This is a genomic window from Paralimibaculum aggregatum, assembly GCF_030270585.1.
Classification (GTDB): domain Bacteria; phylum Pseudomonadota; class Alphaproteobacteria; order Rhodobacterales; family Rhodobacteraceae; genus Thermohalobaculum; species Thermohalobaculum aggregatum.
In genome coordinates this window covers 1-108074 of the sequence record NZ_BSYI01000014.1, presented here as the reverse complement: position 1 = coordinate 108074, position 108074 = coordinate 1, and the positions used below count along the sequence as shown (strand labels likewise).

Below are 108074 nucleotides of genomic sequence, written 5' to 3'. Positions count from 1 at the left end.
GGCCCCGCTGCCCTGCGGCGCCCGCGCCTCGGCCAGCAGCCAGCCGAGCAGCGGCGCCGCGCCGAGCGCCAGCAGCGCCGCGACGATCCACCAGGTCTCGCGCCAGCCCACCGTCGAGGCCACCGCCACCGCGATCGAGGGCAGCACCGCCTCGCCGGTGGAGAAGCCGAGCGCCGCGAAGGCCACCGCCCGCCCGCGATGGGCGCGGAACCAGCGCCCCATGGCGGTGGCCGAGATATGCCCCATCATGCCCTGTCCGCAGATCCGCAGGCCGAACACCGCGACGAGGAGCACGGCGATGCCCTGGCCCGTCGCCATCGCGATGGCCGCCAGCGCATAGAGCAGCAGGACCGTGACCGCGAGGCGGTCCAGCCGGATTCGGTCGGCCAGCGCGCCGGCCTGGAACAGCACCGCCGCCGAGCACAGCGTCGCCGCCGTGTAGAGCGCGCCCCAGCCGCCGTCGGAGAGCCCGTAGGCCGCCCGGATGTCGCCGGCGAAGAGCGAGATGAAGAAGGTCTGCCCGAAGGACGAGAAGAAGCTCAGCGCAAAGCCTGCGCCGAGCCAGCGGAGATTCTCGCGGTAGAAGGAGGCAAGGGAGGCGACGCGCATCGCCTCCCTCTAGTCCAGATCGGATACCGGCACCAGAGGCGCGACCGGGCGATCCGCGGGGCGACCGACTGGCGATCGACTGCGCGACCGACTGGGCGATCCGCGGGCCGGATCAGTAGTAGCCGCGCCCGTAGCCGCGTCCGTAGCCATGCCCGTAGCCGTAGCCGCGGCGCGGCGGGTGGTAGCCGCGGGGCGGGTAGTAGCCACGCCAGTAGCGGTGGTGGCGCTGGGCCCGGCGATGCACCCGGCGGTGAACGCGGCGCGGCGGGCCGTAATAGCCGTGGCCATAGCCGCGCCCGCGGCCATGCGCGAGCTTCACGTCCTCGCTGGTGGCCTCGGCGGCGAGGCTGACCGCCGGGGCGGGGGTGGCCGCGAGCGTGGCCGCGGCGGGCTGCGTGGCGGCGTTACCGGCCGAGGCCGCACCGAAGGCAGTAGCGACACCGAACAGGGCCGCCATTGTCAGGCGTTTGGCAAGCATCGTCGTCTCCTTGTTTCGAACTCGATGCGTTATAAACGGCCGTTCATTCGTATTCCGTCGCGAGCTACATCACGGTTTTTTGAGTTGTTCTGTCAGTCCACCTCGGAGCCGGTGCGGCCGCGGGGGCGGCTGAGGCCGGGGCCATAGTAGAAGCCGTAGGCGTCGTAGCCGTAGAAGCCGAAGCCGTCGGGGCCATAGCCATAGCCGCCCTGCACATAGGGCCCGCCGCCATGGCCATAGGCCGGCGGAACATGGCCGTAGCCATACGCCGGCGGAGCGTAGCCATGACCGTAGCCATAGCCATAGCCGTAGCCGTAGCCATAGCCGCGATACGCGCCATGGCGCCGGCGATAGCCGCGCCGGTAGCCGCGGCCGCCGGCCTCCAGGACCAGGCTTTCGGCGCCCGGCACCGCCCCGGCGCCCAGCGCCGGCAGGGCGGCGACCACCGGCGCCGCGCCGGCGGGGGTGGCGGTGGCGCCCAGAAGGGCGAGCGCTGCGGCGGTGAGCATGCTGCGGGTCATCATCCTGTCCTTTTCCTGTCCGTCTGCGGGACATCCCGGAACCGTGCCGCAGCGGCCGCGCGGGCCGGGCGACACCTCTCTCGAAAGGGTTAACGTTACGGAGGCGGCATTCCGGCGCGGCTTGCGCGAGCGGCCGCTTTGGGGGATAGGAAACCCAGCCAGAAAAGGAGCCTGCTCATGGAGAAGTTCACGACGCTGACCGGGGTCGCCGCGCCGCTGCCGCTGATCAATATCGACACCGACATGATCATCCCCAAGCAGTTCCTGAAGACGATCCAGCGCACCGGGCTCGGCAAGAACCTGTTCGACGAGATGCGCTATCTCGACGACGGTTCCGAGAACCCGGACTTCGTGCTCAACAAGCCGGCCTATCGCGAGGCGCAGATCCTCGTGGCGGGCGACAATTTCGGCTGCGGTTCCTCGCGCGAGCACGCGCCCTGGGCGCTGCTGGATTTCGGCATCCGCGTGGTGATCGCGCCGAGCTTCGCCGACATCTTCTTCAACAACTGCTTCAAGAACGGCATCCTGCCGATCGCGCTGCCGCAGGAGCAGGTCGACAAGCTGATGGACGATGCCGAGCGCGGCTCCAACGCGGTGCTGACCGTGGATCTCGAGCGCCAGGTGATCAACGGGCCGGATGGCGGCGAGATCGCCTTCGAGATCGACCCCTTCCGCAAGCACTGCCTGCTGAACGGGCTCGACGATATCGGCCTCAGCCTCGAGAAGGAGGACGCCATCACCGCCTTCGAGGCCAGGCAGGCGGCGCAGGAGCCTTGGCAGGCCGGCGCCTGATCCGCCGCCTCGCGGCCGCGGCGCTGGCCCTCGTCATGGCGGCGGGCCCGGCGCACGCGGCCGACCCGCCGGTGCCGCCCCGGGCCGGAGACGCGGTGCGCGTCGCGCAGTTCAACGCCGCGATGGCGCGCAAGGGCGCGGGGGTCCTGATCCGGGACATCGCGCGCGGCGATCCGCAGGTGCTCGCCGTCGCCGAGATCATCCTCCGCGTGCGCCCGGACATCCTGCTGATCAACGAGCTCGACGCCGATCCCGAGGGCCGGGCGCTGGCGGGGTTCCGAAACCTTCTGGCGGAGGGTGTTGCGGGGCTCGACGGGCTCGACTATGCGCACGCCCATCAGGGCCCGCAGAATGTCGGCATCCCCTCGGGCCACGATCTCGACGGCGACGGACGCAGCATGGGGCCAGGCGACGCCTTCGGCTTCGGCCGCTTTCCGGGCCAGTACGCGATGGCGGTGCTGAGCCGCTTCCCGCTCGGCGCTGTGCGCAGCTTTGCGCGGCTGCGCTGGGCGGCGATGCCGGGCGCGCGGCGGCCGGTGAAGCCGGATGGCACGCCGTTCCACGCCGATGCGGCCTGGCAGGCGATGCGGCTCTCCTCGAAGGCGCACTGGATCGTGCCGGTGGCGATCGAGGGAGGCACGCTGCACCTGCTGGCGGCGCATCCCACGCCGCCGGTCTTCGACGGGCCGGAGGACCGCAACGGCCGGCGCAATGCCGACGAGATCCGGCTGATCCGCGAGATCCTCGGCGCGGGCGGCGACTGGCTGGCGGATGACACCGGCCGCCCCGGCGGGCTCGGGCCTGCCGATCTCGTGGTCGTTGCCGGCGATCTCAATGCCGATCCGGATGGCGGGGACGGCATCCGCGCCGAGATCGCGGCGCTGCTGGCCGATCCCCGGCTGCAGGACCCGGCGCCGGCGAGCCCCGGCGCTCCGGGCGGCCAGACCGCCGACTGGCCGGATGCGCCCGGCGGGCCGATCAGCCTGCGGGTGGACTATGTGCTGCCCTCGACGGGGTTCGAGGTGCTCGGCGCGGGCGTCTTCTGGCCGGGAAGGGGCGACCCGCTGGCGCGGCTGACCGGACTGCGCAAGCGCCGGCCCGCGAGCTCGGATCACCGGCTGGTCTGGGTCGATCTGCGCCCCCGCTAGGGCGGTTCAGGCGGTCACGCCATCGCCGCAGACCGGGCAGTCCTCCCGCCGCACCAGGCGGATGGTCCGGATATCGGCCACCAGCGCGTCGTAGATCAGCAGCCGGCCGAGCAGCGGCTCGCCGGCCTCGGCCAGCAGCTTCACCGCCTCCAGCGCCTGCATCGCGCCCATGACGCCGGCCAGCGCCCCGACGATCCCGGCCTCGGAGCAGGGCGGCACGAGACCCGGCTCCGGCGCCTCGGGGAAGATGCATTCGTAGCAGGGCGTGCCCGCCGCGGGATGGAACACCGAAAGCTGCCCCTCCCAGCGCCCGAGCGCCGCCGAGACCAGCGGCACGCCGCAATCGGCCGCGACCCGGTTGACGAGATAGCGGGTCTCGAAATTGTCCGACCCGTCGACGATCAGGTCGTAGTCCTCGAAGATCACCGGGGCGTTGTGCATGTCGAGCCGGGTCTCGTGGCGCCGCACGGTGACGTTCGGGTTGAGCCGGCTCACCGCATGGGCCGCGCTGGCGGTCTTGGGATGGCCGATCTCCTCGGAGGAGTGGATCACCTGGCGCTGCAGGTTGGAGAGCGAGACGGTGTCGTCGTCGACCACGCCGAGGGTGCCCACCCCCGCCGCCGCGAGATAGAGGATCGCCGGCGCACCGAGCCCGCCGGCGCCGATCACCAGCACCCGGGCGGCGCGCAGGCGCTGCTGGCCGGGGCCGCCGATCTCGTGCAGCACGATGTGGCGGGCATAGCGTTCGATTTCCTCGTCGGTGAAGTCGATGGCGGTCATCGCTCGCGCTCTCCCCGGTCCAGTCGCGTCTCGGCGGCCCGGCGCGCCCGGGCGATCAGCCGAGCGTAGCCGAGCCCCGCGAGCCCGACAATGGCAGCCACCGCCGCAATCCGCGCCGCCGCCGCCCAGTCGGCCCGCAGCAGCCTGGGCCAGAAGAAGGCGGCCAGCGCCGCGCCGAGGCCGGCCAGCCCGATGGCCCGCCCGCCGCCGCTGCGGCGCCAGAGCCGGTAGAGCCAGCGCAGCAGCAGCACGATGCCGAGCCCGAGCAGCGCCTCGTAGAGCATGACCATTCCGTGCCTCCCGCGCGGGAGACGGCGCAGCCGGCCCGGCGATCCGGTGCGCCGTCAGAGCCCGTCGAACAGCGCGGTGGAGAGGTAGCGCTCGGCGAAGGAGGGCAGGATCACCACGATCCGCTTGCCGGCCATGCCGGGCCGCTCGGCCACCTCGAGCGCCGCCGCCACCGCGGCCCCGGAGGAGATCCCCCCCGGCACGCCCTCGAGCCGCGCCAGCCGGCGGGCGGTGTCGAAGGCGGTCTCGTTGCCGATGGTCAGCACCTCGTCGATCAGGCTGCGGTCGAGATTGCCCGGCAGGAAGCCGGCGCCGATGCCCTGGATCTTGTGCGGCCCGGCATTGCCGCCGGAGATCACCGGGCTGTCCTCCGGCTCCACCGCGACGATCCGCAGGTCCGGCAGCCGCGCCTTCAGCACCGAGCCGGCGCCGGTGAGCGTGCCGCCGGTGCCGACGCCGGAGACGAAGACGTCGAGCGCGCCGCCGGTATCGGCCCAGATCTCCTCCGCCGTGGTGCGGCGGTGGATCTCCGGGTTGGCGGGGTTCTCGAACTGCTGCGGGATCGCCGAGCCCGGGGTCTCGGCGGCGATCGCCTCGGCGCGCGCGATCGCGCCCTTCATGCCGTCGGCCGCCGGGGTCAGCTCCAGCTCGGCGCCGAGCAGCGCCAGCATCTTGCGCCGCTCGAGCGACATCGAATCGGGCATCACCAGCACCAGCCGGTAGCCCTTGGCCGCCGCCGCGAATGCCAGCGCGATGCCGGTGTTGCCGGAGGTCGGCTCCACCAGCGTGGCGCCGGGGGCGATCCGGCCCGACGCCTCCAGCGCCTCGATCATGGCGACGCCGATGCGGTCCTTCACGCTGGCGAGCGGGTTGAAGAACTCGAGCTTGGCGAGGATCTCGGCCTCGACGCCGGCATCCGCCGCAAGCCGCGAGAGCCGCACCAGCGGGGTCGCGCCGATGGTGCCGGTGATGTCGTCATAGATGCGGCCCCGCGGCACGCAGCCGGCCCGTCCGGGAGAGCGGTCTTCGTCCATGGCTTGCGGGTCTCCCTGGCTCAGATGTTGAAGTCCGGCGGCGCCTTGGCGCCATGCGGGATTTCGAGCCGCTCGGCGCGGCGGCAGAGATCCTCCATGGTGATCCCGGACAGCCGCTCCAGCACCGCCTCGCGGGTCTCGTCCCAGAGCGGCCCGATCACCCGCTCGCCCAGCGGCGCCTCGGAAACCGGGTCGGTATCGGCCTCGGCGTCGAGCTGGTCGACCACGCGGACGACGTCGGCCACGGTGATCTTGCGCCGCTCGCGCGCCAGCGTATAGCCGCCCTTCGGCCCGCGCACCCCCTTCAGGATGTTCTTGTGCACCAGCGACTGCATCACCTGCTCGAGATAGCGCTGCGGGATGCCCTGGCGCTTGGTGATGTCCTTCGACTGCACCGGGTCGGGGCGCGCGTTGTAGGCGACGTCCAGCACCGCCTCGAGGGCCAGCAGGGTCTTGCGCGAAAGCCGCAGCATCAATGCGTCCCCGTCGAGCCGAAGCCGCCTTCGCCGCGCGCGGTGCCGGGCAGGCTCTCCGCCGGCACCAGGCGGGCGCGGGTCACCGGCGCGATCACCAGCTGCGCGATCCGCGTGCCATGGCTCACCCAGTAGGTCTCGAGCGAGAGATTGGTCAGCAGCACGCCGAGCTCGCCGCGATAGTCGCTGTCGATGGTGCCGGGGGCATTGGCCACCGTGACGCCGTGGCGCACCGCGAGCCCGGAGCGCGGGCGCACCTGGCCCTCATGCCCCTCGGGGATCGCGATGGCGAGGCCGGTGGGCACCAGCACCCGCCCGAGCGACGGCAGCGCGAGCCCTTCGGCGCGGTCGTCCGGCTGCAGCGAGGCGTAGAGATCCATGCCCGCCGAGCCGGCGGTCGCATAGTCCGGCAGCGGCAGGGCGGGATCGTGATGGGGCAGGCGCAGCACGGCGATCTGGAGCGTCAACGGTCGGCCTCCATGGCAGGAGCGAAGGCTGCGGCGATGCGCGCGGCGAGCCGGCGCGCCACCTCCGCCTTCGGCGCGCGCGGCCAGGTCTCGGCCCCGTCGGCGGTGATCAGCGTCACCGCGTTCTCCGCGCCGCCCATGATGCCGGTCTCCGGGCGCACGTCGTTGGCGACGATCCAGTCGCAGCCCTTGCGCAGGCGCTTGGCGGTGGCGAGCGTCACCACGTCGTCGGTCTCCGCCGCGAAGCCGACCACCAGCGACGGCCGCCGCCCGTCGGCGAGATGGGAAACGGTCTTGAGGATGTCCGGGTTCTCCGCGAGCGCCAGCGCCGGCGGGCCGCCGCCATCCTTCTTGATCTTGGAACTGGAGGCCGAGGCGACGCGCCAGTCGGCCACCGCGGCGGCGAACACCGCGGCATCCACCGGCAGGGCCTTCTCGACCGCCGCCAGCATCTCCGCCGCGCTCTCCACCGGGATCACCGTCACGCCCTCGGGCGGCGGCGTGTCGGCCGGGCCGGTGACGAAGCGCACCTCGGCGCCGAGGTCGCGCAGCGCGGCGGCGACCGCGGTGCCCTGCGCGCCGGAGGAGCGGTTGGCGATGTAGCGCACCGGGTCGATCGGCTCATGGGTCGGGCCGGAGGTCACCAGCACGCGCTTTCCGGCCAGCGGCCCCGGCACCGCCTCGCCCGGCAGCACCAGATGCGGCGGGCGCGCGGGATCGGCGAGCCGCGCCTCGATGGCGGCGAGGATCTCCGCCGGCTCCGCCATGCGGCCGGGCCCGTGCTCGCCGCAGGCCATGTCGCCCTCGTTGGGGCCGACCACGGCGACCCCGTCGCCCCTGAGCACGGCGAGGTTGCGCTGCGTCGCCGGGTGCAGCCACATCCGCAGGTTCATCGCCGGGGCGATCAGGATCGGCGTGTCGGTGGCGAGGAGCAGGGTGCTGGCCAGGTCGTCGGCCCGGCCCTGGGCCATGCGGGCCATCAGATCGGCGGTGGCCGGCGCGACGACCACCAGATCGGCGGCACGGGAGAGCTCGATATGGCCCATCTCGGCCTCGTCGGTCAGGTCGAACAGCGCCTCGTGGACCCGGTTTCCGGACAGCGCCGCGGCCGAGAGCGGGGTGACGAACTCCCGCGCCGCGCCGGTCAGCACGGGCGTGGTGCTGCCGCCGGCCTTCGCGATCAGGCGGATCAGCTCGAGCGACTTGTAGGCCGCGATGCCGCCGCCGATGATCAGGAGGATGCGCTTGGCTTGCATCGGTTGCTGGAAACCCCCGGGCCGGCTTGCCGCAATTGACGATAAAACCCAGTGCCAATCTGTATTTGATCCGACCCCCTCTGGGCAAGCTGGAAATAGCCGGTTTCACGCAAGCCGGGAATCACCGGATGGCGGGCGTGGTCCCGCATCTGCCCCGCAGGCTGAAGGCCGGGCGTCCGATCTCAGCCGAGCAGCAGCAGCCCGGCGGCAAAGCCCGCGACGCCGAGCATCACGCCGGCCAGCAGCGCCGGCCAGCGCGGCCGCGCCGGCGGCGGCGGCGGCGGCGGCGGGTGGGCGCGCCGCGTGCGCGCATCCTCGGCGAGCATCACCAGCTCCTGCGCGAGCCCCGGCAGCCGCGGCCCGAGCCGGCGCAGGATGTCGACCGTCTGGCCGACGTCGCGGACGATCTGCCGCGGCCCCATGTTGTCGCGAATCCAGGTCTCGACAACCGGCCGCGCCGCCTCCCAGATGTTGGAATGCTGATCGACCGAGCGCGCCACGCCCTCGACGACCACCATGGTCCGCTGCAGCAGGATCAGCTCGACGCGGGTCTCCATGCCGAAGCGCTCGGTGGTCTCGAAGAGATAGGCCAGCAGCCGGGCCATCGAGATCTGGCTGACATCCTGGCCGAAGATCGGCTCGCCGATCGCGCGGAGCGCCTGGGCGAACTCCTCGACGTCGCGGTCGGGCGGCACGTAGCCGGCCTCGAAATGCACCTCCGCCACGCGGCGGTAGTTCCGGGTGAGGAAGCCGAACAGGATCTCGGCATAATGGCGCCGCGTGACCGGGTCGAGCCGCCCCATGATGCCGAAATCGAAGAGGATCAGCGCGCCGTCCTCGGGGCGCACGCGCAGGTTGCCCTGGTGCATGTCGGCATGGAAATAGCCGTCCGACAGGGCATGGCGCAGGAAGACCCGGATCACCCGCGCGCCGATCTCGCGGCAGTCCAGCCCGGCGGCCTCGATCGCGGCGGGATCGAGCGGCAGCCCCTCGACCCATTCCATGGTGAGCATCCGCCGCCCGGTGCCCTCCCAGTAGATCTCCGGCACGTGGATCCGCGCCTCGCCGCGGGCATTGTCGCGATACTCGCTGGCGGCGGCGGCCTCGAGGCGCAGGTCGAGCTCGGTATGCACCACGCCTTCGAAATGCGCGACGACGTCGTGCGGCTTGAGCCGCTCGGTGCCGGGAACGATGCCCTGCACCACCCGCGCGATGAAGTAGAAGGTGCCGATGTCGCGCCGGAACTGCCGCGCCACGTTGGGCCGGAGCACCTTGACCGCGACCTTCTCGCCGCTCGGGCCCCAGCGGGCGGGGTGCACCTGGGCGATCGAGGCCGCGGCCACCGGCGGCCCCAGCTCCTCGATCAGCAGCGCCCGCTCACCGAGCTCGGCGGCGATGATCTCGCGCGCCGCCTCGATCGGGAAGGGCGGCAGCCGGTCCTGCAGGTAGCGCAGCTGCGTGGTGATCCGGTCGCCAACCACATCCGGCCGCGTCGAGAGGATCTGGCCGAACTTCACATAGGCCGGCCCCATCGCCTGGCAGGCCCGCGCCACCGGCGGCAGCGTCGGGTCGCCGCTGCGCCCGAACACGCCGAACGGCCAGGCCAGCGCGCGCAGCGCGAAGCGCGGGATGCCGCGCACCCCGAAGGCGTCGAGAATCTCGCGCATCGCGCCGGTGCGCTCGAAGGTTGCCCCGGTGCGGAGCAGCCGCCAGAGCTGCGGGATCGCCGAGATCATCAGATCCGCCAGCCCGAATGCATCGCCGCCACGCCGAGGGAGAGATTGCGGTAGGCGACCCGGTCGAAGCCGGCCGCGCGCAGCATGTCGGCGAAGCGCTCCTGGTCGGGGAAGCGGCGGATCGATTCGACGAGGTACTGGTAGGAGGCGCGGTCGCCGGTCACCGCCTCGCCCATCGCCGGGATCACCGAGAAGGAGTAGCGGTCGTAGAGGCTCCGCAGCAGCTCCGGGCTGACCTGCGAGAACTCGAGGCAGAGGAAGCGCCCGCCCGGGCGCAGCACGCGGAACGCCTCGGCCAGGGCCGCCTCGGGGCGGGTCACGTTGCGGATGCCGAAGGCGATGGTCACCGCGTCGAAGCTGCCGGCCTCGAAGGGCAGCGCCATGGCATCGCCCTCGACCCAGCGCAGGCCGCGGAAGCCGCGCGCCTCGGCCCGCCGGGCGCCCTCGGCCAGCATCTCGGCGGTGAGGTCGCAGACGGTGATCTCGGCCTCCGGCGCGCGGCGCGCGACGCGGAAGGCGATGTCTCCGGTGCCGCCCGCAAGGTCCAGAAGCGCCATGCCCCGGTGCGGCGCGAGCCAGCTGACCATCGCGTCCTTCCAGAGGCGGTGAACGCCGGCCGACATCAGGTCGTTCATCAGGTCGTAGCGCGCCGCGACCGAGGAGAACACGCCGCGCACGCGGCCCGCCTTCTCGGCCTCGGGGATGGTCTCGTAGCCGAAATGCGTGGTGCCGGCCGCATCGCCGCCGGGCCCGCGATTTCCCTGCCTGTCGTCGTCCTGCTCGATCATGGCGCGCAGCATAGCGCTCCGGCCGGAAAGGGAAATGGTGCGCGCGCAGAAAGGGCCGCGGCAGAGTGTGCCGCGGCCCGGACCCGGACGGGGAAGCCGTCAGCGGGGCAGCCGCGCCTCGATCACCGCGGCGGCGACGAGCGCAAAGATCACATGGCCCCAGAGCGCCACCCAGGTCAGCCCGCCCCAGCCGAGGAAGGCCGGGTTGCCGGCCACCAGATGCGCCATGACATAGAGGGCCAGCACCCAGAGCGCGACGCCGTAGGCCGCCGCCGGCACCGCCCAGTGCAGCCCCGGCAGCACCGCCCGGTGCAGCGGGCGCACCACCAGGAGATAGCCGAGCGGATAGGCCACCAGACCGGTCAGCATGTGCAGGCCATGGGGCAGGCCGAGCGCGCCGAGCTCCTTGCCGGGCAGGCCGGTCAGCGTGGCGAGCACCTGGCTCGCCAGCGGCACCGGCGCGAGCTTGGCGCCGAGATAGGGGCTGGCGAGCGATTTCAGCATCGGGCTCAGCACCTGGCCGAAGAGGTCGAAGGCCACGGTGGCGGCGGCACCGGCGAAGAGCACGGTGGCGATGGCATGGAGGATGGCGGCCGGGGCCGGGGATCGGCTCGGGGCTTCGGCGGGGGCGGCCGGGGCGGCGGGGACGGCGGGGGCAAGCGTCATCGGGGTCTCCTGTCTCCGGATCGGGCGGCGGGAATTGCGCGTCACGATCCGGATAAAGGTGCCGCCGCGACGGCGCTCAACGCTGTCGTAACATCGCTCGCAGGCCTGTCAGGCGGTGCGAGCGGCACGCGAGCCGGCGTGATCCGGCGGCTCAGGATTTCGGCGAGATCCGCGTCAGATGGCCCATCTTCCGCCCCGGCCGGGTCTCGGCCTTGCCATAGAGATGCAGCCCGCAGCCGTCGCCGGCCAGCGCCTCCCAGCGATCCGCCTCGTCGCCGATCAGGTTCTCCATCACCGCATCGGAATGGCGGCTGCCATCGCCGAGCGGCCAGCCCGCCACTGCGCGGATGTGCTGGGCGAACTGGTCGATCACGCAGGCCTCGATGGTCCAGTGCCCGGAATTGTGCACCCGCGGCGCGAACTCGTTGACCAGGAGCTGCCGGCCGGCGACGAAGAACTCGACGCCGATCACCCCGACATAGTCGAGCGCGTTCAGGATCCGCCCCGTGGTGAGCACCGCCTCCTGCGCGACGCCGCGCGGCACCGGGGCGGGAACGGTGGTGCGCCGCAGGATGCCCCCGTCGTGAAGGTTCATCCCCGGATCATAGGCGGCGATGGCGCCGTCGGCCCCGCGCGCCGCGATCACCGAGATCTCCGCATCGAACGCTACGAAACCCTCGAGCACGGCGGGGCTCTCGCCGATCGCGGCCCAGGCGCCGGCGGCCTCCTCGGGCGCCGAGATCCGGGCCTGCCCCTTGCCGTCATAGCCGAGCCGGCGGGTCTTCAGCACCGCGGGCGTGCCGATGCGCGCGATCGCGGCGCGGAGATCCTCCAGCGAGTCCACGGCCTGCCAGGGCGCGGTGGCGATGCCGAGCTCGGCCATGAAGCCCTTCTCGGTGGCGCGGTCCTGCGACACCGCCAGCGCGCGCTCGGGCGGATGCACCGGCGCCTTGCCGGCGAGCGCCGCCGCCGTCGCCGCCGGGACGTTCTCGAACTCGAAGGTCACCACGTCGACCGCCGCGGCGAAGCCGCCGAGCGCCGCCGCGTCGTCGAAGGCAGCACGGGTATGGGCATGGCAGACCTCCGCCGCCGGCGGCGCCGCGCCGGGGTCGTAGACATGCACGCGCAGGCCGAGCCGGGCCGCGGCGATGGCGAGCATCCGGCCGAGTTGTCCGCCGCCGAGGATGCCGATGGTGCTGCCGGGGGGCAGGGGCCTGCGCTCAGCCACGGTCGGGCTCCTCGGCGACGGCGGCGCTCTGCGCCGCGCGCCAGGCATCGAGCCGGGCCGCGACCGCGTCGTCGGTCACGGCGATCTGCGCCGCGGCGAAGAGCGCCGCATTGGCCGCCCCGGCCGGGCCGATGGCGAAGGTGCCGACCGGCACGCCCTTCGGCATCTGCACGATCGAGAGCAGGCTGTCGAGGCCCGACAGCGCCCGGCTCTCCACCGGCACGCCGAGCACCGGCACCCGGGTCTTGGCGGCGAGCATGCCCGGCAGGTGGGCGGCCCCGCCGGCGCCGGCGATGATCGCCGCGAGCCCGCGCTCCGCCGCGGTTTCGGCATAGGCGAACAGACGGTCGGGGGTGCGGTGCGCAGAGACGATGCGCACCTCATGCGCGATGCCGAACTCCTCGAGGAGCTCCGCCGCAATCTTCATGCAGGGCCAGTCCGACTGGCTTCCCATCACGATGCCGACCATCTGGGTCATGCAGTCTTCCCCCGCTCAGGCTGTCTGGTTTTCATTGTCTGGTGAATGCTGGCTGGCTGCCCCGATCAGGCGATGATGTCGGGGTAGAGCTCGTCCTCGATCCGGGTGATGCGGTCCTTCAGGGCGAGCTTGCGCTTCTTCAGCCGCTGGACCTCGAGGCTGCCGAGGCCGACCGCAACATGCTCCTCGATCTGCGCATCGAGCCGGCGATGCTCGGATCTGAGCTGCACCAGCTCGACCTTGAGCAGTTCCTGGGGGTCGTCCGGGGTCATGGCACGGCCTCGCGGCGAGTTCGTCTTCAGGGCAACATTCCGGGTCGGGCGGGTGCCTCGGTTGACACCGCCCGTTCCGGCTGCGTCCTTGTTATCCGAATTTCGGCCTGCGGGGAAATCCCCCGGCGGCCGCGCTGCGCAATTGCAGCCGGTGGCCCCTCGGCTTAGGTCATGGAGGGCGAAGGAGGCGAAGATGCTCGGCAAGATCCTGATTACATCGCTCGTGTTGCTGCTGGTCTGGGCGGTGTTCTTCCGGCGCCCGGCGAGGCGCCGGTCGCCGCCGGTGCGCCCGCTCGCGCTGGAGCGCTGCCCGCGCTGCGGGGTGCATCGGCTCGAGGGCGAGGTCTGCGAATGCGGCCGGCTCGGCGACAAGTAGGCGGGCAGGCCCGGCGCGGGCTGCCCGGGCGCGGGCGGCCGGCGTTCTCCGGGCGGATTGGGAGGTGAGAGATCATGCAGGCAACGCGGGCTCTGGTGACCGGGGCGGGGCAGCGGCTCGGGCGGGCGATAGCGCTCGATCTGGCCCGCGCCGGCTGGGATGTCGCGTTTCACCACAACAGCTCGGCCGCCGGCGCGGCGGAGGCCGCGGAGGAGGCCCGCGGGCTCGGGGTGACGGCCGTCGCGCTGCAGGCGGATCTGCTCGACGAGACGGCGGTCGCGGGGCTGGTGCCGGCCGCGGCCGAGGCGCTTGGCGGGCCGCTCGGGCTGCTGATCAACAATGCCTCGATCTTCGAGGACGACCGGGTCGGGCGGATGACGCGCGAGAGCTGGGACCGCGCGATGGAGAGCAATCTGCGCGCGCCGGTGCATCTGACCGGCGCCTTCGCCGAGCAGGCGCCGCAGGCCGCGACCGATGCCAATGGCGAGCCGGTGGCGCAGGCCGCGGTGATCAACATGATCGACCAGCGGGTGCTGAAGCCGACGCCCTTCTTCGCCTCCTACACGGTGGCCAAGGCGGGGCTCGGGATGTTCACGCGAACCTCCGCACAGGCACTTGCACCGCGGGTTCGGGTGAACGCCATCGGCCCCGGGCCGACCCTGCGCGCCACCCGGCAGTCGGAAGCGCATTTCGCCAGGCAGAGAGCGGCCTGCATCCTCGGCCGGGGCTCCGACCCGGAGGACATTCTTGCCGCGATGCGCTTCATTCTTGCCTGCAAGGCGCTTACCGGACAGATGATCGCGGTGGATGGCGGCCAGCATCTGGCCTGGCAGACACCGGATATCCAGGGCGCCTGAAGATGACCCTGCCGCACCCTGCCCCGGAGTGGTTTTCCACGCCGGCCCCCGGCTTCATCCCCCCGACACAAAAACGCCGAAAATCCAATACATTATCCTGGGGAAAGGTTTATTTTTCTGCGATTTCAACGCCTTGGCGTATTGCCTATTTTTTGGGCAATGTAACAAATTCGTTTGGGACTCAAGAGGGTGGCGCATGCCCTCACAGGTTTCCCACACGGTTGTCCACAGGTTCCGGGGACTCCTTTTCGCTTGCACTCGAACAGGGGCTCTGGCAGCCCGGCACGAATCCATGAGCGACCCGACCCGAACCGCAGACAGTCCGGCAGACGCGAACGATCCGGCGCCCGAAGAGGCCCGGACCGGGCCGGACGTGATCCGCGCCCATCTGGCGACGCTGGTGGACAAACCCGGCGTCTATCGGATGCTCGATTCGCAGGGCGCCGTGCTCTATGTCGGCAAGGCGCGCAGCCTCAGGAAGCGGGTCGCGAGCTATGCCAAGCTCGGCGGGCACAGCAACCGCATCGCCCGGATGATCATGGCCACCGCGGCGATGGAATTCATCACGACCGAGACCGAGACCGAGGCGCTGCTGCTCGAGGCCAACCTGATCAAGCGCCTCAAGCCGCGCTACAACGTGCTGCTGCGCGACGACAAGAGCTTCCCGCATATCCTGATCGAGGACGGAGACTATCCGCTGATGCGCAAGCATCGCGGCGCGCGGCGCGAGAAGGGGCGCTATTTCGGCCCCTTCGCCTCGGCCGGCGCGGTCAACCGCACGCTCAACCAGATGCAGAAGGCGTTCCTGCTGCGCACCTGCTCGGACAGCGTGTTCGAGAGCCGCACGCGCCCCTGCCTGCTGTTCCAGATCAAGCGCTGCTCGGCGCCCTGCACCGGCGAGATCTCCGCCGAGGGCTATGCCGCGCTGGTGGACGATGCCTGCCGCTTCCTCGAGGGCCGCTCGACCCGGGTGCAGAAGGAGCTCTCCGACCGGATGGCCGAGGCGAGCGCCGCGATGGCGTTCGAGCGCGCCGCGGTCTACCGCGACCGGATCCGCGCGATGACCGCGATCCAGGGGCATCAGGGCATCAACCCGCGGATCACCGCGGAGGCCGATGTGGTGGCGCTGCACCGCGAGGGCGGGCAGGCCTGCGTGCAGGTCTTTTTCTTCCGCAACCACCAGAACTGGGGCAACCGGGCCTATTATCCCCGCGTGGCGGCGGAGCACGACGAGGCGACGATCATCGAGGCCTTCCTCGGCCAGTTCTACACCGACCGGGTGCCGCCGCGGATGGTGCTGCTCTCGCATCCCTTCGAGTCGATGGGGCTGCTGGCGGAGGCGCTCGGCACGGTGGCCGGCCGGCGCGTGGTGGTGGCGGTGCCGAGCCGCGGCGAGAAGCGCGAGCTGGTCGCCCATGCCGGGAAGAACGCCCGCGAGGCGCTGGCCCGGCGGCTGGCCGAAACCTCTAGCCAGGCCCGCCTGCTCGAGGGGCTCGCCGGAGCGCTCGGCCTCGAGGCGCCGCCGCAGCGCATCGAGATCTACGACAACAGCCACATCCAAGGCGCCCATGCGGTCGGCGCGATGGTGGTGGCCGGGCCCGAGGGCTTCGCCAGGGGGCAGTACCGCAAGTTCAACATCAAGGATGCCGCGCTGACCCCGGGCGACGATTTCGGCATGATGCGCGAGGTGCTGACGCGGCGCTTCTCCCGCCTGGTGAAGGAGGACCCGGACCGCGAGGCGGGCAACTGGCCGGATCTCGTGATCATTGATGGCGGGCAGGGCCAGGTCACCGCCGCGACCGCGGTGCTGGCGGATCTCGGGATCGAGGATCTGGCGCTGGTCGGCGTCGCCAAGGGCACCGACCGCGATGCCGGCAAGGAGGTGTTCCACGCGCCGGGGCGGCGCCCCTTCGCGCTGCCCTTCCGCAGCCCGGCGCTCTATTTCGTGCAGCGCATGCGCGACGAGGCGCATCGCTTCGCCATCGGTACGCACCGGGCCAAGCGGGCAAAGGCGGCCACCGCCAACCCGCTCGACGAGATCGCCGGCATCGGGCCGGCACGCAAGCGCGCGCTGCTGGCGCATTTCGGCTCGGCCAAGGCGGTGGCGCGGGCCGGGCTGCAGGATCTGAAGGCGGTGGAGGGGATCTCCGCGGCAATGGCGGAGACGGTCTATGCGCATTTCCACGGCGACGGGTGAGCGGGCGATGATCTGGACCGTGCCGAACCTCTTGACCATGGCGCGGATCGCCGCCGCACCGGCGCTCGCGCTGGTGGTCTGGCTGGTCGATGCGCCGCTGGCCGGCCGGATCGCGCTCGGGCTGTTTCTCGCGGCCGCCCTCACCGACTTCCTCGACGGCTGGCTCGCGCGCCGGCTCGACCAGCAGTCGGCGCTCGGCGCGATGCTCGACCCGGTGGGCGACAAGGCCATGGTGACGGTGGCGCTGATCGTGCTGGCGGCCACCAGCCCGGTCGCAGATCTGCTGCTGCTGCCGGGCGCGGTGATCGTGACCCGCGAGGTGCTGGTCTCGGGCCTGCGCGAGCATCTCGCCGGAGCGCCGCTCGCGGTGACGCGGCTCGCGAAGTGGAAGACCGCGGCGCAGATGGCGGCGATCGGCGTGCTGCTCGCCGCCGAGCCGCTGGCGGCGCTGGCCGGGCCGCCGCCGGCGGGCGGTGCCGGCCCCTGGATCGACGATCTGGTCGAGGCGGCGGGCATCGGGCTGCTCTGGCTTGCCGCGGCGCTGACCCTCGTGACCGGATGGGATTACTTTCGCAAGGCGGTGGCCTATATTTCGGCCAAGGAGGAGCGCTGATGCAGATACGCTATTTCGCCTGGCTCAGGGAGCGGGTCGGGGCCGCCGCCGAGGAGGTCGATCCCGGCGAGGCGGCAACGGCCGCGGAACTGATCGAGGTGCTGCGGGCGCGGGATCCGCGATATGCCGCGGCCTTCGAGGACATCTCCGCCGTGCGCGTTGCGATCGACCAGGAGATGGCGGCGCTGGAGACCCCGATCCGCGGCGCGCGCGAGATCGCCTTCTTCCCGCCGGTTACCGGGGGCTGAGGCATGGATGCAGCGGGCAGCGGCGCGGCCTTCACGGTCTCCGTGCAGACGGCGGATTTCGACATTGGCGCGGAGATCGCCGGGCTCACCGAGGGCCGCGGCGATATCGGCGCCGTCGTCAGCTTCACCGGCCTCGTCCGCGACATTGCGCCGGAGGGCGAGATCCGCGGCATGGAGCTCGAGCACTATCCGGGCATGACCGAGAAGGCGCTGGCCGGGATCGTGGCGGAGGCCCGCGCCCGCTGGACCCTCTCCGGCGTGCGGGTGATCCACCGGGTCGGCCCGCTCGCGCCGGGCGACCGCATCGTGCTGGTGCTGGCGGCGAGCCGGCACCGCGCCGCCGCCTTCGAGGCGGCCGCCTTCCTGATGGATTTCCTGAAGACCCGCGCGCCGTTCTGGAAGAAGGAGACAGGCCGCGACGGCCAGGGCGCCTGGGTCGATGCGCGCGAGAGCGACGATCTCGCCGCCGCGCGCTGGGCCCGCTAGGCGCCCGCCGGCTCAGCCACCCTCCGACAGTGCCCGTTCGAGTTCGGCGATGCGCCGCCGGGCATTGCCCAGCCCGTCCCATGCGGCCTCCGCCTCGCGCGTCGCGCTCTCGACCAGCCGGGCCTGCTCGGCGGCATGGCTTGCCAGCTCCGCCTCGTGCGCCTCGGCCTGCGCCGTGAGCGCGGCCTCCAACTCCGCGATGCGGGCGCCGAGCGTGCGATTCGCCTCCTCCATCGCCCGCTCGGCCTCGGTGCGGGCGTGCTCGGCGGCGTCGAGCCGGGCGGTCAGATCGGCGATCCGGCTGCGATCGGAGCTGACCGCGCGCGACATCAGGCACCAGATCCAGTGCAGCAGCCATCCTGTCAGCACGGCGACGAAGAGCAGCGCGGCAAGCGTCCAGGACAGCGCTTCGGCGGTCATTCCTCGGTCCTCGCGGTTTCGTCGTCCGGGCTGTCGGCCCCGTCTTCGGGGGCGAGCGACGAGAAGGCGATGCGGCGGTTGCGCGCCCGTCCCTCCTCGGTGGCATTGCTGGCGATCGGCGAACTCTCGCCATGACCGCGAGCCACCAGGCGGCGGGGCCCGATGCCGCGGGCCAGCAGCGCCTCGCGCACCGAGTCGGCACGGGCCTGGCTCAGGCGCTGGTTGAAACCCTCGGAGCCCTGGCTGTCGGTATGGCCGCCGATCTCCAGCCGGCCCGGCGCACAGCGCCCGAGCAGCGCGGCCGCACGGTCGAGCGTCGGCGCGGTATGCGGCTCGAGCACGGCGCTGCCCGGCGCGAAGGCAAGCGGCTCGGCGGTCATCAGGGCGTTGAGCTCGGCGACGCAGCGCGCGGCCACGAGCGGGACCGCCAGCACCTGGGCGGGCAGATCGATGCGGAACGCGGTCGAGAGCGCGTAGCCCGGCGCGGCCTCGGCGAGCGCGCGGTGCAGCGTGGCGGCGGCGGCGGGCGCGGCCAGCGCCGCCTCGACCCGCAGCCGCCCGGGAAACAGCCGGACGCGGCCCGCCTCGAGATCCTCAAGCGCGATCAGCGCCGCCGCGGCGGCCTGGCGCCAGCCCTCCGGCTCGGGCGCATCGCGTGTCGCCAGGGTCGAGCGGAGCAGGCGGTTAGGGAAGCGCGCGGCGGCCAGGGTTTCGAGGGCCATGCCGGCGGCACGGTCCGGGACGATGCCGGAGAGGTCCACGCTGTCGGCGCTGACGTCATAGGCCATCCAGTAGTCGAGCAGCGGCCCCGGTTCGGGCTCGCCGGTGCGCGCGGTCGCGGCCCGGCGCCGGCCGAGCCGCGCGGTGAAGCCCGGCGGCAGCCCGGAGCGGAGATCCGCCAGCATCGCCTCGGCGGCCGAATCGGGGATCTCGGCCGGCACCTCGAGTCGGGCGAGGCGGTAATGCAGGCGGAACCGCCCTTCCTCGACCGCGCCGAGAATGCCGAGCCCGGCGGCGACGGCGCCGAGCCAGTCGCCGGGAGGGCCGCCGCCGCCATGAGGGCAGAGCGCCTCGCCGTCGCGGAAGCCGGCCTGGCGGAGGAGCCCGCGGAGCGCCGCCGCCTCCTCGGCCGTGCGCGCCGCGCAGAGCTCGAGCCGCAGCCCGCCCGCGCCCCGCTTGCTGATCGAGACCGCGAAGGGCGCGATCACCGGCGGCGGCACGCGGATGTCGAGCTCGAGCCGGAGCCCGCCGGGGGCCGCGGCCAGCAGGCGCCGGCTGAGCGCGAGGCGCTGGGCATCGGTGGCGGCCAGCCCGGTGACATGGAGCAGCCCCGGCCGCAGGATCACCCGCGCCCGCGGCACGCGCAGCACGGCCTCGGCCGCGAGATCCACCGCCAGCGGCTGCGGCGCCGGGGCCGCGCCGATGCTGGTCAGGTCCTCGATCCAGAGATCCGGCGCGCGGTTCCGGAAGGTTTCGAGCAGCGGCGCCCGCGCGGCCTCGTCCGGCAGCGTGCCAAGCAGCATCAGCTTGCCGACATCGCGGTAGAGCTCCACCCGGACCGGCGGGCGCCTGGGCGCGGGCTGCGAATGGGCGGCGGAATGGTCCTCGATCCGGGCGGCGGGCAGGGCGAGCGCCAGGGTCTCCCGCGCCAGCGCCTGGGCGTGCATGTCCGGCGCCGTCCCCCGCAGCCGCACCACCAGCCCGTCGATCTCGATCATCGGCCAGTCGAGCCGCATCGTCGCCAGCGCGGCACTGGCGCGTTCGGACATCAGGGTCTGCACATGCACCGCCGCCACCCGCCCGACCAGCACGCAGACGAGGCCGGCCGCGCCGAGCAGCCCGATCAGCAATGCAAGTCGGAGAAGCGCCATGCCGGATTTCCCAGAAGCGCCCGTTGCGGGGCGGTATCATCTCGCATGATGCTCCGACCGGGTGCAAGCCGGGCCCGGCCATGCTATGGCGAGCAACATGACGGACGCACCAGATACCCCTCGGCATCCCGCTGCCGATGTTGCGCTCGACCGGATCATCGCCCATCGCGGGGCGAGCCGGGCGGCGCCGGAGAACACGCTCGCGGCCTTCCGCGCGGCGATCGCCGCCGGGGTGCGCACGGTGGAGTTCGATGTCTCGCTGCTCGGCGACGGCACGCCGGTGCTGCATCACGACGCGGCGCTCGATCGCTGCACCGATGGCCGGGGGCCGCTGTCCGCGATCGGCGCTGCCGATCTCGCCGGGATCGATGCCGGGGCATGGTTCTCGCCGAATTTCGCCGGCGAGCGGATCCCGCAACTGGGCGAGGCGCTGGATCTTCTCGGCGGCGCCGGCCTGACCGCGAATCTCGAGATGAAGCCGCATGGCGCCGATCCCGAGCCGCTCGTGCAGGCGGTGCTGGCGGCAATGGACGCCCGGCCGGGGATGGCGGAGCGCATCGTCGTCTCCAGCTTCGATGCCGGCGCGCTCGCGGCGCTGCGGGCCCGCGCGCCGGCGCAGGCGCTGGCGATGCTCTACAAGGAACCGCCGGCGGACTGGCGGGAGCGGCTGTCGGCGCTCGGCATCGGCGCGCTGCACATGCGCCACACCGCGCTCACCCCGGAGCATCTCGCGGAGGCCCGCGCCGCCGGCATCGCGCTGCGGGTCTTCACGGTGAACGACCCGGCCGGGCTCGTGCCGCTGCGCCTGCCCGGGCTCGACGGCGTGATCACCGACGTGCCGCGGCGCTTCCTCGACGATCCGGGCTGGGCGGCCTGGGCCGGGCGCTGAGGGCGCCGCAGCCGCTCACCCGAGCCGGACGACGAGCTCCAGGAACAGCGCCGCGGTGATCGCGATCCCGATATAGACGCCGACGGGGTAGTAGACCGCCGTATCCAGCGCCTTCCACCCGGTGCTGCGGCCCTTCAGCGCCCGTCGCGCGGCCCAGAAGGCCAGCGAGCCGAGCACGCTCACCGCGACATAGATCAGCAGGAAATCCACGAGGATCGCGCCGGAGAGGAACGGCACCAGCACGATCATCAGCTTGAGATCGCCGGCGCCGATGCCGCCCTGCGCGACGTTGTAGAGCAGCAGCGAGAGCCCGAAGGCCACGGCGGCATAGCCGAGCCGCCAGAGGAAGGTCTCGAACGGCAGGCCCCAGGAGCCGGTCGCGAGGAACACCCCGAGCACCGCGAGCACCGTCCAGTTGGGGATGCGCAGGTCGCGGGTGTCGGTATAGGCGACGATGCCCATCAGCGGCACCAGCAGCGCCACTGCGGCGATGAGCGCGGGATCGCTCAGCATGGGATCAGTTCTGCACCGAGGTCTCGAGGCTCGCGAGCCGGCTGGCGGCGGCCTCGTAATGCTGCGGATGCGCGTCGACCGCGGCGGCAAAGAGCCCCTTGGCGAGCTGCGTCTTGTCCTGCCGGGCGGCGATGATCCCGAGATTGTTGAGGATGGTGGCCTTCTCCCGGTCGGTCATCGGCACGATGGGAAGCTGGAACTTGCCCTGCAGCCCGCGCGCGATCGCCAGGTTGTTCTTGGCGCTGAACAGCGTGCTGTCATAGCCGAGCGCCTTCAGGAACATCTGTTCGGCATCCTCGAGATCGCCGCGGGCCATCTTGCTGACCCCCCAGTTGTTGAACACCTTGGCCGGCTGCGAGGTCAGCAGTTCGGCCCGGGCATAGGCGCTGTCGGCGGCGTCCCAGTCCTGCCGGTTGTCGGCGAGCATGGCGGTGAGCAGGTGGCGGCGGGCGGTGTCGAGCCCCGAGGGCAGCCGTGCCTCCAGCGCCTCGGCATCGGCCCAGCGCTGCAGGCGCACCGCGACGAAGGCCTGCTCCAGATGGTCGACCGGGGTCGCCTGGCCGAGGGCGTCGAGCTCGCCATAGACCCGCATCGCCTCCGGGTAGCGGTTCGCGCGGGTATAGGCGATGGCGAGGCCGCGGCGGAAATCGGCACGCTCGGGCTCCTCCGCCGAGGCGGTCTCGAAATAGTTCACCGCCTGTTCGGCATCGCCGGCGGCGAGCAGCAGGCTGCTCAGCCCGGCATCGTCGATCACGTTCTTGGCCAGCGGATCCGGTCGACGGCTGATCGATTCAGAGCAGCCCGCCAGCGCGGCCGCGACCAGGATCAGGAGAGGCAGGCCTCTACGCATGGAGTGCTCCTTCTTGCATGACCGGGCGATGTCGGCCGCAGCATCGTTGATTTGGGATCGTCGGCCAAGCCCTCCGCGCCGTCCGGCGGGGCGGCGCCATCGGGTGCCGCCTGGCCGGTGCCCGAGGGCGGCGCCGGGAGCGATGGCTTGTCGGCCGCGGCGCCGGGCAATCCCTGCGCCTCCGGAGCCGTCGGCGCGTCCGCCTCCGCCGGGGGAACCGGCTCCGGCAAGGCAAGCGCTTCCCGGGCCGCGGGCCCGGCGGGCGCCGCCGCCGATGCCGCGCTCTCCGGGGCCGGGCCGCTCGGCGGTGTCGGTTCGCCGGCGCCTCTGGCCCGCGCCGCCAGCGCCGGGGGGATCGGCAAGGCTTCCGCGGGGCGGATCTCCAGCGTCACCGGCGGGCCATCGGCGGACGCGTCCGTCACCGCGAGCGTGACCGGCTCCGCAGGCATCTCGCCGGTTTCGGCGGTCGTGTCCTCCGGGCCGGAGGCAGGCACGGTGAGCGCCGGCAGTGCCGCCTCGACCTCCTCGATCGAGACGGGCCGGGGGGCGGGGCCGTGCCCGCCCACCGCGATGTCCGCGGCCGGGAGATCGGCCGAGTCCACGTCGGGTGCGAGCTGCATCTCGGGCGGCACCGGTTCCTCGGTCTCGCCCACCGGCATCAGCGTGTAGACCCCGCCGCCGAGGCGTTGCAGCCTGTGGGTCACCTCGATCGGCGCGCGCGGTGCGCGGGCGGCAATCGCCTTCTCGGTCGCGTTCAGGTTGGCGGCGGCGATGCCGCTGCGCCCGCTCGAGATCGCGAAGGCGGCGCGGAATGCCTGCCGGGCGGCGGCGAAATCGCCGAGCTTGTAATGCACGGCGCCGAGATTGTTCAGCGCGGTGACGGAGTTCGGCGCCAGCGCCCTCGCCCGCTCGAGATAGTCGCGCGCCTGGTGCAGCTGGCCCTGCGCCTCGAGGGCGAGCCCGGCGCCGGTCAGCGCCCTGGCCGGATCGCCGCCGGCGCCGAGCGCGCTGATGAACCGCCTGTAGGCCATGGCCGGCTCGCCGGTGCGCAGGAGCAGCGTGCCCTCCTGGAGCAACTTGTCGGGGCCGGCCGGCGACGGGCCGCCGACGGGGGCGAGCGGCCCCTGCATGCAGGCGCCGAGCCCGAGCAGGAGAAGCGCTGCGCCCATTGCTGGCAGCGCCCGGCGGGTCATCGGGACAGGCCGCTCAGCGCCCGGATGATCTGGATGATGGACGGCCCGATCAGGATCAGGATCAGCGGCGGCACGGTGAACATCATGGTGCCGAGGGTGAGCTTCGTCGGCAGCACGTTGGCCTTCTCCTCGGCGCGCATCAGGCGCTTGTCGCGCATCTCGGAGGCATAGACCCGCAGCGCTTCGGAGATCGAGGTGCCGAAGGCGGTCGACTGGATCAGCACGGTGACGAAGGAGCTGATGTCGTTGACCGCGCAGCGCGCCGCGAAGTCGCGCAGCACCGCGATGCGGTCCTTGCCGGCGCGGAACTCGTAGGAGACGATCTGCAGTTCCTCGGCCAGCGGGCCGGAGGCGGTCTCCATCTCCTTGCCGACCCGGGCCATCGCCTGCTCGAGCGACTGGCCGCCCTCGATGCAGACAAGCATCATGTCCATCGCGTCCGGGAAGGCGTTGGCGATCTCCTCGCGGCGGCTCTGGATCTGCCGCTCGACCCAGTAGACCGGCAGGAAATAGCCCATCAGGCCGAAGGCGACCGAGAGGGTGATGGAGACGACGGTGTTGGGGTCCTTCGGCACGACGAAGAGGAAGAACATGCCGAAGCAGAACAACCCGATCCCGAGCGCCGCGCGGGCGAAGAAATAGACCCGGACCGCGGCACGGTCCTTGTAGCCGGCGGAGGCGAGCTTGGCCCGGGTGTCCGAGAGCTCCTCGGTATCGGTCGGTTCCAGATACTGCTCGAAGCCGCGCAGCGCGCCCGAATCCCGGTCGGTGCGCAGGGTCGCGAGCTCGATGTCGCGCCGGTCGTCGGCGGTGCCGAGCCGATCCACCGGATCGCGCTGGCGCCGCAGCACGAAGGGCAACGCCACCAGCGCGAGCACCATGCCCAGCGCCGCGATCGCGTAGAACGGGCCGGACGGGCCGAAATTCTCGATCAGATAGTTCCAGAATCCCTCGACGAAGCCCGGTGTGCTCAACAGCGCCGCCCCGGCCTCGCCCGCATCCGCCGCCCCTGCCGCGCCCGCCTGTGCGGCGCCCGCATCGGTCTCAGCCATCGCTCATCTGCCTCCCATGGCTCAGACCTTGATGTTCACGAGAATCCGCATGAAAATTACGTTTACGACAAGCAGGATGAAGGTCAGGATCGCACCGGGCAGGAACAGGGCGTGATCCGAGACATCATCGTAATAGGTGGGCTGTACCACCTGAACCATCAGCAGCGCCAGTATCGGGAAGATCGAAAGGAACCAGCCGGACCAGCGCGCCTCGGCAGTGATCGCCCGCACCTTGCGGAACAGCTTGAAGCGCGCCCGGATCACCTTGGACAGGCCCTCGAGCACCTCCGCGAGGTTGCCGCCGGAGGTGGACTGGATGTTCATCGCGATGGCCAGGAAGCGCAGATCCGCCACCGGCATCCGGTCGGCGGTGCGCTCGAGCGCCTTGTTGATGTCCATGCCATAGGTCGCCTCGTCCGCCACCAGGCCGAACTCTGTGCCGAGCGGGTCGGGCATCTCGCGGGCGACGATGCCGACCGAGGCGGTCATCGGATGGCCGACGCGCAGGGACCGCACCATCAGGTCGAGCGCGTCCGGCAGCTGCTCCTCGAAGAGCTTGATCCGCTTGCGCGCCTTGTCGCGCAGCCAGAGATAGAGCGAGCCGTAGCCGAGCATCAGCGCCACGACGATCTTCACCTGCAGCACCGCGCCGGTGAACACCGAGAGCAGGAAGAAGCTCAGGCCGATCAGCCCGACCAGCGCAACGGTCATCGAGACCGGGGTCATGGAGATGCTCGCCTGCCGCGCCTGATCGAGCAGCACGCCGATCACCGGCAGCTTGCGCACCCGCTCCGAGCCCTCGCGCTCGGCCCGGAGGATGGTGAGCACCTCCTCGGTGTCCTTGCCGTCCTGCAGCAGGGTGAGCCGCCGGTTGACCTTCTTCTCACGCTTGAGGGTCTTGCCGTAGACGATCAGGTAGACGCCTTCGACGATCGCGATGACACCGACGAAGATCAGTCCGTAGATCAGCGGTTGGAACAGCATGTGACCTCCCGAACGGCTCAGATATCCGGACGGAACAGCGTGGCGGGCAATTCGTAGCCCCACTGCTTGAACCGGTCCGCATATTGCGAGCGGATGCCCGTTGCCACGAACTTGCCACGAATCCTACCTTCGCTGTCCACCCCATGTCGCTCGAATTTGAAGATCTCCTGCATGGTGACGATGTCGCCCTCCATGCCGACGACCTCCGAGATCGAGACCATCCGCCGCGCGCCGTCGGACATGCGGCTGACCTGCACGATGAGGTTGAGCGCGGAGGCGATATTGGCCCGCAGCGCCTTCAGTGGCAGCTCGACGCCGGACATGCCCACCATGTTCTCGATGCGGGCGAGGCTGTCGCGCGGGCTGTTGGCGTGGATCGTGGTCATCGAGCCGTCATGGCCGGTGTTCATGGCCTGCAGCATGTCGATGACCTCCTCGCCGCGGGTCTCGCCGACGATGATCCGGTCCGGGCGCATCCTGAGCGCGTTCTTCAGCAGGTCGCGCTGGGTGACGGCGCCGGTGCCCTCGATGTTGGCCGGGCGGCTCTCCAGCCGGCCGACATGCTCCTGCTGGAGCTGAAGCTCGGCGGTGTCCTCGATGGTGAGGATGCGCTCGTCGTTGGAGATGAAGGAGGACAGGGCGTTGAGGTTGGTGGTCTTGCCCGAGCCGGTGCCGCCGGAGACCAGGACGTTGAGCCGGGTGCGCACGCAGGCATGCAGGAACAGCGCCATCTCCTCGGAGAAGGCGCCGTTGGAGATCAGCTTCTCCACGGTCAGCGGCTTCTTCGAGAACTTCCTGATCGAGAGCAGCGGGCCATCGACCGCGCAGGGCGGCACGATGGCGTTGACGCGGCTGCCGTCGGCGAGGCGGGCATCGACCCAGGGCTGGCTCTCGTCGACCCGCCGGCCGACCGCGGAGACGATCTTGTTGATGATCCGCATCAGGTGGTGGCCGTCCTTGAACTGGACGTCCGTCTTCACCAGCTTGCCGCCGCGCTCGACATAGCACTGCTCGTGGGTGTTCACGAGGATGTCGGTCACGGTGTCGTCGGCGAGCAGCGGCTCGAGCGGGCCGAGGCCGACGGTCTCGTGAACCAGGTTCTCGATGAGCTGCTCGAACTCGGTCTTGTTGAGCACGATGTCCGAGTCGGCGAGATGCTCGCGGGAGATGTCGGCGATCTCCGCCTTGAGCTCGGAGAGCGGCACCTTCTCGATGGCGGAGAGGTTGAGCGTGTCGAGCAGCACGCCGTGCAGCTCCACCCGAAGGCCGAGGAGACGGTTGCGGCGCTTGGCCTCGGCCTCGTCGATCTGCGGCGACGCTTCGCGCTTGGTGGCGAGGGCGAAGCGGTTCGGCTTCTGCTCCGCCAGCTCGGAGCCCGGATGGCCGCCCTGCTGGACCGGCAGCTCCACCCCGAGGCGCTTGGCATCCTGCTCCGGCGAATGCGGACGCTCCGGACGGCGCATGATCGAGGCGCGCGACTGCTCCGCCTTCTCGTCCTTCTCGGTTCTAATCCGTCGAAACATCTCTACGCCTCGCGCTCACATCTTCCATGGCGGGTCATCCCGAGCTGGCGGCCTTGGTGGCATCCTCGGTCGCGACGCGCTGCGCGATGCGCAGCACCTCCTTGCGCACGGGGTTCGATTTGGCGATCTCGGCGAGCGGGATGCCCTGATCGCAGGCATTGACGACGGCCTTGCCGCCATCGGGGATCTGGTGGCCGAGGGTGATGCCGAGGCTCTCGGCCACGCGCTTGACCCGGGCCTTGCCGGTGAGATCGGTCATGCCGGGCGAGCGGTTGAGCACGAAGACCAGCTTCGCGAGATCCATGCTCTCCGCCTTGAGGGTGCGCAGGAAGCGGAACATGTTCTGCGCCGAGCGCATGTCGATCTCCATCACCGCGAAGAAATCGTCGGAGATCGTGTAGACCGGCTCCGACCAGTTCATCAGCGCCTGCGGCATGTCGATGATGACATAGTCGAAGGCTTCGCGGGCGAGGTTGATGATCGCCTTCACGTCGGTGGGGGTGACGATGTCGAGCGGCAGCGCGTCGCGCGGCGCGGTCAGCACCCAGAGCTTGTCCTGATAGGTCGAGAGCGCCTGGGCAAGGCCGGTCTGGTCGAAGCTCGAGGCTTCGGAGACCAGCTCGTAGACCGCCTCGCGCCGCGGCACGTCGAGGAAGGTCGCGACCGAGCCGTACTGGAAGTTGAAATCCAGCAGCGCCACCTTCCGGCCCTGCTTGCGCACCAGCGTCGCGAGCTCCCAGGCGAGGTTGACCGCGATGGTGCTCGCGCCGACGCCGCCGGCGACGCCATAGACCGTGAGGACCTTGCCGCGGCGCTGCAGCGCGCTGGTGGTCAGGCCGACGCCGCTCTGGTTGCCCGAGGCGCGCACGAAGCGCAGGCGCTCGATCGCCTCGGTCAGCGCGCCCTCGGGCTCGGGGTAGGGGGCGAAATCGGCGACGCCTTCCTTCAGCAGCATGTGCATGCTGCGCGACGAGATCTCGCCGACGATCAGCAGCACGAGCAGCCCGGCATCCCGCGCCTTGCGGATCAGCGCCGCGATGCCCTCGATCGCCTGCGGCATGTCGGCCGAGGCGGTGACGATCGCGATCGAGGTGTTGCCTCCGAGCTGTGCCAGCGCCTGGTCGGCCGATGTGTTGCTCACCTCGACCCATTGATCGACGCCGAACTCGTTGTCGAGTTCCTCCGCCAGCGTATCGATTTCGGGGAAACCGTCCGCGAATACCAACGCCTCGGGTGCGGAGCCAAGCGACGAGTCCCGTCGGATCGAGAGGGCCATTCCTTGCTACTACCTCAGTTTCTTACATTCGTCGAATTGTTGTCGCCGCCGAACACGCTGGCTGCGACCCTGCGGAGTTTCTGCGAGTCCGGGGTCTGCCCGCGGGAGATCGCCACCTTCTCGTCATCGCCCAGCTCGGTGTTGTTGGGCACCAGGCCCCAGACGAAATCGAGCAGGCTGAGGATCTTGATCGGCGAGCTGCGGGCCTCGATCGCCACCTCCACCTTGGGGTGGAACGGCCCGCCGGCAAAGCCCAGTTCCTCGTCGGTATAGATCACTTCCACGTGGCTCGCGAGGAGGCTCGGATAGACCCAGCGCATCTCGTCCACGAGTTCGTTGAAACGGGTCTCGTCGCAGGATGCGCCGAGATTGTCGCCGTCGCACATCCAGCCGTTGATGTTGTTGCCGTCGCCGTCGGTGCCGACCACGACCATCGACGAGGTGTCGTAGGTGCAGGGCGTCGCGGCGCCGTCCACCCGGTAGCAGCTGTCGCCGAACTCCCCGTTCGCGAGCGCCACCTCGTAGACATCGGGCACACCGCTGTGGATCGGGGTCTCGCCGATGATGAAGCGGGCGCCCATCTGCGCCGCCTTCTGCGCCGCCAGGACGAAGTAGAAGGAGATGCCGATCTCGAAGATCGTCAGGATTATCAAGAGGATGGGGAACAGAATCAGCACGATGTCGGTGGTGATCGCGCCGCGCTCATCGGCGAGGAACCGCCCCATGAAGCCGCTGCTTCCCGTGCTCTTCGTCAGATCGCCATGCACCGCATCCATTCTCGCCTCCATGCCCCGGCCGGCGGGCCCGTGGCTCACGACGGGAGTGTCGCGCCGCGGCCAGTCCGCGCCGAGGAGGCTAGCACCGGGAGTTGCAGGAAGCGTTACGGCCTGCGAGATGGATCGTCGCCCGAAGGCTCCCTCCAATCCTGTCTGCCAGCGCTCCGGCAAGTGTATCAGCCGTGTCAAGGCTCACCCCCATCAGGATGCCATGGATCGTCAATGGCCGCGATGGATGCCACTCCCACCATCGGATGTTATCACGTGTAGCGCCAAAGAGAAGGATCAAGCGGGATGACCCTTCTCCGCACGCACTTGGCAATCTTGCCGTGCGGCGCCGCGTGGCGGCGCCGCGACGGATCAGTTCACGTCGACGTCGCTGTCGGACACCGTGCCGGCGCCGCCGATGCCGAGATAGCTGCCGATCGCACGCTGGGCCTTGCGCCCGTCCATGCCGTCGCCGACGAAGTTCCGCACGAAGCCGGCCACCCGGGTGATTGCCCGGCGGTTGCGCCGCTCCCGGTCGGGCGTGTCCACGGCGAGCTGGGTCTCGCCATAGGACTCGACCGCATCGAGGCGCGAGCGCGAGACGCCGCGGCTGGCGAGATAGTTCACCACCGCCCGGGCACGGCGCAGGCCGAGCCGGTCGTTGTAGCGCTCGCCGCCCACCGCGTCGGTGTGCCCCTCGATCCGCATCCGGACCTCGGGATGCTCGCGCAGCCAGGCGGCCTGGCCGCGGAGCACGCCGCGCGCCGTGCTGTCGAGCCGCGAGCTGTTGAAGGCGAAGGTGACGGTATCCTCGGTCTCCGCGGCGAAGACGCGGCCGAGATCCGTCAGGAAGTCGTCGGGGGTCTTGTAGGCCACCTGACGGGCGAAGGTGAGATCGACGGACTGGCCGATCTCGGAGCTGCGCTCGCCGCCGCCGGCCGGCCGGGTGCACCCGTTGAGCACGAGGCCGGTGCCGAGCAGCGCGATCATGAACAGTGCCTTTTTCATCGGATCATCACTCCACGACATAGCCGAAATCGCCGTCGAAGCCCTGGGTCGTCAGCAGGTTGGACCCATTGCCCGGCAGCGCGTTGCCCATCAGGAAGAGCTCGAATTCGGTCGGCACGCCGAACCGGTCGGTCGGCAGCGCCAGTTCGTCCTCATTGTCGACCGGCGTGACCAGATTGACCGTGACCATGATCACAAGCTCGGTCTGCCGTTTCTGGAACTGCGCCGAGCGGAAGAGGGTGCCGAGGATCGGGATGTCGCCGAGGAAGGGCACCTGATCGATGGCGTCGGAGAAGTCCTCCTGGAACAGCCCGGCGATGGCGAAGCTCTGGCCGTCGCGCAGCTCGATCGTGGTGGTTACCCGGCGGGTCTGGAAGCCGGTGATGTTGATGCCGCCGCTGGTCGAGGAGAGCGACGGATCCGGCGCCGAGACCTCGGCGGTCACCGCGAGGTTGATCAGGCTGCCGTCGAGCACCACGGGAACGAAGCTGACATTGACGCCGGTCGCGCGGAAGTCGACCGAGACGTTGCCCTCGCCGTCGACTGCCGGGATCGGCACCTCGCCGCCGGCCAGGAACTCCGCCTCGGTGCCCGAGAGCGCGACCAGGGTCGGCTCGGCCAGCATCCGCAGGAAGCCCTTGGACTCGAGCGCGTCGATCTCGATGTCGAGGATGAAGTTGTCGGCGACGGCGAAGATCGCGCCGAAGGCACCGAAGGCGCCGCTGAAGATCCGCTCGATGCCGGCAAGGTTGCCGGAGGAGCCCGGAGGCGCGTTGGGGCCGGCCGGCGAGGAGAGCGGATCGGTGAGGGCGAGCGCATCGCCGGTCACGTTGTCGGTCGCATAGCGGCGGCCGCTGCCGAGCGCGGCGATCGAGACGCCGATGTCCTTGACCGCGTTGCGGTTCATCTCGGCCACCCGGACCTTGAGGGCGACCTGCTGCGTCCCGCCGATGGTCATCATGTTGGCCACCGCATCGCCGGCATAGGCCCGCGCCAGGGTCAGCGCACGCTCCTGCTGCGTTGCCCCCGAGACGATGCCGGAGAGGACGATGTTGCCGCCGGCGATGCGGACCTCGATGTCCTCCTGCGGCAGGATCGTGCTGAGGCGTTCCTTGAGTTCGGAGATGTCGGGGCGCACGACAATGTTGACGTTGCTGATCAGCCGTCCGCCTTCGCCGAGCATTGTGAGCGTGGTCTTGCCGCGTCGCCGGCCGAGAATATATATCGACCTGTCCGAGAGCGGCTGCACGTCCGCAATCTCCGGCTGGGCGATCGACAGCTCGGTAAAGGGCTGGCTGCTCTCGACCACGATGGCGCGGTTCGTCAGGACGACGATGTCGTCGGAGGCGAGCCCCCGCGCCACTCTCAGAATGCTCTGAGCGGAGGCGGCTCCCGGGTCAGCGGCGACGATGGCCGCCAAGGCCAGAAGCGCCGCCCGCACGATCCTGAGTATCATGACTAAGGTCCCTCTTCCTTCATTTTTTGCGAACGCACAAAGCCCCGTACTCTGCATTACGCAGAGTAGATATCAAAACTCACAAATACTCAAGCGGTTAAGCCGGAAACCTCGCACAGTGTGGCAAGCCTGCGGCTACTCTGCATCCTGGAACTTGAGCCGGCCGGTGATCTCGCCTGCCTTGCGCACCGTGACCGAGGTCGAGGAGCGCTCGCGCTGCGGTGCCGGCGTCGGCGCATCCTGGATGCCGAAGAGATCGCGGACATCCACCGGGGCGGGGGCCGCCTCGCCTTCCGAGGAGTGATTGTCCAGCGCCCGCAGCGTCAGGGACAGCCGGCCGAGATTCTGCGCGAGCGTCAGCTTCTGCGCCTCGGTGGGGGTGACCTCCACGGTCGCGGTGCTCGCGTTCTTCGGGCGGTGGCCTTCCTGGTTGGTGTCGTGGTCGACCGCGATCACCAGCACGTTCTGCAGGACGACATTGCTCTCGAGATTGCCGCGGCCGGCGTTCCGGATCATCAGCACGTCGACCCGGTCGCCCGGGTTGATGAAGCCGGCGACGCCCGAGACCGAGTCGACCCGGATCGTGAAGGCGCGCTTGCCCTCCGCGAGCTGCATCGCGAGACGCTGGCGGGCGCCGAAGCCCGATACCTTCGCCTCGAGGATCGGTTCGCCCGGCTCGATCTGCCGCAGCACCACGCGCATCCTGTCCTTCTTGGGGGCGTCCTTGTCGCCCAGCAGGGCCTCCGCCTCGGTGAAGGCGCCCTGGGGCAGGGCGTCCTCCGGCCAGGCCTGCCACCGCAGGTCCTTGCCGTCGAGCACCGCGCCATAGCGGAGCTGGTTCTTCGCGACGACGATGTTGACCATCTTCGGCCCGGTGTCGCCGCGCTGCGCCATGCGCCGTTCGAACTCGTCGAAATAGGTGGAGGCGAAGTAGATCGCGCCGCCGGCCAGCGCCACGCCGAAGATCAGAACCAGGATTGCGATGATTTTCATGGCTTCGCCCCATTTGCCGGACCGTATCCGGCGCGTGTCTCGATGTATCGGCCGTCTGCCCTCGGAACAGGCCCCCCCGTTCTATGACGCAGGCGGAGGCGGGCATCAAGCGCCGCCTGCCGCCGGGTTACTCGATCCCGCCTCCTCCGGCGCTCTCGCCGGTCTGGACGCGGTTGAAGTCGGTGTTGTTCTCCTCGCGGATCTCGTTGATCCCGAAGAAGAGATAATAGCCCATGAAGGAGCTCACGACGATCAGTGCCGCCGTCGCGGCCACCCATTCGACCGAGACCGCGCCATCTTCGCGCATCATGAATGTCTTGAGCCCGATCATGTCTCACCCCGCTGCCGCATCCGGACAGATTCCATCTTTTCGTATAACGGGTTTTCGCCGGGAATTGGAGCGCTTTGGTGAGACTGCGGTGGCAGGTCGGGCCCGGGAGTGCCTGATTTGACACGCATAGATTGCGGAGATGACCGTGATATCAATCGAGAGGCGATAATTTGTCGCGGGTGCCAGGGCAAAACGAAACGGCCGGGAGCGCGACGCTCCCGGCCGGATCTGCGGTACCTCTGCCCGGCAAGCGGTGCCGGGCGACCCGAGGATTACTGGGTCAGGGTGCCCGAGTCGAAGTCGGTGTCGAGGTCGGTGTCGACAGCGCTCGAGAGCTCGCTGTTGATGGTGTCCACGACGTCGACAACGCCGGTCTCGAAGATCGCGTAGACCACGGCGATACCGAGCAGCAGGATGCCAGCGGTCAGCGCAACCCAGTCGATGGTGACAGCGCCGGCTTCGTCGCGGATGAACTGAGAAAAGATCGTCATATTACCCTCCAGATGGCCATGTGGCGTTTTGCGGTTTCGTAACAAAACACTCCCGCGCCAAACCCCAGGCGCAGCAAGGTGAGGCGGCCTCCACACCGGCCTCGTCCCTGCAACGAGTTTTATCACCTGTCGCCGGCCCGGCGAAAGCAGTAATACGTTGGCCAATGCAAATTGACCGTCGATTTCTGGTGCTTCGGACAAAACATGGTCAAAACATGGTGCGCCGGGATTCAACTGTGGAGCTATGATGGGCAAAATGTGGCAGAAACAAGGCGTTTGGGCACGGTTTGTCTCGGTTTTCGTTGCAATTTGTATGTTCATTGCTGGTGGTGTTGCCGATTCGGAGGCGCGCTCGACCCGGTTGAAGAACGGCGTGCGGGCCTGGGACAAGACGGGCTTCCAGAGCGTGCGGCCGCCGCGCGGCGGCACGAAGCGCTTCGCACCCAAGCGAAAGGGCGGCAGCGCGACCGCCCGCCGCAAGCAGCATCATGGCTGGTTCTGGGAGGTCGCGGAGGCCGGACAGTCGGCGGCGAGCCCGCCGCGCTGGGCCGAGCCGCTCGATATCCTGCGCAGCCGACGCGCGCGGAGCGGGGCGCTGATCAGCCGGGCGCGGGTCGGCCGGATCGCCGAGGAATGGGGCGCGGAGATCAAGGCCGCGGCCCGGCGGCACGAGATCTCGGAGGCCCTGCTGGTCGCGGTGATCGCGGTCGAGTCGGCCGGCAATGCCAACGCGGTGTCGCCGAAGGGGGCGGTCGGGCTGATGCAGCTGATCCCGGCGACCGCGAAGCGCTTCGGAGTGCGCGATTCCCGCAACCCGGGCGAGAATCTCTCCGGCGGTGCGGCCTATCTCGACTTCCTGCTGAAGAAGTTCGACGGCGACATCCTGCTAGCGCTCGCCGGCTACAATGCCGGGGAGAACGCGGTGGTGCGCCACAAGGGCGTGCCGCCCTATGCCGAGACGCGCGACTATGTGGTGCTGGTTCTCGATGCGCTGGTCGCTGCCGAGCCGATCTGCGCGACCCCGCCGGAAGGGCCGCGCCGGGCCTGCCTGTTCCGCAGCGTGCGGGCGCCGCGGGCCTGAGCGGACAGGCCGGTCAGAGGCGGCCCTCGAGATAGGCGCGGGCCTCGTCGCTGGTCTCGAAGACATGGGCCGGTCCGCGCCGGGCCAGCGTCCGCCCGAGCTTGAGGCGCATGAAGGCAGAGCCGGAATAGCGCGAGACCCGGTGGTAGAACCGGTCCTCGAGATCGGCGACCATCGCGGAATAGGCTTCCTCGGCGTCCTCGTCGATGCGGGCGCCGTCATAGTTGACGATGACATCGACGCGATGGCCGAGCGGTGCGCAGAGCGTCTCGACGCGGGACCGGATCGCCTCGACATCCGACTGGGTGCGGACCCGGAGCTTCTCGAAGTTGATGAACAGCCGCCGGCCCTGGGGATCGAGGGCGAACCGCTCGTCGAGGTCGAGCCGCAGCAGCTCCGTCTTCAGCCCCATCGCCTCGTCCGTGAAGATGCGGGCATCCATCTCGTGCGGCTCGTCGATGATCGGGCGGAACGCCATGTGCCCGAGAATGTCGCGCTCGAGATCGATGCCGGGCGCGATCTCCACCAGCCGCAACCCGTCCGCCCCCAGCTCGAAGACGCAGCGCTCGGTGACATAGACCACCTTCTGCCCCACGGCATTGGCGCGCCGGCCCGAGAAGGTGATCTGCTCGACCGCGGCGCGGAACTTGTCGGCCCGGCCCTCGTGCAGGATCCGGAGGCCGCCCCCGCCGGTCTCGACATCGAGCCCGCCGGCGGTGAAGGTGCCGGCAAACACGACCTTGCGGGCGTTCTGGCTGATGTTGATGAAGCCGCCGGCGCCCGCGAGCTTCGGCCCGAAGCGCGAGACGTTGACATTGCCTGCGGCGTCCACCTCGGCCATGCCGAGGCAGGCGAGATCGAGCCCGCCGCCGTCATAGAAGTCGAATTGCGCGTTCTGCGCGATGATCGCATCGGTGTTGACCGCGGCGCCGAAATCGAGGCCGGAGGCCGGCTGCCCGCCGACCACGCCGGGCTCGGCGGTCAGCGTCAGATGCTCCAGCAGCCCCTCCTCGCCGGCGACATCGGCCACCCCCTCCGGCATGCCGATGCCGAGATTGACCACGCCGTTGACCGGCAGCTCGAAGGCGCAGCGCCGCGCGATCACCTTGCGGGCATCGAGCGCCATCGCCCTGCTGGCGCCGGCGGGCGCGCGGTAGCGCCCGGTGAAGGTGTGGGAATAGGCCGTGGCATAGGTCTGCAGGTGATGCTCGGGCGCGGCGACCACCACGGCGTCGACCAGCGCCGCCGGGATCACCACCTCGCGCGGCGTGAGCGTGCGGTCGGCCACCACCCGCTCCACCTGGACGATCACCAGCCCGCCCGAATTGCGCGCGGCCATCGCCTGGGCGAGCACGTCGAGCACCAGCGCTTCCTTCTCCATGGTGATGTTGCCGACCTCGTCGGCGGTGGTGCCGCGCAGCAGCGCCACGTCGATCGGCCGCGCCCTGTAGAAGAGGTTCTCGCGGCCGCCGAGCTCCACCACCTCGACGATGTCCTCGTGGGTGACGTCGTTGATCCGGCCGCCCTCGAGCCGCGGGTCGACGAAGGTGCCGAGGCCGACATGGGTGAGCGTGCCCGGCTTGCCGGCGGCGATGTCGCGGTAGAGATGCGTGATCACGCCCTGGGGCAGGTTGTAGGCCTCGATCTTGTCGGAGAGCGCGAGCTGGCCGATCTTCGGGATCAGCCCCCAGTGCCCGCCGATCACCCGGGCGAGCAGCCCGTCCGCCGCCAGCCGGTTGAGCCCGCGGTCGCGGCCGTCGCCCTGTCCGGCCGCGAAGAGCAGGGTTAGATCCCGCGGGTGGCCGGTCTCGGCATATCGCGCCGCCAGGTCCGACAGCAGCCCGTCCGGCACGCCGATCCCGACGAAGCCCGAGGTGGTGATCGTGTCGCCGTCCTGGACAAGCCGGGCGGCGTCCGCCCCGGTCACCAGCTTGCGTTTCATCCCGGCCCTCCCTCGGCAGGCGTTTCGGAAAGCGTTGCCGCTCCGGGAGTGGCGGTCAAGCCCGGTCGCCTGCCGCACCGTCCTGTTTTGGCATCGCGCCGGAGCCATATATACTGTGCATCGGGGAGGAACTGGGTCCGGAGAGGCTCGCCATGCGACTGCTCGACAGCGTCTTGAAGGGGGCGTTCGAGAACGGGCGCCTTGCGGTGATCGACACGGAAGGCCGGCATTACAGCTATGGCGGCGCCGGCCCGGGGCCGCATGTCACGATCAGGTTTACCGACCCTGCAGCGCCGCGGCGGATCCTGCTGAATCCCGAGCTCGGCGCAGCCGAGGCCTATATGGACGGAGCCATGCTGGTCGAGGAAGGCTCGGTCCACGACCTGATGCGGCTCTTCTTCCTCAACAAGCGCCAGTTCGACATGACGCCGGGCCAGCGCTTCTGGCGCGGGGTCCATCGCCGGCTCCGCCGCTTCCAGCAGAACAACGTGATCGCCAGGGCCCGGCAGAACGCCAGGGCGCATTACGACATCGGCGACGAGGTCTACCGCACCTTCCTCGATCGCGACATGCAGTATTCCTGCGGCTATTTCCGGGAGCCGGGGCTGCCGCTCGACGCGGCGCAGCTCGCCAAGAAGCGCCACATTGCCGCCAAGCTGGGCATTCGCGACGGCCAGCGGGTGCTCGATATCGGCTGCGGCTGGGGCGGGCTCGCGCTCTATCTCGCGCATCTCGCCGATGTCGAGGTGCTCGGCGTCACCCTTTCCGAGCGCCAGCACCGGCTCGCGGTCGCCCGCGCCGAGCGCCTCGGCGTCGCGGACCGGGTGCGCTTCGAGCGGCGCGACTATCGCGAGGTGGAGGGGGGCTTCGACCGTGTCGTCTCGGTCGGCATGCTCGAGCATGTGGGCGCACATTTCCTGCCGGCCTATTTCCGCATCGTCCATGACCGGCTGCGTGCCGGCGGGCTGGCGCTGATCCATGCCATCGGAACCCGCGCGGCGCCGGGGGCGACCTCGCCCTTCCTGCGGCGCTACATCTTCCCCGGCGGCTATGCACCCTCGCTCTCCGAGAGCGTGGCGGCGGTGGAGCGCTCGGGTCTCTGGACCCTCGACTGCGAGATCTGGCGCAGTCACTACGGGCTTACCCTGCGCGCCTGGCGGCATCGGTTCGCCGAGCGGCGGGCGAAGGTCGCGGCGCGCATGGGGGAGCGCTTCTGCCGGATGTGGGAGCTCTATCTCTCGGGCTGCGAATGCGCCTTCCTCGAGGGGCCGAGCATGGTCTTCCAGCTCCAGCTGGGGCGGGAGCGCGACGCGGCGCCGCTGGTGCGCGACTATGTCATGGAGGAGACCAAGCGCATCGCCCGTGCCGATGCCGCCTTCGCCGATCGGGTGGCCGCCACCGCCTGGGAGTGCCTCGACGGCGCGCCGCTGCCGGCGACCATGCGGCAGTCCCGCGCCGCGGGGGCTGGACTCGGAGGCGCCGCGGGCGTATAGGCGCGGGTTCGCGTTGCCGAATGACGGGCGCGAGACAAGCAATGATGCAGTGAAAAACAATGTCCGGCGGGTTACCCCCCGGCGATGAAAGGCTCAAGGCCAATGGCGAATTTCTCCGTGGGCGATCTGGTGATCCTGAAATCTGGATCCATGCGTATGGTCGTGGAGAGCGTGGGCGAGGACGGTGCCGTCTCCACGATCTGGTGCAATGACGGCGTGATCGGGCGCGACCGGTTCAACCCGGTGCTGCTCAACAAGGCCGAACCTCGCGAGGACCGGCAGGACCGCGGTGACCGCGGCGGTTACCAGGGCCGGGGTGGCGGCGGCTTCCGCGGCGGTGACCGCGACGACCGCGGCGGCTACCAGGGCCGGGGCGGTGGCGGCGGCTTCCGCGGCGGCGACCGCGACGATCGCGGCGGCGGCCATCGCGGCCGTGACCGCGACGACAACCGCGGCGACGATCGTCCGCCCCGCAAGCAGGGCTGGGACGGCAAGCCGCGCGACAAGAAATACTTCCGCAAGGACGACTGACCGTCATTCGAGCGCGACGCCCGGGCGCATCGCCCGGGCTTGATCTCCGGCGCCGTTGCGGCGAGTTAGGTGGCCGGCGACCGGCGCCCCGAGGGAACCGGCCTGCCGCAACGGAGACATCACCGAGGGAGGCCTGAATGTCGCGGATCGGAACGAGGCTCGCGCTGCGTGCCGCGGAGGGCAAGGCGGCTTTCGTCGCCTATGTGATGGCCGGCGATCCGGATCCCGGCATCTCTGCTGAGATCCTCGCGGGCCTGCCCGGCGCCGGCGTCGACGTCATCGAGCTCGGCATCCCCTTCACCGATCCGATGGCCGACGGCCCGGCGATCCAGCTCGCCGGCCAGCGCGCGCTCGCGGGCGGGCAGACCCTCGCCGGCACGCTCGAGATGGTGCGCGCCTTCCGCGAGACCGACGGCGAGACGCCGATCATCCTGATGGGGTACTACAACCCGATCTATTCCATGGGTGTCGGCGCCTTCCTGGCGGCCGCGCAGGCCGCGGGGGTCGACGGGCTGATCGTCGTCGACCTGCCGCCGGAAGAGGATGCCGAGCTCTGCCTGCCGGCGCGCGAGGCCGGGCTCGACTTCATCCGCCTCGCCACGCCCACCACCGACGACGCCCGCCTGCCAGCGGTGCTCGCCAACACCTCGGGCTTCGTCTACTACGTCTCGATCACCGGCATCACCGGCGCTGCCGCGGCCGAGGCCGTCGCCGTGGCGCCCGAGGTGGCGCGCATCAAGAAGGCCTCGGGCCTGCCGGTCTGCGTCGGCTTCGGCGTGAAGACGCCGGAACGCGCGGCGGAAATCGCCGGGGTTGCCGACGGCGTGGTGGTCGGCTCCGCCATCGTCGAGCGGATAGGCCGCGGCGAGAGCCCGGCGGAGGTGCTCGCCTTCATCCGCAGCCTCGCGGACGCGGCCCATGGAGACTGATCCCGCAGCCGATCTGATCACCTCCGAGGCCGGGCTCGCGGAGATCTATGGCGAGGCCAGCCAGGCGAGCCGCGTCAAGGAACTCGACCACATCTCCGACGACTACCGCGCCTTCATCGAGGCATCGCCCTTCGTGGTGCTCGCCACCGCAGGGCCGGAGGGGCTGGATACCTCGCCCCGCGGCGATCCCGCCCCGGTCGCCCATGTGATCGACCGGCACACGCTGGCGCTCCCGGATCGGCGGGGCAACAACCGGATCGACTCGCTGCGCAACATCGTGCGCGATCCGCGGGTGGCGCTGATCTTCCTGATCCCCGGGATCGGCGAGACCATCCGCGTGAACGGCCGCGCCCGGATCTCGGTGGCGCCGGACCTGCTCGAGCGCCATGCGATGCAGGGCAAGCCGCCGCGCTCGGTGATCCTGGTCACGGCCGAGCGCGTCTATTTCCAGTGCCAGAAGGCACTGGCCCGGTCCCGGCTCTGGGCGGCGGACAGCCAGCTCGCGCGGGATGCGCTGCCCTCGACCGGCTCGATGCTCGGCCGGATGTCTACCGGCGGCATCGACGGCGCCGCCTATGATGCCGAATACCCGGAACGATTGCGCCAGACAATCTACTGACCCGCTGCAGTAATCCGGAGGAAATCTCTTTCCGGTATCGAGACAAAGCGTATCAAACTGACGCTTGAAGTGGGTATTCTTCTGTGACTACGCTGTAGATACAGGCCGCGATCCTGGTCCGCCCATGCGGAGCAGGGTGTTGGGGAGGGTGTCCCTTGCGGCTGGTGCGTAAGTATCTGTGAAGGGTGGTTTCATGCGTGCGGTTCTTGCCGCGATGCTGGGTGCATCGCTGTTCGGTCAGGGTGCCCTGGCCGTGGTTCTGGATTTCGAGATCGACGACGATGGCATCATGCCGGTGGCCGGGCAGGTCGTCGACGGTCAGGGTCTGTTCGACGAGGCCTTCGGGGTGACCATAGCCTCGACCAATCCGAACAACGATCCGGTGGTGATCTTCAACTCGAGCTGCGGGCCGGATTTCCCGGGCACGCCCTGCACCGGCGGCGACAGCGATCTCGCGACCGGCCCGAGCTTCGGCACGGAACCCCAGGGCAACGTGCTGATCCTGCAGAATGTCGCGGCTTCGCCGGGCACCACGGGCGGCATCTACGACGATCCGAACGACGACCCGGACGGCGGCGATATCGAATTCACCTTCCTCGATCCGGCGGGCGTCTTCTTCCGCTATGCGACCCTGATCGATCTCGACGAGGACACGGCGGTCACCTTCACCTTCTTCTTTGCCGACGATCCCGGCACGGGAATTCCCGTGCTCGCGGCCGAAACCCTCGTGCTCGGCTCCGAGACCGGGGACAATTCGCTCCGCCGGTTCAACTTCTCGTCCGCTCCGGGCATTCCGGGCTATGACGAGGTGGTGCGGTTCGACATCACCTTCCCGAACATCAGCGGCGCGGTGGGCTCGATCAGCTATGACCGCGTGCCGCTGCCGCCGGCGCTGCTGATGAGCCTGGCCGCGATCGGCGGGCTGGCCTGGATCGGCCGGCGCCGGCGCCGCCAGGCGGCCTGATCCGCCGGCGCCTCAGGCGGGCACCTTCAGGCGGCTGTGGGCAAAGTCCCAGTAGAGCTCGCGGGCGCGCCGGGCGATCGGCCCGAAGGGCAGGTTGCGATCCTCGAAACGGGTGATCGGCATCACCTTGGTCGCGTTGCCGGTGGTGAAGATCTCCTCCGCGGCATCGAGATCGGCCGGCGTCAGGCTGGCCTCGTGCACGGCGACGCCGTCGTCCCGCAGCAGCCCGATGACCCGCTGCCGGGTGATCCCGTTGAGGAAGCAGCCTGTCGGGATCGGCGTGAAGACCTCGCCGTCGCGCACCAGGAAGATGTTCGAGGTCGCGGTCTCGGCGACATTGCCGAGGGCATCGAGCACCACCGCGTTGTCGAAGCCGCGGCTTCGCGCCTCGCGCAGCATCCGCGCATTGTTCGGGTAGAGGCAGCCCGCCTTCACGTCGGTGGGCATGCATTCGATGGTCGGCCGGCGAAAGCGGGTGCGGGTGAGCGAGAGCCCGACCGGGCCCGGGGGCATCGGCTTCTCCTCGATGCAGACCGCCACTGCCGTGGTCTCGGCATCCGGCACGATCATCATCTGGCAGCCGCCGCGGGCCCAGATCATCGGCCGGATATAGAGTTCTGAACCGGCGGGGAAGGCGGCGACGCCCTCGAGCGCGACCTCGGTCAGCTCGCCATCGGTAAGATGCGGCTCGAGCCCCATGCGCCGGGCCGACCGGTTGGTGCGCGCGCAGTGCAGATCGAGATCCGGCGTCACGCCCTCGAAGGCGCGTGCGCCGTCGAAGACCAGCGAGCCGAGCCAGGTGGCATGGTCCGCCGCGCCGAGGATCGGCACGTTGCCGCGATGCCAGCGCCCGTCGATCCAGGTCAAGATGTGTTCCGCGTTCATCCGTTGGGTCCCCGTCGCAGTGTCTTGGCGCCAGCTTGCGCGATGGATCGGCGCATCACAAGGCGCGAGAGCCCCTTGCACCGCCGACGCGCGGCGCAGATAGTCAGCGGCGCTGTCCTATTCGCCGTTTCCCGGGAGGGCATGGCAGCGCGCAAGCCGTTTCCCGCAAAGGCCGACCATGCTCGAAATCGTCTCGCTGATTATCCCGTTCTTCGGCCTGATCGCCATCGGCTTCGCCACCGCGCGCATCAAGCCGCAGCCGATCGAGGCGCTGGCCTGGCTCAACATCTTCATCGTCTACATCGCGCTGCCGGCGCTGTTCATCAAGCTGCTGGCCACGACCCCGGTGGAGGACCTGACCAACTGGAGCTTCGTGCTCACCACCGTCGGGGTGACCTTCGGGATCCTGGCGTTCACCTTCGCCATCGCGCTGGTCGCGACGGGCGGCAACATCGCCGAGGCGACGGTGCAGGGGCTGGCCGGGGGTTACGGCAATATCGGCTACATGGGTCCGGGGCTGGCGATCCTGGCCTTCGGCGAGCAGGCGGCGGTGCCGGTGGCGCTGATCTTCTGCTTCGAGAACATGATGCATTTCGCGCTGGCGCCGGCGATGATGGCGATGTCGGGGGCCCGGCGCGGCGGGATCGGCCAGCTGGTGCTGGATGTGATCGCGAAGATCGCGCTGCATCCCTTCATCCTGGCCACCGCGGTGGGCGTCGGGCTGGCCTTCGCCGATGCCGCGCTGCCCGATCCGGTGCAGCGGCTGATCGACTACCTTGCGCAGGCGGCGGCGCCCTGCGCGCTCTTCGCCATGGGCGTGACACTGGCGCTCCGGCCGGTGAAGCGCGTGCCGCTCGGGCTGGTCTATATCGTGCCGATCAAGCTCGTCCTTCATCCGGCGGCGATGTTCGTCGCGCTGTCCATGGTCGGCGGGGTCGATCCGGCCTGGATGCTGACCGCGGTGCTGCTCGCCTCGCTGCCGACGGCGACCAATGTCTTCGTCATCGCGCAGCAATACGGGGTCTGGATCGAGCGCGCCTCGGCCACCGTGCTCGCCACCACCGTGCTCTCGGTGGCGACCGTCTCCGTCTTGCTCTATGCGCTGAAGGCCGGATACCTTTCCGGCGGCGGCATCGCCGTCGCGCCCCTCGGGGGCTGACCGAGGAGAAGGAGCCGCGCCATGGAGATCACCACCGCCGCAGAGGCCGGCACGCGCCCGGCGCCGGCCGACTATTTCACCGGGCAGGTCTGGCAGGAGCCGGTGGCCCGCACGCCGACCGCGCCGCCGCTCGCCGCGCTCAAGGTGAGCTTCGCACCCGGCGCCCGCACCCACTGGCACACGCACCCCCTGGGGCAGACCCTGCATGTCCTTTCGGGCATCGGGCTGGTGCAGGCCCGCGGCGCGCCGGCGCGGCTGATCCGCGAGGGCGACAGCGTCTGGATCCCGCCCGGCGAGGAGCACTGGCACGGCGCGGCGGCGGGCCATGCGATGTGCCATCTGGCGCTGCAGCATGTCGAGGGCGATGCTGCCGTCACATGGCTCGATCCGGTCAGCGAGGCGGAATACGCGGCCGCGCAAGGCTGAGGGCCGGGCCGCGGCGGGTGACGCAACCGCGCCTGCCCGCATTGCACCCGTGCGGCACGCTCGCTATCTAGCAGCCACACCGCAAGCGAAGGCGCGTCATGAACTGGATCACCGATTTCGTCCCGCCGAAGATCAAGTCCTTCTTCCAGCGTCGCGAGATGCCGGAAAACCTCTGGGCGAAATGCGAAGCCTGCGGGCAGATGATCTTCCACCGCGAGCTGGCGGACAACCAGAACGTCTGCCCGGGCTGCAACCACCACATGGCGATCGCGCCGCGCCCGCGCTTCAATGCCTTCTTCGATGGCGGGCTCTTCACCGAGGTGGAGGTCGAGGAGCCGATCGCCGACCCGCTCTCCTTCCGCGACGAGAAGCGCTATTCCGACCGGCTCAAGGAGGCCCGCCGCCGCACCGGCGAGCACGAGGCGATGCTGGTCGGCATCGGCAAGCTCTACGGACTCGAGGTGGTCGCCGCGGCGCAGGACTTCTCCTTCATGGCCGGCTCGATGGGGCTACATGTCGGCAATGCGATGCTGGCGGCGGCCCGCGCGGCAGTGGAGGGCGGGCGGCCGCTGATCGCCTTCACCGCAGCCGGCGGCGCGCGCATGCAGGAGGGCATCCTCAGCCTCATGCAGATGCCGCGCACCACGGTGGCCGTCGACATGGTGCGCGAGGCGGGGCTGCCCTACATCGTCGTGCTGACCCATCCGACCACCGGCGGCGTCACCGCCTCCTATGCCATGCTGGGCGATGTGCAGATCGCCGAGCCCGACGCGCTGATCTGCTTCGCCGGGCCGCGGGTGATCGAGCAGACCATCCGCGAGACCCTGCCCGAGGGCTTCCAGCGCTCGGAATACCTGCTCGACCACGGCATGATCGACCGGGTGGTGGAGCGCACGAAGCTCCGCGAGGAGATCGCCCGTATCCTCCACCTGCTGATGCGCCGCCCGCCGATGGTGCATGGCGAGATCACCGCCGCGCCGGCCGAGGAGCGCGCCGCCATGGCCGGGACCGCGGAGGCAGCCCCGCCGGCGCCGGACGGCGGCGCGGCATGAGCGCGGGCTCCGTCGCCGCGGCGGCGCCTCGCTCCGACGCGATCCTCGCCCGGCTGCTCGAACTCCACCCCAAGATCATCGACCTGACGCTCGACCGCATCGAGCAGCTGCTGGTGCGGCTGGATCATCCCGAGCGCCGGCTGGCCCCGGTGATCCATGTCGCGGGCACCAACGGCAAGGGCTCCGTCACCGCCATGCTGCGCGCCGGGCTCGAAGGCGCCGGGCAGCGCGTGCAGGCCTATACCTCGCCGCATCTCGCGCGCTTTCACGAGCGCATCCGGCTTGCCGGCGGGCTGATCCCCGAACCCGATCTCGCGGCGTTGCTCGAGGAATGCGAGGCGGTCAACGGCGGCGTGCCGATCACCTTCTTCGAGATCACCACCGCGGCGGCGCTGCTCGCCTTCGCGCGGGAGCCGGCGGATCACCTGCTGCTCGAGGTCGGGCTCGGCGGGCGGCTCGATGCCACCAATGTCATCGACCGGCCGCGGCTCACGGTGATCACGCCGGTCGCGCTCGACCACCAGCAGTATCTTGGCGAGACGCTGGCGGAGATCGCCGGCGAGAAGGCCGGGATCCTGAAGCGGGGCGTGCCCTGCATCGTCGGCCGCCAGCCCGATCAGGCGATGCAGGCGATCCGCGCCCGGGCCGAGGCGGTCGGCGCGCCGCTGATCGTCGCGGGCGAGGACTGGGATGTCCGCCGCGAGGCCGGCCGGCTGGTCTTCCAGGACGGCGACGGACTGCTCGATCTCGACCCGCCGCGCCTGGCCGGCCCGCATCAGGTGGAGAATGCCGGCATCGCGATCGCGGCGCTGCGGGCGCTGGGGCAGGGCGATCCGCAGGCGGCGCTCGGCAATGCCGAATGGCCGGCGCGGATGCAGCGGCTGCGCGGCCCGCTGCTCGACCTGCTGCCCGCCGGCGCCGAGCTCTGGCTCGATGGCGGGCACAACCCGGCGGCGGCCGAGGCGATCGCCGCGACGCTCGGGGAGATCGCCGCCCGCGCACCGGCGCCGCTCTGGCTGGTGACGGGAATGCTCGACACCAAGGAGGCGGATGCCTTCCTGCGCGGCCTCGCGCCGCAGGCCGCCGGTGCCGTCACGGTGACGATCCCCGACTCCGAGGCCGCGATCCCGGCCGAGCGGCTGGCGGAAATCGCCCGGCAGTCCGGCATCGCCGCGGAGCCCGCGGGGTCGGTCGCCGAGGCGCTCGAGCGGATCGCCGCGGCAGCGCCCGCAGCACCGCTCCGCGTGCTGATCTGCGGCTCGCTCTACCTCGCCGGCGCGGTGCTGCGGGACGCCGGCTGAGCTCAGGCCTGCGCGGTGGTCGGGTCGATCACCCGCGCGATCTCGGTGATCCGGCTCGCCGGGAAGCCGCTGCGCTCGGCATGGGTCCGGATCGCCTCCTCGCCCTGCGCGAGATAGATGCAGAAGGTCTTGTCGGCGGCGACGAAGCTCTCGATCCACTGCACCTCGGGCGCAAGTTCGGCCAGTGCGCCATTGGAGGTCTCCGCCGCCCCGGCGATCTCGGTTTCCCCGAGGCTGCCGACGTCCGGCAGGTCCCGCTCGATCACGTAGCGCTTGTAGGTCATCGCGTCTCTCCTCTCTGATGGCGGAGCGGCTGCCCCGGTGCCGTCCATGCTGGGCGCGGCGCGGCGGAGCATCCAGTGCGGGAACTGGAGCGGGCGATACAGTTTCCGTACTGGAGCCGCCCAAAGGTCGCCGCTAGGCTCGTTCCGTTAGGGAAGGAAGGAGCCGACCATGTCCCAAGCCGGCTACAAGCAGTTCTGCCCCGTCTCGATGGCGGCGGAGATCCTCTGCACCCGCTGGACCCTGGTTCTGCTCCGCGAGCTGATCGCCGGCTCGACCCGGTTCAACGATCTTCGCCGCGGCCTGCCGCGGATGTCGCCGACGCTGCTCTCGCAACGGCTGCGCGAGCTGCAGGAGGCTGGCGTCGTCGAGCGCCGCCCGGTTCACGGGGAGTCCGGCATGATGGAATACCGGCTGACCGAGGCGGGGCGCGATCTCGAGGGGGTGGTCATGGCCGTGGGTGGCTGGGGCCAGCGCTGGGTGGAGTCGCGGGCATCGCTGCGGAATCTGGACCCGTCGCTCCTGATGTGGGACATGCGCCGCAACCTGGATCCGCGCCCGCTGCCGAAACGGCGCGTGGTGATCCAGATCACCTATCCCGAGCTGCCGGCCTCGAAGCGCACCTGGTGGCTTTGTGTCGAGCCGGACGGCACGGTCGATCTCTGTTGGAGCGATCCGGGCTTCGAGGTCGATCTCCATGTGACCACGGACCTGCGCACCATGACGGGGATCTGGATGGGGCTCACCACTGTTCGGGCCGAACATTCGCGCATCGAAATGTTCGGAGACAGCGAGATTGCCGGAGGGATGCAGGACTGGCTCGGGCTCAGCCCCTTCGCGCGCGAGAAGCGCATGGTCTCCTGACGCGGTGCGCCGGGAGACCGGGGAGAGCGCTCAGATCGCGCTCTCGATCCAGTTGGCGATGCCGGACTTACTGTCCGCGCCGACCTTGCGGTCGACCAGCTCGCCGCCCTTGAAGATCAGCAGCGTCGGGATGCCGCGCACGCCGTATTTCGAGGGCGCATTCGGGTTGTCGTCGATGTTCACCTTGGCGATGCGCACCTTGCCGTCCAGCTCGGACGCGATCTCCTCGAGCGCCGGCCCGATCTGCTTGCAGGGCCCGCACCACTCGGCCCAGAAATCGACCACCACGGGGGTATCCGCCCGCAGCACGTCAGTCTCGAAACTTGCATCGGTGACTGCCATGGTCGTCATCGATCTTGCCTCCTCAGAAGTCGCCGCCGATGAGGAACCGGACGGTCGACGCCAATCGCGAGCGACCAACCTATGAGCGCGGGGCGGGTTTATCAAGCGGGCGGGGCATCGGCCGCACGGGCCAGCGCGGCCTCGAGCAGCCCCGGCGGGACCTCCATCAGCGCGCAGCCAGCCGACCAGAGAAACGCCGCGCGGACCTCTCTGCCGGGCCAGATCGGCGCGAGCGCGGCGGCATAGGCGCCGAGCTGCGCGAGATAGGGCGCGCCCACCTCTCCGGGCCGGTCCGGCACCAGACGGTCGGTCTTGATGTCGATCACGAGGACGTGCGCGGGGGCAACCATGAGCCGGTCGATCCGCCCGAGCATGCGCCGGCGCGAGAGCGCCGGCAGATCGAGCGCGATGGCCGCCTCCGCGAGGCTCCCGGGGCCGAACACCTCCGCCGCCCAGGGCGCCGCGAGCACCGCCTCCGCCTCGGAGAGGGCCGCCGCCCGGGCGGCGGCATCGAGCGCCGGCATCTCCGCCGCCAGCAACCGAGCGGCCAGCGCGGGGCGGCCCTCGGCCGGCGCCTCCGGCAGCAGCTCCAGCAGGCGGTGGACCGCGCGGCCATGGGCGAGCGCCGCCTCGCGTCCGCGCCCGGTGCCGCCGGAGGGCTCGCCGGCGCCCAGCAGCTCCGAGGGCGTGCGGCGGATCTCGCGGGGCTCCGCCGGCGCGGGGCCGGGCAGAGCGATGGGCAGGGCGGGCTCCGGGATGCGGGTGTCGGTGGCGGCCTCCGGGGCCGGCACCGGGCGGTCTTCCAGCCGGAGCATTTCCGCGCCGGGCTCGCCGCCGGGCGCCGGCAGGGCTGCCGCGTGGAGCGCCTTCATGGCCGCCTCGAGCCGGCCATACCAGCTATTCCTGGCGGTCCCCTCGGCCCCCGCGCCGCAGAGGATCAGCCAGTCCTCGGCCCGGGTCAGCGCGACATAGAGCAGCCGGTCCTGTTCCGCCTCGGCCCGCGCCGCATGGGCCTCGCGGGTGGCGGCGGCGAGCGGGTCTTCCTCGGCGCGCTTCGGCATCCAGAGCGCAGGCCCGCCGCCCTCGGCCGGCAGCACCGGGCTGCGCGTGCCGGTCTCGCGCTGGTGCACCGTATCGGCGAGGATCACGACCGGCGCCTCCAGCCCCTTGGCGCCATGCACGGTCATCACCCGCACCGCGCCGCCGGCGGCCTCCATCTCGCGCTTGATCGAGAGCTCGGCGGCCTCGATCCAGGCGACGAAGCCGGCCAGCGTGGGCACCTGCGCCGCCTCGAAGGCCAGCGCCTGGTCGAGCAGCTCGTCCACGAGGTCTTCCGCCTCCGGCCCCAGCCGGGCGACCAGCCGGCGCCGCCCGCCATGGCGGATCAGCACCCGTTCCAGCAGCTCGTAGGGCCGCAGGAAATCCGCCTGCGCCGCGATGTCGGAGAGCAGCGCCGCCGCCCCGGCATGGTCCGGCGCCGCCATCAGCGCATCCCAGAGCCGGCCCTCGCGGCCATGGGCGAGGGCGAAGAGCGCGGCCTCGGAGATGTCGAAGAGCGGCGAGCGCAGCACCGCGGCGAGCGAGAGATCGTCCTCCGGCAGCAGCGCCACCTTGAGAAGCGCCAGCAGGTCCTTCACTGCGAGCCCCGCCGAGAGCGACAGCCGGTCCGCGCCCGCCACCGGCACGCCGCGCTCCTTGAGCCCGCGGATCAGGTCCTGCGCCAGGAGATCGCGCTTGCGCACCAGCACGAGGATGTCGCCCGGCGTCACCGGCGCGCCCGGCCGGCCGCCGCGCGATGGCTGGCGCTGCCCCGCCACCATCCGGGCGATCTCGTCGGCCAGCAGCGCCGCGAGCTGTGCCTTCGGCCGCGGATTGGGCGCCGCGGCGGCGGGCTCCCACCAGGCAGGGGGATCGGCCTTCGCGGTATCCGGCTCGATCAGCGGCCAGAGATCGATCCGCGCGCCGTCCTCGCGGCGGCTCGCCTCATGCGTGACCGCGCCGCGGCTGGTCAGCGTTTCCGCGCCCTCGGCGAAGACCGTGTCGACGAAGCGCAGGATCCCCGGCGCCGAGCGGAAGGAGGTGACCAGCGCCGGCTCGGCCAGCGCCTCGCCGAGCCCCGAGAGCCGCGCGGCGAAGCCGGCCCGCATCCGTTCGAAACTCGCCGGATCGGCGCCCTGGAAGGAGTAGATCGACTGCTTCTCGTCTCCCACCGCGAAGAGCGTGCGCCGGACCGCCTGGCCCGCGTCGCCGGCGAAGAACTCCTCCGCGATCGCCGCCACCACCTGCCACTGCTCGGGGGCGGTGTCCTGCGCCTCGTCGACGAGGATATGCCCGATGCCGCGGTCGAGCCGGTAGAGCACCCAGGCGCGGGTCTCGGCCCGGGTCAGCAGCGCTGCGGCGCGGGCCACGAGGTCGGCGAAATCCAGCGCGCCGCGGGCGGCCTTGGCGGCCTCGTAGCGGCCGATCAGAGCGGCGGCGAAACGGTGCAGGTCGCGGGTCCGGGCGGCCATCTCGGCGCCGTTCAGCCGTGCGCGCACCGCAACCGCCCAGGCGATCATCTCGTCGGTGAGCGCGTCGCCGGCCGGCACGGCTTCGAGCACCGCCTTTGTGGGGAAGCGCCCGCGTTTGCGGGGCTCGAACTTGTCGGTGAGGAAAACGGCCTGAAGCGCTTCCAGCGCCGCCTCCGGCTCGCGCGCGGCCCGTTCCGCAGCTTCGGCGATCAGCGCACCGGGCCTGCCCATGCTCTTGCCCGCCGCTGCCATGGCCGCGCCGAGACCGGTGAGTGCCGGCCAGTCCACCTCGGCCAGCGCCCGGGCGACGATCTCTGCCCGCGGTAGCAGCGCCTCCGCCCCGAACAGCCGGGCGAGGTCCTCCTCCCGGAGCGGCGCCGCAAAGGCCGGGCGCGCCGCCAGCACCGCCTTGACGAGGCTGTCGAAGAGCTCGTCGGAGAGCCGCGCCGCCACCGCGTCGAAACCGGTCCCGGCCTCGCCAGCCTCCGCCGCGAGCGCGAGCTGGCGGCAGATCTCGGCCACGATCTGGGCGGTGTCGCGGTCGTCGAGCACGGTGAAGCGCTGCGAGACGCCCGCCTCGAGCGGGAAGCGCTGGAGGAGCTGCGTGCAGAAGGCGTGGATGGTCTGGATCTTGAGCCCGCCCGGGGTCTCCAGCGCCGCGGCGAAGAGGCGCCGCGCCCGGGCCAGCGCCGCCGCACCGGCAGGGGCCGTGCCGCCGGAGAGCCGCTCGAGATCCTCGGCCAGCGCCGCGTCGGGTGCCATGGTCCAGCCGCCGAGCATGCGGAACAGGCGGCTCTGCATCTCCACCGCGGCGGCGCGGGTGTAGGTCAGGCAGAGGATCCGCTCCGGCGCCTCGCCCGCGAGCAGCAGGCGCGCCACGCGTTCGGCCAGCACCCGGGTCTTGCCGGAGCCGGCATTGGCGCTCACCCAGGCAGAGCTGGCGGGATCGGCGGCCTCGGCCTGTGCCGGCGTGGGGCCCTGGCGGCTCACAGGCTCGGATCCCATTCGGCGCGGCGCGAGAGATGGTCGTAGTCACCCTCCTCATGGGCGAGATCGGGGCGTGCGCGCGCCACGAAGGGCGTGTCGGTGAGGTAGTGCCCGAGCAGCTCCGCCAGATGCGCCATGTGTTCGGTCACCGTCTCGTCGAGGTTCTCGACCGGCTCCTCCTTGCCGGCGAGGCCGATATAGGCGCCGCGGAGCGCCGGCAGCGGCGCGATGCCCTTGAAGCCGCCCGCCGCCAGCATCGCCGCCTGGATGTGGAGCTGCTGGTTGCGCCCGGCGGCGATCTGCTTCGGCGATGGCGGCTGGCCCGCCTTGTAGTCGTAGACCGCGGCGCCCGGCCCGCAGAGGTCGATCCGGTCGGCCCGTGCGGTGAGCTCCACCATGCCGGCGGGGGTGGCGAGGCGGTGCCGCCCGGCAGCCTCCCTCAGCGCGGGTGCGCCCGCGGCGCGCCGTTCCAGCTCCTTGCCGACGAACCAGCCCGCGACGCGCGCGATGCGGCCGCGCCAGAGCCGCCGCCGGTCGGGCCAGGGGATCTCCTCGGCGAGCACCGCATCCGCCGTGGCCACCAGCCGGGCCGCCGCCTCGGCCGGTTCGGGCAGGGCATCGGCGGTCTCCGCCACGAAACGCTCGAAGACCTTGTGCAGCACCTGCCCGCGGTCGATCGCGCCGGGCGGGCGGCCGAGCGGGTCGAGCGGCAAGAGCCGCAGCACGCGCTTGGCATAGATCGCGTAGGGGTCCGCCACCAGCGTCTCGACATCGGTCACCGAGAGCTTGCGCGGCCGCGCCGAGGCGGGCGGGCTCGGCCGCGGACGCGTCGCCGGGGGCAGCGTCGCCGCCGGCCGGTGCATCGTGCGCGCGGCGGTTACCAGCGCCGCTCCGCGCGCACGCATGGCATCCAGTGCCGCGCCGCCGTCGAGCCCGGCCAGCAGGTTCTCGAGCCGCACCAGCCAGCGCGAGGGCAGGGCGGGCGCGCCGTCGCGCCGGGCTGGGCGGGTGAGCAGCACCTCCGCCCGGTGCAGCGCATGGGCGAGGTCATGCGCGGCGAGACCGATCCGCGCCTCCGGAGAGGGCAGCCCCAATGCCGCCCGCATCGGCCGGCTGAGCCAGGGATCCGGTGCCGGCAGCGCGGGCCAGGTGCCCTCGGTGAGGCCGGCGAGTATCACCAGATCCGCCGGATGGGTGCGCGCCTCGCGCGGGCCGAGGATCGATACCCGTGGATGGGGTGCCGCCGGGTCCGGGCGAAGCTCGGCCTGTCCCAGGAGCTCGGCCAGCAGCGCCGGGAAGGCGGCGACGGGCGCCTCGCCATGGGCATCGGCATGGCCGGCCAGCCGCTGCACGAGCGCATGCACGGCCGCCCCCGCCGAGCGCTGCCAGACCAGTGGCTCGGCCTCCGGCGCGTCGCGGCTGAGCGCCTCCGCGGCCTGCACCAGCGCCGCCACCAGCGCCGCGAGCGGGGCGCCTGCCGCCAGCGCTTCGACAAGGGGCGCCAGCGCCGCCGCGATCTCGGCGCGCCAGCGCTCGGCTTCCGGGGTTTCGTCCTCGGCGAGCGCGGCCGCCGCCGCATCGTCCTCCGGCCATGGCGGCAGTGTGCCCGGCGCCGCCTCCAGCGCGGGATGGGCCCGGAGCACCTTGCGCTCATAGCGCCGGGCGAGCGCCAGATGCGCCGCGCGGGACCGGCCCGCGCGCATCAGCGGATGCCCGAGCAGCCCGGCGAGGCGCACCGGGTCTGGCGCCCCGGCGGCGACCTCGGCGATCAGGCGCAGGAACACCGCCGGCGGGGTGCCGGCCAGCGGCCGCCCGAGCGAATCGTCCGGCAGCACGGCAAAGCGCGCAAGCTCGGCCGTGACCCGCCGGGCCAGCGCAGCGTCCGGGGTGACGAGCGCGACATGGCGGCCCGGCACCTCCAGCGCCTGCCGGATCGCGACCGCGATGGCCCCCGCCTCCTCCCGCGGATGCCCGGCCTCGACCAGTCCGAGCCCGGCAACCGCCGCCTCGGCCTCGGCGGCCAGGGCCGGGGCGGCGGCGATCCAGGCATCGGTGACAGGCGCCGGGCGGAAGGCCTCCCGCAACAGGCGCGCCCGCGCCGGCACCGGGGGCGGCGTCTCGACCCAGGGCACGGCATCGGCCGGGCGGCATCCGAGCCGGGTCAGGATGTTGGCAAAGGGCGCCTGCGGATGCTCCGGCGCGCGGCCGGCGGCGATCTCGTCCCAGACCGCATCCGGAAGTTCGGCGTCGAGCCCCGGCAGCACCACCGCGCCGCGCGGCAGGCGGGCGATCGCGGCCATCAGCTCGGCAGTGGTGCCGACGGCGCCGGTCGATCCGGCGGCGATCACCGGCTCGGCGGGGGGCGCGGCCTCCCAGGCGGCGAGCTGTGCGGCGACGGCGAGGCGCTGCCGCGCCTTCGGATCGGGCGCGCCGCCCTCGGCCTCGGCGCGGATCGCCGGCCAGGCTTCGGTCACGATCTCCACGAAGCCGAGCAGCTGCTGCCAGTGCGCGGCATGGGTCTCGGCCTCCGGCGCCGCGGCCAGGCGGTGCAGGGCGGCGCCGTCGAGCCCGGCCTCGTCGAGCTCGTCGAGGAGCCCCGCCAGCCCCTCGGCCAGCGCCGGGGCTGCGGCAGGGGGCGGGCCGCTGCCGCCGGTGGCCCGAAGATAGCCTTCGACCAGGCGGATCAGCCGCAGGTGCCGGCGCAGCGGGTCCGGGGCGGCGGGCAATCCGGGCAGGGCCAGCGGGTCGGCGCCGAGATCGCCCAGAACCCGGAGGCGCGGCAGCAGCGCCGAGCCATCCGCCGCCTCGGCCAGCGCCGCCTCGATGCGCCGCAGCGCGCGCGGTGTGTTGGCGTAGATCGTGCTGCGCGCCACCAGCAGCGGATCCTCGCCGCCAAAGCGCGCCTGGAAGCCCCGGGCGAACCCATTGGCCACCTCGACCCCGAGCGGCAGGGTGTAGAGGCTCATTGCCCGGCCTCCGTCAGCGCGGCCTCGGCCGCGGCGATCCCGGCGGGTGTGCCGACATCGGCCCAGAGCCCGTCATAGACCACGCCGCGCAGGCGGCCCTCGGCGATCAGGCGGTCCCAGACCGGGTTGAGCGAGAAGGCGCCCGGCCCGGTGCCCTCGAAGGCTTCCGGCGAGAGGATCTGCGCGCCGGTATAGACATAGGGCGCGCTCTCGGCGCTGCCGCGGCGGGCGAGATGGCCCCCGGGCGCGAGGAAGAAGTCCCCCGCACGGGTGTAGCCGCGCGCGCGCTCCCGCGGCACCAGCAGCAGGCAGGCGGGCTCGCCGCCCCAGGCCGCGCGCAGCCGGTCGAGCGGGTTCGCGCCGGCCCAGACGGCGTCGGAGTTCACCGCGAAGAACGGGGCCGCCCCCAGCATCGGCAGCGCCTGGCGGATGCCGCCGCCGGTGTCGAGGATCTCCGGCTGCTCCTCGGAGAAGGCGATCTCCGGGGATGCGCGACCCGCGAGATGGCTGCGCAGCATCGCACCCATGTAGTGGAGATTGACCACCGCGCGCGGAATGCCGGCCTCCGCGACCCGGTCGAGCGCGCGGTCGACCAGCGCCCGTCCGGCGACCGGCACCATCGCCTTCGGCATGTGCTCGGTGAGCGGGCGCATCCGGGTGCCGAACCCGGCCGAAAGCACCATGGCGGCCCGGAGCGCGCCTGCCTCAGACATCGGCGCGGGCCCCCTCGAGGGCGGCGAGCCGGGCCAGCCGGGCAGGCTCGGGCGGCGGCAGGCGGCGCGCCACCCAGTCCGCGAGCGGCGCCAGCGCGGGATGGGAGAGATCCCGCGCCAGATGCCTCCAGACCCGGGGAATCAGCTCAAGATAGCGCGGCTTGCCGTCGCGCAGGCAGAGGCGCGCGAAGATGCCGACGATCTTGAGGTTGCGCTGGGCGCCGAGGGCGGCATAGGCGGCGGCGAAGCTCTCGCGATCGAGATCGGGCCGCGCATCCAGATAGCGTGCGCGCATCGCCGCCTGCAGCTCCGGCGCGGTGTCGCGGCGGGCATCCTCGAGCAGCGAGACGAGATCGTAGGCGGCGTGGCCGGCCAGCGCGTCCTGATAGTCGAGCAGCCCGACCCTGGCCGGCCCGGCGCGATCCGGCAGCCAGATCAGGTTCTCCGCGTGGTAGTCGCGGAGGACAAGCGTATCGCGGGCCCCGGCGACCGTGGCCAGGGCCTCGGCCAGCAGCTCCTCGTATTCCGCACGCATATCGCGGGCGGGCGGCACGTCGCCGGCCGCGAGATACCAGTCGAGCGCCAGCCCCGCCTCCCGCTGCAGCACGGCCATGTCATAGGGCGCGAGACTGTCCGGAGGGGTCGGCAGGGCAGCGGCCAGGAGATCGACCGCCGCGGCATAGAGCGCGGGCTCGGCGGCGGACTCCGCCGCGGCGACCCGGGCCAGGAGCGCATCGCCCAGATCCTCGAGCAGCAGCAGCCCCGCCTCGGCATCGGCGGCGAGGATTTCCGGCGCCGACAGCCCGGCCGCGCGCAGCCAGCCGGTGACCGCGGCGAAGGGGCGGATATCCTCCCCGGCGGCGGGCGGCGCATCCATCAGGACCGCGCGGTCGGCCCCCATTGCGAGGCGGAGATAGCGCCGGGCCGAGGCGTCTCCGGCGAGCGGCGCGAGCGCTGCCGCGCCCCAGCCGGCACGGTCGAGAAACCCGGAGATGCGGGCGGAGACCCCGGTGGCGGCAAGGGTCACGGGCGATCCTCCGGCGCGGCGGCGATAGCGGCCCAGCCGGGGCCGACGGGCGTGAGCGTGAGCAGCCGGGCCTCGTCCGGCGCGACCTCGATGGTGATCTCCAGCCGGCGCGCGGGCAGGGCGGTGCCCATCCGGTCCGGCCACTCGATCAGCAGGATGGCCTCCGAGAGCGCCTCGTCGAGACCGAGCTCCAGTGCCTCCTCGGCGCTGCCGAGCCGGTAGAGATCGGCATGCCAGATTTCCGGCCCGTCACCCTCGCCGTAGACATTGACGAGGGTGTAGCTGGGCGAGGGCACCTCGAGCCCCGGCGCGCCGAGAGCGGCCCGGATCACCGCGCGGGCCAGCGCCGACTTGCCGGCGCCGAGCGGGCCGGTCAGCGTCACGCAGTCGCCCGGGCGGAGCGCCGCGGCAAGCGCCGCGCCGAAGGCTGCGGTGGCCGTCTCGTCGGGCAGGCGGACCGGGTGGAGCGCCGGGGCGAGGTTGGGGTCGGGCAGGCTCATGGGCTCCCGTGTTAGCGCGCGCGGCGGGGCCTGTCAGCCGGCAAAATCGGTGGCTGCATCCGGCGCTGCCGGGCGGCCGGAGGCGGAGGCCCGCCGGCATTCCGCGCCAGCCCGGGCGGAGGCCCAGGCAAGGCCGCGCGCATCGCCGCCAACCCCTCGCTCAGCCGGCATCGAGGGCGAGCGGCAGGGTCTCCACGGTCTCCGGAAAGCGACAGGTGATGCGGATATGGCCGCGCTCGACATCGGGTTTGATCTCCAGCGCGCCGCCCTCCTGCGCCACCAGCCGGCGCACCAGCGAGAGGGTCAGGCTGTTGATCTCGATCCGGTTGGTCGAGGGCAGCTCGGCCAGCAGGGCGGGCTCCGCGGTCTCGCGGGTGGAGATCTCCACCGTGCCGCTGTCCTCGCGCCGCCCGTGCAGGGTGACCTCGCCAAGCTCCGGGCAGCGGTGGATGGCGTCGGCGGTGAGGTTGAAGACGATCTGGCGCAGCCGCACCGGGTTGCAGGAGAGCACGCCGATGGCGCCGTCGAGCTGCACGTTGAGCCCGACCTGGCCGGCCGCCGCCCGCTTTTCGAGCAGGCCGGCGGTGCTGGTCAGCACCTCCTCGACGCCGAAGCCGCCATCCTCGCCCTCCAGCGGGTCGATCTGCAGCGAGGCCAGCTCGGTGATCGCGCTGATCGTGTCGAGCAGCTGCGCCGCCGCCTCGAGGATGCCGGAGACATAGTGCCCCTGCTGGTCGGTCAGCTCGCCGAGGCGCGGATTGGTCAGCAGCTCGCCGAAGCCGAAGATGGTGTTGAGCGGCGTGCGCAGGCGGTGGCTGATCTGGTCGAGCACCGCCGAGCGGATCTGCTCGGCGGCCTCGAGCGCCTCGTTGCGCTCCGAAAGCGCCGCGGCGATGCGCTCGCTGTCGGTGACATCGGCGAAGAGCGCCATGGTCGAGCCGTCCGGCAGGGGGGCGAAGCGCGCGCCCAGCATGCGGCCGGAGCCGAGCGAGAGCCGCGCCGTCCAGGCCCGGCGGTTGTCCTCGCCGGTGGCGAAGGTCACCATGCGCTCCCAGACCTCGGTCTCCACGGTCAGCCGCGAGCAGAGCGCGCAGAGATCGGAGGCGTGCATGTCGAGCGTGACCGAGGAGCTGTCGGTGTCCCAGATCTCGTGGAAGGCGCGGTTGACGAATTTCAGCGTGCCGTCTGGGGCGAAGACCGCGAGCCCCTCGTGCAGGTTCTCCAGCGTCGAATTGATCAGGTCGTCCATGTGCCGGTTGCGCCGCTCGAGGCGCATCCGCTCGGTGGCGTCGTCGAACACGAAGGCCAGCGCGCCATGGGGATGCGGGCGGGCGAGCACGCGGATCGAGGTGCCGTCGGCGAGGTTCCAGAGCTCCTCGTATTCCGCCCGCTCGGTGTCGTTGAAGAGGCCGAGCAGCTCGTCGCGCCAGGCGTGATAGTCCCGCACATCCGGCACCCGGCGGGCGCTGCGCAGCCGGTCGAGGATCTCGCGCAGGCCCGGGCGGCGGGCGAGCCAGGCCGGGTCCTGCTCCCACATCCGCACCAGCGCCGGGTTGAACAGCACGAGCGTCTGGTTGCGGTCGAAGATCGCGAGGCCGACGGTCAGATGGGCGAAGGTCTCGGTCATGGTCTGCACGAAGCGGGTCAGGGTGCGCTCGGCCGAGGCGGCGGCGCTGGCATCCACGGCATAGCCGACATGGCCGCCGCCGGGGATGTCGAGCTCCACCACGCTGAGCGGCAGCACCCCGGTGCCATGCACCACCTCGAGCCGGTGGCCCTGCGCCCGCGGCTTGCCGGGGGATTCGGTCTCGAGCGTGAGGCGGCGGGCGGCGAGCAGCTCGAGCGCCTGGGCGGCGTTGACCGTGCCCTCGGGATAGCGGATGCAGCCCGAGGCCCATTGCGTCTCGCCCCCGGGGCCGGTGCGCCAGAGGATCAGGGAGCCGCTTTCGAGCAGGGTGTCGACCGGCTCGCTGCGATGCGGCTGCGGGCCGGGCGTGCCGGCCATGGCGGCGGCGGCAGGCTGGTCGGCCATCGGCGCGGTGCCGGCCGCGTCCGGCCTGGCCGGGGTCTCGGCGGCAGGGGCGACGCTATGCAGCTCGATAGCGATCTGGCCGCCGCGGGGATAGACGTGCATCTCGACCGCTTCGCCCGAGGCGCGCGCCAGCAGGCTCCGGTGCTCCTGCCCGGTGCGCTGGGTCTGGCGCAGTGCCTCCAGCGCCGCCGATGCCGCGCCAGGCGGTGCCGCTCCGGTCTGGGCAGGGCCGGTCTGGACAGGATGGGTCTGGGCAGGGCCGGTCGGGGCAGCACCGGGGGGCGCAGCCGCCGGCTCCGCTTCCGCCGCAGCGAAATGTTGCGCCAGGAAGGCCGTCGCCTCCATGCCGGCGGCGGCGCCGATCTCCCGCGCGGCGCCGGAGCAGGCGACGATCCGGTCGCCCTCGAGCACCAGGACCGGGGCCGCGCCCTCGACGCCATGCTCGCGCTGCCGGCCTCCGGCGGCGCGGCGCAGGACCAGCACGCCCAGCACGAGCGCCAGCACCGACAGCCCCGTCAGCGCCAGAATAACAGAACTCTCAGCGGAGCCCACGCATTCATACTCCAAGAATACTTCTTAATCTGTAAGACGATAGCATCCCAATCCTTCCGGTAGAAGCAAGGTGGTAAAAAAACCGTTAAGCTTGCATGTCGGCGGCGTTGTTCCGGTCGTCTGCCAGGTCTCCCTCCGGCCGGTGGCCCGCATCTTCCGGAGGGTTGCGCCCGAGCGGCCCGCGCACGGCCTGGCGCGAGACCACGAGCGTGCCCGGAGGCCAGACGATCTCGATGATCGCGCCCGGCGGCTGCGCGACCTCGACGGGGCGCGAGCCGTCCTTCCGCCGGCGCCGGCTGTCCGCGCCATTGGCGAAGGCGATCTGCCCGCCGGTGCGTTCCAGCAGCGTGCGCGCGATGAAGAGCCCGAGCCCCATGCCCTCGTAGGGATCGCCACCGCGCTCCCGCCCGCCGCGGGCGCGGGTGCTGATATAGGGCTCGCCGAGACGGGGCAGGATGTCGGCCGAGAAGCCGGGGCCGTCGTCGCCCACCGCGATGCGCAGCCCGCCCTCGCGCTCGGAGATGTCGATCCAGACGGTGCTCTGGGCGAAGTCCACCGCGTTCTGCACGAGGTTGCGCAGCCCGTGGATCAGCTCCGGCGTGCGCGCCACCTCCGGCTGCTCGCCGCCGGCGCGCGCCACGGGGAGCCCGCCATAGCGCACGATCACCTGCTTGCCGCGCCCGGCATGGGGCTCGGCCGCCTCCTCGACCACCGCCGATATCGGCGCATGGCGGACATGCGCGTCCTGCCGGCCGGTGCGGCTGAGATCGGCCATGATCTCGCCGCAGCGGTCGGCCTGCTCGCGGATCAGCCTGGCATCGTCGGCAAGCTGCGGATCGCCCTCGAGCTCGCGCGCCAGCTCCCCGGCCACCAGCTTGATCGTGGCCAGCGGGGTGCCGAGTTCATGCGCCGTGGCCGCCGCCACGCCGCCGATCGCCGCCAGCCGCTGCTCCCGCGCCAGCGCCAGCTGCGTGGCCGAGAGCGCCTCGGACATGCGGTAGACCTCGACCGTGATCCGCCGCGCATAGAGGGCGAGGAAGACGATCCCGGTGGCCAGCCCGGCGCCGAGCCCGAGGCGGTAGAGCCCGGGCACCTCGAGCGGGGTCCCCCGCCCGGTGATCAGCGGCAGGTGCACGAGCTCGAGCAGTGGGATCAGCGCCAGCGCCACGAGCCCGAGCGCCAGCGTCGAGCGGATGCGCAGCGCGGTGGCCGAGATCGTCACCGGCGCGAGAATCAGCATGGCGAACGGGTTGTTGAGCCCGCCGGTCAGCATCAGCAGGATGCCGAGCTGCATCAGGTCGAAGGCCAGCGAGAGCAGGGTGCCGCGCTCCGAGAGCCGCTTCTCCGCCGGGTGCAGGTAATAGGCCGCGAGGTTCACGCAGACCGCCGCCGAGATCACCAGCGCGCAGAGCGAGAGCGGGATCGCGAAGCCGAGCAGCCGGCCGGCCACCAGCACCGCGGCGCTCTGCCCGGTGATCGCGATCCAGCGCAGCACCACGAGGGTGCGCAGCCGCACCCAGTCGCCGCGGGCGCGGGTGTTGAAGAATCCGGGGGAGCCTGCCTCTGCCATGGCGCCAGTCTAGCCTGCCGGGCGCGCCGCGCCAGCGGCCGCGGAGGCCCGCTCACAATGTGTCGCCTTGAAATGTGATGGCCGGGGGCCTTTCTGCCGGGGAGAGCCGGTGCGCGCGCCCGGCCCGATCTCATGAACTGCCGCGGGAGGCCCAGATGCAGAAACCGATCCTCGCCCTGGCCGGGGTGTTCGTCGTGGCGGTGCTTGCCGGCGCCGCCTGGCTGGCACTGGCGCCGCAGGAGGAGCCGGCCGAGGCCCGCTCGCTGGCCCGGCTCGAGATGGGCGATGCGTCGCTCGGCGGGGACTTCACGCTGACCGACCAGAGCGGCCGCCGCGTCAGCTCGGACGAGGTGATCGACGGGCCGGCGCTGATCTATTTCGGCTATACCTACTGCCCGGATGTCTGCCCGGTGGACACCCAGGTGATGGCCGAGGCGAGCGTCATGCTGGCCGAGCAGGGGCACGCGGTGACGCCGGTCTTCATCACCGTCGACCCGGCGCGCGACACGCCGGAGGCGCTCGAGGTCTTCACCGGCTACCTGCACCCGGAGATGATCGGGCTTACCGGCAGCGCCGAGGAGATCCGCGCCGTGGCCGATGCCTACAAGGTCTATTACGACAAGGTGGAGCTCGAGGATTCGGCGGCGGAATACCTGATGAACCACAGCGCCTACATCTATCTGGCCGAGCCGGGGAAGGGCGTGACGGCGATCTTCCGCCGCGGGTTTCCGCCCGAGGAGATCGCCGGCGAGGTGGCCCGCATCCTCGAGGCCGGGCGCTGACCGGATCGCCCGGCCGGCGGTCCGCGGTGGCCTGCCGCGCGGCGGTTTGACATATTTCCTTTCGCGGGCGATTTCTATCGCTCGCCATATGTCGTGATCAGCACGATGCACGCATGCAACCGCCTGCCTGGGAGACCCGAGGATGGATGACGGCCTGGTCGAGATCGGCGAAGACAACAGCCTGCTTCTGGTGGACGACGACGCGCCGTTCCGGCTGCGGCTCGCCCGTGCCATGGAGCGGCGGGGCTTCCGGCCGATCCCGGCGGAGAGCGTGGCCGAGGGGCTGCAGGTCGCCCGCGACACGCCGCCGGCCTATGCGGTGGTCGACCTGCGGCTCGAGGATGGCAACGGGCTCGACGTGGTCGAGGCGCTGCGCGAGGCGCGCCCCGACTGCCGGGTGATCGTGCTGACCGGCTATGGCGCCATCGCCACCGCGGTCGCCGCCGTGAAGATCGGCGCCATCGACTATCTGGCGAAACCGGCGGATGCCGACGACGTGGAGAAGGCGCTGCGCACCCGCGGCGAGCAGAAGCCGCCGCCTCCGGAGCACCCGATGTCGGCCGACCGGGTGCGCTGGGAGCATATCCAGCGGGTCTTTGAGCTCTGCGACCGCAATGTGAGCGAGACCGCGCGGCGGCTCAACATGCACCGGCGCACGCTGCAGCGGATCCTGACCAAGCGCTCGCCGCGCTGAGCCGGCGCCTCCCGGGGGAGACCGACCTTGCGGAATCCGGGCTGGCGCCCGGATGCGCCTCTTGCCCGGCGCCGGCCTGCGGCCTCTGCCGGGCGGTCTGCCGCCGGCGCGTGACGGCGCCCGGCGGCGCCGGGTTCACGGCTTGCCGGCGGTGTCCGTCTCGAACAGCCGGAGATAGGCGCCATAGCCCTCCGCCTCGAGGTCCTCGAGCGGCACGAATCGCAGGCTCGCCGAGTTGATGCAGTAGCGCAGGCCGGTGGTCTCGCGCGGGCCGTCCGGGAACACGTGGCCGAGATGGCTGTCGCCATGGGCCGAGCGCACCTCGGTGCGGGTCATGAACAGCGAGCGGTCGGTGCGCTCGACGATGTGTTCGCTCTCGAGCGGGCGGTCGAAGCTCGGCCAGCCGCAGCCGGCATCGAACTTGTCGAGGCTGGAGAACAGCGGCTCGCCGGAGACCACGTCGACATAGATGCCGGGGCGGTCATGGTCCCAGAAGGCGTTGCGGAACGGCGGCTCGGTGCCGTCCTGCTGGGTCACCCGGCGCTGCTCCGGGGTGAGCCGCGCGATCGCCTCGGGGGATTTCTCGTATCGTTTCGTCATCGCGATCTCCTCTGCCAGGGGGCCGCCCCCGCGACCGTTGTAGCCGCAATATGGGGGCGGGGAGGGGCGCCCCGCCAGTGCGGCGGCGCGGCGCGCCGGCGGCTCACGCAGGTTTGAGTGCGGTGGTCACGTAGTTCACCGAGAGGTCGCGCCCGGAGAGCCGCCATGACCAGGCGATCGGGTTGAACACGAAGCCGGTGGCGTCGACCGGTTGCAGCCCGGCGGCCGCCAGCAGCCCCTCGAGCTCGGACGGGGTGATGAACTTGCGCCAGTCATGCGTGCCCTTCGGCAGCCAGCGCATCACGTATTCGGCGCCGAGGATGGCCACGGCGAAGCTCCTGGCGTTGCGGTTGATGGTGGAGGTGATCATGCAGCATCCCGGCGCCACCAGCTCGGCGCAGGCCCGCAGATAGGCCCGCGGGTCGGGCACATGCTCCACCACCTCCATGTTGAGCACGGCGTCGAAGCGGTCGCCCTCGGCCGCCATCGCCTCCGCCGTGGTCACGCGGTAGTCGATATCGAGGCCCGACTGCCTGGCATGGAGCGCGGCGACGGGGATGTTGCGGGGCGCCGGGTCGATGCCGGTCACCTGCGCGCCGAGCCGCGCCATCGGCTCGCAGAGCAGCCCGCCGCCGCAGCCGATATCGAGGATCCTGAGCCCTTCGAAGGGGCGCGGGGCGTCCGGGTCGCGGCCATGGGTGGCGGCGATCTGCGCGATGACATAGTCGAGCCGGCAGGGATTGAGCATGTGCAGCGGCTTGAACTTGCCCTCCGGGTCCCACCATTCCGCGGCCATCGCCTCGAATTTCGCGATCTCCGCGGCATCGACGCGGGCATCGGCCGCTGCTGCCCTTTCGCTCTGCGTTGCCGTCTCGGTCATCGTCGGGCTCCTTCTCGCACCGGCTTGCATCGCCTCAGCGCATCACATAGTGCATGGAGAGGTCGGGGCACACCCGATCTTGCTCCCGCGCCCGGTGCCGCGTTTCCGGCGGCTCCCTTCGGGCACTCGAGGACGGGTCTGAGAAGGAGAGCCCCGCGCGATGCCCGAGCTGCGACTCTACCCGATGACAGAGCCCTTTGCCCGCAGCTATCTGCCGGTGGGCGACGGCCACGAAATCTATCTCGAGCAGTGCGGCCGGCCCGACGGCGTGCCGGTGGTGGTGCTCCACGGCGGCCCCGGGGCGGGCTGCAGCCCCTTCATGCGGCGCTTCTTCAACCCGGCGGTGCACCGGGTGGTGCTGTTCGACCAGCGCGGCGCCGGGCGCTCGCGGCCGCAGGGCGGGCTGAACGCCAACACCACCTGGGATCTCGTGGCGGATATCGAGCGCATCCGCGAGCATCTCGGGATCGAGCGCTGGCAGGTCTTCGGCGGCTCCTGGGGCTCGACGCTGGCGCTGCTCTACGCCCAGGCCCATCCCGATCGGGTGCGCGCGCTGATGCTGCGCGGGATCTTCACGATGACCGGCGCGGAGCTCGACTGGTTCTACGGCGGCGGCGCGGCGCGCTTCTATCCCGAGCCCTGGGACGCCTTCGCCGCGCCAATCCCGCCGGACGAGCGCGGCGACATGATCGCGGCATACTACCGCCGGCTGACCGCGGCCGACGAGGCCGAGCAGATGCGCTTTGCCCGGCCCTGGGTGCGCTGGGAGAGCGCCACCGCCTCGTTGCGGCCGATGCGGGTGGGCCTGCTCGACGGCGCCCAGGCGCGGGCCTTCGCGCGGATCGAGTGCCATTTCTTCGAGCATCGCGGCTGGCTGCGGTGCGACGACCAGATCCTCGTCGACATGGACCGGATCGCCGCGATTCCCGGCGTGATCGTGCAGGGCCGCTATGACGTGATCTGTCCGCCGATCACCGCGGTGCGGCTGGACGAGGCCTGGCCGGCCGCCTCGCTGAAGCTGGTCGACGATGCCGGCCATGCGCTCTCCGAGCCGGGCATCACCCAGGAGCTGCTCCGGGCGACCGAGGCCTTCGCCACCGTGGAGTGACGGCGACGCCTGCGCGGTCGCCGGCCCGCCGGCCTGTCTGGCCCGGGATCGATTGAATCCGTCATAAATCCGAAGCGTTGTTCGCGTATAAGTTGTATCTTGGAACGATCCTGATTCAGGACTCCAAGGAGGCAACCATGATCGTGATATCGCGAGCCGCCGCGGCGCGGCGTCTGACGGGCGGACTTGTCGGGGCGGTGTTCACTGCAATGCTGGCACTGCCGGCGCAGGCCGCGACACAGGTGGATCTGGAGCTGCAGCTCCTGGTGAGCTCGGGCAGCACCATCAATGCCACCGAGTTCGCGCAGCAGCGCCAGCACTATGTCGATGCCTTCAACGATCCGCAGCTGCAGGCGGCGATCCTCGACACCAGCGGCGGCAGGATCGGCGCCATCGCGGTGCAGTTCGTCTATTTCTCGTCTGGTAGCGACCAAAGCATTGCCGTCGACTGGACGCTGATCGACAGCGCCGCCGCCGCCGGTGCCTTCGCCACCGCGATCGCGGGTGTCGAGCGGACACTATCCAGCCAGACCCATCCGGCCTATGCGATCAATTTCGGCACCCCGCTCTTTGACAGCAACGATTTCGATGCACCGACGCAGATCATCAATCTCTCGGCCGACAATCAGGGCGTGGGACCGTCCGTCACCAGCAACGCCCGGGATGCTGCCCTGGCGGCCGGGATCGACCGGATCAACGTCGTCGCGGTGGAGAGCTCGCCCGGCGTTGCCGACTGGTACAGCGCCAATGCGGCGGGCGGGGCCGATGCCTTCGTGCTCGCGGCCTCCGGCTTCGGCTCCTATGGCGACCAGCTCGATCGCGCGCTGCTGGCCGCGGTCAGGGGCACCGCGATAGACCTGCCGCTGCCGGCACCGGCGGCCCTGCTGCTCGCCGGGCTGGCCGGGCTCGCCTTCGCCGGCCGTCGCCGCAGGGGATGACCGGAGCCGCCCGCCTGCGACGACCGGCGCCGTGTCTCCGCGCCTGGCGCCTGCTGCCGTGGCGTGACCATCCGTTGTCATAAACATTTGAATTGTTTGATGAAAATTGCGCGATATATTGGTCCTTGTTCAAGACTATTTCCGGAGCGAGGGGGCCATGATGGCAAAGAAGATGGTGGCCGGCGCCGCGCTGGCTGCGATGCTGGCATTGCCGGCACGGGGCGCGACGCTGGTGGATGTGGAGCTGCAGCTCCTGGTGGATGTCTCGGGCAGCATCGATGAAACCGAGTTCGGGCTGCAGCGCCAGGGCTATGCCGATGCCTTCAACGACCCGCTGGTGCAGGCGGCGATCCTCGACACCAGCGACGGCAAGACCGGCGCCATCGCGGTGCAGATGATCTACTGGAGCGGTCCGACCAGCATCGCCGTCGACTGGACGCTGATCGACAGCGCCGCCGCCGCCGCGGCCTTCGCCAGCGCGATCCTGGCGGTCGACCGGCCCTTCGAGGGCGCGACCCAGCCGGCGACGGCGATCCAGTTCGGTACCGGGCAGTTCGCCGGCAACGACTTCGACGCTGCGCAGCAGATCATGGACATATCGGGCGACGGGCCGGGCACACAGCCTGCGACCACATCCGGGATGCGGGACAACGCGCTGGCAAGCGGGATCGACCAGATCAACGGCATCATCATCGAGGGCGAGGAGGGCCTCGAGGACTGGTATCGCAGCAACATCATCGGCGGCACGGATGCCTTCCTGATCGCCACCTCGGGCTTCGACAGCTTCGGCGACGCGCTCAAGCTCAAGCTCCGCGCCGAGATCGAAGGCACCTCGCCGGGCCAGCTCGGCGACGTGCCGCTGCCGGCGCCGGCCTTCCTGCTGATCGGCGGGCTGGCGGGGCTGGCCCTCCTCGGCCGCCGCCGCAGCACCGGCTGAGACCGGCCCGGCCGGTGCGCCCTGCACCGGCCGTCGATCCTTGCCCCCCGCATCGCAGCCGACACGCCCCGCTCCCGGCGGGCGCGTGGTTGTGCCGCTTGTCCCACCGGGAAAATCAGTCTGGACATCGGTACTTTTCGAAATTAGACAAATTTTGGGTCAATTAATCTACTCAGGAAACAAATTGACCTAAGGTAATAGGACGTAAGGTAAGCCATGAGAATGACTTTTGCGAATGCCGCCGGCTGGCGCGGCACGATCTACGGTGCCGTCGCGACGGCGATGCTGGCCCTGCCGGCACAGGCAGCGACGACGGTGGACATGGAGCTGCAGCTCCTGATGGACATATCGGGCAGCGTCAGCAGCTCCGAGTTCACGTTGCAGCGGCAAGGCTATGTCGATGCCTTCAACGACCCGCAGGTGCAGGCGGCGATCCTCGACACCAGCGGCGGCGATATCGGCGCCATCGCGGTGCAGTTCATCTACTGGTCCGGCGCCGGCAGCCAGGAGATCGCGGTCGACTGGACCCTGATCGACAGTGCGGCCGCGGCCTCTGCCTTCGCCAGCGACATTGCCGGGACCAGCCGTCCCTTCAACGGCAGCACTGCGCCGGGCTCGGCAATCGATTTCGGCGTGCCGCTGTTCGCCAGCAACGATTTCGACGCCGCCGAGCAGGTCATCGATGTCTCGGGCGACGGCGCGCAGAACGAGGGCGCGTCGACCTCGGCGTCGCGTGATGCGGCGCTTGCCGCCGGGATCGACCGGATCAACGGCATTTATGTCGAGGGCGAGGTCGGCCTCGGCGCCTGGTACGATGCCAACATCAAGGGCGGCACCGACGCCTTCGTGATCGCGGCCACAGGGTTCGACACCTTCGGCGATGCGCTCAAGCTCAAGCTCCGCTCCGAGATCCAGGGCACCACGCCGGGCCAGCTCGGCGACGTGCCGCTGCCGGCGCCGGCCTTCATGCTGATCGGCGGGCTGGCGGGGCTGGCCTTCGTCGGCCGCCGCCGCAAGAAGGCGATCACGGACCCGGCCTGAACGGCCGCGAGGATATCCCCCGGCCCCCCGGGGGCTTGCCGGACCCGGTCATCCGGGGCCGGCATCGGGCGGTCCGGGCCTCAGCGCACGGCAAGCTCGAGCGGCGCGAAGCCGACCCCCTCGAAGGATGCGGTCCAGACCTGCCCCGGGCTGAGCGGCATCGCCTCGGTGAGCGTCCCCGTCGTGATGATCTCGCCCGGCGACAGCGGCGCCGAGCCCGGCCGCTGCGCCAGCTCCTCGGCGAGGAAGCCGAGCGCCCTGAGCGGCCCGCCGAGGACCGCGGTTCCGACGCCGTGGCGGCGCGTGCCGTCATCGCCGGAAAGCGTCACGGTCAGGCCGGAGAAATCCGCGAGCTCCGCGGCGCTGAGGGTCGAGAGGTCGAGCCGCTCGCCGATCACGAGGGCGCCATGGATGCCGTGGGCGGCGACGGCATCGGGCGCCGAGAACGCCCAGCCGGGAAATACCGAATAGACCACCTCGAAGCCCGGTGCCGCCCAGTCGACGCAGGCGAAAAGCTCGTCCGGGCTCATGCCCGGCTCCGGCGCCCTGCCGAGATGCAGCACCACCTCCGGCTCGATCTTCGGCTCGGGCATCGCGCCGATATCAACGACCGCGCGGGCATTGCCGGCCTCGGTCACCGTGCTGTCGAACATGTCGCCCCAGACCGGGGCGGAGATCCCGCGTTCGGCCCAGATCGAGCGGTTGGTGAAGCCGATCTTGCGGCCGACCGGCCGTTCCCCCCGCGCTGCGCGGAGGCCGCGCACGCGGCTGGCGACCCGGTAGGCGTCGTCGAGGCCGAAACCCGGCTGGCGGCCGGAGAAGGGCGCGATCTGCCCCTTCGTCCCGAGCAGCGCCACGAGCTCCGCGCCGAACCGATCGGCGACCGTTGATTCCTGCATGTCCCTCTCCTGTCTTGTCATTGCGTCATGCTCCGGCCGCTCAGCCCTCGAGCTGGCGGGCCTCGTCGATCAGCATGATCGGGATGCCGGAGCGGATCGGATAGGCCAGCCCGGCGCTGCGCGAGACCAGCTCCTGGGCCTCGCGGTCATAGATCAGGCGGCCGCCCGAAGCGGGGCAGACCAGCAGCTCCAGCATCCGCCCGCCCGCGGTCTCGCTCTGGCCCCCGGGCAGCGCCACGGGCAGGCCCGCGGGCCGCTCGCCGCCCTCTTCCGGCCCATCGGTCATTGCATCTTGCTCTCGTCGCCGCTCGAGGCGATGGCAAAGCGCAGCAGCGCCATCAGCGTGGCGCGCCGGTCCGAGAGGCAGGGGGTCTCGAGCAGCGCCTGCTTCTCCTCCACCGAGAACGGGCACATGATCGAGAGCGAGTTGATCAGCATCTCCACCGGCGCGTCCTGCAGGCTGCTCCAGTCGGAGGCGAGCTGGGAGGCGTCGAAATACCGCTTCAGCAGCGCCAGGAAGGCGGTGCGGTCGAAGCCGCGATCCTCCTCCGGCCCCTCGAGATCGGCGGTGAAATCGGCCCAGAGCGGCCGGACCCGGCGATAGGGCGTGAAGCCGTCGATCTCGCCCTCCACGCGGAAGCGGCTGACCCCGGTGAGCGCGATCAGGTAGCGCCCGTCCTCGGTCTCGGAGAGCGAGGTCACCCGGCCGGCGCAGCCGATCCGCTGCAGGCGCGGCGGCCCCGGCCTGTCGCCGCCGCGGTCGCCCATGGCCTCGGCCATGGGCTGCACCATGCCGATCAGCCGGTGCTCGGTCTTCAGCGTGTCGTCGAGCATCGCGAGATAGCGCGGCTCGAAGATGTTGAGCGGCAGCCGCGCCCGCGGCAGCAGCAGCGCCCCCGGCAGCGGGAAGACCGGGATCGCGTCGGGCAGGTCGGCTGGGGCGAAGCGCCGCGTCATGAGACTCCTTTCGAGGGGTCAGGCGAAGATCATCGAGGACAGCCGCCGCCGCCCGCTTTTCGCCAGCGGGTCCTTGGGGCCGAGGGTGTCGAAGAGCTTCATCAGCTGAGTCTTGGCGGCGCCGTCGTTCCACTCGCGGTCGCGGCGGAACAGCTCGAGCAGCTCGTCCACGGCGCCGGCATGGTCGTTGGCCGCCACGAGGGCGAGGGCGAGGTCGTAGCGCGCCTCGTGATCGTCCGGGTTGCCGGCAAGCCGCGCCTTCAGCTCGTCCGCCTCGCCGGCGCCGGCGGTCTGCTCGGCGAGCTCCACCGCGGCCCGCGCGGCGGCCACCGCGCCGTCCTCGGCGATCTTGGCCGGCACCTTGGCGAGGATCAGCCGCGCGCCCTCGAGATCGCCGCGCGCCAGCGCCGCGCGGGCCATCCCGGCATGGGCGCGGGGGGTCTCGGGCTCTTCGGCGGCGATCGCCGCATAGGTCTGGGCGGCATCCTCGATCTGGCCGGCCTCGAGCATCCCGTCGGCGGCATCGAGCGCATCCTCGAGCCCGCCGCCGCCGGCCATGTCGACGAGGCGCTGCACGAACTGCTTGATCTCGGAGGCCGGGACCGCGCCCATGAAGCCGTCGACCGGCTGGCCCTGGAAGAAGGCGTAGACCGCCGGGATCGACTGCACCCGCAGCTGCCCCGCGACCATCTGGTTCTCGTCGACATTCACCTTGACCATGCGGACCTTGCCCTTGGTCGCCCGCACGGCATCCTCGAGCATCGGGCCGAGGGTCTTGCAGGGGCCGCACCAGGGCGCCCAGAAATCCACGATCACCGGGATCTCGCGCGAGCCCTCGATGACATCGGCGACGAAGCTCTGGTCGGTGGTGTCGGTCACATCGGCGCTCTGCGGGGCGCTGCTCAGGTCGATCATGCTCGGATCCTCGGTTCCATATGCGGTTGGCCCCTCAGATAGAGGCAGGCGCCGCGCGCCGCAATCACCGGCTCACGTTCCGGCACGTTCCCGGGCCAGTGCCTCGAGCCGGTCGAAGTCGACGAGCCGGGGCGGATGGCCGGTCGCCTCGAGGAAGCGCAGCAGATCCGCCGCGGCGATCCCGGTGGTCGCCTCGTTGTGCAGCGGATGGGCATTGACCAGCTCGGCCTCGGCGATGGCGCGGTCGAGCACCACCTGCACGCGGCCCTCGCGGTCGTTCAGCGCGGCGAAGGGGGTGACCGCGCCGGGCTTCACGCCGAGCGCCTCCTCGAGCAGCTCGGGCTTGCCGAAGGAGCAGTTCCTGGCGCCGATCTCGCGCTCGAGGTCGCGGATGCGGATCTCGCGGTCCTCGCGGCAGCTCACCAGCCAGAGCCCGCCCTTCTTCTCCCTGAGGAACATGTTCTTGATGTGCAGGCCCGGCAGCTCGCCGCGGAGCGCCTGGCTGTCGGCCACGGTGAACAGCGGCGGATGCTCGTGATGCGCGTAGGCGATGCCCGCCGTCTCGAGAAAGGCATAGAGCGCGTCCTGCCCGGCCGGTGTGCTCTGGTCCATCGGAACCTCCTCCTGTCGCAGATAGCCGTGCGGCGCCCCGCGGCAAGGCAGGGCGCCGGGATGGGGCGAGATGCTCAGTCGCGCAGCAGCACGCGATGCGCCCAGGCATCGCCATCGGTGATCACCAGGTCGCTGAAGCCGAGGAGCTTGGCAAGGTCGAACCAGGTGGCGCTGGTCTCGATCGAGTTGTTGACGAAGAAATCGGTGTCGCGCGATTGCGAGGTGAGCTGGGCGAGCACCGCGCGGGCCCGGTAGAGGGTCGCGAACACGGTGTCGTCGAGCGCCACGATGATCATGTGCTCGGCCTCGGCGCCCTTGGCGAAGATCGCGAAGCGCGGGTTCTCCGGCGCCTCCATCTGCGCCTTGGTGAGCTGGGTGATGAAGGCGATGCGGACATCGCGGGAGACATTGCTGTCGGAGCGCAGCAGGGTCCGGTCGAAGACCTCTTCCGAGGTGACCTCCGGATAGTGGTAGCCGTCGTGCTGGGCCGCTGCCGGCAGCGCGGCGAACAGGCAGAGGGCGGCGCCGGCCAGGGCGGCGGCGAGCGGGGCGGTGCGGCGGTCGGGCATTGCGTCGGGCTCCTTGGAATGCGGTGTGCCGATCCGCAGATGCCGCCGCGGGCGCCGCCCGGTCAAGCCCTGCGCCGGCGCGGCGGGCCGGGCGCGGCCTCAGCCATGCGCCCAGCGGTGCTGCGGCGGCAGGTGCAGGCGGAGCCGGTCGCCGAGAGCGAGCTGGCCCGGCCGCTCGACCCAGGCGGTGATGCCGCGCTTGTGCCGGGCGATCTTCGGGAAGGCCTCGCCGCGGCCCGGATGCACACGCTCGATCTCGGCCGCGGGATACTGGCAGGGGCCGTTCTCGGTGTCGGTGGTCAGCGCCGGCGCGGCGCCCTCGGCGATCAGCCGGCTGGCCGGCGGCAGCAGGGTGAGATCGGGGATGCCGCGCAGCACCAGCGTCGCCCCCAGCCATTCCGGTGCGAGATGCGGGATGCCGAGCCCCGCGGCGATCTCCGCCATCTCCTCCTCCGAGAGGATCGAGAGCTGGCGGACATTGCGGATCTCGGTGCCCTTCGGGTATTGCCGGCGCACCCGCACGCAGGAGGGCCGGGTCTCGCCGTGATGCACGTCGCCCACCGGGCCGCCCCAGTCGAGCGCGATCTCGTCCACCGCCTCGGCGCGGATATGGTCCACCCCCTCCGGCACCAGGCCGAGCCAGACCACCTCGCCATAGAGCTCCGTCGGTTTCAGGATCGACATCGCCTCCCCTCCCTGCTGTGCCCTGCGGGCCGGGCCCGCCTCAGCGCCCGAGCGCGCGCCAGCCGATGTCGCGCCGGCAGAAGCCCTCCGGCCAGTCGATCGCATCGACCGCGGCATAGGCCCGCGCCGTCGCCTCGGCCAGATCGGCGCCGGTGGCCGTGACATTGAGCACCCGCCCGCCGGTGGCCACAAGCCTGCCCTCGCGCGCCGCGGTGCCGGCATGGAAGACGGTGACGCCCTCGATCCCCGCCGCCGCCGCCAGCCCGCGGATCTCGGCGCCCTTCTCGTAGGCGCCCGGATAGCCCTTCGCCGCCATCACCACGGTGATTGCCGCCTCCGGCTTCCAGTCCGGCGCGATCCCGGCGAGCCGCCCCTCCGCCGCCGCGGCGAAGAGCGCCAGCGCATCCGAGCCGAGGCGCAGCATCAGCACCTGGCATTCCGGGTCGCCGAAGCGGACGTTGAACTCGATCAGCTTCGGCCCCGCCGCGGTGATCATCAGCCCGGCATAGAGCACGCCGCGATAGGGGGTGCCGCGCCGCGCCATCTCGGCGATCGCCGGGCGGACGATCTCGGCCATGGCGCGCTCGGCCAGCGCGGCATCCAGCACCGGCGCCGGGGAATAGGCGCCCATGCCGCCGGTGTTGGGGCCGGTATCGCCCTCGCCGACGCGCTTGTGGTCCTGCGCTGAGCCGATCTCCAGCACCGTCTCGCCATCGGTGAGCGCGAAGAGCGACGCCTCCTCGCCGACCAGCCGCTCCTCGATCACAACCCGCGCGCCGGCGGCGCCGAACTGTCCGCCGAGCATGGCATCGACCGCGGCTTCCGCCTCGGCCAGCGTCTCCGCCACCACCACGCCCTTGCCGGCGGCGAGCCCGTCGGCCTTGACCACGGCGGGCCCGTCCATCGCCCGGAGATGCGCCTTCGCCGCGCCGGCGTCCTCGAAGACCGCATGGGCCGCCATCGGCGCGCCGCAGGCGGCGGCGATCTCGTGGGTGAACGCCTTGGAGGCCTCGAGCTGCGCCGCCGCCGCATCCGGCCCGAGCACCGCGAGCCCGGCCGCGCGGCAGGCATCGGCGACCCCGGCCACCAGCGGCGCTTCCGGCCCGACCACCACGAGGTCGATCGCCTGCCGGCGCGCCCAGCCCGCCACCGCGGCGCCGTCCTCGATGGCGAGCGCGACGCATTCGGCGAGGTCGGCAATCCCGGCATTGCCCGGCGCCGCATAGAGCTTCGTCAGCAGCGGCGAGCGCGCGATCGCCCAGGCCAGTGCATGTTCGCGGCCGCCGCCGCCCAAGACCAGAACCCGCATGCTCCCCGCCCTTTCTCTCCGCGCCGCCAGCGCCTAATCTCCGGGGCCGGAGCCCCGGGAGTGACCATGAGCGACAGCCTTATCGACGACGGCCCAGAAAACGCAAGCGGCGGCGTCAACACGCCGGAGTTCTCGGTGAGCGAGATCTCCGGCGCGGTGAAGCGCATGGTCGAGGGCGAATTCGGCCATGTCCGGGTGCGCGGCGAGATCGGGCGGGTCTCGCGGCCGCGCTCCGGTCATATCTACATGGACCTGAAGGACGACCGCGCGGTGCTTTCGGGCGTCGTCTGGAAGGGCGTCGCGGCGGGGCTCACGGTGGCGCCGGAGGAGGGGCTCGAGGTGATCGCCACGGGGCGGCTCACCACCTTTCCCGGCCAGTCGAAATACCAGATCGTGATCGAGGCGCTGGCCTATGCCGGCGAGGGGGCGCTGCTGGCCCGGCTCGAGCGGCTGAAGAAGGCGCTCGCCGCGGAGGGGCTGTTCGAGCCCGCCCGCAAGCGCCCGATCCCCTATCTGCCGCGGGTGGTGGGGGTGGTGACCTCGCCCTCCGGCGCGGTGATCCGCGACATCCTGCACCGGCTGGAGGCGCGCTTCCCGGTGCATGTGCTGCTCTGGCCGGTGGCGGTGCAGGGGCAGGCCTGCGCCGGCGAGGTGGCGGCGGCGATCCGCGGCTTCTCGGCGCTGCCGGAGGGCGGCCCGGTGCCGCGGCCGGATGTGGTGATCGTGGCGCGCGGCGGCGGCTCGGTCGAGGATCTCTGGGGCTTCAACGAGGAGGCGGTGGTGCGCGCCGCGGCGGCGAGCGCGATCCCGCTGATCTCGGCGGTGGGGCACGAGACCGACACGACGCTGATCGATTTCGCCGCCGACCGGCGGGCACCGACACCCACCGCCGCGGCCGAGATGGCGGTGCCGGTGCGCGCCGAGCTTGCCGCCACGGTGGCCGAGCTCGAGAGCCGGCGCCGGCGCGCGCTGGCCCGCGGGTTCGAGCTGGCGCGCGACCGGCTGACCGCGCTGGCGCGGGCATTGCCGCGGGCCGACGGGCTGCTCGAGACGCCGCGGCAGCGGCTCGACACGGCGCTCGCCCGGATGCCGCGTCCGGAGGCGCTGACCGAGGCGCGGGCACAGGAACTACGGCTGACGCTGGCGCGGATGCCGCGCCCGGCGGAGCGGCTGGCCCGGGCAGAGGAGGCGCTGGCCCGGCTGGCGGACCGCCTGCCGCGGGGGCTGATGGCCGGCGTGGCGGAGCGGCGGACGCGGCTGGCCCGCGGCGGCAGCCGTCTCGTCCCCGGGCTGCTGACCGGGCGGCTCGACCGCGCCGCCGAGCGCCTCGCCGATCGCGGGCGGCGGCTCGATCCGGCGGCCGCCCGGCTGCGCGACGGCGCGCGCGACCGTCTGGCCGGGCTCTCCCGGCTGCTCGAGACGCTCGGCTATACCCAGACGCTGGCCCGCGGCTATGCGGTGGTGCGCGACGGGGCCGGTGGGGTGCGGACCCGTGCCGCGGGGATCGCGGCGGGGAGCCCGCTCGAGATCGAGTTCGCCGACGGGCGCATCGCCGCGGTGGCAGGGGCGGGCCTCTCCGGCAAGGGTTCCACGGGGAACACTGGCGGCAGCGGTGGTAGCGGCGGCGGCGGCAGCGACCGGCCGGCGCCGAAGCGCAAGAAGCCGAAGCCGGCGCCCCCGTCGCAGCCCTCGCTGTTCGGCCCCGAGGGCGACTGAACCGGCCCCGGCGCCCCGGCTCCGGGCGGCGCTGGCCTGCCGGCAACCGGGCTGCTAGGCTCCGCCCGCCGCCGGGGTGGCGGCCACCAACGGAGGGAGGACAAGCATGCCCAAGGGATACTGGATCGCCCATGTCGAGGTCGACGATCCCGCGCCCTATCCGCTCTATGTCGAGGGCGCGAAGGCCGCCTTCGAGCGCCATGGCGCGCGGTTCCTCGCCCGCGGCGGCGCGCATACCGAGATCGAGGGCCCGATGGGCCGCAGCCGCCACGTGGTGATCGAGTTCCCCTCCTACCAGGCCGCGGTGGACTGCTGGAACTCGCCGGAATACCAGGCCGCCCGGGCGCATCGCCTGCCGGTGAGCACGGCGACGATCGTGCTCGTCGAGGGGCTCGGGGACTGACCGCGGCGGAGGACGGGACGATGCCGAAGGGATACTGGATGGGCCATGTCCGGGTCACCGACCCGGCGGGCTATGCGCGCTACCGCGAGGCCAATGCGGCGGCATTCGGGAAATATGGCGGGCGCTTTCTCGTGCGCGGCGGCGCGGCGGAGGAGGTCGAGGGCGCGCTCGGGCGCGAGCGCCACGTGATCATCGAGTTCCCCTCCTACCAGGCCGCGCTCGACTGCTGGAACTCGCCGGAATACGCCGCCGCGAAGGCCGAGCGCGACGGCGCGGGAGAGGCCTATCTGATCGTGGTCGAGGGCGTCGGCTAGGCGCCGCCCGGCTCAGGCCGTCGGGCCGCCGCAGCGCAGCGGCTCGCGGTCGCGCCGGACCACCCGAAGTTCCATGCCGGCATCCGGCCCGTCGCCGAGCAGGCGGGCGAAGAGGCCCTTCTCGTCGCGCAGCATGCGCCAGCAGATCTCCTCGCCGTCGCCATCCTCGTAGCGGAAGCAGATCTGCCCGCCATGCGCCCGCCAGGTGCCGCGCACGCAGTCGCCGAAGCGGAACTGCCAGAGCGTGGTGCGCCCCGGCGCATAGGTCTCGGCGCCGAAATACTCGCCGCCTTCCGTGAAGTAGAGCGTGTAGCCCTCGGCATAGGCGCCGAAGGCCGAGGGGCTGATCGGCTCCTCCGCCTGCAGCGGCGCGCCGAGCAGCAGCACGGCGAGGCCCGCGGCGAGCGCGCCGATGCGGGGGGCGGGTCGGATCATCTCTCGGTCTCCCTGGCGCCGAGCCGGAACCGCGCGGCCACCGGCTCGCGGCACAGCGTGTCGGAGCAGGGCTGGAGATGCAAGACGATGCTGTCGGATGGCGCGGAGAGCGGCACCCGGACGCGGCCCTCGTAGACATTGAGCGGCGCGCCGGCGAAGCCGAGGCTGCGGGACAGCGGCTCGGGCCAGGCGGCCCCGGCGCCCTCGATGGCGGCGCCGGTCAGCCCCTCGGTGCCGGGATCGGGCGCGTTCACGTGCCAGCCCGGTGCAATCGCGAGCTCGAGTTCCCAAGCCGCTCCGCCGCGCAGGAGCCGCGCCGCCACCGTGCCGCCGGCCAGCGTGCGGCGCAGCACCGAGGGGCCCGCCGCCAGCACCCGCGCGCCGATCAGCGCCTCGGTCCGCAGCACCGGGATCTCGCGCATCGGCCCGGAGACCGCCGATACCAGGCGCTGCGCCGCCGCGCCGGCCGCCATGTCGCCGCGGGCGCCGAGCCGGGCCAGCAGCTCGAGCGCCGCGCTCTCGCCGGCCGGGGTGGCGCCGTCCGAGCTCTCGTAGATCGGGCCGAGCGGGCCGTCCTCCGCCGCCATGCGCAGCCGCCCCGCCCCGTCGGAGAAATCGCGCAGGATCGTGGCGCCGAGCGCCTCGGCGCGCTCGGCCCAGGGCCCGGGCACCGCGAGGAAGGCATCGGCCTCGGCGAGCGCGAGGCAGGCGAGTCCCATCCAGACATGGTCCTCGAGCTGGCCGGCCTCGCGCGCCGCGCCGCCGGCCCAGAGCCGGGCCAGCCGCGTGCCGTCCCAGAGCCGCGACCAGACCGCCTCCGCCGCCCGCGCCGCGGCCTCTGCCAGATCGCGCCGGTCGAAGGCCACGGCGGCCTCGGCCAGCGCGCGGATCATCAGCCCGTTCCAGCCGGCGATCACCTTCTCGTCGCGAATCGGGCGGTGGCGCGCCTCGCGGGCCGCGCGCAGCCGCTCGAGCAGCGGGTCGAGCCGGGCGAAGTCCACTGCCGCGCCGGGCTCGAGATGCGCCACCGGGCCGACCTCGCCGACGGGTTTGCCGAGGCCGAGCGTGGCCGCCGCCCAGTCGCCCTCGGCGCCCAGCAGCTCCCGCGCCTCGGCGGCCGGCCAGAGATAGAAGGCGCCTTCCTCGCGGCGGCCCGCCGCATCCAGGCTGTCGGCATCCTCGGCGGCGAAGAAGGCGCCCGCCCCGTCGGTCATGTCGCGCAGCACATAGGCGAAGCAGCGCTCCGCGGCGCGGCGCCAGGCGGGCTCGCCGGTGGCCTCCCAGCCCTCGGTGAAGGCGCGCGCCAGCTGGCCCTGGTTGTAGAGCATCTTCTCGAAATGCGGGGTGCGCCAGTTGATGTCGACGGTGTAGCGGTGAAAGCCCCCGCCGGCATGGTCGTGGATGCCGCCGGCGGCGATGGCATCGAGGGTCTTCCGCGCGATCCCCAGCGCCTCGGCATCGCCCTCGCGGCGCCAGCGGTCGAGCAGGAAGAGCAGGAAGCTCTCCTGCGGGAACTGCTGGTTGTCGGAGAAGCCGCCATGCGCCCGGTTGTGCATGCGGGCGAGATGCGCGGCCGCGGCGTCGAAGGTCTCGGGCTCGAGCGCCGCCGCGCCGCTGCCGCCGAGCGCGCCCTGCCGGCGCACCGCCTCGGCGATGCGCCCGGCGACCTCGACGATCTGCGGGCGCTGGCGGTCCCAGGCATCGGCGACCGCGGCGAGCACCTGCAGGAACTGGTGCTTGGGGAAATAGGTCCCGGTGTGGAAGGGCGTGCCGTCGGGCATCAGCCAGAGCGAGTTGGGCCAGCCGGCATGGCCCTGCTGCAGCTGCGTCGCGGTGATGTAGATCTGGTCGAGATCGGGCCGCGCCTCGCGGTCGAGCTTCACCGGCACGAAGCGGGCGTTGAGCACGGCGGCGATCTCCTCGTCGTCGAAGCTCTCCTCCTCCATCACGTGGCACCAGTGGCAGGTGGCATAGCCGACGGAGAGGAAGATCGGGCAGTCGCGCCCCGCCGCGGCGGCCATCGCCTCCTCGCCCCAGGGATGCCAGTCCACCGGGTTGTGCGCGTGCTGCAGCAGATAGGGCGAGGCCTCGCGGATCAGCCGGTTGACATAGCGCGGCTTGCCGTCCGGCTCGAGCAGATGGGTGCGCGGGGCATAGTCCGGCCCCTGCGCGGCGAGCGCGGCCTCGAGATCGGCGGTGAGCGCGGGGCTCCGGGTGACGGACGGGGGGGTGATCGCCATGACTGCTCCTCTGGCCGGGCCGGAAGGGGGCAGGGCGCCGGGCCGGCTCGCCCCGAGGTAACCTCCGGGGCGCGGGATTTCCAGCCGCGGTGCGCCGGCCTTTCCGGTTCGCAGGGCCGCGCCGGTGCCCTATCCTGAGGCGCGGGAGCACCGCAGGAGGCCGTCCCATGCCGCATCGCCGTCTCGGATACGTTCTCGCCGTCGCGCTCGTGCCGCTGGTCTGCGCGGGCGGGCCGGCATGGCCGTCGGAGGCGGGCGGCGGCGCCGGGCAGCGGGAGGCGGAGGCCCGCGCTCCGGTCGGCGCACCCCGGGCGCCGGTGGAGCGCGGCCGGGCCGATGCCGGGCACGATGCCGGCGGCCCGAAACCCGGGCAGCCGGGCCCGCGCCTCGGCGACCGCGACGGCGGCCATGGCGGAGGGCGGGACCGGGGCCGGCGGCGCCCGAGGCGCGGCTACTACCTCTATGACCCCTATGGATACTACGGCGACGACCGGGCCCGGCTGCGGCTGCGCGAGGCGGCGCCTGAGGCGAATGAGGCCGCGCCCGCCGCGTCGCCGCGGCCGGCGGGTCCGCCCGATCCGGCGGCGCCCGGGATGCGCCTGCTGCCGCGGGGCGCGGTGTCGCGGGAGCCCGCGCTCCGGGTCGGCAGCGTGCTGCCCGCGGCCATGCCGCATGTGACGCTGGACTGGCGCACCTATGGCCTGCCCCGCCCGCCCGAGGGGATGATCTATGCCCGGGTGCAGCGCCGCATCCTGCTGCTCGACCCGGCGACGCGCCGGGTGCTGGGGCACTACGACCCGGCCGCCGCCGGCGGCGACTGAGCCGAGCGCCCGCCCGGTGGTGCTGCCCGGTCTAGCCGCGGCCTGCGGGGCGCGCTAGGGTCGGCGCCAAACGCCCGAGACGCCCGACAGAGGAGAGGACGGCCCATGGCAGGCAGCGTGAACAAGGTGATCCTGATTGGCAATCTGGGTCGCGATCCGGAGGTCCGGAGCTTCCAGAACGGCGGCAAGGTCTGCAACCTCCGCCTCGCCACCTCGGAGAACTGGAAGGACCGCGAGACCGGCGAGCGTCGCGAGCGCACCGAGTGGCACTCGGTGGCGATCTTCTCGGAGCCGCTGATCCGCGTCGCCGAGCAGTATCTGCGCAAGGGCTCGAAGGTCTATGTGGAGGGCCAGCTCGAGACCCGGAAATGGCAGGACCAGAACGGCAATGACCGCTACTCCACCGAGGTGGTGCTGCGGCCCTTCCGGTCGGAGCTGACCATGCTCGACGGCCGCAGCGAAGGCGGCGGCGGTGGCGGCTATGGCGGGGGCGGCGGCGGCGACGATCGCGGCTATGGCGGCGGCGGCGATGACCGCGGCTATGGCGGCGGCCGGTCCGGCGGCGGCGGCCATGGCGGCGGCTCCGGCGGCCCGGGCGGTCCTGGCGGCGGCATGGACGACGAAATCCCCTTCTGATCCCCGCCCCACCGATCCCGGCCCCACCGGTCGCCGATCCCCGCCCGGCACCGCGCCGCTCGGCCCGGACCCCGCCCGCCCACCCGTCCGCGCCGAGCGGCGCGGTGCCGGGCGGGCCGGCCCTCAGGCGATGGCGATCAGCGCGGTGCGGCTGCGCCGGTGCAGCTCCATCCGCCAGGTGCCGACGGCCAGGCCGATCCAGGCGCTGTGGAAGGCGAGCCCCGCCAGCACCACCCAGAGCCCCGGGATCGGCCCCACCGCGGCCCGCGCGAACAGCGCGTCGAGGCTGTCGATTGGTTCCGGGTGGATCGCCAGCTTGCCGTAGTAGGAGACCGCCTGCACGGCGAGGATGTAGCCGTAGTTCTTCCGGAGCCGGCGCCCCACCGCCAGCACATAGGGGATGTGGAACTTCGGCTGCAGGTAGTCGTCGGAGAGCATGCGGTTCCAGCGCCCGTCGAGCGTGACCCCCTCGCCGCGCAGCATCGGCGAGAAGATGTCGGTCTCCATCAGCCGGCAGCGCGCCCGCCAGACGTTGAAATAGCGATAGCGCCGGGCCTCGAGCAGCAGGAACACCACCACGAGGAGCCCGACCAGGATCAGCGGCAGCGGCGAGGCCTCGGCCGAGGAGAAGCTGATCGAGAGCGCCAGCCCGGTGGTGACCACCGCCCAGTTGGTGGTGTTGTCGAGGCGGGTGCGCCAGATCGTCGAGCGGTAGACCTCGCCGCGATAGAGATGCGCGATGGCGCCCATCTCGGGCGAGCTGAAGCCCCGGGCCGCGGTGCCGGGCTCGGGGTTGGGATCGGTGATCGGTTCGGCGGCAGGGATGGGCATTCGGACGTCCTCCGGGGGATTGTTTTTCCCTGAGGGTAAGGCGGCGGCGGCCCCGAATGAATGGCGAATCCGCGGCGCGGCGTGCGGCCCGGCCCGGAGTCCGGCGCGCGGGCCCGCCAATGGGTCGGCATCGGCGGGAGTGCCGCGCGCCCTGCACCCGGCCGCAGCGCCGCGGGGCCGGGCCGTGCCGCATGGGCGGGATGCCGCGAGCCATCGGAGCGCCTCGGGTGCCGGACCTCGCGCGCGAACCGCGCCCGCGCGCGCTTTCGAGGGCCGAGGGATCGGCGCCGGCCCCGCCGGCCCCGTGCCGATCCGCTGCGCTCCGACGGCAATGCCGGTGTTTGCCCTCTTGCCGCCCGCGCGCTCCCGGGCCTCTGGCGGCCGGGAGACGAGGCGCGCCCATTGCCGGGCTCCCGGCGTGAGGCGGCAGCGGGCTTTGCGCAGGGACCGGGGCACGGGTCAGGCGGTTGCCGTTTGCCAGGGCCGGGCGCTCGCGGCCGATGGCAGGAAGGCGCCGATGCGGTCAACCGGTCGGCCGGTCTCGCGGGTTCCCGCGCACGGCCGCCCGGCCGAGCCTCGGGACGGCAACGGTGTGGGCCGCGATGCTGGCGATCCCGGCGAGGGAGGCGCGGTGCCGGCCGCCGCGGCACCGCGCGGGCGGCGAAGCGCCCGGCGGTCGGTGCTGTCGGTCGTGCCAGGATCCGGGAGCGGCCCGAACGGCGCGCCTCGCCGCGGCGCGGTGCAGCGCCGCGGCAGCGGTTGCCGCAAGCTCGCCGCCCCGCTGTTCGGGTTGCCTGGGCGTGATGCGGCTCGGGGCCTGCGAGAGCTTCCGGCACAAGGGTGTCGCCGGGTCGGTGAGGCGGCGGCACGGCGGCACCCCGGGGAGCCGGAGGGTGGCTGCACGGCGGAGTGCGGGGCGACTGCCGTACCGGTGCCGGCGGAGCATGGCGGCGATGGCCGGGCCGCGCCGGCCGCCGCTTCCGCCCGGCCGCGCGGCGAAACCCTGCCGCACGCGCCTCTGCCCGTCGGCGAGGGCGGCGGCCACGGCCTCGCGCAGCGCGGGGGCGGGACGCTTCCGCCGGGCCCTGCCGCCTTCATCCGGGGCGGGCGGCCCCGACGGCGGCTTTCGCCGCCATGCATACCACCCCTGCCGTTGCCCCGATCAGAGCGGCGTCGTATAAGCGCAACAAACATCCCAGAGGCGCCCGAGGCCCGGCCGTCAGAGGCCGGTGAGGAGACCCTTTTGAACGACGACGAGACCCCCCGCGACACCGGCGACGATCTTCCCGGCGGCCCGCCCGAGGACGGCGGCGGCGTGCCCTCCGGCCGCATGCCCCATGACGGCCCGTCCATCGCGGTCGAGGAGGAGATGCGGTCGAGCTATCTCTCCTATGCGATGTCGGTCATCGTCTCCCGCGCGATCCCGGATCTGCGCGACGGGCTCAAGCCGGTGCACCGGCGCATCCTGTTCTCGATGCACTCGAACAACCAGAACTACGAGCGCGGCTATTCCAAGTCGGCCCGCGTGGTCGGTGCGGTGATCGGTGCGCTGCACCCGCATGGCGAGCAGGCGGTCTATGACGCGCTGGTGCGCATGGCGCAGGACTTCTCGATGCGCCTGCCGCTGCTCGACGGGCAGGGCAACTTCGGCTCGATGGACGGCGATCCGCCGGCGGCGCAGCGCTATACCGAAGTGCGCATGGAGAAGGTCGCCGCCGCGCTTCTCGAGGATCTCGACAAGGATACCGTCGATTTCGTCGCCAACTACGACGGCCGCGAGACCGAGCCGACGGTGCTGCCGGCGCGCTTCCCCAACCTGCTGGTCAACGGTGCCGGCGGCATCGCGGTGGGCATGGCGACCAACATCCCGCCGCACAATCTCGGCGAGGTGATCGAGGCGACGCTGGCGCTGATCGAGCGGCCGGACATGACGCTCTCGGAGCTGATCGAGATCGTGCCGGCGCCGGATTTCCCCACCGGGGCGCAGATCCTCGGCCACAGCGGCGCGCGCAAGGCCTATGTGACCGGGCGCGGCTCGGTCATCATCCGCTCCAAGACCCATGTCGAGGAGATCCGCAAGGACCGTTTCGCGATCATCGTCGACGAGATCCCCTACCAGGTGAACAAGTCCACCATGATCGAGCGCATCGTGGAGGCGGTGCGCGACAAGCGGATCGAGGGCATCGCCCATGTGCAGGACGAATCCGACCGGTTCGGCGTGCGCGTGGTGATCGAGCTCAAGCGCGACGCGACGCCGGACGTGGTGCTGAACCAGCTCTACCGCTTCACCCCGCTGCAGACCTCCTTCGGCTGCAACATGCTGGCGCTCAACCACGGCCGGCCCGAGAGCCTCGATCTCAAGACCATCCTCGCCGAGTTCATCGCCTTCCGCGAGGATGTGGTGGCCCGGCGCACGGCGCATCTGCTGAAGAAGGCCCGCGAGCGCGCCCACATCCTCTGCGGCCTCGCCGTGGCGGTGGCCAATGTCGACGAGGTGGTGGCGACGATCCGGTCCTCGGCCGACCCCTCGGAGGCGCGCACCCGGCTGATGGGGCGGCGCTGGCCGGCGGAGCAGATCGCCGACTACATCCGCCTGATCGACGACCCGACCCACAAGATGAACGAGGACGGGACCTATACCCTCTCCGAGACCCAGGCGCGGGCGATCCTCGAGCTGCGGCTGCAGCGGCTGACCGCGCTCGGCGTCGCCGAGGTCGCCGAGGAGCTCGAGGGGCTGGCCGCGAAGATCCGCGACTATCTCGAGATCCTCGCCTCGCGGCCGCGCATCCTCGGCATCATCCGCGACGAGCTCACCGAGATCCGCGACGCCTATGCCACCCCGCGCAAGACCGAGATCGTCGAGTTCGAGGGCGATCTCGAGGACGAGGACCTGATCGAGCGCGAGGACATGGTCGTCACCGTCACCCATGGCGGCTATGTCAAGCGCACGCCGCTCACCGAGTTCCGCGAGCAGAAGCGCGGCGGCAAGGGCGTCGGCGGCATGGCGATGAAGGAGGAGGATTTCGTCACCCGCCTCTTCGTCGCCAACACCCACACCCCGCTGCTGGTCTTCACCACCGACGGCATGGTCTACAAGATCAAGTGCTGGCGGCTGCCGCAGGGCGGGCGCAACGCCCGCGGGCGCTTCCTCAAGCATGTGCTGGGCGCGATCTCCAACGAGGCGGGCGTGGCGGCGATCCTCGCGGTGGACGTGCCGGAGGACGACTGGGAGCGGCTGCAGATCGTCTTCGCCACCTCCGCCGGCGACGTGCGGCGCAACGCGCTGTCCGACTTCACCAACGTCAAGGCCAACGGCAAGATCGCGATGAAGCTGCCCGAGGGCGTGCGGCTGGTGAATGCCGGGATCGCCGGCGCGCAGGACGACGTGATGCTGGTCACCGCAAGGGGCCGGGCGATCCGCTTCCAGGCGACGGATGTGCGGGTCTTCAAGGGCCGCGATTCGACCGGCGTGCGGGGCATCCGCCTCGGCGGCGACGACGAGGTGGTGGCGATGTCGGTGATCCGGCATTTCGAGGCGAGTCCGGAGGAGCGCGCGGCCTATCTGAAGGCGCGGCGCGCGGTGGCCGGCGGGCTCGAGGAGGAGAACGGCGGCGAGGAGGCGGCGGATGCCGGCGAGGAGCGCGAGGATGCGGTGGCCGACATCGCCCTGCCGCCGGAGCGCTATGCCGAGATGTCGGCGGCGGAGGAGCTGATCCTCACCATCACCGAGCGCGGCCTCGGCAAGCTCTCCTCGAGCCACGACTATCCGGTGCGCGGGCGCGGCGGGCAGGGCGTGCAGGCGATCGACAAGGGCCTGCGCGGCGGCCGCGTGGTCACCGCCTTCCCGGTCGAGCACGACAACCAGATCATGCTGGTCACCGATGCCGGCCAGTCGATCCGCTGCCCGGTGGCCGACATCTCGTTCCGCTCGCGCGCGGCGGGCGGCGTCAACGTGTTCCGCACCGCGCCAGACGAGCGGGTGGTCTCGGTGGCCTGGATCGCCGACCAGAACGGCGAGGAGACCGAGGGCGGGGCCTGATCTTCGGGCGGGCGCGGGGGGGCAGGGCCCCGGGCGCCCGCCGCCCCATGTGCCCGCCGAGCTCCCCCCGGCGCGCTGTCCGGCCGGCGCTCAGTCCTGCCCGAGCGTCTTCAGCCCCTCGATCACGCCGCCCCATGCGCTCTCCGGCGCCTCGGTCCGCACGCTCTCGAGATAGGCGACCGGCGCGGCATAGGGCGCCATGCCGATCGCCTCGGCCAGCGCCGCCGCCTCGGCCGCGCCGAAACTGCCGGAGATCAGGATCCGGCCGCCGCAGATCGGCTCCTGCACCAGCGGCACGGTCAGCACCCGGTCGCCATGGACCACCGCCAGCCGCTCGCCGACATGCTGCAGCGTGAGCGCGCAGAACCGCTCGGCATCGGCGGTGCCGAGGATCACCGAGACCGCCGGCCGGCCGGCGCCGTCGATGCTGGCCTCGGCCCCGATCTCCTTCGGCGTCAGCGCCGGGGTCGCGTCGAACAGCCAGGGTTGCGGCGGCGCCGAGAGATCCGTCAGGCAGATCAGCCCGTGCGGCAGCGGATCGGGGCAGGCGGCGCCGGTCCCGTCGGCGAAATCCGGCAGGCTGTGGAAGGCCAGCCGGCCCTCGGCGAGCAGCGCGGCGACGACGGCATCCTCTGCCTCCGCCGGCCCGTCGAGCGTGACGCGGATGCGCCCGTCCGGCCCGGGCGGCGCGATTTCGGCCTCCGCCCCCAGCCGGTCGAGCCGGGCGCGCATCGCCGCCGCCACCTCCGCCGCAACCGATGGCGCGGTGCCGAAGGTCAGCAGCAGCCGCATCCGCTCCTCCGCCGCGGCGGCGCCGGAGACCAGCAGGGCGAGCAGGGCACAAAGCTGCAGCGGGCGGGACATGGGCGATCCTCCTCCGGCGGGTGGCACCGTCTGCCCGAGCCTAGCACCCCGCGCGGCGCTTTTCATCCCGCGCCGGACCGGCTATGACCCGGCCGAAACCTCCAGCGGACCTGCCCATGACCGACAGCCTCACCCTGCGCCGACCGGACGACTGGCACCTGCATCTGCGCGACGGGGCGATGCTGGCCGGCGTCGCGCCGCAATCAGCCGCCGTTGCGGGCCGGGCGCTGATCATGCCCAACCTGGTGCCGCCGGTGGTGACCGGGGCCGAGGCCGCGGCCTATCGCGAGCGGATCCGCGCGGCGCTGCCCGCCGGGGCGGACTTCACGCCGCTGATGACGCTCTACCTCACCGAGGCGACCGATGCGGAGGATGTCGCCCGCGCCGCCGCGGCCGGGCTGGTCGCCGCGGTCAAGCTCTATCCCGCCGGCGCCACCACCAACTCGGCCTCCGGCGTGCGGGATTTCGGCAAGGTGCTGCCGGTGCTCGAGCGCATGGCGGAGATCGGGCTGCCGCTCTGCGTGCATGGCGAGGTGACCGACCCCGAGATCGACATCTTCGACCGCGAGGCGGTGTTCCTCGAGCGCGTGCTCGGCCCGCTGCGCGACCGGGTGCCGGGGCTGCGCGTGGTGCTCGAGCACATCACCACCGCCGAGGGCCTCGCCTTCGTGCGGGCGCAGGAGGGCATGGCCGGCACCATCACCACGCATCACCTGGTGATCAACCGCAACCACATCCTCGCCGGCGGCATCCGCCCGCACTACTACTGCCTGCCGGTGGCCAAGCGCGAGCGCCACCGCGCCGCGCTGGTGGAGGCGGCGACCTCCGGCGATCCGCGCTTCTTCTCGGGCACCGACAGCGCGCCCCATGCCGACGACGCCAAGGAGGCCGCCTGCGGCTGCGCCGGCTGCTTCACCGCGCCGGTCTCGCTGCCGGTGCTGGCGCATGTCTTCGAGGCGGCGGATGCGCTCGACCGGCTCGAGGGCTTCGTCGCCGGCCACGGCGCGACCTTCTACGGCGTCGCGCCCAATCCGGGCCGGGTGCGGCTCAGCCGCGGCGCCGCCTGGACGCCGCCCGCGAAGATCGAGACCGGGGCCGGGCCGGTCACGGTGTTCGACCCGGGCTTCCCGCTGCACTGGCGCGCCGAGGACATCACGGAGACCGAGACGTCATGAACTTTGCCACCCCCGATCCCGCGGTGATGGGCCGCGACGTCGCACGGATGCTGCTCGAGGTGGAGGCGGTGCATTTCCGCCCCGACCCGCCCTACAGGCTGACCTCGGGGCTGGCCTCGCCGGTCTATATCGACTGCCGCAAGCTGATCTCCTATCCGCGGCTGCGCGCGGCGGCGATGGACTATGCCGCCGCCCATGTGCTGGCGCGGGCCGGCTACGAGCGCTTCGACGCGGTGGCCGGCGGCGAGACCGCGGGCATTCCCTTCGCCGCCTGGATCGCCGAGCGCCTCGGCCTGCCGATGCTCTATGTGCGCAAGAAGCCCAAGGGCTTCGGCCGCGATGCCCGCATCGAGGGGCATCTGGCCGAGGGCCAGCGGGTGCTGCTGGTCGAGGACCTGACCACCGATGGCGGCTCGAAGCTCAGCTTCGTCGACGCGCTGCGCGAGGCCGGGGCGGAATGCGCGCATACGCTGGTGCTTTTCTACTACGGCGTGTTCGAGGGTGTGGAGGAGCGGCTTGCCGGCCATGGCATCGCGCTACATCACCTGGCCACATGGGCCGAGGTGCTGGCGGAGGCGCGGGCACGGCAGGCTTTCCCGCCCGAGGTGCTCGACCAGGTGGGAGCCTTCCTCGAGGCGCCGCTCGCCTGGTCCGCCGCCAATGGCGGAAAGGACAGCCTCTAGCGGCGGGGCTTTTCCCCGCGCCCGTGCCGGATCGTCTGACCGAGGGCAGCAGGAGGAACCCCGATGTTCGACTGCAGTATTTCCGGGAGCAGGCTCGTCTGTGTCTGCGAGCTGGCGGCCTCCAAGGGCAAGGTCGTCACCTTCGAGGGCGCGCGTTTCGAGTTCGAGTTCGAGATGGGCGCGGTGGCGAAGACCGACTACGCCAAGGGCTTCGCGAAGACCTTCCAGAAGAAGCTCGAGGCCGAGTGCCGCGCGATCGCCGATCTGGAGTCGCAGAGCCGTGCGCTCGACAGGGTGGTCGCGGCCGAGGCGGCGAAGGGCCGGCTCGGCTCCGAGGCCGATCTCACCGGGTTCCTCAGGCAGGAGAGCGACGCCATCACGGCGATGTGGGACAAGTGGACCGCGACGCTGTTCGCCAAGGCCCGGCGCCGGGCGCTGGAGGCGGCGCTGAAGGAGAAGCGCGGCGAGCATGCCGAAAGCCTGAAGGCGGCGGAGAAGAAGGCCCGCGAGAAGGTCTCCAGGGTGCCCTATTTCGCCTATGGCGCGGCGCTGGCCAGCCTCGCCACCACGCCGGTGGTCGGGGTGCCGGCGGCGCTCGCGGCGCTGGCCGGCATCGGCAAGGCGGTCTCGGCCACCTGGAAGGCGGTGGAGGACCGGGAGAAGGCGTTCAACCAGCTCGCGCTCACCCACAAGGCGGTGGAGGCGGATCTCAAGGCGCTGAAGGATGCCGTCGACGCGATGGCGCGGCGGATCGAGACCATGCAGCGGGCCGGCGATGCGGCGCAGACCGAGGCGCTGGCGATGCGGGCCTCGGCGCGGGCGCTGCGCGACCAGGCGGCGGAGGCGGCGCGGCAGGCCGGCGACAGCGCGCTCGGCGCCGCCGAGCGCAAGGCGGCGGCCGGTTTCGCGAGCCGGCTGAAGGCGGCGGCCTCGGGGCGCGCCGCGGCGGCCGAGGCGACCGGGGCGGTGGGCGATCTCGCCGGGGTCAGGGCGGCGCAGGCGAAGCTGTCGGCCGGGCTGGCGGAGATGACCGCGGCACTGCGCGGCGAGCGCGCGGCGCTGACCTCGACGGCGAAGGCCCGCAAGGACCAGCTCGACATCCTGCGCGAGGTGGCCGGGATCGGCGCCAGGATCGCCAAGGCCTGGGGCTGAGGCAGAGGCAGTGGCACAGGTCCCGGCGGCGGTCGGCGCGGGCGGCCGCGCAGGCCCGCCGCCATCCCCCGCCCACCCACCCGGATGCCGGCGGGCCTGCACGGGTGGCACCGCCGCGCCGATGACGTCATCGCCGGGGCGGGACGGTGACCGGATGATCGCTGCCGCAGGGCTCCCGGATCACGCGACCGAAGCCCCGGCCCGTGGCGGGCGGCCGGAAGGCGGCGAGGCGATGGTCCTCCGCTGCGGACAGGTGGTGATGACGTCATCGCCGGGGCGGGACGGTGACCGGATGATCGCTGCCACAGGGCTCCCGGATCACGCGACCGAAGCCCCGGCGCGCGGCGGGCAGCCGGAAGGCGGCGAGGCGATGGTCCTCCGCTGCGAAGTGGTGGTCCCGCGGCAGGGGCGCTCCCGTTGCCCGGAGATGGAGCCGGCGCCCGGCGGGGGGGTCATCCCGGCGATGGAGATCGCTTGTTTTCGCCGAGATCGTCGTCGCGATGGCAGCTTCGGCGGCAATGTCCGGCCTGAACGGGCCCGGGCTGGCGGAGATGCGCCGGCGAGGCTCGCCGGGCAGAAGCGACAGCCGCGCCCCGGCGATCCGAAGCGGCCCGCGGCGGCCGGAGGCGAGGGGCGCGCGGAGTGACTGCCCTGCGAGCGCCTACCGGCGACCGAAACGGTCGGGCCGGTCCCTGCCCGGTATCAGGCCGGGGCCCTGGGGGGGCGAGGTGCATCGGCATGCCGGCCATTCGGGAGAACTCGGCCTTCGGTTCCCCGGCGAGGCGATGGAGGCGCTCCGCGATCGTCGTCGCCGGGGCGCATCCCGGGCCGGTCCGCGGGTGCCGCGTGACCACGCGCGTGACCGCTATGCCGGTCCGGCAGCCCCGGAGCATGTCCACGACGCGATCCGGCGGGTCGTTCCCCGGGATCCGGCAGGTTGCCTGCGGGTCGATCCCGCGGCGAAGCCAAGGCGCCGGCTTGCGGCAGGCGGCGGCGCCGTCCGCTCCGTCCGTCAGGCCGGGTTGGAGAGCTCGATCAGGTTGCCGTCCGGGTCGCGCAGATAGAGCGAGCTGAGCGGCCCGGCGGCGCCGGTGCGCGGCACCGGTCCGTCCTCCACCGCGACGCCTGCGGCGAGGAGCCGCGCCCGCGCCGCCGCCACCGGCTCGGCGGTGAGGAAGCAGAGATCGCCGGAGCCGGGCAGGGGATGCGCCGCCTTCGGCTCGAATTCCCGCCCCGCCGCGTGCAGGTTGATCTTCTGCGTGCCGAAGGCGAGCGCCCGCCGGCCGCCGCCGAAGCGGACCTCCTCCATGCCGAGATGCGTGACGTAGAAGGCCACCGTGCGGTCGATATCGGCCACGGTGAGCACCAGATGGTCGAGGCTCTGGATCGGACCCTTGCGCATGCTATATGCCTAGCGCTCGGCGCAGGCAGGTGCAAGGAGGCGCGGCATGGCCCCAGCCGAAGGCGGGCGGATCGAGGCGAGCGAGCGGCGGGTCGACGCGATGGACCCCTGGGCCGCGGCGGCGCTGATCGCGACGCTCGAGCTGACGCGGCCGGAGCCGGGGCCGGGCGATCCGCTGCCCCCGCTCTGGCACTGGATGCATTTCCGCGAGGCGGCGCCGCGCGCCGCGCTCGGGGCCGACGGGCATCCGCTGCCGGGGCGGCTGTTTCCGCGGCCGGCGCAGCCGCGGCGGATGTGGGCCGGCGGGCGGCTGACGCTGCACGCGCCGCTGCCGCTCGGCGCGCCGGCGGAGAAGCTGACCACGGTTGCCGGGATCGCCGGGAAGGCGGGCCGCTCCGGCGCGCTCACCTTCGTCACGCTGCGCCACGAGATCACCGGCGCGGCGGGGCTCGCCGCGGTCGAGGAGCAGGACATCGTCTATCGCGAGGACCCGCCGCCCGGCAGCCCGGCCCCGGCGCCGCCGCCGGCGCGCGGCGACGAGACCGCGCGGCGGGTCTGGTCGCTCGATGCCACCGCGCTGTTCCGCTACTCGGCGCTCACCTTCAACGGCCACCGGATCCACTACGACGCGGACTATGCCCGCGGGGTCGAGGGCTATCCGGGGCTGGTGGTGCACGGGCCGCTGCTCGCGACGCTGCTGCTCGAGCTGACCGGCGAGCTGATGGGGCCGCCGCGGAGCTTCGCCTTCCGCGCCACCGCGCCGGTCTTCGCCGGCGAGCGCTTCGCCGCCTGCGCGCGCGAGGAGGGCGAGGGGCTCGCGCTCTGGATCCGCGGCGAGGATGGCCGGCTGGCGATGGCTGCCGAGGCGCGGCGATGAGCGGCCCCGGCCGCATCGGGCGCATCCAGCGCGGCTTCGGCCTGGCGGCGCTGGCGCTGCTCGGCTGGCTCGCCGGCTGCGCGCCGGCCAGCACCGGGCCGGTCTCCACCGGCCACCCGCTCGAGGGCGTGATCTGGGACGTTGCCGCCGGGCGGGCGATCTCCGAGGCCGAGCTGGCGGCGGCGCTGGATGCGGCGGATGTGGCGGTGCTCGGCGAGATCCACGACAATCCGGCGCATCACCGGCGCCAGGCCCGCATGGTGGCGGCGATCGCGCCCGCCGGCATCGCCTTCGAGATGGTGCCGGAGGCCAGCGAGGAGGGCATCCTGGTGTTCCGCGCCGAGGGCGGCGATGCGGCGGCGATCGGCCCGGCGATCGGCTGGGACCGGCTCGGCTGGCCCGACTGGGCGCTCTACCGCCCGGTCTTCGAGGCGGCGGGGGATGCCTATGTCGCCGGGGCGGCGGTGACGCGCGACCGGCTGAAGCTCGCGATCGGCGCGAGCGCCGGGATCGCCTTCGGCCCGGGGGCCAGGGCCTATGGGCTGGGGGCGCCGCTGCCGCCGGCCCAGCAGGCCGCGGCGGAGGCCGAGATGGTGGCCGCGCATTGCGGCGCGCTGCCGGCCTCGGCGGCGCCCGGCATGGTCGAGGCGCAGCGGCTGCGCGATGCCCGGCTGGCCCATGCGGTGCGCCGCGCCGCGGTGCTCGGCGGCGGCCAGGTGGCGGCGATCATGGGCAACGGCCATGCCCGGCGCGACCGGGGCATGCCGCTCTATCTCGCGGCCAGCGAGCCGGGGCTTGCGCTGCGCGTGCTCGGCCAGCTCGAGACCGATCCGGCGCGGCGGCAGGTGGCGGACTATCCGGCCGGGGCCCTGCCCTACGACTATGTCTGGTTCGCGCCGCCGGCAGACCGGGAGGACCCCTGTGCGGCGTTCCGGTGAGCCCGGCGGGGCGGTCTCAGCCGCCCTTGCGCAGCAGGAAGACCAGCACGCCGCCGGGCGCCTCCTCGAGCGCGAGCAGCGCATGGCCCTGCTCGGCGCAGAAATGCGGGATGTCGACCCGGGATGCCGGATCGTCGGCGCGCACCCGGAGCAGCGCGCCGGCGCCGAGCCCCTGCAGGCGCTTGCGGGTCTTGAGCACCGGCAGCGGGCAGAGCAGGCCGCAGGTGTCGAGCTCGTCCGGGGTCTCGGCGGCGGGGATGTCGGGGGTTTGGCTCATCGCTCCGTCCTAGCCGAGCGGCGGGGCCGGCTCAAGCGGGCGGCGCGGCGGCTCGTGGCCTCGGCGCTGATCGCTGGCGCCGCGGGGCCGGCCGGCGCGGCCGATGCCGGCGGCGCGGCGGCCTATGTGATCGAGGATGCGGCGCGGATCTCGCGGAGCCTCACCGGCGCGCCCGGCGACCCGGCCCGCGGCGCGGCGCTCTTTGCCGATGCCGGGGCGACCGGCTGCGCCGGCTGCCACGGGCAGGGCGATGCGCCGGGGCTGGCGGCGCTGCGGGCCTTCGCGGCCGAGGCCGGCGCCGGCGCGGTGCGGCTCGCCATCGTCGCGCCCGAGGTGCGCCGCCCGGGCAGCGCGATGCCCGGATATTTCGCCGCCGGGCAGCGGCTCGGCGCCGCGGACCCGCGCTATGGCGGCCCGCGGCTCACCGCGGCCGAGATCGAGGACCTGGTGGCCTTCCTGGCGGCGGCGCCGGCGCCGGATGCCGGGGCGGCGGCGGGCGAGACGCCGCCGGACTGACGCAGTTGTGAGCCGCCGCGCGCATCGTCGGGGCTTTCCCGCGGGCGGCGCTGCTCCTATTCGTCAGCCGTGGGGCGCGGGCTCCGGCAGGCTCGGCAGCAAGGGAGAGACGGCGTGGAGATCAGCCTCATCGGAGTGGCGACGGCCTTCGGCGGCGGCGTGGTGAGCTTCCTCAGCCCCTGCGTGCTGCCGCTGGCGCCGCCCTATCTCGCCTATCTCGGCGGCACCACGCTGGACCAGATCAGCGGCGAGGAGCAGGAGATCGACCGGGCCACCCAGCGGCGGGTCTTCGTCTCGGCCTGCTTCTTCGTGGCGGGGCTGGCGACGGTCTTCGTGGCGCTCGGCATGGGCGCCTCGGCGGTGGGCCAGACGCTGCTGCAGAACAAGACGCTGCTGGGGCAGATCGCCGGCGCGCTGATCATCGTGATGGGGCTGCATTTCCTGCATCTCCTGCGGCTGCCGTTCCTCAACCGCGAGGCGCGCTTCGCGGGGCCGGCGCGGGCCGGCGGCTATGGCACCAGCTACGTGATCGGGCTCGCCTTCGCGTTCGGCTGGACACCCTGCATCGGGCCGATCCTGGCGGCGATCCTGACCATGGCGGCGCAGGAGCAGACGCTGGCGGCGGGCACCGGGCTGCTCGCGGTCTATGCGCTGGGGCTCGGGCTGCCGTTCCTGGTCGCGGCGCTCTTCGTCGGGCCGTTCCTGCGCTGGGCGCGGCGCTTCCGCCGGCACATGGGGCTGGTCGAGAAGGCGATGGGGGCGCTGCTGGTGGCGGTCGGGCTGATGATGGTCACCGGCCGCTTCGAGCAGATGGCGTTCTGGCTGCTCGAGACCTTCCCGGTGCTCGGCCGGATCGGCTGACCGGCTTTTTCGGGGGGGAGCGGCGCGCCGCCCCCCATCGAGGGGGGCGCCGCGCCGGAGCCGGGCGGTGCCCGTCTCGCGCCCGTGGCGGGCGGCGATTTCAGGCCCGGGGGTCGGGGCCGCGGCGCGGGCTTCCGGCCCGGATTTCCCGCAGCACGAAGACCCGGATCGCGCTGGCCAGCGAGGCCGGCGGCATGCGTGCGGCGTCGATCTCGGCGGCGAGCGCGTTGACCGAGACGCCGCGGCCGGCGGCGAGTTCGCGGAAGGCGTCCCAGAAGGCGGCCTCGAGGCTGACCGAGGTGCGGTGGCCGCTGAGCGTGAGCGAGCGTTTCACCGGCCGGTCGGGCGCCTCCGGCTCAGCCATCGCCGTCCGGCCCGGGGCTGCCGGGGGCCGGCTCGCGGCGATGCGCCTCGAGATCGCGCGCGGCCTTCTCGCGCCGCGCCGCGGCGAGGCTGCGCGCCGCCCCGGGTACGCCATGCGCCGCGGCGCTGGCATCGGCGGCGGCGCGTTTCGCGGCCCGGTCGCGGGCCTTGCGGGCGCGGCGGAGATTGACCGGCGGGGCCGCGGGACGATCGTCGGGGCGGCCGTCGCGGTCGTCATCGGGACGGTCGTCGGGGTTGTCATCGGGGCGGTCGGGCATGGCGGCGCGCTCCTCCGGCTCAGAGATCCTTGGCGAAATGCACGCGGTGCAGGCCGTCGTCATGGGTCCGGCCGGTCTCACGGTAGCCGAGCCGCGGATAGAGCGCCAGCGCCCGGGACATCGCGGCATTGGTGTAGAGCGTGACCCGGGGATGGCCGCGGCGGCGGCCCTCGGCCTCGGCATAGGCGAGCAGGGTGCGGCCGAGCCCGCTGCCCTGCGCCGCGGGGCTCACCGCGAGGTTCTCGACATGCCAGTCGGCGCCCCGGGCGAAAGCGATCACGAAGCCCTGCGCCGGGCGCCGGGCGACCCAGACCCGCCCGGCGGCGATGGCGGCGGGAAAGTCCTGCAGCATCGGCGGCGGCTTGCGGCCGATCTCGGCGACATAGACGCCATAGGCGGCGCGCGCGATCGTGGCGAGCGCGGCGGCCTCCGAGAGCTCGGCCGGGCGGATCGTGCTCATCTGCTGTGCCGGCGCGCCGGCCGGACCTCGCTGCGTCGCTGCATGGCGGCATTCTCGCACAGACCGGCGCGGAGGGGGAGGGGCCGGCCGGCGCGCCCCGGTCAGCGCCCGGCGGACCCGATGGCATCCGATGGCATCCGATGGCCCGGGCCGTCGCCCCCGGCCGCTCCCGATGGCCTCCGACGGCCCGACCGGTCACCCCTGGGCCGCCCCCGATGGCATCCGACGGCCTGGCCGGTCGCCCCCGGCCGCCCCCGATGGTCCCCGATGGCCTGGCCGGTCGCCTCCGGGCCGCCCACGATGGCCTCCGATGGCCCGGCCGATCACCCCCGGGCCGCCCCGATGGCCTCCGACGGCCCGGGCGGTCGCCCCCGGCTGCTCCCGGTGGCCTCCGACGGCCCGGGCGGTCGCCCCCGGCCGTCCCCGATGGCCTCCGATGGCCCGGCCGGCGGCACCCGCTGGCCCGGCCGGCGCTCAGAGCCGCTCGGCCGAGAAGGTGTCGCAGGCGCCGATGCCGGCGCCGCGGTAGCCGGCGGCGAACCAGCGCTGGCGCTGCGCCGAGCTGCCATGGGTGAAGCTGTCGGGCACCACATGGCCCTGGCTGCGGCGCTGCAGCGCGTCGTCGCCGATCTGCGCCGCGGCGTTCATCGCCTCCTCGATGTCGCCGGGCTCGAGGCTGCCGAAGCGGCGCTCGGCGCGCTGCGCCCAGAGCCCGGCGAGGCAGTCGGCCTGCAGCTCGACCATCACCGAGATCGCGTTCGCCTCGGCTGCGCTGGCGCCGCGCCGGGCACGCGCGGTCTCGGCCATCACGCCCATCAGGTTCTGCACGTGATGCGCCACCTCGTGGGCGATCACATAGGCCCGGGCGAAATCGCCGCGGGCGCCGAGCTGGCGCTCGAGCGTGCGGAAGAAATCGGTGTCGAGATAGATCTGCCGGTCGGCCGGGCAGTAGAACGGCCCGCTCGCCGCGCTGGCGAAGCCGCAGGCCGAGCGCACCTGGCCGGCGAAGAGCACCAGGGTCGGCTCGGCATAGGCCGCGTCGTGGCGCGCGAACTCGGCGGTCCAGACCTCCTCGGTATCGGCCAGCACCACGGCGACGAATTCCTCGGTCTCGTCGTCGATGGTGTTGGGGCCGGCCGGGCTCTGGCCGGCCTCGCGGGGCGCCGGGACCATGCCGCCGCCGTCGCCGCCCTGCATCGCGGTCAGGAAGGGGGCGAGGTCGAGGCCGAAATACATCCCGACCAGCAGCACGACGATGCCGATCAGGCCGATGCCGCCGCGCCGCCGGGTGACCCGGCCGCGGCTGCGGCCCTGCGGTGCCGCGCGGCCGCCGCGCAGGATGCTGCCGAGGCCGCCCAGCCCGCCGCCGCGGCCGCCGCCACTGCCGCTGCCGCTCCGCCGGTCGGAGATGTTCCGGCTGCTTCGCCGTCCGCGCCATTTCATGCCTGTCTCCCCCTTGCCGCGGCGGCGGCCCGCCCGCTCCGCGCAGAATCTCACGCCCTCCATTGTAGCCCGGCGGGGCCGCACGTACATGGCTTGGCGGCGCGTGCCCGGACCCTCCGCGCGCCCCCGGTGCCGGCGGCCCGCCGGCCCGCCGGGATCGCCCGGTCCGCCGGAGATGCATCATGGTTCTGCCTGTCGGACTGCCTGCCCTCGCCGCGTCGGCGGCGCTCTTCGCGATCACCCGCCGCTGGCTCGGCCAGCCGCGGGCGGACCTGCCGGAGACCAGCCTCGGCATGCTCGGCTTCGTCGCCCTCGCGGTCGCCGCGCTGGCCGTCTTCGACGTCACCTGGGCGCTCGATCCGCTGTTCGCCGGCTGGTCCTGGCTCCGCACGCTCACCGCCGGTTTCGTCGCCGCGGCGCTGGTGGTCTTCGCCGCCGCGGTGATCGGCCGCGCCAGGGGCCGCCGGCGCCGGCGCAGCTAGGCCGGCCCGCCCGGCGCCGGCCGCCCTGCGATGGCCGTCCGGCGATGGCGCCGGCTGCGCGCGCGGCCCGGGGCACCACCAGGTCCGAGCGACCCGCCTCGGCGCGCGCGGTCGATCCCGGCCCGGCGCGGCAGCCACGGCATCGCGGCACCGCCCCTCGCGGTGAGCAGTCAGGCCGGCCGGCCTGGTGCCGACCGCCGGGGCCGGCCGCCTGGCGATTGCGCCGGCGGCGCGCGCGGCCCGGGGCATCGCCCGGCCCGAGCCTCCTGCCTCAGTGCGCGCGGTCGATCCCGGCCCGGCGCAGCAGCCCCGGCATCGCGACATCGCCTTTCGCGGTGAGCAGCCAGACCGGCCGGCCCGGCGCCGACCGCCTCGCGATGGTGGCGGCCGCGCGCCCGGCCCGGGATATTTGCCCGGCCCGAGCCTCCCGACTCAGCGCGCGCGGTCGATTCCGGCCCGGCGCGGCTGCCCCGGCATTGCGAGATCGCTCCTCGCGGTGAGCAGTCAGGCCGGCCGGCCTGGTGCCGACCGCCCGGGGCCGGCCGCCTGGCGATGGCGCCGGCCGCGCGCGCGGCCCGGGGCATCGCCCGGCCCGAGCGTCCCGCCTCAGTGCGCGCGGTCGATCCCGGCCCGGCGCAGCAGCCCCGGCATCGCGACATCGCCCTCCGCGGTGAGCAGCCAGACCGGCCGGGCCGCGCCGTCCGCGCCGATCGCGGTGGCCGGGGCGAGCCAGCCGGCCTCGACCAGCAGCCCGGCGAAGGCCGCCGCCTCGCGCGCGGCCGGGCCGGTGCCGGCGAACCCAATGGCGCCGTGGCCGCGCCGCGCGGTCGCCGCGACCGCCGCCCGGTCCGCCGGGTCGAGCGAGAGGAAATGCGCGAGCGCCGCCTCGCCCCAGGGCCCGTCGAGCCGGGCCTCCGCCGCGGCCCGGAGCTCCGCCGCCCGGGCCGGCGGCAGCAGCGCCGAGGCCCGCTCCGGCGTGCCGCCGCAATTGCCCGCGGCGAGCGCCAGCACCAGCAGCGCCGCGGCTGCCCTCACAGCAGCGCCTGCAGGATATGGGCGGCGAGCAGCAGCATCAGCGCCGCGCCGGCGGCGAACAGCGCGCGCAGGAAGCGCCGGCGCTTGATCTCGCGCAGCTGCGAGACGCTGAACAGCTCGGCGGCGATCTCGCGCAGCGGGTCGGCCTCCCGCGCGGCGGCGACATAGGCCGCCGGCTCGGCGAAGGCGCCGGCGCGGAGATAGAGCAGGCCGCGCCCGGACGGCCCCTGCACCGTCTTGCGCGTGGGGTAGAGCACATAGCCGAACATCACCGCCGGCAGCACCAGCGTCGCCCAGGCCGCGACGACGAAGCCGACGCTGATCGCGAAGCCGGGCTCGAGCGCGTCGGCGATCCGCTCGACCACGCCGAGCGCGAAGATGTAGCCGACGCCGACGATCTGGGCCTTGGTGTCATAGGCCCGGACGGCGATCAGCGCCTCGTCGAGCGCCGCCCTGGCGAGCATCCGCGCGCCGGCCTCCGCATCCGCGGGCGCGCCGGCGGCGGGGTCCGCGCTCACCGGCCCGTCACCGCGGGCCGATCATCAGCTCGGGGCGCACCACCCGCTCGAAGGTCGCCTCGTCGACGAAGCCGAGGCGGATCGCCTCCTCCTTCAGCGTGGTGCCGTTCCGGTGCGCGGTCTTGGCCACCTTGGTCGCGTTGTCGTAGCCGATCTCCGGGGCCAGCGCGGTCACCAGCATCAGGCTCTCGTTCAGCAGCCGGGCGATCCGCTCCTCGTTGGCGACGATGCCGCTCACGCAGTTGTCGGTGAAGGCCACCGCGGCGTCGCCGAGCAGCTGCATCGACTGCAGCAGGTTGTAGATCATCATCGGCTTGTAGACGTTGAGCTCGAAATGCCCCTGGCTGCCGGCGAAGCCGATCGCCGCGTCGTTGCCCATCACATGGGCGCAGACCTGGGTCAGCGCCTCGCACTGGGTCGGGTTCACCTTGCCCGGCATGATCGAGGAGCCCGGCTCGTTCTCCGGCAGCGAGAGCTCGCCGAGGCCGCAGCGCGGGCCGGAGCCGAGGAAGCGGATGTCGTTGGCGATCTTGAACAGGCTCGCCGCCACGGTGCGGCAGGCGCCGGACATCTCGACCACCGCGTCATGCGCGGCCAGCGCCTCGAACTTGTTCGGCGCGGTCTCGAAGGGCAGGCCGGTGATCCTGGCGATCTCCTCGGCGACCTTCTCGGCGAAGCCGGGCTTGGCATTGAGCCCGGTGCCGACCGCGGTGCCGCCCTGGGCGAGCTGGTAGATCTCGGCCAGCGCCCGGTCGACCCGCATGATGCCCTGCGCCACCTGGTGGGCATAGCCGCCGAACTCCTGGCCGAGGGTCAGCGGCGTCGCGTCCTGGGTGTGGGTGCGGCCGATCTTGATGATGCCCTCGAAGGCCTTCGCCTTGGCGTCGAGCGCGGCGTGCAGCTTCTGCAGCCCGGGGATCAGCACGGTCTGCGCGGTCATCGCCGCGGCGATGTGCATCGCGGTGGGGAAGGTGTCGTTCGAGCTCTGCGAGCGGTTGCAGTGGTCGTTGGGATGCACCGGGCTCTTCGAGCCCATCTCGCCGCCGAGGATCTCGATGGCGCGGTTCGAGATCACCTCGTTGGCGTTCATGTTCGACTGGGTGCCCGAGCCGGTCTGCCAGACCACCAGCGGGAAATGGTCGTCGAGCTTGCCGGTGGCGACCTCCGAGGCGGCCTGCACGATGGCGCGGCCGAGCTCGGGCTCGAGATTGCCGAGCGCCATGTTGGCCTCGGCCGCGGCCTGCTTGATGACGCCGAGGGCGCGCACCAGGGCGACGGGCTGCTTCTCCCAGCCGATCGGGAAGTTGCCGATCGAGCGCTGGGTCTGCGCGCCCCAGTAGCGGTCGGCGGGAACCTCGAGGGGGCCGAAGCTGTCGGTCTCGGTGCGGGTGGCGCTCATGGGCGATCTCCTCTCAAGCTGTCGCCTCGTCATAGCGGAGCCGGCGGGGCCTTCCAATGGGCCAGCACGCCGCGCTGCGGCCGGAGGTCTTGCGCCGGCGCTACCGCGGCGGCAAGAGGGGGGCGCCGGGCCCGCCCCCGGCTGGAGAGGGGAGATCCGATGTCCGACGAGGCCGCCCGCCTGCGCAAGCTCTATCTCGACCTGATCGAGACCGCGATCACCGGGCTGATCTATCGCGACCCGCCGCAGCAGACCAAGCGCTGGAAGACGCTGAGCTTCGCCGAGGACCGGCGCGCCATCGGCCGCGACCTGCCGTCCAGCGCGCATTCGATGATCGGCACCGCGCGGATGCGCAACCTGCGCCAGCTCGCCGAGACGGTGATCGCCGAGGGCGTGCCGGGCGACTTCATCGAGACCGGGGTCTGGCGTGGCGGCGCCTGCATCTATCTGCGCGCCATCCTCGCCGCGCACGGGCTGACCGACCGCACCGTCTGGGTGGCCGACAGCTTCCAGGGCCTGCCGCCGCCCGATGCCGAGAAATATCCGCGCGACAGGGGCGACAGGCATCACAGGAACGCGGCGCTGGCGATCTCCCGCGCCGAGGTCGAGGAGAACTTCCGCCGCTACGGGCTGCTCGACGCCCAGGTGCGGTTCCTCGAGGGCTGGTTCCGCGACACCCTGCCGGGGGCGCCGATCGGGCGGCTGGCGCTGCTGCGCCTCGACGGCGACATGTACGAATCGACCTGGGATGCCCTCGCCGCGCTCTATGACCGGGTGAGCCCCGGCGGCGCGGTGATCGTCGACGATTTCGGCGCGGTGCCGGCCTGCGCCGAAGCGGTGCGCGACTTCCTCGGGGAGCGCGGCGAGACCGTCGAGTTCACCGAGATCGACTGGACCGGCGTCTGGTGGCGCAAGGCCTGAGCGCGGAGCCGGGGCCAGCGGACCGCTGAGCGGACCGCCGCGCCGGCCGGCAGCACGGAGCGGCGGCGGCAAGGGTCACGGTCGCGAGGGATGGCGGCAGCGGGGCCGCCCGGGAAGGCTGCAACCCGGGGAAGTGCCTGGGGAGACCTCGGCCGGGGCACCGCGGATGCGTCGGGAGGGGAGAGCCTGGCCGGGGCGTCGCGCTCAGGTCTTGCGGAAGCGGTCGAGCCGGACGATGTCGGCCGAGCTGCCGCCGCCGTCGTCGCCGCCGTCATCGCCGTCATCGCTGCCGGCGGGCTCGCCGTCCGCGTCGCCGGTGCCGCGGGGCGGCTCGGCGGCGGGCACGAAATCGCCGCTCTCGCCCTCCTCGTCCTCGTCGAACTTGAGGCCGAACTTCACGGAGGGGTCGATGAAGGTCTGCACCGCCGCGAAGGGCACCACCAGCGTCTGCGGCTGGTTGGAGAAGTTGAGCGTCACCTGGAAGCGGTCGCCCAGCACCGCGAGATCGGCGAACCAGTCCTGCAGCACGATGGTCATCTCGCCCGGATAGCGCGCGCGCAGCCAGTCCGGCATGTCGACGCCGGGATGGGTGGTGTCGATGCCGATGTAGAAATGATGCTCGCCCGGCAGCCCGTGCTCGGCCACGTGACCGAGCACCTCGGCCATGAGACCGCGAAGCGCTTTCTGCATGAGCCGTCCGTAGTTTAGGCCGTCGCGGTTCGCCATCGCCACCTGTCCTTTCTCGCGCGACCATAGCCGATTCGCGACGCATGGAAAGGGGCGGCTTGTCTCGGCCAAGGGCCTCGGGTCGGGGCCGGCGCGCATTGTGCCGGGGCGTTGCGCAGAGGCACCGGCCGGCGGCGCCGCCGCGCGGGGCGCCGGCGGGGGATGCCCCCGCCGGGCCGGCCGCGCCGCGCGGCTCAGAAGGTCTCCTTCACCTGCTCCTCGAGATCCGTGACCATCTCGTTGACGCCGTATTCCTCGGAGAGTTCCTCGACGGTCTGCATCAGGTCGGAGAGCGGGCCGCCATCGGGCACGAAGGCCGAGGCCGGAAGCTGCTTCAGCTTGGCCAGCATCTCCTCGAAGTCGCCGCGGGCCCATTCGTCGGAGAGCCGCGCCGGGTCGCCGGCGAAGAGCAGCGCCTTGGAGCACATCGCCCGCACCGTCTTGGTCTTGCCGAGGCCGAGCCAGGTCAGCTCGTAGGGCGCCTTGCGGTTGAGGTAGTAGGCGCTGTCGGTGCGCGCCACCGCCGGCGAGAGGATGCCCATGATGGTGAGCTCCTCGTCCGAGGCCTCGTTGATCGTGCCCTCGGTCGGGTTCGGATAGGCGTAGAACACGCCGACCGCGCCGCGGGTGTCCTTGACCTTGGCGATCTGCGCCTCCATGCCCGAGACATAGGCGAATTTCGGGGTCATGCCCTGCAGCGCCGGCTCCGCCTCGAAGATCTTCTTCACGAAGGCCTCCGAGCCCGAGCCCTCGGCGACCACGAAGGTCACGCGCTTGGCGTTCTCCATCACCGAGGCCCAGTTCGGCAGCCGCGGCTCGTTGGTGTAGGCCATGGCGCATTCGCCGGGCAGGTCGTTGCGCAGGATCATCGTGCGGCCGGCCTCGACCGCGTCATAGGTGAGCCCGCCCTGGCCGATGCCGAAGCAGATGTTGTCGGTCTCCTCGGCGCAGGCATTGGCATTGGCCACGGCGCCGCCCGAGGGCACCCGCCGCACGGTGTAGCCATAGGGCTCGGACAGCTCTTCGAGCACCTCCTTGAGGCCCTGCCCCATGCCGTTGTGATAGGTCGAGCCTTCGCCGGTCGGGGCGCCGCCGGTGTAGATCACGATGTCGGTCGCGGCTGCGGGCATGGCCAGCAGGCCGAGCGCGAGCCCCAGGGCGGGGAATGTGAGGTGACGGGTCATGCGGCGTCCTTTCAGGTTGTCTGCTATCCCCTCGAGGCGCCTCGGCGGGCGCCTTCACTATCGCGCGAGGATAGCGATCCGGGATCGCCGCTTCAACGCGGCTGGGCCGGCCGGCCGTCGTTGCCGCAGGGAGGGGCGGGCGGCCCGCGCCAGGCTGCGGCCCGGACCCGCGCGCCGGGGGCGCCCCGCGCCGCGGCGAAGTGCCGGGCCGGGGGCGCCCCGCGCCGCGGCGAGGCGCCGGGCCGGAGGTTCGCCGGGCGGGTTCGCGCGAACCTCCGTTCGGCACGGAAACCGGTGCGGCGCGGCGGTTCGCGGGAACCTTTTGGCCGCGAACCTTGGTGCCGCCGCCGCGGGAAAGTTCCGGAGGGCGAGGTTCGGCGCGAACCTCCGGGCGGCGCGGTGCGAGCGCGCCGCCTCCCGGGATGGGCCGCGCCGGGTCGGGCCGGGTCGGGCCGGACAGGGCCGCGCGGCTCAGCCCCGCTCGACGAAGATCACCTCGACGCGGCGGTTGAGCTGGCGCCCGGTCGCCGAGGCGTTGGAGGCGATCGGCGAGCTCTCGCCGAGGCCGGAATAGACGATTCGCGGGGTGTCGACGCCCTGGGCCAGCAGCGCATCGGCCACCGCGGCGGCGCGGCGCTCCGACAGGCCCTGGTTGTAGCGCGCCGGGCCGCGGGCATCGGCATGGCCCTCGATCACCACCGCCTCGCCCGGATGGGCGCGCAGATAGGCGGCGATGCGCTGCACGCGGGTCAGCCCGGCCGGGGTCAGCGCGGCCTCGTCGGTCTCGAACAGCACGTCGCCGAGGGTCACCACGGTGCCGCGGTCGGTCACCTCGGCCTCGAGCGCCTCGAGCCGCGCGCTCAGCGCCGCATTGGCGGCGGCCAGCGCCGCGGCCTCGGACTGCGAGCTGTCGGCCTGCACGGATCGCGAGATCGCCAGCGCCTCGTTGGCATCGGCGCGGGCGCGCTCGGCCAGCAGGCGCGCCTCCTCGTCGTCGCCGTCCTCGGCCAGCAGCCGCGCCTCGGCGAGCTGGGCATGGGCGCTGTCGAGCTGCGCGGTGGCCAGCCGCGCGGCGCCGGAGCGCTGGGCATCGGCGATCGCGGCATCGGCCTTGGCGATCGGGGTTTCGGTATCGACGCTGGCGCAGGCGGCGAGCGCCAGCGCCAGGGTGGCGGACATGATCGGGGCGGATTTCATCGCTGATCTCCTCTCGTCTCGGTCCAGTTGCGTCGGTGCAACAGGTGTCACACCGGGTGTGGCGGGACAGATGGGAAGATCGGCGGGCAAGTAAAGATCACGTTGCGTAAGGCATGGCCGGCGGCCGGGGCGCGCAACGGGCGCCCTGGCGCGGCAGGCCGGCCGCGATGATGGGAGTCGCGATGGAGGGAAGTGCAGGCTTCTGTTGCCAGGTGCCTGCGAACCCCGCCCAAAGCGGCTAAGCCTTAGGACTTAAGTATCGGTAACCAGCGCTGCATTACGCAGCGAGAGCCACCGGAGCACGGTTGTCATTGGCAACTGTACTTTGCGGACCGATAACGGTGGTACCTCACCGAGTGAAAGCTAACCCCTTTAGACGTCCGTCGATCCTGTTTCGGCCCCTTGTCCCGCTGAGGATTTGGTGGAGCCGCCGGGTACCGCCCCCGGGTCCGATCCGTTTATTACGAGCGCGTTTATCACCATAGTCCCCGGAGGGACGCCTTCAGATATAGCGCGGGCAGGGGGCGGATTGAAGCCCCTTCCGGCGCGCCGCGGCATCGGCCCCGGCAAAAAGCCTCACGCGTGCAGCCAATGCCGCAAATCTTTGTTACCGTCCCGCAGCGAAGGAGGCGGCGGGCTGCCCCGTGTGATGCCCGACAGGATGTCCGACCGCCGAAAGATGCCGCAAAGGCCCGCAGGGAGAAGACGCATGACCCGATCCAACCGCATCCGTGCCGCCCTCGGAGCCGGCCTGCTCGCCCTCTCGGGGCTGCTCGGGCCGCTCGCCGCCCAGCCCGCCGCCGCCGCGGAACGCATCGCGCTGGTGATCGGCAACCGCGCCTACCAGCACGCCCCGGAGGCGGTGAGCGCCCGGCGCGACGCCGAATCGGTCGCCGCGGCGCTGCGCGACTCGGGCTACGAGGTGATCCTCGGCCTCGACCTCGACCGCCGCGACATGCGCGGCGCGCTGGAGCGCTTCACCACCGGGCTCGAGGATGCCCGCAAGGCGGTGGTGTTCTATTCCGGCCACGCGATCCGCAGCGGCGGGCGCAGCTATCTCGCGCCGGTGGACGCGCGCAATCCGAGCCTCGCCTCGGTGCTGCTCGAGACCGTGCCGCTGGAGCTGGTGCTGCGCCTCGCCGCGCTGGCCGAGGAGGGCGCGGTGGTCTTCGTCGATGCCGCCCAGCTCGCCGGCTTCGTGCCGCGCGACTTCGCCGAGCCGGGGCTGGCCGAGATCGCCGCGCCGGAGGGCGTGCTGGTGGTCTCGGCGGCGCCGCCGGGCCGGGCGATCCGCCGCGCCGACGGCCGCGACAGCCGCTTCGCCCGGCTGGTGATCGACCGCTTCCTCGAGCCCGACGCCCCGGCCGGGGAGGTCGCCGGCACGGTCGGCGGCACGCTCTGGCAGACCGGCGCGGCGGCGCCGGATTTCGCCATCGTCGAGGCGCCCGGCGTCGGGGCCGGCGCCGAGCTCGCCCGCGAGATCGAGCTGGCCTTCTGGCAGGCGGCGGAGCGCTCCGGCGCGGCGGAGGACTACGAGGCCTATCTGGCGCGCTACCCGGAGGGCGAGTTCGTCGCCATCGCGCGCAACCGGCTGCGCCAGATCGAGCGCGACGCCCGCGCCCCGGAGGAGCTCGCCGAGGAGGCGCTCGGGCTCGACCGCAAGACCCGCCGGCAGCTGCAGCGCGCGCTCGGCGCGCTCGGCCACGACCCGCGCGGCGTCGACGGCATCTTCGGCCCGGCCAGCCGCGCCGCGATCCGCGACTGGCAGCGCGCCAGCGGCTACCCGGCGACCGGCTACCTGGCGGCGCCGCAGCCGCAGGCGATCCTCGCCGCCGCCGCGCGCCGCGAGGAGGAGGCCCGCCGCGCCGAGGAGGCCCGCCGCCACGCCGCCGAGGAGGCCGAGCGGCGCTACTGGGAGCAGACCGGCGCCAGCGGCACGATCCCGGCGCTGCGGGCCTATCTCGAGCGCTACCCGGAGGGGATCTTCGCCGAGCAGGCCGAGGCCCGGCTCGACGAGATGATCCGCGACAGCGTCGATCGCGGCCGCGAGCAGGACCGGCGCTTCTGGGAGCAGATGGCCAAGCGCAACACCGCCGAGGCCTACCGCGCCTATCTCGCGCGCTTCCCGCGGGGGCTCTATGCCGCCAAGGCCGAGCGCCGCCTCGCCCGCATCGAGGAGCGCGAGCGCGACGTCGCCGAGCAGCGCCGCTTCGAGAAGATCGAGGCCAAGCTCGGGCTGAACCGCGACGACCGCCGCTCGGTGGAGATCCGCCTCGGCCGGCTCGGCTACGAGCCCGGCAACCCGGACGGCGTGTTCGACCAGCGCAGCCGCGCCGCGATCGCCGAGTTCCAGCGCGACCACAACCTGCCGAGCACCGGCTATCTCGACCGGCGCAACCTGGTGCTGCTGGTGCAGATCACCCGCAACCAGCGCGCCCAGGAGATCACCCCCGGCCAGGTGATCGACCAGCTGATGCGCCAGATCCAGCGCGACCGCGCGAAGTAGCGCGGCGCCGGCGCCGCCTGCCTCAGGGGCGGGCGGCGTCGCGCCGCTCGAGCCCGGCGGCGAGCCAGGCCCCGGCCAGCAGCACCGCCGCCGCGGCGAGGCCGGGCCACATGTAGCCGCCGGTCGCCTCGCGCGCCCAGCCGGCCAGCGCCGGGGCGATCATCTGCCCGGTGCCGAAGCTCGCGGTCATCAGCCCCATCACCCGGCGCCCGTCGCCGCCGGCGCGCCGGTCGGCCTCGACCAGCCCCAGCGCCGTCGCCCCCATGAAGGTGCCGCCGAGCGCCACCGCCGCGATGGTGAGCGCCGCGGTGCCCGAGGCCAGCGCGCCGAGCGCCACCCCGGCGGCCTCGATCAGCAGCGCCAGGCGAAACGCCCAGAGCACCCCGCGGCGCCTGCCGACCCGGCTCCAGAGCGCCACCGAGGGCGCCGCCGCGAGCCCCACCGCGAGCCAGATCAGCGTCTCCGCCAGCCGCCCGCTGGCGCCCTCGCGCAGCATCGCCACGAGGAAGGTCGCGAGGATCACGTAGCCGAAGCCGAGGCAGCCATAGGCGGCGATCAGCCGCCAGAGGCCCCGCGCTTCGGCGCCGCCCGCGCCGGTGCCGCCGGTCGGCGCCGCCGCCGCCGGCAGCAGCAGCGCGGCGCCGGCCAGCAGCACCGCGGTCAGCGCCCCGCCGGCGAGCCAGACCGCCGCCCAGTCGGCCGGGCCGGCCACCCAGGGCGCCGCGATCAGCGCCGAGAGCGCGATCCCCGCGCCGACGCCGCCGAAGAACAGCGCCGAGAGCCCGGAGCGGCCCGCCACCCGCAGCCAGCCCAGCACCAGCGCCGAGAGGTTGACCAGCACCACGGCGCTCGCCACGCCGCCGGCAAAGCGCATCGCCGCCCAGCCGAGCGGCCCGGTGGCCAGCGCCATGCCGGCAGAGGTCAGCGCGCTCGCCGCCAGCGCGGCCAGCAGCACGCTCTTCGCCGCGCGGCGCTGCGGCAGCAGCCCGGCCGCCACCGCGCCGAGCAGGTAGCCGGCATAGTTCGCCGCCGCGATCAGCCCGGCCTCGGCCGCGCCGAGCCCGGCGCCCGCCGTCATCATCGGCAGCGCCGGGGTCAGCAGGAAGCGCCCGATCCCCATCGCGCCGGCCAGCGCCAGCAGCCCGCCGAGCGCCACCGCCAGCGCGCCGGGCGCCGCTGCCGCCGCCTCCCGGGCCGCCGCCCGGGCCGCCGCCGCGCCGCCAGTTCGGGGTTGCTCGTCCATCGGTCTCTCCTGCCGCTCTGCCGCCGGGGCCGGCGCTGCCGTCTTGCAGGGCAGGGGGCGCCGGCCCATATCTCGGGAGGGGCCGGGCGCTGCAGGATGCGGGCCCGGTCCCGGGAAGTCGCTTGTATCGAGGACGGCCGCACCATGTCACGCATCTCGCTCGCCTCAAACCCGTTCCTGCTGGGCTTCGAGGGGCTCGACGAACTCGTCGAACGCGCGCAGCGCAGCAGCGCCGAGGGATTTCCACCCTACAACATCCTGCAGATCGACGCCGACCGCTACCGCATCACGCTGGCCGTCGCCGGCTTCGCGCCCGAGGATCTCTCGGTGACCGTCGAGGGCGGCAGCCTGGTGGTGCGCGGCCGCCGCGGCGCCGAGGCCGGCGAGCGCGAGTTCCTGCATCGCGGCATCGCGCTGCGGCCGTTCCAGCGCAGCTTCGTGCTGGCCGAGCGCATGGAGGTGACCGGCGCGCATTTCGAGATCGGGCTGCTGCATGTGGATCTCGAGCGCCGCGCCGCCGAGGCGCGGCCGACCCGCATCCCGATCGACACGCCGGGGTGAGACGCCGTCCGCCATGATCGCGCCCGCGCCGCCCCAGACCCGCATGCCGTCGGAATTCCCGGTGCCGCCCGTTGAACAGGCGGGCAGGGCCGGGGCGCAAACCGCCGGCAGCCCGATCCCCGGGCATCCGGGGGCACCAGGAGGCGCCGCAACGGGCCGGGCCGCAGACCGGCCGGCCGGACCGCCCGGAGGGGCGGCAGCGGCGCCGTCCCACCAACACAGGAAAGGACCGAAGCCATGAGCAAGCAGAACGAGACCGCCGGGAAGCCCGCCCTGCGCCCGATCGTCTATGTCCGCGAGGCCGATCGCGACAGCCTGCCGCCGGAGCTGCAGAAGGCCGCGGGCAAGATCTACGCGATCCACGATGCGAGCGGGAACCAGCTCGCCCTGGCGCCGGACCGCCGCCACGCCTTCGCCCTGGCCCGGCGCAACGACCTCCTGCCGATCAGCGTGCACTGACCCGCGCCACCGGCCCCGGCCCCTGGCCCCGTCCCCGCCGCGGGCCGCCGACACCGGCCACC

Annotated in this window: 113 protein-coding genes and 1 other RNA gene (1 of these 114 running past the window's edge); 45 read left to right on the top strand and 69 right to left on the bottom strand. The window is 72.3% G+C overall.

What is annotated here, in order from left to right; translation table 11 throughout:
- From QSJ97_RS10760 to QSJ97_RS10750, 3 genes are all read right to left on the bottom strand, one after another.
- Positions 1–609, bottom strand: partial view of an MFS transporter gene (locus QSJ97_RS10760; protein ID WP_285671759.1) — the 5' portion only. It extends 621 nt beyond the left edge of the window; 609 of the gene's 1230 nt are visible here — the first part of the coding sequence; it begins with the start codon at positions 607–609; the stop codon falls past the left edge of the window.
- 112 nt (positions 610–721) lie between these two features.
- On the bottom strand, positions 722–1087 hold the full coding sequence (locus QSJ97_RS10755) for a hypothetical protein (RefSeq protein WP_285671758.1): 366 nt from the start codon (positions 1085–1087) through the stop codon (positions 722–724).
- A gap of 92 nt (positions 1088–1179) precedes the next feature.
- Entirely contained in the window at positions 1180–1611 is a 432-nt protein-coding gene (locus tag QSJ97_RS10750; protein WP_285671757.1) for a hypothetical protein, read from the bottom strand.
- A gap of 174 nt (positions 1612–1785) precedes the next feature.
- Between QSJ97_RS10750 and leuD the strand changes: the two genes are divergently transcribed.
- Both leuD and QSJ97_RS10740 read left to right on the top strand, forming a co-directional pair.
- Entirely contained in the window at positions 1786–2400 is a 615-nt protein-coding gene (leuD, locus tag QSJ97_RS10745) for a 3-isopropylmalate dehydratase small subunit (RefSeq protein WP_285671756.1), read from the top strand.
- Positions 2382–3548 carry an endonuclease/exonuclease/phosphatase family protein gene (locus QSJ97_RS10740; protein WP_285671755.1) on the top strand — a complete coding sequence of 389 codons (1167 nt, stop codon included), beginning with the start codon at positions 2382–2384 and terminating at the stop codon, positions 3546–3548. The genes leuD and QSJ97_RS10740 overlap by 19 nt, the downstream gene beginning before the upstream one ends.
- Before the next feature lie 6 nt (positions 3549–3554).
- Here the strand turns inward: QSJ97_RS10740 and QSJ97_RS10735 are convergent, their stop codons facing one another.
- The 12 genes from QSJ97_RS10735 to QSJ97_RS10680 all read right to left on the bottom strand — a co-directional run bounded on the left by QSJ97_RS10735 (position 3555) and on the right by QSJ97_RS10680 (position 13014).
- The gene (locus QSJ97_RS10735) at positions 3555–4328 is read right to left on the bottom strand and encodes a HesA/MoeB/ThiF family protein (protein WP_434220908.1); all 774 of its coding nucleotides are present in this window, start codon (positions 4326–4328) and stop codon (positions 3555–3557) included.
- Positions 4325–4618: a hypothetical protein gene (locus QSJ97_RS10730; RefSeq protein ID WP_285671754.1), complete on the bottom strand. Its 294-nt coding sequence runs from the start codon at positions 4616–4618 to the stop codon at positions 4325–4327. Before QSJ97_RS10730 ends, QSJ97_RS10735 begins: the two co-directional genes overlap by 4 nt.
- 54 nt (positions 4619–4672) lie before the next feature.
- Positions 4673–5650, bottom strand: coding sequence for a cysteine synthase A (gene cysK, locus QSJ97_RS10725; RefSeq protein WP_285671753.1), 978 nt, complete (start codon positions 5648–5650; stop codon positions 4673–4675).
- Between the two features lie 20 nt (positions 5651–5670).
- Complete coding sequence (locus QSJ97_RS10720; RefSeq protein WP_285671752.1) at positions 5671–6123, bottom strand: RrF2 family transcriptional regulator; 453 nt, start codon at positions 6121–6123, stop codon at positions 5671–5673.
- Complete coding sequence (gene dut, locus QSJ97_RS10715; RefSeq protein WP_285671751.1) at positions 6123–6590, bottom strand: dUTP diphosphatase; 468 nt, start codon at positions 6588–6590, stop codon at positions 6123–6125. Before dut ends, QSJ97_RS10720 begins: the two co-directional genes overlap by 1 nt.
- Positions 6587–7846, bottom strand: coding sequence for a bifunctional phosphopantothenoylcysteine decarboxylase/phosphopantothenate--cysteine ligase CoaBC (coaBC, locus tag QSJ97_RS10710; protein WP_285671750.1), 1260 nt, complete (start codon positions 7844–7846; stop codon positions 6587–6589). The genes dut and coaBC overlap by 4 nt, the downstream gene beginning before the upstream one ends.
- A 182-nt stretch (positions 7847–8028) precedes the next feature.
- Positions 8029–9582, bottom strand: coding sequence for an AarF/UbiB family protein (locus QSJ97_RS10705; RefSeq protein WP_285671749.1), 1554 nt, complete (start codon positions 9580–9582; stop codon positions 8029–8031).
- Positions 9582–10370 carry a bifunctional demethylmenaquinone methyltransferase/2-methoxy-6-polyprenyl-1,4-benzoquinol methylase UbiE gene (gene ubiE, locus QSJ97_RS10700; protein WP_285671773.1) on the bottom strand — a complete coding sequence of 263 codons (789 nt, stop codon included), beginning with the start codon at positions 10368–10370 and terminating at the stop codon, positions 9582–9584. The genes QSJ97_RS10705 and ubiE overlap by 1 nt, the downstream gene beginning before the upstream one ends.
- Before the next feature lie 99 nt (positions 10371–10469).
- Positions 10470–11036, bottom strand: coding sequence for a hypothetical protein (locus QSJ97_RS10695; protein ID WP_285671748.1), 567 nt, complete (start codon positions 11034–11036; stop codon positions 10470–10472).
- A gap of 151 nt (positions 11037–11187) precedes the next feature.
- On the bottom strand, positions 11188–12264 hold the full coding sequence (locus QSJ97_RS10690; protein ID WP_285671747.1) for a 5-(carboxyamino)imidazole ribonucleotide synthase: 1077 nt from the start codon (positions 12262–12264) through the stop codon (positions 11188–11190).
- Positions 12257–12742: a 5-(carboxyamino)imidazole ribonucleotide mutase gene (gene purE / locus QSJ97_RS10685; protein WP_285671746.1), complete on the bottom strand. Its 486-nt coding sequence runs from the start codon at positions 12740–12742 to the stop codon at positions 12257–12259. The genes QSJ97_RS10690 and purE overlap by 8 nt, the downstream gene beginning before the upstream one ends.
- Before the next feature lie 65 nt (positions 12743–12807).
- Positions 12808–13014 carry a YdcH family protein gene (locus QSJ97_RS10680; RefSeq protein WP_285671745.1) on the bottom strand — a complete coding sequence of 69 codons (207 nt, stop codon included), beginning with the start codon at positions 13012–13014 and terminating at the stop codon, positions 12808–12810.
- 193 nt (positions 13015–13207) lie between these two features.
- Between QSJ97_RS10680 and QSJ97_RS10675 the strand changes: the two genes are divergently transcribed.
- The 6 genes from QSJ97_RS10675 to moaE all read left to right on the top strand — a co-directional run bounded on the left by QSJ97_RS10675 (position 13208) and on the right by moaE (position 17791).
- Positions 13208–13390, top strand: coding sequence for a hypothetical protein (locus QSJ97_RS10675; RefSeq protein ID WP_285671744.1), 183 nt, complete (start codon positions 13208–13210; stop codon positions 13388–13390).
- Positions 13391–13464: 74 nt separating this feature from the next.
- Positions 13465–14247 carry an SDR family oxidoreductase gene (locus QSJ97_RS10670; protein ID WP_285671743.1) on the top strand — a complete coding sequence of 261 codons (783 nt, stop codon included), beginning with the start codon at positions 13465–13467 and terminating at the stop codon, positions 14245–14247.
- A 292-nt stretch (positions 14248–14539) separates the two neighbouring features.
- A complete protein-coding gene (gene uvrC, locus QSJ97_RS10665) occupies positions 14540–16444 on the top strand; it encodes an excinuclease ABC subunit UvrC (RefSeq protein ID WP_285671742.1) in 1905 nt (634 codons plus the stop codon).
- Positions 16419–17057: a CDP-diacylglycerol--glycerol-3-phosphate 3-phosphatidyltransferase gene (gene pgsA, locus QSJ97_RS10660; RefSeq protein WP_352231073.1), complete on the top strand. Its 639-nt coding sequence runs from the start codon at positions 16419–16421 to the stop codon at positions 17055–17057. Before uvrC ends, pgsA begins: the two co-directional genes overlap by 26 nt.
- Complete coding sequence (gene moaD, locus QSJ97_RS10655) at positions 17057–17305, top strand: molybdopterin converting factor subunit 1 (protein ID WP_285671741.1); 249 nt, start codon at positions 17057–17059, stop codon at positions 17303–17305. Before pgsA ends, moaD begins: the two co-directional genes overlap by 1 nt.
- Positions 17306–17308: 3 nt before the next feature.
- Positions 17309–17791 (top strand): molybdopterin synthase catalytic subunit MoaE, encoded by a 483-nt coding sequence (moaE, locus tag QSJ97_RS10650; protein ID WP_285671740.1) that lies wholly within the window; start codon positions 17309–17311, stop codon positions 17789–17791.
- 12 nt (positions 17792–17803) lie between these two features.
- Here moaE and QSJ97_RS10645 read toward each other — a convergent pair whose 3' ends face one another.
- Together QSJ97_RS10645 and QSJ97_RS10640 are read right to left on the bottom strand one after the other, a co-directional pair.
- Entirely contained in the window at positions 17804–18211 is a 408-nt protein-coding gene (locus QSJ97_RS10645; protein WP_285671739.1) for a hypothetical protein, read from the bottom strand.
- Positions 18208–20082, bottom strand: coding sequence for an OmpA family protein (locus tag QSJ97_RS10640; protein WP_285671738.1), 1875 nt, complete (start codon positions 20080–20082; stop codon positions 18208–18210). Before QSJ97_RS10640 ends, QSJ97_RS10645 begins: the two co-directional genes overlap by 4 nt.
- 97 nt (positions 20083–20179) lie before the next feature.
- Here QSJ97_RS10640 and QSJ97_RS10635 point away from each other — a divergent pair, with 97 nt between their 5' ends.
- Entirely contained in the window at positions 20180–20971 is a 792-nt protein-coding gene (locus QSJ97_RS10635; protein ID WP_285671737.1) for a glycerophosphodiester phosphodiesterase family protein, read from the top strand.
- A 15-nt stretch (positions 20972–20986) separates the two neighbouring features.
- On the opposite strand, the gene QSJ97_RS10630 is transcribed toward QSJ97_RS10635, so the two are convergent.
- The 13 genes from QSJ97_RS10630 to QSJ97_RS10570 all read right to left on the bottom strand — a co-directional run bounded on the left by QSJ97_RS10630 (position 20987) and on the right by QSJ97_RS10570 (position 33405).
- Positions 20987–21484 carry a prepilin peptidase gene (locus tag QSJ97_RS10630; protein WP_285671735.1) on the bottom strand — a complete coding sequence of 166 codons (498 nt, stop codon included), beginning with the start codon at positions 21482–21484 and terminating at the stop codon, positions 20987–20989.
- 4 nt (positions 21485–21488) lie between these two features.
- Complete coding sequence (locus QSJ97_RS10625; RefSeq protein WP_285671734.1) at positions 21489–22334, bottom strand: tetratricopeptide repeat protein; 846 nt, start codon at positions 22332–22334, stop codon at positions 21489–21491.
- Positions 22310–23503 (bottom strand): tetratricopeptide repeat protein, encoded by a 1194-nt coding sequence (locus QSJ97_RS10620; protein ID WP_285671733.1) that lies wholly within the window; start codon positions 23501–23503, stop codon positions 22310–22312. Before QSJ97_RS10620 ends, QSJ97_RS10625 begins: the two co-directional genes overlap by 25 nt.
- Positions 23504–23523: 20 nt before the next feature.
- A complete protein-coding gene (locus tag QSJ97_RS10615; protein ID WP_285671731.1) occupies positions 23524–24579 on the bottom strand; it encodes a type II secretion system F family protein in 1056 nt (351 codons plus the stop codon).
- Between the two features lie 21 nt (positions 24580–24600).
- Entirely contained in the window at positions 24601–25563 is a 963-nt protein-coding gene (locus tag QSJ97_RS10610; RefSeq protein ID WP_285671730.1) for a type II secretion system F family protein, read from the bottom strand.
- A 17-nt stretch (positions 25564–25580) separates the two neighbouring features.
- Positions 25581–27086: a TadA family conjugal transfer-associated ATPase gene (locus tag QSJ97_RS10605; protein ID WP_285671729.1), complete on the bottom strand. Its 1506-nt coding sequence runs from the start codon at positions 27084–27086 to the stop codon at positions 25581–25583.
- Positions 27087–27120: 34 nt separating this feature from the next.
- Positions 27121–28362, bottom strand: a complete 1242-nt coding sequence (locus tag QSJ97_RS10600) for a CpaE/TadZ family protein (RefSeq protein WP_285671728.1) — start codon at positions 28360–28362, stop codon at positions 27121–27123.
- Positions 28363–28376: 14 nt separating this feature from the next.
- Positions 28377–29138, bottom strand: coding sequence for a TadE/TadG family type IV pilus assembly protein (locus QSJ97_RS10595; protein WP_285671727.1), 762 nt, complete (start codon positions 29136–29138; stop codon positions 28377–28379).
- Positions 29139–29498: 360 nt separating this feature from the next.
- Positions 29499–30134, bottom strand: a complete 636-nt coding sequence (locus QSJ97_RS10590; RefSeq protein ID WP_285671726.1) for an OmpA family protein — start codon at positions 30132–30134, stop codon at positions 29499–29501.
- A gap of 7 nt (positions 30135–30141) precedes the next feature.
- Complete coding sequence (locus QSJ97_RS10585; RefSeq protein WP_285671725.1) at positions 30142–31590, bottom strand: type II and III secretion system protein family protein; 1449 nt, start codon at positions 31588–31590, stop codon at positions 30142–30144.
- 135 nt (positions 31591–31725) lie between these two features.
- Positions 31726–32583, bottom strand: a complete 858-nt coding sequence (gene cpaB, locus QSJ97_RS10580; RefSeq protein ID WP_285671724.1) for a Flp pilus assembly protein CpaB — start codon at positions 32581–32583, stop codon at positions 31726–31728.
- Positions 32584–32710: 127 nt separating this feature from the next.
- Positions 32711–32893 (bottom strand): hypothetical protein, encoded by a 183-nt coding sequence (locus QSJ97_RS10575; RefSeq protein ID WP_285671723.1) that lies wholly within the window; start codon positions 32891–32893, stop codon positions 32711–32713.
- 293 nt (positions 32894–33186) lie between these two features.
- Positions 33187–33405, bottom strand: a complete 219-nt coding sequence (locus tag QSJ97_RS10570) for a hypothetical protein (RefSeq protein WP_285671722.1) — start codon at positions 33403–33405, stop codon at positions 33187–33189.
- Positions 33406–33778: 373 nt separating this feature from the next.
- On the opposite strand from QSJ97_RS10570, the gene QSJ97_RS10565 reads away from it, so the two are divergent.
- Positions 33779–34486, top strand: coding sequence for a lytic transglycosylase domain-containing protein (locus QSJ97_RS10565; protein ID WP_285671721.1), 708 nt, complete (start codon positions 33779–33781; stop codon positions 34484–34486).
- Positions 34487–34499: 13 nt separating this feature from the next.
- Here the strand turns inward: QSJ97_RS10565 and QSJ97_RS10560 are convergent, their stop codons facing one another.
- Complete coding sequence (locus QSJ97_RS10560) at positions 34500–36428, bottom strand: acyl CoA:acetate/3-ketoacid CoA transferase (RefSeq protein WP_285671720.1); 1929 nt, start codon at positions 36426–36428, stop codon at positions 34500–34502.
- A gap of 152 nt (positions 36429–36580) precedes the next feature.
- On the opposite strand from QSJ97_RS10560, the gene QSJ97_RS10555 reads away from it, so the two are divergent.
- From QSJ97_RS10555 to QSJ97_RS10535, 5 genes are all read left to right on the top strand, one after another.
- Entirely contained in the window at positions 36581–37921 is a 1341-nt protein-coding gene (locus QSJ97_RS10555) for an SAM-dependent methyltransferase (RefSeq protein WP_285671719.1), read from the top strand.
- 117 nt (positions 37922–38038) lie between these two features.
- Positions 38039–38452, top strand: coding sequence for a YodC family protein (locus tag QSJ97_RS10550; RefSeq protein ID WP_285671718.1), 414 nt, complete (start codon positions 38039–38041; stop codon positions 38450–38452).
- 137 nt (positions 38453–38589) lie between these two features.
- Positions 38590–39381, top strand: coding sequence for a tryptophan synthase subunit alpha (trpA, locus tag QSJ97_RS10545; RefSeq protein ID WP_285671717.1), 792 nt, complete (start codon positions 38590–38592; stop codon positions 39379–39381).
- Complete coding sequence (locus QSJ97_RS10540) at positions 39371–40000, top strand: pyridoxamine 5'-phosphate oxidase family protein (RefSeq protein WP_285671716.1); 630 nt, start codon at positions 39371–39373, stop codon at positions 39998–40000. The genes trpA and QSJ97_RS10540 overlap by 11 nt, the downstream gene beginning before the upstream one ends.
- Positions 40001–40193: 193 nt before the next feature.
- Positions 40194–40964, top strand: a complete 771-nt coding sequence (locus QSJ97_RS10535) for a VPLPA-CTERM sorting domain-containing protein (RefSeq protein WP_285671715.1) — start codon at positions 40194–40196, stop codon at positions 40962–40964.
- A gap of 12 nt (positions 40965–40976) precedes the next feature.
- Here the strand turns inward: QSJ97_RS10535 and QSJ97_RS10530 are convergent, their stop codons facing one another.
- On the bottom strand, positions 40977–41849 hold the full coding sequence (locus QSJ97_RS10530) for a branched-chain amino acid aminotransferase (protein ID WP_285671714.1): 873 nt from the start codon (positions 41847–41849) through the stop codon (positions 40977–40979).
- 178 nt (positions 41850–42027) lie between these two features.
- Between QSJ97_RS10530 and QSJ97_RS10525 the strand changes: the two genes are divergently transcribed.
- The 4 genes from QSJ97_RS10525 (at position 42028) to QSJ97_RS10510 (ending at position 45787) form a co-directional block, all read left to right on the top strand.
- Complete coding sequence (locus QSJ97_RS10525; protein ID WP_285671713.1) at positions 42028–43008, top strand: AEC family transporter; 981 nt, start codon at positions 42028–42030, stop codon at positions 43006–43008.
- Between the two features lie 21 nt (positions 43009–43029).
- A complete protein-coding gene (locus QSJ97_RS10520; protein WP_285671712.1) occupies positions 43030–43434 on the top strand; it encodes a (R)-mandelonitrile lyase in 405 nt (134 codons plus the stop codon).
- A gap of 98 nt (positions 43435–43532) precedes the next feature.
- Positions 43533–44486: an acetyl-CoA carboxylase, carboxyltransferase subunit beta gene (gene accD / locus QSJ97_RS10515; RefSeq protein ID WP_285671711.1), complete on the top strand. Its 954-nt coding sequence runs from the start codon at positions 43533–43535 to the stop codon at positions 44484–44486.
- Entirely contained in the window at positions 44483–45787 is a 1305-nt protein-coding gene (locus QSJ97_RS10510) for a bifunctional folylpolyglutamate synthase/dihydrofolate synthase (protein ID WP_285671710.1), read from the top strand. Before accD ends, QSJ97_RS10510 begins: the two co-directional genes overlap by 4 nt.
- A gap of 2 nt (positions 45788–45789) precedes the next feature.
- Here QSJ97_RS10510 and QSJ97_RS10505 read toward each other — a convergent pair whose 3' ends face one another.
- Entirely contained in the window at positions 45790–46071 is a 282-nt protein-coding gene (locus tag QSJ97_RS10505; protein WP_285671709.1) for a DUF4242 domain-containing protein, read from the bottom strand.
- A 169-nt stretch (positions 46072–46240) separates the two neighbouring features.
- On the opposite strand from QSJ97_RS10505, the gene QSJ97_RS10500 reads away from it, so the two are divergent.
- The gene (locus tag QSJ97_RS10500; RefSeq protein ID WP_285671708.1) at positions 46241–46933 is read left to right on the top strand and encodes a winged helix-turn-helix transcriptional regulator; all 693 of its coding nucleotides are present in this window, start codon (positions 46241–46243) and stop codon (positions 46931–46933) included.
- Between the two features lie 30 nt (positions 46934–46963).
- Here the strand turns inward: QSJ97_RS10500 and trxA (QSJ97_RS10495) are convergent, their stop codons facing one another.
- The 8 genes from trxA (QSJ97_RS10495) to regB form a co-directional block, all read right to left on the bottom strand.
- Complete coding sequence (gene trxA, locus QSJ97_RS10495) at positions 46964–47284, bottom strand: thioredoxin (protein WP_285671707.1); 321 nt, start codon at positions 47282–47284, stop codon at positions 46964–46966.
- A gap of 92 nt (positions 47285–47376) precedes the next feature.
- A complete protein-coding gene (gene addA / locus QSJ97_RS10490) occupies positions 47377–50775 on the bottom strand; it encodes a double-strand break repair helicase AddA (RefSeq protein WP_285671706.1) in 3399 nt (1132 codons plus the stop codon).
- The gene (gene addB / locus QSJ97_RS10485; protein WP_285671705.1) at positions 50772–53738 is read right to left on the bottom strand and encodes a double-strand break repair protein AddB; all 2967 of its coding nucleotides are present in this window, start codon (positions 53736–53738) and stop codon (positions 50772–50774) included. The genes addA and addB overlap by 4 nt, the downstream gene beginning before the upstream one ends.
- The gene (locus QSJ97_RS10480; RefSeq protein WP_285671704.1) at positions 53735–54451 is read right to left on the bottom strand and encodes a nucleotidyltransferase family protein; all 717 of its coding nucleotides are present in this window, start codon (positions 54449–54451) and stop codon (positions 53735–53737) included. The genes addB and QSJ97_RS10480 overlap by 4 nt, the downstream gene beginning before the upstream one ends.
- On the bottom strand, positions 54444–55478 hold the full coding sequence (locus QSJ97_RS10475) for an aminoglycoside phosphotransferase family protein (protein ID WP_285671703.1): 1035 nt from the start codon (positions 55476–55478) through the stop codon (positions 54444–54446). The genes QSJ97_RS10480 and QSJ97_RS10475 overlap by 8 nt, the downstream gene beginning before the upstream one ends.
- Entirely contained in the window at positions 55475–55978 is a 504-nt protein-coding gene (tsaE, locus tag QSJ97_RS10470; RefSeq protein WP_285671702.1) for a tRNA (adenosine(37)-N6)-threonylcarbamoyltransferase complex ATPase subunit type 1 TsaE, read from the bottom strand. The genes QSJ97_RS10475 and tsaE overlap by 4 nt, the downstream gene beginning before the upstream one ends.
- Positions 55979–56138: 160 nt before the next feature.
- On the bottom strand, positions 56139–58562 hold the full coding sequence (locus tag QSJ97_RS10465) for a sensor histidine kinase (RefSeq protein ID WP_285671701.1): 2424 nt from the start codon (positions 58560–58562) through the stop codon (positions 56139–56141).
- Between the two features lie 85 nt (positions 58563–58647).
- Positions 58648–60132 carry a sensor histidine kinase RegB gene (regB, locus tag QSJ97_RS10460; RefSeq protein WP_285671700.1) on the bottom strand — a complete coding sequence of 495 codons (1485 nt, stop codon included), beginning with the start codon at positions 60130–60132 and terminating at the stop codon, positions 58648–58650.
- Between the two features lie 155 nt (positions 60133–60287).
- On the opposite strand from regB, the gene QSJ97_RS10455 reads away from it, so the two are divergent.
- Both QSJ97_RS10455 and QSJ97_RS10450 read left to right on the top strand, forming a co-directional pair.
- On the top strand, positions 60288–60914 hold the full coding sequence (locus QSJ97_RS10455; protein WP_285671699.1) for an SCO family protein: 627 nt from the start codon (positions 60288–60290) through the stop codon (positions 60912–60914).
- A 142-nt stretch (positions 60915–61056) separates the two neighbouring features.
- Entirely contained in the window at positions 61057–61608 is a 552-nt protein-coding gene (locus tag QSJ97_RS10450; protein WP_285671698.1) for an ActR/PrrA/RegA family redox response regulator transcription factor, read from the top strand.
- A 135-nt stretch (positions 61609–61743) separates the two neighbouring features.
- Here QSJ97_RS10450 and msrB read toward each other — a convergent pair whose 3' ends face one another.
- Together msrB and ubiG are read right to left on the bottom strand one after the other, a co-directional pair.
- A complete protein-coding gene (gene msrB, locus QSJ97_RS10445) occupies positions 61744–62208 on the bottom strand; it encodes a peptide-methionine (R)-S-oxide reductase MsrB (protein WP_285671697.1) in 465 nt (154 codons plus the stop codon).
- Between the two features lie 103 nt (positions 62209–62311).
- Complete coding sequence (gene ubiG / locus QSJ97_RS10440) at positions 62312–63088, bottom strand: bifunctional 2-polyprenyl-6-hydroxyphenol methylase/3-demethylubiquinol 3-O-methyltransferase UbiG (protein ID WP_285671696.1); 777 nt, start codon at positions 63086–63088, stop codon at positions 62312–62314.
- A 160-nt stretch (positions 63089–63248) separates the two neighbouring features.
- On the opposite strand from ubiG, the gene pip reads away from it, so the two are divergent.
- From pip to QSJ97_RS10420, 4 genes are all read left to right on the top strand, one after another.
- Positions 63249–64196: a prolyl aminopeptidase gene (pip, locus tag QSJ97_RS10435; RefSeq protein WP_285671695.1), complete on the top strand. Its 948-nt coding sequence runs from the start codon at positions 63249–63251 to the stop codon at positions 64194–64196.
- 137 nt (positions 64197–64333) lie between these two features.
- Positions 64334–65134 (top strand): DUF1194 domain-containing protein, encoded by an 801-nt coding sequence (locus tag QSJ97_RS10430; protein WP_285671694.1) that lies wholly within the window; start codon positions 64334–64336, stop codon positions 65132–65134.
- 157 nt (positions 65135–65291) lie between these two features.
- Positions 65292–66071, top strand: a complete 780-nt coding sequence (locus tag QSJ97_RS10425) for a DUF1194 domain-containing protein (protein WP_285671693.1) — start codon at positions 65292–65294, stop codon at positions 66069–66071.
- 222 nt (positions 66072–66293) lie between these two features.
- Positions 66294–67112, top strand: coding sequence for a DUF1194 domain-containing protein (locus QSJ97_RS10420; RefSeq protein ID WP_285671692.1), 819 nt, complete (start codon positions 66294–66296; stop codon positions 67110–67112).
- An 80-nt stretch (positions 67113–67192) separates the two neighbouring features.
- On the opposite strand, the gene QSJ97_RS10415 is transcribed toward QSJ97_RS10420, so the two are convergent.
- The 8 genes from QSJ97_RS10415 to purD form a co-directional block, all read right to left on the bottom strand.
- On the bottom strand, positions 67193–68011 hold the full coding sequence (locus tag QSJ97_RS10415) for a 2-keto-4-pentenoate hydratase (RefSeq protein ID WP_285671691.1): 819 nt from the start codon (positions 68009–68011) through the stop codon (positions 67193–67195).
- A 40-nt stretch (positions 68012–68051) separates the two neighbouring features.
- The gene (locus QSJ97_RS10410) at positions 68052–68207 is read right to left on the bottom strand and encodes a Trm112 family protein (protein WP_285671771.1); all 156 of its coding nucleotides are present in this window, start codon (positions 68205–68207) and stop codon (positions 68052–68054) included.
- Between the two features lie 86 nt (positions 68208–68293).
- Positions 68294–68968, bottom strand: a complete 675-nt coding sequence (locus QSJ97_RS10405; protein ID WP_285671690.1) for an LON peptidase substrate-binding domain-containing protein — start codon at positions 68966–68968, stop codon at positions 68294–68296.
- 18 nt (positions 68969–68986) lie between these two features.
- Positions 68987–69883, bottom strand: a complete 897-nt coding sequence (gene trxA / locus QSJ97_RS10400; RefSeq protein WP_285671689.1) for a thioredoxin — start codon at positions 69881–69883, stop codon at positions 68987–68989.
- Positions 69884–69955: 72 nt separating this feature from the next.
- Entirely contained in the window at positions 69956–70495 is a 540-nt protein-coding gene (locus QSJ97_RS10395) for a prolyl-tRNA synthetase associated domain-containing protein (RefSeq protein WP_285671688.1), read from the bottom strand.
- Positions 70496–70569: 74 nt separating this feature from the next.
- On the bottom strand, positions 70570–71064 hold the full coding sequence (locus QSJ97_RS10390; protein WP_285671687.1) for a hypothetical protein: 495 nt from the start codon (positions 71062–71064) through the stop codon (positions 70570–70572).
- A 99-nt stretch (positions 71065–71163) separates the two neighbouring features.
- Positions 71164–71748 (bottom strand): MOSC domain-containing protein, encoded by a 585-nt coding sequence (locus QSJ97_RS10385; protein ID WP_285671686.1) that lies wholly within the window; start codon positions 71746–71748, stop codon positions 71164–71166.
- A 40-nt stretch (positions 71749–71788) separates the two neighbouring features.
- Entirely contained in the window at positions 71789–73057 is a 1269-nt protein-coding gene (purD, locus tag QSJ97_RS10380; protein WP_285671685.1) for a phosphoribosylamine--glycine ligase, read from the bottom strand.
- 66 nt (positions 73058–73123) lie between these two features.
- Between purD and xseA the strand changes: the two genes are divergently transcribed.
- The 3 genes from xseA (at position 73124) to QSJ97_RS10365 (ending at position 75490) form a co-directional block, all read left to right on the top strand.
- Positions 73124–74773: an exodeoxyribonuclease VII large subunit gene (gene xseA / locus QSJ97_RS10375; protein WP_285671684.1), complete on the top strand. Its 1650-nt coding sequence runs from the start codon at positions 73124–73126 to the stop codon at positions 74771–74773.
- Positions 74774–74879: 106 nt separating this feature from the next.
- Positions 74880–75176: a DUF1330 domain-containing protein gene (locus tag QSJ97_RS10370; RefSeq protein WP_285671682.1), complete on the top strand. Its 297-nt coding sequence runs from the start codon at positions 74880–74882 to the stop codon at positions 75174–75176.
- A 20-nt stretch (positions 75177–75196) separates the two neighbouring features.
- Positions 75197–75490, top strand: coding sequence for a DUF1330 domain-containing protein (locus tag QSJ97_RS10365; RefSeq protein ID WP_285671681.1), 294 nt, complete (start codon positions 75197–75199; stop codon positions 75488–75490).
- Positions 75491–75502: 12 nt separating this feature from the next.
- Here QSJ97_RS10365 and QSJ97_RS10360 read toward each other — a convergent pair whose 3' ends face one another.
- On the bottom strand, positions 75503–75925 hold the full coding sequence (locus QSJ97_RS10360; protein ID WP_285671680.1) for a hypothetical protein: 423 nt from the start codon (positions 75923–75925) through the stop codon (positions 75503–75505).
- Positions 75922–78165 (bottom strand): thioredoxin domain-containing protein, encoded by a 2244-nt coding sequence (locus QSJ97_RS10355; RefSeq protein WP_285671679.1) that lies wholly within the window; start codon positions 78163–78165, stop codon positions 75922–75924. The genes QSJ97_RS10360 and QSJ97_RS10355 overlap by 4 nt, the downstream gene beginning before the upstream one ends.
- A 167-nt stretch (positions 78166–78332) precedes the next feature.
- Here QSJ97_RS10355 and QSJ97_RS10350 point away from each other — a divergent pair, with 167 nt between their 5' ends.
- Together QSJ97_RS10350 and ssb are read left to right on the top strand one after the other, a co-directional pair.
- Complete coding sequence (locus QSJ97_RS10350) at positions 78333–78986, top strand: hypothetical protein (RefSeq protein WP_285671678.1); 654 nt, start codon at positions 78333–78335, stop codon at positions 78984–78986.
- Between the two features lie 105 nt (positions 78987–79091).
- Positions 79092–79622: a single-stranded DNA-binding protein gene (ssb, locus tag QSJ97_RS10345; RefSeq protein WP_285671677.1), complete on the top strand. Its 531-nt coding sequence runs from the start codon at positions 79092–79094 to the stop codon at positions 79620–79622.
- Between the two features lie 123 nt (positions 79623–79745).
- Here the strand turns inward: ssb and QSJ97_RS10340 are convergent, their stop codons facing one another.
- Complete coding sequence (locus QSJ97_RS10340; RefSeq protein ID WP_285671676.1) at positions 79746–80453, bottom strand: DUF2270 domain-containing protein; 708 nt, start codon at positions 80451–80453, stop codon at positions 79746–79748.
- A gap of 1330 nt (positions 80454–81783) precedes the next feature.
- Between QSJ97_RS10340 and gyrA the strand changes: the two genes are divergently transcribed.
- Positions 81784–84492 (top strand): DNA gyrase subunit A, encoded by a 2709-nt coding sequence (gene gyrA, locus QSJ97_RS10335; RefSeq protein ID WP_285671770.1) that lies wholly within the window; start codon positions 81784–81786, stop codon positions 84490–84492.
- Between the two features lie 90 nt (positions 84493–84582).
- On the opposite strand, the gene QSJ97_RS10330 is transcribed toward gyrA, so the two are convergent.
- Entirely contained in the window at positions 84583–85356 is a 774-nt protein-coding gene (locus QSJ97_RS10330; RefSeq protein WP_285671675.1) for a SecDF P1 head subdomain-containing protein, read from the bottom strand.
- A 116-nt stretch (positions 85357–85472) separates the two neighbouring features.
- On the opposite strand from QSJ97_RS10330, the gene pyrC reads away from it, so the two are divergent.
- The 4 genes from pyrC (at position 85473) to QSJ97_RS10310 (ending at position 89012) form a co-directional block, all read left to right on the top strand.
- On the top strand, positions 85473–86531 hold the full coding sequence (pyrC, locus tag QSJ97_RS10325; protein ID WP_285671674.1) for a dihydroorotase: 1059 nt from the start codon (positions 85473–85475) through the stop codon (positions 86529–86531).
- The gene (locus tag QSJ97_RS10320) at positions 86528–87214 is read left to right on the top strand and encodes an orotate phosphoribosyltransferase (RefSeq protein WP_285671673.1); all 687 of its coding nucleotides are present in this window, start codon (positions 86528–86530) and stop codon (positions 87212–87214) included. The genes pyrC and QSJ97_RS10320 overlap by 4 nt, the downstream gene beginning before the upstream one ends.
- 63 nt (positions 87215–87277) lie before the next feature.
- Complete coding sequence (locus QSJ97_RS10315) at positions 87278–88366, top strand: hypothetical protein (RefSeq protein WP_285671672.1); 1089 nt, start codon at positions 87278–87280, stop codon at positions 88364–88366.
- Positions 88367–88520: 154 nt separating this feature from the next.
- A complete protein-coding gene (locus tag QSJ97_RS10310; RefSeq protein WP_285671671.1) occupies positions 88521–89012 on the top strand; it encodes a hypothetical protein in 492 nt (163 codons plus the stop codon).
- Positions 89013–89378: 366 nt separating this feature from the next.
- Here QSJ97_RS10310 and QSJ97_RS10305 read toward each other — a convergent pair whose 3' ends face one another.
- Positions 89379–89768, bottom strand: coding sequence for a VOC family protein (locus QSJ97_RS10305; protein WP_285671670.1), 390 nt, complete (start codon positions 89766–89768; stop codon positions 89379–89381).
- 46 nt (positions 89769–89814) lie between these two features.
- Between QSJ97_RS10305 and QSJ97_RS10300 the strand changes: the two genes are divergently transcribed.
- Together QSJ97_RS10300 and QSJ97_RS10295 are read left to right on the top strand one after the other, a co-directional pair.
- Complete coding sequence (locus tag QSJ97_RS10300) at positions 89815–90645, top strand: HTD2 family dehydratase (RefSeq protein ID WP_285671669.1); 831 nt, start codon at positions 89815–89817, stop codon at positions 90643–90645.
- Positions 90642–91583: a ChaN family lipoprotein gene (locus QSJ97_RS10295; RefSeq protein WP_285671668.1), complete on the top strand. Its 942-nt coding sequence runs from the start codon at positions 90642–90644 to the stop codon at positions 91581–91583. The genes QSJ97_RS10300 and QSJ97_RS10295 overlap by 4 nt, the downstream gene beginning before the upstream one ends.
- Positions 91584–91599: 16 nt before the next feature.
- On the opposite strand, the gene QSJ97_RS10290 is transcribed toward QSJ97_RS10295, so the two are convergent.
- Positions 91600–91860 (bottom strand): sulfurtransferase TusA family protein, encoded by a 261-nt coding sequence (locus tag QSJ97_RS10290; RefSeq protein WP_285671667.1) that lies wholly within the window; start codon positions 91858–91860, stop codon positions 91600–91602.
- Between QSJ97_RS10290 and QSJ97_RS10285 the strand changes: the two genes are divergently transcribed.
- Both QSJ97_RS10285 and QSJ97_RS10280 read left to right on the top strand, forming a co-directional pair.
- Positions 91852–92376 carry a c-type cytochrome gene (locus tag QSJ97_RS10285; RefSeq protein WP_285671665.1) on the top strand — a complete coding sequence of 175 codons (525 nt, stop codon included), beginning with the start codon at positions 91852–91854 and terminating at the stop codon, positions 92374–92376. The two genes, QSJ97_RS10290 and QSJ97_RS10285, sit on opposite strands and share 9 nt — an antisense overlap.
- 114 nt (positions 92377–92490) lie before the next feature.
- Positions 92491–93237, top strand: coding sequence for a cytochrome c biogenesis CcdA family protein (locus QSJ97_RS10280; protein ID WP_285671664.1), 747 nt, complete (start codon positions 92491–92493; stop codon positions 93235–93237).
- 100 nt (positions 93238–93337) lie between these two features.
- On the opposite strand, the gene QSJ97_RS10275 is transcribed toward QSJ97_RS10280, so the two are convergent.
- The 4 genes from QSJ97_RS10275 to ypfJ form a co-directional block, all read right to left on the bottom strand.
- The gene (locus tag QSJ97_RS10275) at positions 93338–93601 is read right to left on the bottom strand and encodes a ribbon-helix-helix domain-containing protein (protein WP_285671663.1); all 264 of its coding nucleotides are present in this window, start codon (positions 93599–93601) and stop codon (positions 93338–93340) included.
- The gene (locus tag QSJ97_RS10270) at positions 93594–93878 is read right to left on the bottom strand and encodes a DUF4169 family protein (RefSeq protein ID WP_285671662.1); all 285 of its coding nucleotides are present in this window, start codon (positions 93876–93878) and stop codon (positions 93594–93596) included. Before QSJ97_RS10270 ends, QSJ97_RS10275 begins: the two co-directional genes overlap by 8 nt.
- 19 nt (positions 93879–93897) lie before the next feature.
- On the bottom strand, positions 93898–94338 hold the full coding sequence (locus tag QSJ97_RS10265) for a GNAT family N-acetyltransferase (protein WP_285671660.1): 441 nt from the start codon (positions 94336–94338) through the stop codon (positions 93898–93900).
- A gap of 474 nt (positions 94339–94812) precedes the next feature.
- Entirely contained in the window at positions 94813–95781 is a 969-nt protein-coding gene (gene ypfJ, locus QSJ97_RS10260) for a KPN_02809 family neutral zinc metallopeptidase (protein WP_285671659.1), read from the bottom strand.
- 182 nt (positions 95782–95963) lie between these two features.
- On the opposite strand from ypfJ, the gene QSJ97_RS10255 reads away from it, so the two are divergent.
- A complete protein-coding gene (locus QSJ97_RS10255) occupies positions 95964–96263 on the top strand; it encodes a hypothetical protein (protein ID WP_285671658.1) in 300 nt (99 codons plus the stop codon).
- A gap of 606 nt (positions 96264–96869) precedes the next feature.
- Here the strand turns inward: QSJ97_RS10255 and QSJ97_RS10250 are convergent.
- The 3 genes from QSJ97_RS10250 to fumC are packed head-to-tail and all read right to left on the bottom strand — an operon-like array spanning position 96870 to position 99215.
- Positions 96870–97298 carry a hypothetical protein gene (locus QSJ97_RS10250; protein WP_285671657.1) on the bottom strand — a complete coding sequence of 143 codons (429 nt, stop codon included), beginning with the start codon at positions 97296–97298 and terminating at the stop codon, positions 96870–96872.
- Positions 97295–97816, bottom strand: a complete 522-nt coding sequence (locus tag QSJ97_RS10245) for a Pycsar system effector family protein (protein ID WP_285671656.1) — start codon at positions 97814–97816, stop codon at positions 97295–97297. The genes QSJ97_RS10250 and QSJ97_RS10245 overlap by 4 nt, the downstream gene beginning before the upstream one ends.
- Positions 97817–97823: 7 nt before the next feature.
- Complete coding sequence (gene fumC, locus QSJ97_RS10240) at positions 97824–99215, bottom strand: class II fumarate hydratase (RefSeq protein ID WP_285671655.1); 1392 nt, start codon at positions 99213–99215, stop codon at positions 97824–97826.
- A 159-nt stretch (positions 99216–99374) separates the two neighbouring features.
- Here fumC and QSJ97_RS10235 point away from each other — a divergent pair, with 159 nt between their 5' ends.
- A complete protein-coding gene (locus QSJ97_RS10235; protein WP_285671654.1) occupies positions 99375–100136 on the top strand; it encodes a TylF/MycF family methyltransferase in 762 nt (253 codons plus the stop codon).
- A gap of 204 nt (positions 100137–100340) precedes the next feature.
- Here QSJ97_RS10235 and QSJ97_RS10230 read toward each other — a convergent pair whose 3' ends face one another.
- From QSJ97_RS10230 to ssrA, 4 genes are all read right to left on the bottom strand, one after another.
- Positions 100341–100826, bottom strand: a complete 486-nt coding sequence (locus tag QSJ97_RS10230) for an SspB family protein (RefSeq protein WP_352231072.1) — start codon at positions 100824–100826, stop codon at positions 100341–100343.
- 230 nt (positions 100827–101056) lie between these two features.
- On the bottom strand, positions 101057–102046 hold the full coding sequence (locus QSJ97_RS10225; RefSeq protein ID WP_285671652.1) for a TAXI family TRAP transporter solute-binding subunit: 990 nt from the start codon (positions 102044–102046) through the stop codon (positions 101057–101059).
- A gap of 471 nt (positions 102047–102517) precedes the next feature.
- Positions 102518–103243, bottom strand: coding sequence for an OmpA family protein (locus QSJ97_RS10220; RefSeq protein ID WP_285671651.1), 726 nt, complete (start codon positions 103241–103243; stop codon positions 102518–102520).
- Between the two features lie 191 nt (positions 103244–103434).
- Positions 103435–103781, bottom strand: a transfer-messenger RNA (tmRNA) gene (gene ssrA / locus QSJ97_RS10215).
- A gap of 171 nt (positions 103782–103952) precedes the next feature.
- On the opposite strand from ssrA, the gene QSJ97_RS10210 reads away from it, so the two are divergent.
- On the top strand, positions 103953–105749 hold the full coding sequence (locus tag QSJ97_RS10210; protein WP_285671650.1) for a peptidoglycan-binding protein: 1797 nt from the start codon (positions 103953–103955) through the stop codon (positions 105747–105749).
- Between the two features lie 22 nt (positions 105750–105771).
- Here QSJ97_RS10210 and QSJ97_RS10205 read toward each other — a convergent pair whose 3' ends face one another.
- Positions 105772–106992, bottom strand: coding sequence for a YbfB/YjiJ family MFS transporter (locus QSJ97_RS10205; protein ID WP_285671649.1), 1221 nt, complete (start codon positions 106990–106992; stop codon positions 105772–105774).
- 144 nt (positions 106993–107136) lie between these two features.
- Here QSJ97_RS10205 and QSJ97_RS10200 point away from each other — a divergent pair, with 144 nt between their 5' ends.
- Together QSJ97_RS10200 and QSJ97_RS10195 are read left to right on the top strand one after the other, a co-directional pair.
- Positions 107137–107553, top strand: coding sequence for an Hsp20 family protein (locus tag QSJ97_RS10200; RefSeq protein ID WP_285671648.1), 417 nt, complete (start codon positions 107137–107139; stop codon positions 107551–107553).
- Positions 107554–107790: 237 nt separating this feature from the next.
- Positions 107791–108012: a DUF1150 family protein gene (locus QSJ97_RS10195; RefSeq protein ID WP_285671647.1), complete on the top strand. Its 222-nt coding sequence runs from the start codon at positions 107791–107793 to the stop codon at positions 108010–108012.
- Positions 108013–108074 lie beyond the last annotated feature (62 nt).

Coding starts and splice junctions, on each gene's coding strand:
- QSJ97_RS10320 (WP_285671673.1), top strand. CDS start 86,528: ATGAACTTTGCCACCCCCGATCCCGCGGTGATGGGCCGCGACGTCGCA.
- trxA (WP_285671689.1), bottom strand. CDS start 69,883: ATGATCGACCTGAGCAGCGCCCCGCAGAGCGCCGATGTGACCGACACC.
- QSJ97_RS10520 (WP_285671712.1), top strand. CDS start 43,030: ATGGAGATCACCACCGCCGCAGAGGCCGGCACGCGCCCGGCGCCGGCC.
- QSJ97_RS10340 (WP_285671676.1), bottom strand. CDS start 80,453: ATGCCCATCCCTGCCGCCGAACCGATCACCGATCCCAACCCCGAGCCC.
- ubiE (WP_285671773.1), bottom strand. CDS start 10,370: ATGATCGAGCAGGACGACGACAGGCAGGGAAATCGCGGGCCCGGCGGC.
- fumC (WP_285671655.1), bottom strand. CDS start 99,215: ATGAGCGCCACCCGCACCGAGACCGACAGCTTCGGCCCCCTCGAGGTT.
- cysK (WP_285671753.1), bottom strand. CDS start 5,650: ATGGACGAAGACCGCTCTCCCGGACGGGCCGGCTGCGTGCCGCGGGGC.
- QSJ97_RS10615 (WP_285671731.1), bottom strand. CDS start 24,579: ATGGCTGAGACCGATGCGGGCGCCGCACAGGCGGGCGCGGCAGGGGCG.
- QSJ97_RS10705 (WP_285671749.1), bottom strand. CDS start 9,582: ATGATCTCGGCGATCCCGCAGCTCTGGCGGCTGCTCCGCACCGGGGCA.
- QSJ97_RS10310 (WP_285671671.1), top strand. CDS start 88,521: ATGATCGCTGCCGCAGGGCTCCCGGATCACGCGACCGAAGCCCCGGCC.
- purE (WP_285671746.1), bottom strand. CDS start 12,742: ATGACCCAGATGGTCGGCATCGTGATGGGAAGCCAGTCGGACTGGCCC.
- pip (WP_285671695.1), top strand. CDS start 63,249: ATGCCCGAGCTGCGACTCTACCCGATGACAGAGCCCTTTGCCCGCAGC.
- QSJ97_RS10425 (WP_285671693.1), top strand. CDS start 65,292: ATGATGGCAAAGAAGATGGTGGCCGGCGCCGCGCTGGCTGCGATGCTG.
- moaD (WP_285671741.1), top strand. CDS start 17,057: ATGCAGATACGCTATTTCGCCTGGCTCAGGGAGCGGGTCGGGGCCGCC.
- QSJ97_RS10675 (WP_285671744.1), top strand. CDS start 13,208: ATGCTCGGCAAGATCCTGATTACATCGCTCGTGTTGCTGCTGGTCTGG.
- QSJ97_RS10625 (WP_285671734.1), bottom strand. CDS start 22,334: ATGCGTAGAGGCCTGCCTCTCCTGATCCTGGTCGCGGCCGCGCTGGCG.
- QSJ97_RS10630 (WP_285671735.1), bottom strand. CDS start 21,484: ATGCTGAGCGATCCCGCGCTCATCGCCGCAGTGGCGCTGCTGGTGCCG.
- QSJ97_RS10230 (WP_352231072.1), bottom strand. CDS start 100,826: ATGCAGAAAGCGCTTCGCGGTCTCATGGCCGAGGTGCTCGGTCACGTG.
- QSJ97_RS10220 (WP_285671651.1), bottom strand. CDS start 103,243: ATGAAATCCGCCCCGATCATGTCCGCCACCCTGGCGCTGGCGCTCGCC.
- QSJ97_RS10755 (WP_285671758.1), bottom strand. CDS start 1,087: ATGCTTGCCAAACGCCTGACAATGGCGGCCCTGTTCGGTGTCGCTACT.
- QSJ97_RS10530 (WP_285671714.1), bottom strand. CDS start 41,849: ATGAACGCGGAACACATCTTGACCTGGATCGACGGGCGCTGGCATCGC.
- QSJ97_RS10505 (WP_285671709.1), bottom strand. CDS start 46,071: ATGACCTACAAGCGCTACGTGATCGAGCGGGACCTGCCGGACGTCGGC.
- QSJ97_RS10585 (WP_285671725.1), bottom strand. CDS start 31,590: ATGATACTCAGGATCGTGCGGGCGGCGCTTCTGGCCTTGGCGGCCATC.
- QSJ97_RS10300 (WP_285671669.1), top strand. CDS start 89,815: ATGGCCCCAGCCGAAGGCGGGCGGATCGAGGCGAGCGAGCGGCGGGTC.
- leuD (WP_285671756.1), top strand. CDS start 1,786: ATGGAGAAGTTCACGACGCTGACCGGGGTCGCCGCGCCGCTGCCGCTG.
- QSJ97_RS10450 (WP_285671698.1), top strand. CDS start 61,057: ATGGATGACGGCCTGGTCGAGATCGGCGAAGACAACAGCCTGCTTCTG.
- QSJ97_RS10415 (WP_285671691.1), bottom strand. CDS start 68,011: ATGCAGGAATCAACGGTCGCCGATCGGTTCGGCGCGGAGCTCGTGGCG.
- QSJ97_RS10595 (WP_285671727.1), bottom strand. CDS start 29,138: ATGGATGCGGTGCATGGCGATCTGACGAAGAGCACGGGAAGCAGCGGC.
- QSJ97_RS10365 (WP_285671681.1), top strand. CDS start 75,197: ATGCCGAAGGGATACTGGATGGGCCATGTCCGGGTCACCGACCCGGCG.
- QSJ97_RS10390 (WP_285671687.1), bottom strand. CDS start 71,064: ATGCCCGACCGCCGCACCGCCCCGCTCGCCGCCGCCCTGGCCGGCGCC.
- ubiG (WP_285671696.1), bottom strand. CDS start 63,088: ATGACCGAGACGGCAACGCAGAGCGAAAGGGCAGCAGCGGCCGATGCC.
- pyrC (WP_285671674.1), top strand. CDS start 85,473: ATGACCGACAGCCTCACCCTGCGCCGACCGGACGACTGGCACCTGCAT.
- uvrC (WP_285671742.1), top strand. CDS start 14,540: ATGAGCGACCCGACCCGAACCGCAGACAGTCCGGCAGACGCGAACGAT.
- coaBC (WP_285671750.1), bottom strand. CDS start 7,846: ATGCAAGCCAAGCGCATCCTCCTGATCATCGGCGGCGGCATCGCGGCC.
- QSJ97_RS10290 (WP_285671667.1), bottom strand. CDS start 91,860: ATGAGCCAAACCCCCGACATCCCCGCCGCCGAGACCCCGGACGAGCTC.
- QSJ97_RS10510 (WP_285671710.1), top strand. CDS start 44,483: ATGAGCGCGGGCTCCGTCGCCGCGGCGGCGCCTCGCTCCGACGCGATC.
- QSJ97_RS10370 (WP_285671682.1), top strand. CDS start 74,880: ATGCCCAAGGGATACTGGATCGCCCATGTCGAGGTCGACGATCCCGCG.
- QSJ97_RS10555 (WP_285671719.1), top strand. CDS start 36,581: ATGCGACTGCTCGACAGCGTCTTGAAGGGGGCGTTCGAGAACGGGCGC.
- QSJ97_RS10455 (WP_285671699.1), top strand. CDS start 60,288: ATGCAGAAACCGATCCTCGCCCTGGCCGGGGTGTTCGTCGTGGCGGTG.
- QSJ97_RS10270 (WP_285671662.1), bottom strand. CDS start 93,878: ATGCCCGACCGCCCCGATGACAACCCCGACGACCGTCCCGATGACGAC.
- QSJ97_RS10410 (WP_285671771.1), bottom strand. CDS start 68,207: ATGCTGGAGCTGCTGGTCTGCCCCGCTTCGGGCGGCCGCCTGATCTAT.
- QSJ97_RS10205 (WP_285671649.1), bottom strand. CDS start 106,992: ATGGACGAGCAACCCCGAACTGGCGGCGCGGCGGCGGCCCGGGCGGCG.
- QSJ97_RS10635 (WP_285671737.1), top strand. CDS start 20,180: ATGACGGACGCACCAGATACCCCTCGGCATCCCGCTGCCGATGTTGCG.
- pgsA (WP_352231073.1), top strand. CDS start 16,419: ATGCGCATTTCCACGGCGACGGGTGAGCGGGCGATGATCTGGACCGTG.
- purD (WP_285671685.1), bottom strand. CDS start 73,057: ATGCGGGTTCTGGTCTTGGGCGGCGGCGGCCGCGAACATGCACTGGCC.
- QSJ97_RS10430 (WP_285671694.1), top strand. CDS start 64,334: ATGATCGTGATATCGCGAGCCGCCGCGGCGCGGCGTCTGACGGGCGGA.
- cpaB (WP_285671724.1), bottom strand. CDS start 32,583: ATGAAAATCATCGCAATCCTGGTTCTGATCTTCGGCGTGGCGCTGGCC.
- QSJ97_RS10645 (WP_285671739.1), bottom strand. CDS start 18,211: ATGACCGCCGAAGCGCTGTCCTGGACGCTTGCCGCGCTGCTCTTCGTC.
- QSJ97_RS10680 (WP_285671745.1), bottom strand. CDS start 13,014: ATGACCCCGGACGACCCCCAGGAACTGCTCAAGGTCGAGCTGGTGCAG.
- QSJ97_RS10670 (WP_285671743.1), top strand. CDS start 13,465: ATGCAGGCAACGCGGGCTCTGGTGACCGGGGCGGGGCAGCGGCTCGGG.
- QSJ97_RS10330 (WP_285671675.1), bottom strand. CDS start 85,356: ATGTCCCGCCCGCTGCAGCTTTGTGCCCTGCTCGCCCTGCTGGTCTCC.
- QSJ97_RS10575 (WP_285671723.1), bottom strand. CDS start 32,893: ATGATGCGCGAAGATGGCGCGGTCTCGGTCGAATGGGTGGCCGCGACG.
- QSJ97_RS10350 (WP_285671678.1), top strand. CDS start 78,333: ATGCCGCATCGCCGTCTCGGATACGTTCTCGCCGTCGCGCTCGTGCCG.
- QSJ97_RS10480 (WP_285671704.1), bottom strand. CDS start 54,451: ATGTCTGAGGCAGGCGCGCTCCGGGCCGCCATGGTGCTTTCGGCCGGG.
- QSJ97_RS10500 (WP_285671708.1), top strand. CDS start 46,241: ATGTCCCAAGCCGGCTACAAGCAGTTCTGCCCCGTCTCGATGGCGGCG.
- tsaE (WP_285671702.1), bottom strand. CDS start 55,978: ATGAGCCTGCCCGACCCCAACCTCGCCCCGGCGCTCCACCCGGTCCGC.
- QSJ97_RS10235 (WP_285671654.1), top strand. CDS start 99,375: ATGTCCGACGAGGCCGCCCGCCTGCGCAAGCTCTATCTCGACCTGATC.
- QSJ97_RS10255 (WP_285671658.1), top strand. CDS start 95,964: ATGGTTCTGCCTGTCGGACTGCCTGCCCTCGCCGCGTCGGCGGCGCTC.
- QSJ97_RS10735 (WP_434220908.1), bottom strand. CDS start 4,328: ATGACCGCCATCGACTTCACCGACGAGGAAATCGAACGCTATGCCCGC.
- QSJ97_RS10395 (WP_285671688.1), bottom strand. CDS start 70,495: ATGGACCAGAGCACACCGGCCGGGCAGGACGCGCTCTATGCCTTTCTC.
- gyrA (WP_285671770.1), top strand. CDS start 81,784: ATGCCCCATGACGGCCCGTCCATCGCGGTCGAGGAGGAGATGCGGTCG.
- QSJ97_RS10305 (WP_285671670.1), bottom strand. CDS start 89,768: ATGCGCAAGGGTCCGATCCAGAGCCTCGACCATCTGGTGCTCACCGTG.
- QSJ97_RS10640 (WP_285671738.1), bottom strand. CDS start 20,082: ATGGCGCTTCTCCGACTTGCATTGCTGATCGGGCTGCTCGGCGCGGCC.
- QSJ97_RS10210 (WP_285671650.1), top strand. CDS start 103,953: ATGACCCGATCCAACCGCATCCGTGCCGCCCTCGGAGCCGGCCTGCTC.
- QSJ97_RS10200 (WP_285671648.1), top strand. CDS start 107,137: ATGTCACGCATCTCGCTCGCCTCAAACCCGTTCCTGCTGGGCTTCGAG.
- QSJ97_RS10420 (WP_285671692.1), top strand. CDS start 66,294: ATGACTTTTGCGAATGCCGCCGGCTGGCGCGGCACGATCTACGGTGCC.
- QSJ97_RS10750 (WP_285671757.1), bottom strand. CDS start 1,611: ATGATGACCCGCAGCATGCTCACCGCCGCAGCGCTCGCCCTTCTGGGC.
- QSJ97_RS10275 (WP_285671663.1), bottom strand. CDS start 93,601: ATGGCTGAGCCGGAGGCGCCCGACCGGCCGGTGAAACGCTCGCTCACG.
- QSJ97_RS10385 (WP_285671686.1), bottom strand. CDS start 71,748: ATGTCGATCCTGAAACCGACGGAGCTCTATGGCGAGGTGGTCTGGCTC.
- QSJ97_RS10570 (WP_285671722.1), bottom strand. CDS start 33,405: ATGACGATCTTTTCTCAGTTCATCCGCGACGAAGCCGGCGCTGTCACC.
- addB (WP_285671705.1), bottom strand. CDS start 53,738: ATGAGCCTCTACACCCTGCCGCTCGGGGTCGAGGTGGCCAATGGGTTC.
- QSJ97_RS10535 (WP_285671715.1), top strand. CDS start 40,194: ATGCGTGCGGTTCTTGCCGCGATGCTGGGTGCATCGCTGTTCGGTCAG.
- QSJ97_RS10225 (WP_285671652.1), bottom strand. CDS start 102,046: ATGACCCGTCACCTCACATTCCCCGCCCTGGGGCTCGCGCTCGGCCTG.
- QSJ97_RS10360 (WP_285671680.1), bottom strand. CDS start 75,925: ATGATCCGACCCGCCCCCCGCATCGGCGCGCTCGCCGCGGGCCTCGCC.
- QSJ97_RS10560 (WP_285671720.1), bottom strand. CDS start 36,428: ATGAAACGCAAGCTGGTGACCGGGGCGGACGCCGCCCGGCTTGTCCAG.
- ssb (WP_285671677.1), top strand. CDS start 79,092: ATGGCAGGCAGCGTGAACAAGGTGATCCTGATTGGCAATCTGGGTCGC.
- QSJ97_RS10265 (WP_285671660.1), bottom strand. CDS start 94,338: ATGAGCACGATCCGCCCGGCCGAGCTCTCGGAGGCCGCCGCGCTCGCC.
- QSJ97_RS10590 (WP_285671726.1), bottom strand. CDS start 30,134: ATGAAAAAGGCACTGTTCATGATCGCGCTGCTCGGCACCGGCCTCGTG.
- QSJ97_RS10195 (WP_285671647.1), top strand. CDS start 107,791: ATGAGCAAGCAGAACGAGACCGCCGGGAAGCCCGCCCTGCGCCCGATC.
- QSJ97_RS10295 (WP_285671668.1), top strand. CDS start 90,642: ATGAGCGGCCCCGGCCGCATCGGGCGCATCCAGCGCGGCTTCGGCCTG.
- trpA (WP_285671717.1), top strand. CDS start 38,590: ATGTCGCGGATCGGAACGAGGCTCGCGCTGCGTGCCGCGGAGGGCAAG.
- QSJ97_RS10730 (WP_285671754.1), bottom strand. CDS start 4,618: ATGGTCATGCTCTACGAGGCGCTGCTCGGGCTCGGCATCGTGCTGCTG.
- QSJ97_RS10695 (WP_285671748.1), bottom strand. CDS start 11,036: ATGACGCTTGCCCCCGCCGTCCCCGCCGCCCCGGCCGCCCCCGCCGAA.
- QSJ97_RS10605 (WP_285671729.1), bottom strand. CDS start 27,086: ATGTTTCGACGGATTAGAACCGAGAAGGACGAGAAGGCGGAGCAGTCG.
- moaE (WP_285671740.1), top strand. CDS start 17,309: ATGGATGCAGCGGGCAGCGGCGCGGCCTTCACGGTCTCCGTGCAGACG.
- QSJ97_RS10355 (WP_285671679.1), bottom strand. CDS start 78,165: ATGGCGATCACCCCCCCGTCCGTCACCCGGAGCCCCGCGCTCACCGCC.
- QSJ97_RS10610 (WP_285671730.1), bottom strand. CDS start 25,563: ATGCTGTTCCAACCGCTGATCTACGGACTGATCTTCGTCGGTGTCATC.
- xseA (WP_285671684.1), top strand. CDS start 73,124: ATGAGCGACAGCCTTATCGACGACGGCCCAGAAAACGCAAGCGGCGGC.
- QSJ97_RS10720 (WP_285671752.1), bottom strand. CDS start 6,123: ATGCTGCGGCTTTCGCGCAAGACCCTGCTGGCCCTCGAGGCGGTGCTG.
- trxA (WP_285671707.1), bottom strand. CDS start 47,284: ATGACGACCATGGCAGTCACCGATGCAAGTTTCGAGACTGACGTGCTG.
- ypfJ (WP_285671659.1), bottom strand. CDS start 95,781: ATGAAATGGCGCGGACGGCGAAGCAGCCGGAACATCTCCGACCGGCGG.
- QSJ97_RS10600 (WP_285671728.1), bottom strand. CDS start 28,362: ATGGCCCTCTCGATCCGACGGGACTCGTCGCTTGGCTCCGCACCCGAG.
- QSJ97_RS10620 (WP_285671733.1), bottom strand. CDS start 23,503: ATGGGCGCAGCGCTTCTCCTGCTCGGGCTCGGCGCCTGCATGCAGGGG.
- regB (WP_285671700.1), bottom strand. CDS start 60,132: ATGGCAGAGGCAGGCTCCCCCGGATTCTTCAACACCCGCGCCCGCGGC.
- msrB (WP_285671697.1), bottom strand. CDS start 62,208: ATGACGAAACGATACGAGAAATCCCCCGAGGCGATCGCGCGGCTCACC.
- QSJ97_RS10315 (WP_285671672.1), top strand. CDS start 87,278: ATGTTCGACTGCAGTATTTCCGGGAGCAGGCTCGTCTGTGTCTGCGAG.
- accD (WP_285671711.1), top strand. CDS start 43,533: ATGAACTGGATCACCGATTTCGTCCCGCCGAAGATCAAGTCCTTCTTC.
- QSJ97_RS10525 (WP_285671713.1), top strand. CDS start 42,028: ATGCTCGAAATCGTCTCGCTGATTATCCCGTTCTTCGGCCTGATCGCC.
- QSJ97_RS10405 (WP_285671690.1), bottom strand. CDS start 68,968: ATGACGCGGCGCTTCGCCCCAGCCGACCTGCCCGACGCGATCCCGGTC.
- QSJ97_RS10540 (WP_285671716.1), top strand. CDS start 39,371: ATGGAGACTGATCCCGCAGCCGATCTGATCACCTCCGAGGCCGGGCTC.